This window comes from Nocardia sp. NPDC051463, from assembly GCF_040681975.1.
Lineage (GTDB): Bacteria > Actinomycetota > Actinomycetes > Mycobacteriales > Mycobacteriaceae > Nocardia.
This window is the reverse complement of record NZ_JBFBAB010000005.1, coordinates 57,672-173,014: the sequence shown is the minus strand read 5'-3', so window position 1 is coordinate 173,014 and position 115,343 is coordinate 57,672. Positions and strand designations below refer to the sequence as shown.

Annotated in this window: 102 protein-coding genes, 2 pseudogenes and 1 riboswitch (2 of these 105 cut by a window edge); of the genes and pseudogenes, 57 read left to right on the top strand and 47 right to left on the bottom strand. The window is 66.4% G+C overall.

The window, feature by feature from the left end; all coding sequences use genetic code 11:
- The 3 genes from AB0M74_RS10670 to AB0M74_RS10660 form a co-directional block, all read left to right on the top strand.
- Nucleotides 1-592 carry the 3' portion of a L,D-transpeptidase gene (locus AB0M74_RS10670; protein WP_364904511.1) on the top strand. It extends 161 nt beyond the left edge of the window, so 592 of the gene's 753 nt are visible here — the last part of the coding sequence; the start codon falls outside the window, past its left edge; its stop codon occupies nucleotides 590-592.
- Between the two features lie 316 nt (nucleotides 593-908).
- On the top strand, nucleotides 909-1,562 hold the full coding sequence (locus AB0M74_RS10665) for a hypothetical protein (RefSeq protein ID WP_364904509.1): 654 nt from the start codon (nucleotides 909-911) through the stop codon (nucleotides 1,560-1,562).
- A gap of 408 nt (nucleotides 1,563-1,970) precedes the next feature.
- On the top strand, nucleotides 1,971-2,117 hold the full coding sequence (locus AB0M74_RS10660; RefSeq protein ID WP_364904821.1) for a LuxR C-terminal-related transcriptional regulator: 147 nt from the start codon (nucleotides 1,971-1,973) through the stop codon (nucleotides 2,115-2,117).
- Nucleotides 2,118-2,611: 494 nt separating this feature from the next.
- On the opposite strand, the gene AB0M74_RS10655 is transcribed toward AB0M74_RS10660, so the two are convergent.
- Nucleotides 2,612-2,845: a 3-oxoacyl-[acyl-carrier-protein] synthase III C-terminal domain-containing protein gene (locus tag AB0M74_RS10655; RefSeq protein WP_364904507.1), complete on the bottom strand. Its 234-nt coding sequence runs from the start codon at nucleotides 2,843-2,845 to the stop codon at nucleotides 2,612-2,614.
- Between the two features lie 102 nt (nucleotides 2,846-2,947).
- A complete protein-coding gene (locus AB0M74_RS10650; protein ID WP_364904504.1) occupies nucleotides 2,948-3,802 on the bottom strand; it encodes a bifunctional 5,10-methylenetetrahydrofolate dehydrogenase/5,10-methenyltetrahydrofolate cyclohydrolase in 855 nt (284 codons plus the stop codon).
- 218 nt (nucleotides 3,803-4,020) lie between these two features.
- On the opposite strand from AB0M74_RS10650, the gene AB0M74_RS10645 reads away from it, so the two are divergent.
- Nucleotides 4,021-4,893 (top strand): YdcF family protein, encoded by an 873-nt coding sequence (locus AB0M74_RS10645; protein ID WP_364904501.1) that lies wholly within the window; start codon nucleotides 4,021-4,023, stop codon nucleotides 4,891-4,893.
- A 57-nt stretch (nucleotides 4,894-4,950) separates the two neighbouring features.
- Nucleotides 4,951-5,745: a putative protein N(5)-glutamine methyltransferase gene (locus tag AB0M74_RS10640; RefSeq protein WP_364904819.1), complete on the top strand. Its 795-nt coding sequence runs from the start codon at nucleotides 4,951-4,953 to the stop codon at nucleotides 5,743-5,745.
- Nucleotides 5,746-5,852: 107 nt separating this feature from the next.
- Here the strand turns inward: AB0M74_RS10640 and AB0M74_RS10635 are convergent, their stop codons facing one another.
- Together AB0M74_RS10635 and AB0M74_RS10630 are read right to left on the bottom strand one after the other, a co-directional pair.
- The gene (locus AB0M74_RS10635; protein ID WP_364904498.1) at nucleotides 5,853-6,683 is read right to left on the bottom strand and encodes an SDR family NAD(P)-dependent oxidoreductase; all 831 of its coding nucleotides are present in this window, start codon (nucleotides 6,681-6,683) and stop codon (nucleotides 5,853-5,855) included.
- A gap of 47 nt (nucleotides 6,684-6,730) precedes the next feature.
- Nucleotides 6,731-8,302, bottom strand: a complete 1,572-nt coding sequence (locus AB0M74_RS10630) for a succinic semialdehyde dehydrogenase (RefSeq protein ID WP_364904495.1) — start codon at nucleotides 8,300-8,302, stop codon at nucleotides 6,731-6,733.
- A 152-nt stretch (nucleotides 8,303-8,454) separates the two neighbouring features.
- On the opposite strand from AB0M74_RS10630, the gene AB0M74_RS10625 reads away from it, so the two are divergent.
- Entirely contained in the window at nucleotides 8,455-9,138 is a 684-nt protein-coding gene (locus tag AB0M74_RS10625) for a TetR/AcrR family transcriptional regulator (RefSeq protein ID WP_364904492.1), read from the top strand.
- Between the two features lie 159 nt (nucleotides 9,139-9,297).
- Here AB0M74_RS10625 and AB0M74_RS10620 read toward each other — a convergent pair whose 3' ends face one another.
- The 3 genes from AB0M74_RS10620 to AB0M74_RS10610 all read right to left on the bottom strand — a co-directional run bounded on the left by AB0M74_RS10620 (nucleotide 9,298) and on the right by AB0M74_RS10610 (nucleotide 12,286).
- The gene (locus AB0M74_RS10620) at nucleotides 9,298-10,224 is read right to left on the bottom strand and encodes a short-chain dehydrogenase/reductase (RefSeq protein WP_364904489.1); all 927 of its coding nucleotides are present in this window, start codon (nucleotides 10,222-10,224) and stop codon (nucleotides 9,298-9,300) included.
- Nucleotides 10,225-10,343: 119 nt separating this feature from the next.
- The gene (locus AB0M74_RS10615) at nucleotides 10,344-11,417 is read right to left on the bottom strand and encodes a PDR/VanB family oxidoreductase (RefSeq protein ID WP_364904487.1); all 1,074 of its coding nucleotides are present in this window, start codon (nucleotides 11,415-11,417) and stop codon (nucleotides 10,344-10,346) included.
- On the bottom strand, nucleotides 11,414-12,286 hold the full coding sequence (locus AB0M74_RS10610) for a metal-dependent hydrolase (RefSeq protein ID WP_364904485.1): 873 nt from the start codon (nucleotides 12,284-12,286) through the stop codon (nucleotides 11,414-11,416). The genes AB0M74_RS10615 and AB0M74_RS10610 overlap by 4 nt, the downstream gene beginning before the upstream one ends.
- Nucleotides 12,287-12,399: 113 nt before the next feature.
- Here AB0M74_RS10610 and AB0M74_RS10605 point away from each other — a divergent pair, with 113 nt between their 5' ends.
- A complete protein-coding gene (locus AB0M74_RS10605) occupies nucleotides 12,400-13,074 on the top strand; it encodes a TetR/AcrR family transcriptional regulator (protein WP_364904482.1) in 675 nt (224 codons plus the stop codon).
- A gap of 5 nt (nucleotides 13,075-13,079) precedes the next feature.
- Here the strand turns inward: AB0M74_RS10605 and AB0M74_RS10600 are convergent, their stop codons facing one another.
- Nucleotides 13,080-14,573, bottom strand: a complete 1,494-nt coding sequence (locus tag AB0M74_RS10600; protein WP_364904480.1) for an NAD(P)/FAD-dependent oxidoreductase — start codon at nucleotides 14,571-14,573, stop codon at nucleotides 13,080-13,082.
- A 675-nt stretch (nucleotides 14,574-15,248) separates the two neighbouring features.
- On the opposite strand from AB0M74_RS10600, the gene AB0M74_RS10595 reads away from it, so the two are divergent.
- The 12 genes from AB0M74_RS10595 to AB0M74_RS10540 all read left to right on the top strand — a co-directional run bounded on the left by AB0M74_RS10595 (nucleotide 15,249) and on the right by AB0M74_RS10540 (nucleotide 27,801).
- The gene (locus AB0M74_RS10595) at nucleotides 15,249-16,298 is read left to right on the top strand and encodes a 3-oxoacyl-[acyl-carrier-protein] synthase III C-terminal domain-containing protein (protein ID WP_364904477.1); all 1,050 of its coding nucleotides are present in this window, start codon (nucleotides 15,249-15,251) and stop codon (nucleotides 16,296-16,298) included.
- 8 nt (nucleotides 16,299-16,306) lie between these two features.
- Entirely contained in the window at nucleotides 16,307-17,221 is a 915-nt protein-coding gene (locus tag AB0M74_RS10590) for a hypothetical protein (protein ID WP_364904475.1), read from the top strand.
- A 2-nt stretch (nucleotides 17,222-17,223) separates the two neighbouring features.
- Nucleotides 17,224-18,888: a fatty acid CoA ligase family protein gene (locus AB0M74_RS10585; RefSeq protein WP_364904817.1), complete on the top strand. Its 1,665-nt coding sequence runs from the start codon at nucleotides 17,224-17,226 to the stop codon at nucleotides 18,886-18,888.
- Nucleotides 18,885-19,157, top strand: coding sequence for a hypothetical protein (locus AB0M74_RS10580; protein WP_364904473.1), 273 nt, complete (start codon nucleotides 18,885-18,887; stop codon nucleotides 19,155-19,157). Before AB0M74_RS10585 ends, AB0M74_RS10580 begins: the two co-directional genes overlap by 4 nt.
- A complete protein-coding gene (locus tag AB0M74_RS10575) occupies nucleotides 19,154-20,197 on the top strand; it encodes an NAD-dependent epimerase/dehydratase family protein (protein WP_364904471.1) in 1,044 nt (347 codons plus the stop codon). Before AB0M74_RS10580 ends, AB0M74_RS10575 begins: the two co-directional genes overlap by 4 nt.
- A 32-nt stretch (nucleotides 20,198-20,229) precedes the next feature.
- Entirely contained in the window at nucleotides 20,230-21,426 is a 1,197-nt protein-coding gene (locus AB0M74_RS10570) for a peptide synthetase (RefSeq protein ID WP_364904468.1), read from the top strand.
- Nucleotides 21,423-23,549 carry an MMPL family transporter gene (locus AB0M74_RS10565; protein ID WP_364904466.1) on the top strand — a complete coding sequence of 709 codons (2,127 nt, stop codon included), beginning with the start codon at nucleotides 21,423-21,425 and terminating at the stop codon, nucleotides 23,547-23,549. Before AB0M74_RS10570 ends, AB0M74_RS10565 begins: the two co-directional genes overlap by 4 nt.
- A gap of 341 nt (nucleotides 23,550-23,890) precedes the next feature.
- Nucleotides 23,891-24,280: a hypothetical protein gene (locus tag AB0M74_RS10560; protein WP_364904463.1), complete on the top strand. Its 390-nt coding sequence runs from the start codon at nucleotides 23,891-23,893 to the stop codon at nucleotides 24,278-24,280.
- Entirely contained in the window at nucleotides 24,277-24,858 is a 582-nt protein-coding gene (locus AB0M74_RS10555; RefSeq protein ID WP_364904460.1) for a DUF3558 domain-containing protein, read from the top strand. The genes AB0M74_RS10560 and AB0M74_RS10555 overlap by 4 nt, the downstream gene beginning before the upstream one ends.
- A gap of 65 nt (nucleotides 24,859-24,923) precedes the next feature.
- On the top strand, nucleotides 24,924-25,433 hold the full coding sequence (locus AB0M74_RS10550; RefSeq protein WP_364904457.1) for a GNAT family N-acetyltransferase: 510 nt from the start codon (nucleotides 24,924-24,926) through the stop codon (nucleotides 25,431-25,433).
- 374 nt (nucleotides 25,434-25,807) lie between these two features.
- Nucleotides 25,808-27,076 (top strand): alpha/beta fold hydrolase, encoded by a 1,269-nt coding sequence (locus AB0M74_RS10545; RefSeq protein WP_364904455.1) that lies wholly within the window; start codon nucleotides 25,808-25,810, stop codon nucleotides 27,074-27,076.
- Nucleotides 27,077-27,294: 218 nt separating this feature from the next.
- Nucleotides 27,295-27,801: a GNAT family N-acetyltransferase gene (locus AB0M74_RS10540; RefSeq protein ID WP_364904452.1), complete on the top strand. Its 507-nt coding sequence runs from the start codon at nucleotides 27,295-27,297 to the stop codon at nucleotides 27,799-27,801.
- Nucleotides 27,802-27,815: 14 nt separating this feature from the next.
- Here the strand turns inward: AB0M74_RS10540 and AB0M74_RS10535 are convergent, their stop codons facing one another.
- Nucleotides 27,816-28,571: a helix-turn-helix transcriptional regulator gene (locus AB0M74_RS10535; protein WP_364904449.1), complete on the bottom strand. Its 756-nt coding sequence runs from the start codon at nucleotides 28,569-28,571 to the stop codon at nucleotides 27,816-27,818.
- 80 nt (nucleotides 28,572-28,651) lie between these two features.
- Between AB0M74_RS10535 and AB0M74_RS10530 the strand changes: the two genes are divergently transcribed.
- Nucleotides 28,652-29,845, top strand: coding sequence for an MFS transporter (locus AB0M74_RS10530; RefSeq protein WP_364904446.1), 1,194 nt, complete (start codon nucleotides 28,652-28,654; stop codon nucleotides 29,843-29,845).
- On the opposite strand, the gene AB0M74_RS10525 is transcribed toward AB0M74_RS10530, so the two are convergent.
- From AB0M74_RS10525 to recC, 7 genes are all read right to left on the bottom strand, one after another.
- The gene (locus AB0M74_RS10525) at nucleotides 29,831-30,118 is read right to left on the bottom strand and encodes an Ada metal-binding domain-containing protein (RefSeq protein WP_364904443.1); all 288 of its coding nucleotides are present in this window, start codon (nucleotides 30,116-30,118) and stop codon (nucleotides 29,831-29,833) included. The genes AB0M74_RS10530 and AB0M74_RS10525 overlap by 15 nt on opposite strands.
- A 12-nt stretch (nucleotides 30,119-30,130) precedes the next feature.
- Nucleotides 30,131-30,859, bottom strand: coding sequence for a 2OG-Fe(II) oxygenase (locus AB0M74_RS10520; RefSeq protein ID WP_364904440.1), 729 nt, complete (start codon nucleotides 30,857-30,859; stop codon nucleotides 30,131-30,133).
- Nucleotides 30,860-30,965: 106 nt separating this feature from the next.
- Entirely contained in the window at nucleotides 30,966-31,577 is a 612-nt protein-coding gene (locus AB0M74_RS10515; RefSeq protein ID WP_364904815.1) for a methylated-DNA--[protein]-cysteine S-methyltransferase, read from the bottom strand.
- Nucleotides 31,577-32,056 (bottom strand): sigma-70 family RNA polymerase sigma factor, encoded by a 480-nt coding sequence (locus AB0M74_RS10510; protein WP_364904438.1) that lies wholly within the window; start codon nucleotides 32,054-32,056, stop codon nucleotides 31,577-31,579. The genes AB0M74_RS10515 and AB0M74_RS10510 overlap by 1 nt, the downstream gene beginning before the upstream one ends.
- 73 nt (nucleotides 32,057-32,129) lie before the next feature.
- A complete protein-coding gene (gene recD / locus AB0M74_RS10505; RefSeq protein ID WP_364904435.1) occupies nucleotides 32,130-34,043 on the bottom strand; it encodes an exodeoxyribonuclease V subunit alpha in 1,914 nt (637 codons plus the stop codon).
- A 298-nt stretch (nucleotides 34,044-34,341) separates the two neighbouring features.
- Nucleotides 34,342-37,752, bottom strand: a complete 3,411-nt coding sequence (locus AB0M74_RS10500; RefSeq protein WP_364904813.1) for a UvrD-helicase domain-containing protein — start codon at nucleotides 37,750-37,752, stop codon at nucleotides 34,342-34,344.
- Nucleotides 37,753-37,972: 220 nt separating this feature from the next.
- The gene (gene recC, locus AB0M74_RS10495) at nucleotides 37,973-41,317 is read right to left on the bottom strand and encodes an exodeoxyribonuclease V subunit gamma (RefSeq protein ID WP_364904431.1); all 3,345 of its coding nucleotides are present in this window, start codon (nucleotides 41,315-41,317) and stop codon (nucleotides 37,973-37,975) included.
- A gap of 550 nt (nucleotides 41,318-41,867) precedes the next feature.
- On the opposite strand from recC, the gene AB0M74_RS10490 reads away from it, so the two are divergent.
- Complete coding sequence (locus tag AB0M74_RS10490; protein WP_364904428.1) at nucleotides 41,868-42,752, top strand: tat pathway signal sequence; 885 nt, start codon at nucleotides 41,868-41,870, stop codon at nucleotides 42,750-42,752.
- Nucleotides 42,753-42,799: 47 nt separating this feature from the next.
- Here the strand turns inward: AB0M74_RS10490 and AB0M74_RS10485 are convergent, their stop codons facing one another.
- Complete coding sequence (locus AB0M74_RS10485) at nucleotides 42,800-44,284, bottom strand: cytochrome P450 (protein ID WP_364904425.1); 1,485 nt, start codon at nucleotides 44,282-44,284, stop codon at nucleotides 42,800-42,802.
- A 226-nt stretch (nucleotides 44,285-44,510) separates the two neighbouring features.
- Between AB0M74_RS10485 and AB0M74_RS10480 the strand changes: the two genes are divergently transcribed.
- Nucleotides 44,511-45,971 carry an NAD(P)/FAD-dependent oxidoreductase gene (locus AB0M74_RS10480; RefSeq protein WP_364904423.1) on the top strand — a complete coding sequence of 487 codons (1,461 nt, stop codon included), beginning with the start codon at nucleotides 44,511-44,513 and terminating at the stop codon, nucleotides 45,969-45,971.
- Between the two features lie 311 nt (nucleotides 45,972-46,282).
- Nucleotides 46,283-47,002, top strand: a complete 720-nt coding sequence (locus AB0M74_RS10475; protein WP_364904420.1) for a hypothetical protein — start codon at nucleotides 46,283-46,285, stop codon at nucleotides 47,000-47,002.
- Between the two features lie 260 nt (nucleotides 47,003-47,262).
- On the opposite strand, the gene AB0M74_RS10470 is transcribed toward AB0M74_RS10475, so the two are convergent.
- The 5 genes from AB0M74_RS10470 to AB0M74_RS10450 all read right to left on the bottom strand — a co-directional run bounded on the left by AB0M74_RS10470 (nucleotide 47,263) and on the right by AB0M74_RS10450 (nucleotide 51,877).
- On the bottom strand, nucleotides 47,263-47,913 hold the full coding sequence (locus tag AB0M74_RS10470; protein WP_364904417.1) for an urease accessory protein UreD: 651 nt from the start codon (nucleotides 47,911-47,913) through the stop codon (nucleotides 47,263-47,265).
- Nucleotides 47,903-48,625: an urease accessory protein UreG gene (ureG, locus tag AB0M74_RS10465; RefSeq protein WP_364904414.1), complete on the bottom strand. Its 723-nt coding sequence runs from the start codon at nucleotides 48,623-48,625 to the stop codon at nucleotides 47,903-47,905. The genes AB0M74_RS10470 and ureG overlap by 11 nt, the downstream gene beginning before the upstream one ends.
- A gap of 34 nt (nucleotides 48,626-48,659) precedes the next feature.
- Nucleotides 48,660-49,316: an urease accessory UreF family protein gene (locus AB0M74_RS10460; protein WP_364904410.1), complete on the bottom strand. Its 657-nt coding sequence runs from the start codon at nucleotides 49,314-49,316 to the stop codon at nucleotides 48,660-48,662.
- A 61-nt stretch (nucleotides 49,317-49,377) separates the two neighbouring features.
- Nucleotides 49,378-50,247, bottom strand: a complete 870-nt coding sequence (locus AB0M74_RS10455; protein ID WP_364904407.1) for an SDR family NAD(P)-dependent oxidoreductase — start codon at nucleotides 50,245-50,247, stop codon at nucleotides 49,378-49,380.
- Nucleotides 50,248-50,398: 151 nt separating this feature from the next.
- Nucleotides 50,399-51,877: an MFS transporter gene (locus AB0M74_RS10450; protein ID WP_364904404.1), complete on the bottom strand. Its 1,479-nt coding sequence runs from the start codon at nucleotides 51,875-51,877 to the stop codon at nucleotides 50,399-50,401.
- 102 nt (nucleotides 51,878-51,979) lie between these two features.
- Between AB0M74_RS10450 and AB0M74_RS10445 the strand changes: the two genes are divergently transcribed.
- Nucleotides 51,980-52,645 carry a TetR/AcrR family transcriptional regulator gene (locus tag AB0M74_RS10445; RefSeq protein WP_364904402.1) on the top strand — a complete coding sequence of 222 codons (666 nt, stop codon included), beginning with the start codon at nucleotides 51,980-51,982 and terminating at the stop codon, nucleotides 52,643-52,645.
- A 386-nt stretch (nucleotides 52,646-53,031) separates the two neighbouring features.
- A complete protein-coding gene (locus AB0M74_RS10440; protein WP_364904399.1) occupies nucleotides 53,032-54,024 on the top strand; it encodes a zinc-binding dehydrogenase in 993 nt (330 codons plus the stop codon).
- Nucleotides 54,025-54,110: 86 nt separating this feature from the next.
- Here AB0M74_RS10440 and AB0M74_RS10435 read toward each other — a convergent pair whose 3' ends face one another.
- A complete protein-coding gene (locus tag AB0M74_RS10435; RefSeq protein ID WP_364904396.1) occupies nucleotides 54,111-54,788 on the bottom strand; it encodes an O-methyltransferase in 678 nt (225 codons plus the stop codon).
- A gap of 187 nt (nucleotides 54,789-54,975) precedes the next feature.
- Between AB0M74_RS10435 and AB0M74_RS10430 the strand changes: the two genes are divergently transcribed.
- Nucleotides 54,976-55,821 carry an SGNH/GDSL hydrolase family protein gene (locus AB0M74_RS10430; protein WP_364904392.1) on the top strand — a complete coding sequence of 282 codons (846 nt, stop codon included), beginning with the start codon at nucleotides 54,976-54,978 and terminating at the stop codon, nucleotides 55,819-55,821.
- Between the two features lie 176 nt (nucleotides 55,822-55,997).
- On the opposite strand, the gene AB0M74_RS10425 is transcribed toward AB0M74_RS10430, so the two are convergent.
- The 6 genes from AB0M74_RS10425 to AB0M74_RS10400 form a co-directional block, all read right to left on the bottom strand.
- The gene (locus tag AB0M74_RS10425) at nucleotides 55,998-56,564 is read right to left on the bottom strand and encodes a YbaB/EbfC family nucleoid-associated protein (protein WP_364904389.1); all 567 of its coding nucleotides are present in this window, start codon (nucleotides 56,562-56,564) and stop codon (nucleotides 55,998-56,000) included.
- A gap of 138 nt (nucleotides 56,565-56,702) precedes the next feature.
- Nucleotides 56,703-58,424 (bottom strand): urease subunit alpha, encoded by a 1,722-nt coding sequence (locus tag AB0M74_RS10420; RefSeq protein WP_364904387.1) that lies wholly within the window; start codon nucleotides 58,422-58,424, stop codon nucleotides 56,703-56,705.
- A gap of 56 nt (nucleotides 58,425-58,480) precedes the next feature.
- The gene (locus tag AB0M74_RS10415) at nucleotides 58,481-58,792 is read right to left on the bottom strand and encodes an urease subunit beta (RefSeq protein WP_364904384.1); all 312 of its coding nucleotides are present in this window, start codon (nucleotides 58,790-58,792) and stop codon (nucleotides 58,481-58,483) included.
- A gap of 7 nt (nucleotides 58,793-58,799) precedes the next feature.
- Complete coding sequence (locus tag AB0M74_RS10410) at nucleotides 58,800-59,102, bottom strand: urease subunit gamma (protein ID WP_364904380.1); 303 nt, start codon at nucleotides 59,100-59,102, stop codon at nucleotides 58,800-58,802.
- A gap of 80 nt (nucleotides 59,103-59,182) precedes the next feature.
- Nucleotides 59,183-59,581: a PaaI family thioesterase gene (locus tag AB0M74_RS10405; RefSeq protein WP_364904811.1), complete on the bottom strand. Its 399-nt coding sequence runs from the start codon at nucleotides 59,579-59,581 to the stop codon at nucleotides 59,183-59,185.
- Between the two features lie 161 nt (nucleotides 59,582-59,742).
- Nucleotides 59,743-59,976: a hypothetical protein gene (locus AB0M74_RS10400; RefSeq protein WP_364904377.1), complete on the bottom strand. Its 234-nt coding sequence runs from the start codon at nucleotides 59,974-59,976 to the stop codon at nucleotides 59,743-59,745.
- A gap of 458 nt (nucleotides 59,977-60,434) precedes the next feature.
- Here AB0M74_RS10400 and AB0M74_RS10395 point away from each other — a divergent pair, with 458 nt between their 5' ends.
- Nucleotides 60,435-61,850, top strand: a complete 1,416-nt coding sequence (locus AB0M74_RS10395) for an SMI1/KNR4 family protein (protein WP_364904376.1) — start codon at nucleotides 60,435-60,437, stop codon at nucleotides 61,848-61,850.
- Between the two features lie 982 nt (nucleotides 61,851-62,832).
- Nucleotides 62,833-64,095 (top strand): metallophosphoesterase, encoded by a 1,263-nt coding sequence (locus AB0M74_RS10390; RefSeq protein ID WP_364904373.1) that lies wholly within the window; start codon nucleotides 62,833-62,835, stop codon nucleotides 64,093-64,095.
- A gap of 247 nt (nucleotides 64,096-64,342) precedes the next feature.
- Here AB0M74_RS10390 and AB0M74_RS10385 read toward each other — a convergent pair whose 3' ends face one another.
- Entirely contained in the window at nucleotides 64,343-65,455 is a 1,113-nt protein-coding gene (locus AB0M74_RS10385) for a helix-turn-helix transcriptional regulator (RefSeq protein WP_364904371.1), read from the bottom strand.
- 119 nt (nucleotides 65,456-65,574) lie between these two features.
- Between AB0M74_RS10385 and AB0M74_RS10380 the strand changes: the two genes are divergently transcribed.
- Nucleotides 65,575-65,781, top strand: a complete 207-nt coding sequence (locus tag AB0M74_RS10380; RefSeq protein WP_364904368.1) for a hypothetical protein — start codon at nucleotides 65,575-65,577, stop codon at nucleotides 65,779-65,781.
- 189 nt (nucleotides 65,782-65,970) lie between these two features.
- Here the strand turns inward: AB0M74_RS10380 and helR are convergent, their stop codons facing one another.
- The 3 genes and pseudogenes from helR to AB0M74_RS10365 all read right to left on the bottom strand — a co-directional run bounded on the left by helR (nucleotide 65,971) and on the right by AB0M74_RS10365 (nucleotide 70,550).
- Nucleotides 65,971-68,202 (bottom strand): RNA polymerase recycling motor ATPase HelR, encoded by a 2,232-nt coding sequence (gene helR, locus AB0M74_RS10375; RefSeq protein ID WP_364904366.1) that lies wholly within the window; start codon nucleotides 68,200-68,202, stop codon nucleotides 65,971-65,973.
- 38 nt (nucleotides 68,203-68,240) lie between these two features.
- Nucleotides 68,241-69,100, bottom strand: a pseudogene (locus AB0M74_RS10370) (hypothetical protein).
- A 928-nt stretch (nucleotides 69,101-70,028) separates the two neighbouring features.
- Entirely contained in the window at nucleotides 70,029-70,550 is a 522-nt protein-coding gene (locus tag AB0M74_RS10365) for a hypothetical protein (RefSeq protein ID WP_364904363.1), read from the bottom strand.
- Between the two features lie 227 nt (nucleotides 70,551-70,777).
- Here AB0M74_RS10365 and AB0M74_RS10360 point away from each other — a divergent pair, with 227 nt between their 5' ends.
- Nucleotides 70,778-71,185: a TIGR03668 family PPOX class F420-dependent oxidoreductase gene (locus tag AB0M74_RS10360; RefSeq protein WP_364904809.1), complete on the top strand. Its 408-nt coding sequence runs from the start codon at nucleotides 70,778-70,780 to the stop codon at nucleotides 71,183-71,185.
- A gap of 33 nt (nucleotides 71,186-71,218) precedes the next feature.
- On the opposite strand, the gene AB0M74_RS10355 is transcribed toward AB0M74_RS10360, so the two are convergent.
- On the bottom strand, nucleotides 71,219-71,932 hold the full coding sequence (locus AB0M74_RS10355; protein WP_364904360.1) for a hypothetical protein: 714 nt from the start codon (nucleotides 71,930-71,932) through the stop codon (nucleotides 71,219-71,221).
- A gap of 223 nt (nucleotides 71,933-72,155) precedes the next feature.
- Here AB0M74_RS10355 and AB0M74_RS10350 point away from each other — a divergent pair, with 223 nt between their 5' ends.
- The 13 genes from AB0M74_RS10350 to AB0M74_RS10290 all read left to right on the top strand — a co-directional run bounded on the left by AB0M74_RS10350 (nucleotide 72,156) and on the right by AB0M74_RS10290 (nucleotide 87,498).
- Nucleotides 72,156-73,160, top strand: a complete 1,005-nt coding sequence (locus AB0M74_RS10350; protein ID WP_364904807.1) for an iron ABC transporter permease — start codon at nucleotides 72,156-72,158, stop codon at nucleotides 73,158-73,160.
- A gap of 47 nt (nucleotides 73,161-73,207) precedes the next feature.
- A complete protein-coding gene (locus tag AB0M74_RS10345) occupies nucleotides 73,208-74,299 on the top strand; it encodes an iron chelate uptake ABC transporter family permease subunit (RefSeq protein WP_364904805.1) in 1,092 nt (363 codons plus the stop codon).
- On the top strand, nucleotides 74,296-75,186 hold the full coding sequence (locus tag AB0M74_RS10340; protein ID WP_364904357.1) for an ABC transporter ATP-binding protein: 891 nt from the start codon (nucleotides 74,296-74,298) through the stop codon (nucleotides 75,184-75,186). Before AB0M74_RS10345 ends, AB0M74_RS10340 begins: the two co-directional genes overlap by 4 nt.
- A 36-nt stretch (nucleotides 75,187-75,222) precedes the next feature.
- Nucleotides 75,223-75,615 carry a BlaI/MecI/CopY family transcriptional regulator gene (locus AB0M74_RS10335; RefSeq protein WP_364904354.1) on the top strand — a complete coding sequence of 131 codons (393 nt, stop codon included), beginning with the start codon at nucleotides 75,223-75,225 and terminating at the stop codon, nucleotides 75,613-75,615.
- Nucleotides 75,616-75,677: 62 nt separating this feature from the next.
- Entirely contained in the window at nucleotides 75,678-76,616 is a 939-nt protein-coding gene (locus tag AB0M74_RS10330) for a M48 family metalloprotease (RefSeq protein ID WP_364904352.1), read from the top strand.
- A 125-nt stretch (nucleotides 76,617-76,741) separates the two neighbouring features.
- Nucleotides 76,742-78,367 carry a DEAD/DEAH box helicase gene (locus tag AB0M74_RS10325; RefSeq protein WP_364904349.1) on the top strand — a complete coding sequence of 542 codons (1,626 nt, stop codon included), beginning with the start codon at nucleotides 76,742-76,744 and terminating at the stop codon, nucleotides 78,365-78,367.
- 4 nt (nucleotides 78,368-78,371) lie between these two features.
- Nucleotides 78,372-79,217 carry a DMT family transporter gene (locus AB0M74_RS10320; RefSeq protein ID WP_364904346.1) on the top strand — a complete coding sequence of 282 codons (846 nt, stop codon included), beginning with the start codon at nucleotides 78,372-78,374 and terminating at the stop codon, nucleotides 79,215-79,217.
- 257 nt (nucleotides 79,218-79,474) lie between these two features.
- Complete coding sequence (locus AB0M74_RS10315) at nucleotides 79,475-80,911, top strand: GuaB1 family IMP dehydrogenase-related protein (RefSeq protein WP_364904343.1); 1,437 nt, start codon at nucleotides 79,475-79,477, stop codon at nucleotides 80,909-80,911.
- Between the two features lie 571 nt (nucleotides 80,912-81,482).
- The gene (locus AB0M74_RS10310) at nucleotides 81,483-82,880 is read left to right on the top strand and encodes a hemolysin family protein (protein ID WP_364904341.1); all 1,398 of its coding nucleotides are present in this window, start codon (nucleotides 81,483-81,485) and stop codon (nucleotides 82,878-82,880) included.
- On the top strand, nucleotides 82,873-83,937 hold the full coding sequence (locus AB0M74_RS10305; protein WP_364904338.1) for a hemolysin family protein: 1,065 nt from the start codon (nucleotides 82,873-82,875) through the stop codon (nucleotides 83,935-83,937). Before AB0M74_RS10310 ends, AB0M74_RS10305 begins: the two co-directional genes overlap by 8 nt.
- A 16-nt stretch (nucleotides 83,938-83,953) precedes the next feature.
- A complete protein-coding gene (locus tag AB0M74_RS10300) occupies nucleotides 83,954-84,931 on the top strand; it encodes a 3-methyladenine DNA glycosylase (protein ID WP_364904336.1) in 978 nt (325 codons plus the stop codon).
- Nucleotides 84,932-85,163: 232 nt separating this feature from the next.
- Nucleotides 85,164-86,738, top strand: a complete 1,575-nt coding sequence (locus tag AB0M74_RS10295; RefSeq protein ID WP_364904333.1) for a hypothetical protein — start codon at nucleotides 85,164-85,166, stop codon at nucleotides 86,736-86,738.
- A 97-nt stretch (nucleotides 86,739-86,835) separates the two neighbouring features.
- The gene (locus tag AB0M74_RS10290; RefSeq protein WP_364904803.1) at nucleotides 86,836-87,498 is read left to right on the top strand and encodes a DUF305 domain-containing protein; all 663 of its coding nucleotides are present in this window, start codon (nucleotides 86,836-86,838) and stop codon (nucleotides 87,496-87,498) included.
- 104 nt (nucleotides 87,499-87,602) lie between these two features.
- On the opposite strand, the gene AB0M74_RS10285 is transcribed toward AB0M74_RS10290, so the two are convergent.
- Both AB0M74_RS10285 and AB0M74_RS10280 read right to left on the bottom strand, forming a co-directional pair.
- The gene (locus AB0M74_RS10285; protein WP_364904330.1) at nucleotides 87,603-88,178 is read right to left on the bottom strand and encodes a hypothetical protein; all 576 of its coding nucleotides are present in this window, start codon (nucleotides 88,176-88,178) and stop codon (nucleotides 87,603-87,605) included.
- A gap of 435 nt (nucleotides 88,179-88,613) precedes the next feature.
- Nucleotides 88,614-90,797, bottom strand: coding sequence for a malate synthase G (locus AB0M74_RS10280; protein ID WP_364904327.1), 2,184 nt, complete (start codon nucleotides 90,795-90,797; stop codon nucleotides 88,614-88,616).
- Nucleotides 90,798-91,058: 261 nt separating this feature from the next.
- Here AB0M74_RS10280 and AB0M74_RS10275 point away from each other — a divergent pair, with 261 nt between their 5' ends.
- From AB0M74_RS10275 to AB0M74_RS10260, 4 genes are all read left to right on the top strand, one after another.
- Nucleotides 91,059-91,826, top strand: a complete 768-nt coding sequence (locus tag AB0M74_RS10275) for an SDR family oxidoreductase (RefSeq protein WP_364904325.1) — start codon at nucleotides 91,059-91,061, stop codon at nucleotides 91,824-91,826.
- A gap of 73 nt (nucleotides 91,827-91,899) precedes the next feature.
- A complete protein-coding gene (locus AB0M74_RS10270; RefSeq protein ID WP_364904323.1) occupies nucleotides 91,900-92,949 on the top strand; it encodes an alcohol dehydrogenase catalytic domain-containing protein in 1,050 nt (349 codons plus the stop codon).
- The gene (locus AB0M74_RS10265; protein WP_364904320.1) at nucleotides 92,946-93,575 is read left to right on the top strand and encodes a TetR/AcrR family transcriptional regulator; all 630 of its coding nucleotides are present in this window, start codon (nucleotides 92,946-92,948) and stop codon (nucleotides 93,573-93,575) included. Before AB0M74_RS10270 ends, AB0M74_RS10265 begins: the two co-directional genes overlap by 4 nt.
- 14 nt (nucleotides 93,576-93,589) lie before the next feature.
- A complete protein-coding gene (locus AB0M74_RS10260) occupies nucleotides 93,590-94,879 on the top strand; it encodes an acyl-CoA dehydrogenase family protein (RefSeq protein ID WP_364904317.1) in 1,290 nt (429 codons plus the stop codon).
- Between the two features lie 35 nt (nucleotides 94,880-94,914).
- Here the strand turns inward: AB0M74_RS10260 and AB0M74_RS10255 are convergent, their stop codons facing one another.
- Nucleotides 94,915-95,619 (bottom strand): winged helix-turn-helix transcriptional regulator, encoded by a 705-nt coding sequence (locus AB0M74_RS10255; protein WP_364904800.1) that lies wholly within the window; start codon nucleotides 95,617-95,619, stop codon nucleotides 94,915-94,917.
- An 88-nt stretch (nucleotides 95,620-95,707) separates the two neighbouring features.
- Here AB0M74_RS10255 and AB0M74_RS10250 point away from each other — a divergent pair, with 88 nt between their 5' ends.
- The 3 genes from AB0M74_RS10250 (at nucleotide 95,708) to AB0M74_RS10240 (ending at nucleotide 98,718) form a co-directional block, all read left to right on the top strand.
- Nucleotides 95,708-96,847: an acyl-CoA dehydrogenase family protein gene (locus AB0M74_RS10250; RefSeq protein WP_364904314.1), complete on the top strand. Its 1,140-nt coding sequence runs from the start codon at nucleotides 95,708-95,710 to the stop codon at nucleotides 96,845-96,847.
- A gap of 173 nt (nucleotides 96,848-97,020) precedes the next feature.
- A complete protein-coding gene (locus tag AB0M74_RS10245; protein ID WP_364904311.1) occupies nucleotides 97,021-97,554 on the top strand; it encodes a DM13 domain-containing protein in 534 nt (177 codons plus the stop codon).
- 261 nt (nucleotides 97,555-97,815) lie between these two features.
- A complete protein-coding gene (locus tag AB0M74_RS10240; protein WP_364904308.1) occupies nucleotides 97,816-98,718 on the top strand; it encodes a cutinase family protein in 903 nt (300 codons plus the stop codon).
- Between the two features lie 49 nt (nucleotides 98,719-98,767).
- Here the strand turns inward: AB0M74_RS10240 and AB0M74_RS10235 are convergent, their stop codons facing one another.
- Complete coding sequence (locus AB0M74_RS10235) at nucleotides 98,768-98,986, bottom strand: hypothetical protein (RefSeq protein ID WP_364904305.1); 219 nt, start codon at nucleotides 98,984-98,986, stop codon at nucleotides 98,768-98,770.
- 636 nt (nucleotides 98,987-99,622) lie between these two features.
- On the opposite strand from AB0M74_RS10235, the gene AB0M74_RS10230 reads away from it, so the two are divergent.
- The 3 genes from AB0M74_RS10230 to AB0M74_RS10220 all read left to right on the top strand — a co-directional run bounded on the left by AB0M74_RS10230 (nucleotide 99,623) and on the right by AB0M74_RS10220 (nucleotide 102,294).
- Nucleotides 99,623-100,177, top strand: a complete 555-nt coding sequence (locus tag AB0M74_RS10230) for an HNH endonuclease (protein WP_364904302.1) — start codon at nucleotides 99,623-99,625, stop codon at nucleotides 100,175-100,177.
- A gap of 18 nt (nucleotides 100,178-100,195) precedes the next feature.
- Complete coding sequence (locus tag AB0M74_RS10225; RefSeq protein ID WP_364904299.1) at nucleotides 100,196-100,471, top strand: WhiB family transcriptional regulator; 276 nt, start codon at nucleotides 100,196-100,198, stop codon at nucleotides 100,469-100,471.
- A gap of 146 nt (nucleotides 100,472-100,617) precedes the next feature.
- Nucleotides 100,618-102,294, top strand: a complete 1,677-nt coding sequence (locus tag AB0M74_RS10220) for a VWA domain-containing protein (RefSeq protein ID WP_364904296.1) — start codon at nucleotides 100,618-100,620, stop codon at nucleotides 102,292-102,294.
- Nucleotides 102,295-102,342: 48 nt separating this feature from the next.
- Here the strand turns inward: AB0M74_RS10220 and AB0M74_RS10215 are convergent, their stop codons facing one another.
- From AB0M74_RS10215 to AB0M74_RS10180, 8 genes and pseudogenes are all read right to left on the bottom strand, one after another.
- Nucleotides 102,343-102,624, bottom strand: coding sequence for a beta-ketoacyl synthase N-terminal-like domain-containing protein (locus AB0M74_RS10215; RefSeq protein ID WP_364904294.1), 282 nt, complete (start codon nucleotides 102,622-102,624; stop codon nucleotides 102,343-102,345).
- Nucleotides 102,625-102,672: 48 nt separating this feature from the next.
- Nucleotides 102,673-105,483, bottom strand: coding sequence for an aminomethyl-transferring glycine dehydrogenase (gene gcvP / locus AB0M74_RS10210; RefSeq protein WP_364904292.1), 2,811 nt, complete (start codon nucleotides 105,481-105,483; stop codon nucleotides 102,673-102,675).
- Between the two features lie 159 nt (nucleotides 105,484-105,642).
- Nucleotides 105,643-105,743: riboswitch (glycine riboswitch) on the bottom strand.
- Nucleotides 105,744-105,887: 144 nt separating this feature from the next.
- Nucleotides 105,888-106,427: pseudogene (locus AB0M74_RS10205) on the bottom strand (MerR family transcriptional regulator); the annotation flags it as partial.
- A 227-nt stretch (nucleotides 106,428-106,654) separates the two neighbouring features.
- Nucleotides 106,655-107,128 carry a bifunctional nuclease family protein gene (locus AB0M74_RS10200; protein ID WP_328400111.1) on the bottom strand — a complete coding sequence of 158 codons (474 nt, stop codon included), beginning with the start codon at nucleotides 107,126-107,128 and terminating at the stop codon, nucleotides 106,655-106,657.
- Nucleotides 107,129-107,380: 252 nt separating this feature from the next.
- The gene (locus tag AB0M74_RS10195; RefSeq protein ID WP_364904290.1) at nucleotides 107,381-108,193 is read right to left on the bottom strand and encodes a MerR family transcriptional regulator; all 813 of its coding nucleotides are present in this window, start codon (nucleotides 108,191-108,193) and stop codon (nucleotides 107,381-107,383) included.
- A 72-nt stretch (nucleotides 108,194-108,265) separates the two neighbouring features.
- Nucleotides 108,266-108,751 (bottom strand): FHA domain-containing protein, encoded by a 486-nt coding sequence (locus AB0M74_RS10190; protein ID WP_328400107.1) that lies wholly within the window; start codon nucleotides 108,749-108,751, stop codon nucleotides 108,266-108,268.
- Between the two features lie 169 nt (nucleotides 108,752-108,920).
- Complete coding sequence (gcvH, locus tag AB0M74_RS10185; RefSeq protein ID WP_364904286.1) at nucleotides 108,921-109,319, bottom strand: glycine cleavage system protein GcvH; 399 nt, start codon at nucleotides 109,317-109,319, stop codon at nucleotides 108,921-108,923.
- Between the two features lie 43 nt (nucleotides 109,320-109,362).
- Nucleotides 109,363-109,959 carry a CDP-alcohol phosphatidyltransferase family protein gene (locus AB0M74_RS10180; protein WP_364904797.1) on the bottom strand — a complete coding sequence of 199 codons (597 nt, stop codon included), beginning with the start codon at nucleotides 109,957-109,959 and terminating at the stop codon, nucleotides 109,363-109,365.
- A 219-nt stretch (nucleotides 109,960-110,178) separates the two neighbouring features.
- On the opposite strand from AB0M74_RS10180, the gene AB0M74_RS10175 reads away from it, so the two are divergent.
- The 4 genes from AB0M74_RS10175 to AB0M74_RS10160 all read left to right on the top strand — a co-directional run bounded on the left by AB0M74_RS10175 (nucleotide 110,179) and on the right by AB0M74_RS10160 (nucleotide 115,087).
- Nucleotides 110,179-111,873, top strand: coding sequence for a GMC family oxidoreductase (locus AB0M74_RS10175; protein ID WP_364904283.1), 1,695 nt, complete (start codon nucleotides 110,179-110,181; stop codon nucleotides 111,871-111,873).
- 110 nt (nucleotides 111,874-111,983) lie between these two features.
- Complete coding sequence (locus AB0M74_RS10170; RefSeq protein WP_364904280.1) at nucleotides 111,984-113,375, top strand: DUF2252 domain-containing protein; 1,392 nt, start codon at nucleotides 111,984-111,986, stop codon at nucleotides 113,373-113,375.
- 103 nt (nucleotides 113,376-113,478) lie between these two features.
- Nucleotides 113,479-114,375 carry a nuclease-related domain-containing protein gene (locus tag AB0M74_RS10165; protein ID WP_364904278.1) on the top strand — a complete coding sequence of 299 codons (897 nt, stop codon included), beginning with the start codon at nucleotides 113,479-113,481 and terminating at the stop codon, nucleotides 114,373-114,375.
- A 31-nt stretch (nucleotides 114,376-114,406) separates the two neighbouring features.
- On the top strand, nucleotides 114,407-115,087 hold the full coding sequence (locus AB0M74_RS10160; protein ID WP_364904275.1) for a phosphatase PAP2 family protein: 681 nt from the start codon (nucleotides 114,407-114,409) through the stop codon (nucleotides 115,085-115,087).
- Here AB0M74_RS10160 and AB0M74_RS10155 read toward each other — a convergent pair.
- Nucleotides 114,975-115,343 carry the 3' end of an acyl-CoA dehydrogenase gene (locus AB0M74_RS10155; RefSeq protein ID WP_364904272.1) on the bottom strand. It continues 1,590 nt past the right edge of the window, so 369 of the gene's 1,959 nt are visible here — the last part of the coding sequence; the start codon falls outside the window, past its right edge; its stop codon occupies nucleotides 114,975-114,977. The two genes, AB0M74_RS10160 and AB0M74_RS10155, sit on opposite strands and share 113 nt — an antisense overlap.

The window sequence follows — 115,343 nt, the reverse complement described above, 5'->3', positions numbered from 1 at the left end:
GATCACGATCCAGTTCACGGCGGCTGTCGTGGATCGCGCTCGCGCCGAACGAGCCATCGATATCACTTCCACCCGATCGCTCCCGGGCACGTTCGCATGGGCGAACGACCGCGAAGTGACGTGGACACCCACGGGATTCCTTCCCGCCCGCTCCCCGATCTCCGTTCGAATAGGTAGTGCGCGAACGCAATTCAGTACCAACGCCGGTGTGATCGCCGACGCAGACATGTCCAACCACACCTTCACGGTTACCATCGGCGGCCAGGCGCCGCGCACGATGCCCGCTTCGATGGGCAAGCCGGGCTACGAGACCCCGACAGGCACCTTCCCGATTCTCGAGATTTTCCGCTCGGTAGTCTTCGACTCACGCACGATCGGCATCCCGTTGAGTTCCCCCGAGGGTTACGTCATCAACGGTGAATATGCCGAACGCCTCACGTGGGGCGGCGTTTTCGTGCACTCTGCGCCTTGGTCGGTGGATTCCCAGGGCTATGCGAACGTCAGCCACGGCTGTATCAACCTCGCACCCGACGACGCCGCCTGGTACTACGAAATCGCCAGCATCGGCGACCCGGTCAGCGTGCACTGGTAGACCGACCGCACTCTCCCACCTCCTGACCGCGATTCCGCAGAACCGTACCGCTGGTCGCGAGCAGGATCCGGCTGTCCATGTGCGCGTTCGACATTCGAGCACCGGGCAATTGTTTCGTGCCGACGGACGGTAATCGATGACGTGGCCGGACCCGTTCGCTTGCATTGCGGTCGATGCGCAGTATCCTCCGGAGCTATCAGAGTGGGGAACGAACTTGACGGTATGAGCTGATGAAGGTGGGGCAATGGATCGACCGGACATGCGAGGACGGCCTGGAGAAACCTCTCGAGGCAACTGGTCCGAGTGGGCGCATCGAATGCCCGCCGAACCCGAGACGCCCGCCGCGACCTACGCCCCCGACTATGCCGACGACGATGACGATGTCTTTGCGCGCCTGATCGACCGGTCGCGGGTGCGGCGGCGCTGGTATCAGCTCCCGCAGGGCAGTCGGCGCTGGATGCCCGCGCTGCTCGCCTCACTCGGCGCCGCGGCACTGCTCGCCGCCGCGTTTGTCCAATTCCGTGGTGCCCAGACTCCCGCACCGACCGCGGCGTCCAGCTCGACCGATATCCCGGTCTCTGGCACCATTCCCGCGACCCGATGCCCCGCCGAAAAAGTCGGCAACCGCATCCAAGGCAACGGCGCGGGCGGTGTCGACTCCGGCCCGGCGGCGATCTTCGCGTTCCAATACGCCTACTACGTGACACGCTCCAGCGAGCAGGCCCAGGCTGTCGTAGCGCCCAACGCGGCGGTGTCGTCGGCCGAAGATATCCAGCACGGCATCGACACGATCCCCGCGGGCACCACGCACTGCGTCACCATCACCCCCGGTGCGTTCGCCGGCCAGTACCTCGTCCGAGTGAGTGAACAGCGCCCCAACGCACTGCCGGTGGCCTACAACGCCCAACTGGTGACGACCGCCCGTGCGGGCGGTCGAACGCTCATCACCAGTATCGCCGCCGCCGAGTAGGCGGGCTGCCGCCGGTCCGCGAGCCGCGTATTTCGGCACCGGATGTCGGTCGTAAATCTCCGCCCACCTCGTCCTTCGGCGAATCGGTGATAGACCGAAGTCGGTTGTGCCGCATCGGGTCGGACGCGAATCCTGCCTTGGTGACCGATAGCATCGCAGCCATGCGCCAAGGTCAGGTGCCGCCACGGCCGCTCAGTATGTGGCAGCATAGTCGGCGGACTACTGACGGTTGTGCTGATCGGCACGTCATCGCCGCGATCAAAGGCGTCGGGACATCCCGTGCTGTCACCCAGTGTCACAACGTAATTGATCGCTGTGGCCACCGCTTACCCACCCGCCGACAAGCGCAGCGTCTAACGCGCGGCCGCTCGTCGCGCCCTCGACGCGCTCACCGCTCGCGAGCTCGACATCGCCCGCGCGATCGCACAGGGGTTATCCAACGCCGAGATCGCCGAGGAGCTCTACCTCAGCATTGCCACCGTGAAATCGCACACCGGCAGACTGTTTGAATCCACGCTGTCGCGGAGCGTGTCGAGAGTCCCCTGGGCCTGTTGACTCAGGTGACCTTCTCGGTCCATCACCGACCCCTCCTGGTCGACCAACGACTTCGCCTCGGCCACAGTGTAACCGCGCGCGGTCTGATACTGCTGCCAGCAGATGATCACCACGAACGCCACGGTTGCCGCGAAGAACGTTTTGATCAGGTCGAAAACCAGTGTCCCCCACGGCTTCGTCGCCCGTCTGCCGCCACGACTCCGGCCGTAACCTGTCTCCCAGCACGAACAGCAACACCGCAAAAGCGGCAACCCCAATCGCGACGATGAATTCCCGTGCCATATCAGCGATCCCACCTTTCGCGCGACCGGCATACCGTGTCTCGGGCACAGATCGACACCCGCCGAGGGGTAACTCAGCACGAGGTGCTTGTGGAGGAAGCTTCGATCAACAGGTATTCGCCGCGGCGGGCCGCTGGATGACGAATGCGAGAACGACGCCACTTCCCTTGAAGGAGAGTCGTTCTCGTGCCGAGCGCGCAGCGGGCCGGCGCGCTACAGCCGAATGAAGTGAGCGCCGGAATGCAGGTTGGCACCGACGGCTGCGATCACTATCGGGTCGCCGGCGCCCAGCCCGATCACCGCGATACGCACGTTCTCGGCGAGGAGGATGAGGATGCCGGCACCAGAGGTATTGCCGTAGCGGTCGACGTTGATCGCCCTACGGTTCGCGGCAATGCCCAGGGCGCCGATCAGCTGCTCGATGAGCCGGCGATTGGATGTCGCCAAGTATCAGCCGCTCACATCCAGCCGGAACTCACAAACCCCCACAAATGGGAAGGTTCCACCTAGAAGGAACCGAGAATCGGACCGCCATCGCCTGCGACCGATTCAGGCGCGGCGGGCGTTTTCGGCCGCGGTGACGACGTGGCGCATGAGGAGTGCCGTAGTGACGGGTCCGACGCCGCCGGGGACGGGGCTGAGGGCAGCCGCCTTACCGCGCACGGAATCCGCTTCGACGTCGCCGACGATCTTGCCGTCCGGGGCCTCGTTGGTGCCGACGTCGACGACTACCGCGGCTTCACCGATGTGTTTGCCGGTGACGAGGTCGATGCGTCCCGCAGCGGCGACGACGATATCGGCGGCAGAGGTCACCGCGGGGAGATCGGTGGTGCGCGAGTGCGCAACGGTCACAGTGGCGTTTTCGGCGAGCAGCAACTGCGCCAAGGGCTTGCCGACGATGTTCGAGCGGCCGACGACCGCGACATGCCGGCCGGCGAGGGGGATTTCGTGATGCTTCAGCAGTTCGACGACGGCCTCGGAGGTGGCGGGGACGAAACCGTCGAGATTGCTGGCGAGCAGGCCCAGTGACAGCGGGCTGACACCGTCGACGTCCTTGGTCGCGGCGATCGAGGAGCTGACGTCGTCGAGGCTGACACCGGCGGGCAGCGGTGTCTGCAGCATGATCGCGTCGGTGGCGGCGTCCGCACTACGGGCGTCGAGCTCCGCGCGGATTACCTCGGCGCTCGCGTCGGCACCGAGTTCGACGGTGTCGCACGTGATTCCGAGTCGCTCGGCGGCCTTGCGCAGCGAGTTCACATACCAGGCACTGGCCGGGTCGTCGTTCGCGATAACCAAGGCCAGGCGCGGGGCGGGTCCACCCGCGGCCAGCATGGCGGCGCGCGCCTTGGTGTCGGAGTTGATGGCGGCGGCGAGTTCCTTGCCGGACAGCGAAACGGTATCCACGTTGTCACACCTTAATGGTCACGACGTGCGCACCGTCGCGGCGGCCACCCGCAGTCACGTCTAGTTCGCCCCGAGGCAGAGAAGAAACCACCGATTCGTCCTGGCAATTACACGCATATGACCTCTACCAGTCGTATTGTGATCAATGCTTGCTTCCGGCTAACTGTCAGCTGACATACCGAATACCCCGTTTCATGCGCGGAAAGGTGTCGACTGTAGTGAAGATCTCGAGGCATTGGAAAACCCTGATCGCGACCTGGTTCGCGGCCGTCACCATCACCGGTCTCGCCGGCGCGCCCGCCCAGGCCGCCCCGGACACCGACGCCCTCTACAACTCGGCCCAGCGCAACTTCACCGACGGCAACGACGCCGCGGGCCGTGCCGAGCTGCGCGAACTACTCGGCGCGGACCCCACCGACGCCGAAGCACTGTCGCTACAGGCCATCTGGTCCCACTACGCAGGAGATCTACTCGCCCTCGCCGACGCCATGGCCCGCCTCAACGCGGTGGATCCGGAGCTGGCGCAGGGCACCACCAACGTGCTCGGTGCGATCACAGCCGCCGTGGGCACCCTGCCCAATCCACTGCCTGCCATCGTCGGCCCGCAAACCGGAATCGTCGCGCTCGGCTATGGCCTGCTGCCGGACGGTGCCTTACGTCCCGAGCTGGTGAACCGGCTGACCGCGACCTGGTTGCAGGCCGTTGCCTCGCCGTTCTCACCGGTCATCGTCACCGGCGGCAACCCACAGAACGGCATCACCGAAGCCGACGCGATGCGCAACTGGTTGGTCGACAGGGGCTTGCCCGCGGACCGCGTCCATGTCGAACGGCGGGCGGGCTCCACGGTGCAGAACGCCTTGTTCAGCACCACGATGCTGCGTGATCTCGGCGCGAGCAGCGCGGTGGTGGTGACCTCCCCCAATCATATTCGCCGAGCCGTCGCCGACTTCATCGTCGCGGGAACGCGCGTGGTCGGCGCCACCACCTCGCTGGAACAACTGGTTTCTCAGCTACCACCGCCCGCCAGGCAGGGGCAGCGCGGGATCTACCTCGATGCCACCCGCACATTCCAGCTGGCGACCGCGCGCTAACGGCGAAACACTGTCGGTCGGCACCGGCCGTGCACGACACGGCAGGATGTCCTGGTGATGTCAACCGAAAGTACCGACCTGGTGGCGCGGCTGCGTGCGGCCGGCTGTGTGTTCGCCGAAGAGGAGGCCGCGCTGCTGACCGCGGCGGCCACCGAGACAGGTGCGGAGCTGGAGCGCCTGGTCGCTCAACGGGTGTCGGGTATGCCGTTGGAGTACTTGCTCGGTTGGGCCGACTTCCATGGCCTGCGCGTCGCGGTGGCCCCCGGGGTGTTCGTGCCTCGGCAACGCACCGGCTTCCTTGTCGACGAGGCCGCCGAGCTCGCTCGCGCACACGAGCACCCGGTGGTCGTCGACTTGTGCTGCGGTTCTGGCGCATTGGGGCTGGCGTTGGCGAAAACACTGGCCGACGCAGGTCTGTCGATCGAACTTGCCGCCGCCGATATCGAGCCCGCCGCGGTCGAATGCGCCCGGCGCAACCTCGCACCGATCGGTGCGGCAGTGTATGAGGGCGACCTCTTCGAGCCGCTGCCCCGCGAACTGCGGGGCCGCATCAACATCCTGCTCGCGAACACACCCTACGTCCCGTCCGAAAAGATCGCCCAGATGCCTCCCGAGGCACGCGACCACGAGCCACGCTCAGCACTCGACGGTGGCCCCGACGGCCTCGACATCTTCCGACGCGTCGTCGACGCCGCCGAATCATGGCTGGCCCCCGGCGGCCACCTCCTCGTCGAATCCAGTGCAGCCCAAGCGCCGACTGCCACCGCTGTCCTGATCGACCACGGATTCGCCGCACGCACAGCAGAATCCGAAGAATTTTACGCCACCGTCGTCATCGGCACCAGGCCATAGGAGGTCCGTTCGACGAGCCGGACACAGCGCTCGGGCAGTTCGACGTTTGCCGCAATCAGGCCCGGTTCACCGCAGCAGCGTATGCGGTCTCGGCTCGGACAGCCGTGTTACTTATTGCGGCCGGTGAATTCATCCATGGAGTGGTAGACGCCAACGGTGTTGAGGAACAGGTCGCGCAATTTTATCGGCAGCAGACCCGAGATCGCCTTGTTGAGCCGTGAGGTCCACGGAAGGATGACCAACGGGTTGCCCGCCTTCATCTCCCGCCACGAGGTGTCGACCACCTCGTCTTGCTCGAGAATCGGCGTGAACAGGAAACCTTTTGCGCCGTCGAACATTCCGGTGTCGATGTAAGTCGGACAGACCGTCGTCACCTTCACGTGTCCATGGCCTGCCTGCTCGAGCTCGATGCGCACCGAGTCCGACCAGCCGAGTGCGGCCCACTTGGACGCGGCGTAGACGCTCATCCGCGGGTTCGACACCAGTCCCGCCGACGAGGCGATGTTCAACACCCGCGCCTGGCCCTTGCCCGCGACCATCGCGGGCAGGAACTCGAGCGTGATGTACATGGGGGCAAGAGAATTGATCGCCATCGTCTTGTCGATGTCGGCGCGATTCGTGGTTTCCCAGAAGTAGCTGTTGCCGCGGACAATGCCCGCATTGTTGACCAGGATGTCGATATCGCCGACCTCGTTGCGCACCACGGCCGCGGCTTCGATGATGGCAGCCTCGGAGGCCACATCAACGACGTACTGGTGGACATTGCCACCGAGCGCGGTAAGTTCGCCGGCAGTGTCCTTCAACCCGACCTCGTTGACATCCCACAGCACCACCGCCGCGGCGCCCTCCCGGACGGCTCGCTCGGCGAACAGCTTGCCGAGGCCCATCGCCGCACCCGTGACGAGAACCTTCTTACCTGCGACGGTGTCCAATTTCATCCTTGCCTCTGTATCGTCTCTCGTGAAAGTCGCTGTCGGCGCAGTGGTTACTTCTGGCGCAGTGTTTTCATGACCCCGAAGTAGAGCGTCATCGTCTTCGCCCACAACTCTTCGGACATGCCGGGCAGCGGCGCGATGGGCAGCACTCGCTGCACGGCGATGGTTTGGGTATCGATGTACTTCAGCAAGCCCTCCGGGCCGTGCCTACGGCCGGTACCGGAGATACCGAGCCCGCCCGAAGGTGCATCGGCACTGCCCCATGCCGCGATGAAACCTTCGTTGACGTTCACCGACCCGGCATTGATGCGCGCGGCCACCTGTCGGCCGTGGGCGGCGTCCCTGGTCCAGACGCTGGCGTTGAGACCGTAGGCGGTGTCGTTGGCCTGCTCGACGGCCTCGTCGTCACTGCCGACGCGATAGATCGAGACCACAGGGCCGAAGGTCTCCTCGCGGTACACGGTCATGCCGGGACGGACATCGGCGAGCACGGTCGGCTCGTAGAAGTAGGGGCCGAGTTCCGGCCGCGCGCGGCCACCTGCCAGCACCGTCGCGCCCTTGGCCACCGCATCGTCGACGTGAGCGCTGACGGTATCCAATTGACGCTGGAAGGTCAGGGAGCCCATGTCGCTGCTGAAGTCCAGTTCCGCGCCGAGCTTCAGCGCGCGGACGTACTCGACGAACTCCGTCACGAACTGGTCGTAGACCTTGTCGTGCACGTAGATTCGCTCCATTGATTCACACAGCTGCCCCGCCGAGGCGAAGCAGGCGCGAATCGCGATCTTGGCGGCCCGGGAGACGTCGGCGTGGGCGAGCACCAGCAGCGGGTTCTTGCCGCCGAGCTCGAGGGAGTATCCGATCAGCCGTTCACCCGCCTGCTTGGCTATGGTGCGTCCCGTCGCACTGGAACCGGTGTAATCGACGTAGTCAGCACGTGCGATCACCTCGCCGCCGATCACCGAGCCACGGCCGAGCACAGCTTGCCAGAGCCCGCGCGGCAGACCGGCCCGCTCGGCGGCGTCGATGGCCCACAGCGCAGTGAGCGCGGTCTGGTTGTCCGGGCGCGCGACCACAGCATTGCCCGCGACGAGGGCGGGGAGCGCATCGGAGGCGGCCAACGCCAAGGGATAGTTCCAGGGCGAGATCACCGCGACGACGCCTTTGGGACGGTGCCGCACATCGACCTGCGTCAGGACCGGAAGCACACCGCGCGGCCTGCGGTCGGCCAGCAGCTTCGCGGCGACCGACGCGTAATACCGTGCGTTCACCGCGACGTCGCCGACCTCGTCGAAGGCATGCGCACGGGACTTACCCGCCTCCGTCTGCACGATGTCGAGAATGGTGTTCTGCTCGGCGAGCACGATGTCGTGGAAGCGGCGCAGCACCGCGATTCGCTCGCGCACCGGGCGTTGTGCCCACCCGCGCTGCGCCTCGCGGGCCGTTGTGAACGCGGTTTCGATATCGGCGGTGCAGGACTGCGGCAGATCGGCGATCTTGCGGCCGGTGGCAGGTGCGAACACCTCGACCGATGGCGCACCGCCCGCCACAGCACGGGCGAGCAATGGCTGTACCAGCGACTCCGGCAGCGCATCAGCGGGAGCCAGCTGTGGGGCGGTCGTCATTGTCGGCCCTCTCATGGGACGGTCGGAGGCGGCGAATCACCTGCACGCATTAACTGAACACTAGTGTTAGATTAATAGGTATGCGGTGTCCCGTGTCAAGCTCTCCGATGTGGACGACAGGCATGTCAGGCTCGCCCTTGTGAGGCATCACCATGTCCACTGACGCCGCGACCACCCGGCGAGGCCGACCGCCGCAGACCCAGGAGCAGGCCGAAGAGGTCCGCGCACGGATCGTGCTAGCGACCGCGGAAGTGTTTACCCGCAACGGCTCGCGCGGTCTGAGCGTCGCCCAGATCATCGAGCAGGCAGGTTTGGCCCGCCCCACCTTCTATCGCTACTTCGGCAACGCGACAGAACCGCTGCACGTGCTGCTGGACGCCTCCAACGACGGCCTCGTCGGTGGCATCCGCACCGCGTTGACCGACACAGACAAACCCGTCGAGCTCGGCATCCGGCTCATCGACGCCTATCTCGACTGGGCCAACGGCCACGGTGCGATGCTGCGCCCGCTCTTCGCGGAACTGCACGACCCGGCCTCACCGGTATCGGCCTATCGAGAGCGCGCCCTCGACGACATTCGGGTTCTCGTCGCCGAGAAATTCACCGAACTCGGACGCCCCGTCCCGACCCCGCTCGACCTCGACGCCGCTCTGCACGTCTGCGAATATGTCGTCTACCGCATCTCCTCCGGGGCCGCTCCCGGCACCGAACCCGATTTCGAAACCGTTGCCGCCGCACGCCTTACGATGATCCGCGTCCTGCTCACCACGCTCGGCACCCGCGTCGATCTCGAATATGCGATGGACCTGCCCGGCATATTCCCGCCGGTGCCATGACCGTCATGACACCGATCGGTGTCCCGCGCAACCGGCTGCACACACACCGGCGGACCGACACGCAGCTCTTCGTCAACAGGCGGGCGACAGCTACCGCAGAGCGGCGCCCTCGCTGTGCGGCACCGCCCCATGGCGGGTGCCGCACCCGCCGCGTCATCGCTAGCGCGGCACCGGGCTCGGCCGCCTCCGCTCGACCTGCCGCTGTTCCACCCGATTGAGCAGGGCACGAACCCGCTCGTCGTCGGCGAGAAATTGATCGAGCACGACATTGACCGCACCACGGAGCAGCGCATACGGCTCCCATTGGGCGGGAGCCAGCGTCCGCGGGGCCCGGCGAGCAATGCCCTGTGCGATGGATTCGGCCGCGTCGCTGACGGAAATCCGACGATTGAGCGGCCACGGCAGCAATGCCGCGACCTCCTCGCCGAGCTCATCGTCGTCGAGCATGCCACGGGTCATTGCGGTATCGACGATGCCGAAATAGGCGACGCCCGCGGTGGCGCCCACCGCGGCCAATTCCACCCGCAGCGCACGGCCGAGCTGTTCGACCGCGGCCTTGCTCACCATGTACGGCGATCCCGCCATACCGGGTGCGAATGCCGCGGTCGAGGACACCACCACGACATGACCACCGACCGCGACGACATCATCGAGCGCCGGATGCACCGTATTGAAGACCCCGGTGAGGTTGATGCCGATGACCCGGTCGAAATCGGCGGGTTTCATCGTCCTGATGGTCGCCGGTTCCGGGGCCACCCCGGCATTTGCGACCACGACGTCGATACGACCGAACCGCTCGCGGACCCGGGAGACGGCCTCCCGCATGCCGATTCGATCGGAGACGTCGGCGCGCACCACCAACGCCCGCTCCCCCATCGATCGGGCGACCCGCGCTGCGGCGTTCTGATCAATATCGATCAGCGCGACGAATGCACCGGTGCGATAGAGCTTTTCGGCAAGGGCACGCCCGATACCGGCGCCGGCACCGGTGATCATCACTACCCGATCACACACATTCAGCTCGGCGGACGGGTTGGTCGAGAACGCCAGCAGTTGACGCGCAAGACCCAGCACGAAACTACTCATCAAACCCCCACCTCGTACGACTCAACGCCGAATTCCTTTCCCGGCGGGCCTCATTGCCCGCCGAGCTCCCGGATGCAGCCGGTCGCGGACACCGTCGCGGCCGACAGGTCGAACCCGGTTTACATCTCCAGTGCGAGTTCGCTGCCGCGCGCACGCGATACGCAGGGCAGCATGGTGTTGGTGCGTTCGCCTTCGAGCAGGAGCCGGTCGCGGTGGTCGACCTCGCCTGCGTGCACGCCGGTCCGGCAGGTTCCGCAGAAACCCTGTTGGCAGGAGTACGCTACACCGGGCAGCACCCGCCGGATCGCCGCGAGCGTGGATTCGTCGGCGGCAACGTCGACGTGAATCCCGCTGCGCCGCAACCACAGATGAAACGGATCGCCGTCTCGGACCGGAATCGCGGAGAACCGCTCGGTGTGCAGTGACGCAGACGGATCGTGCAGCGACAACACCTCACGCGCCGCCTCGGCCAACGCAGGCGGACCACAGACATAGACCGAGGCGCCGGTGGGCGTCTGCTCGAAAATCATCCGCGGGTTCGGCGCTCCGAACTCGTCGTCCGGCCTCACCACCACGTCACCGCCGGTGAGCTGCGCCAACTCGCTCAGGAACGGCATCCGCGCACGGGAGCGCCCCAGGTACATCAGCCGCCACGGAGTGCCCGCGCGCTCGGCGGCGGTCACCATCGGCAGGATTGCCGTGATCCCGATGCCACCGGCGACGAACAGGTACTCCGACGCCGCGACGAGCGGGAACGCATTGCGCGGACCGCGCACCGACAGCCGGTCACCGGCGCGCAGGTGCTCATGGATCTCCCGGGAGCCGCCCTCGCCATTGGCCATGTAGCGCACCGCAATCCGATACGAACCTCGATCGGCCGGGTCACCGGTGAGCGAGTACTGCCGCTGTCGCCCCGAAGGCAGGAACACATCGATGTGGGCGCCCGGTGTCCACATGGGCAGCGCCCCGCCGTCCGGGTCGCGCAGTGTCACACTGACCACTCCGTCGGCTTCGTGCTCGATCCGATCGATCATCACATCGAAGTCGAACCCAGCGTGCCGCACCGGCTGGGGCCGGGAAAGCAGGTGCGCGGCTTCACCTTCCGCGAAGACACGCCGATACGCGTCAACCGCGGAGGCCAGCATCCGCAGGCCGGTGCCCGGCCGGGACTGCGCACCCAGCTGCGCGGTCATGCGCCCGCCGCCCGTGCCGCGGGCGACTGTGCGAGGTAGCGCAGCGCGTTGTCCATCGGGCCGAGCTGTGAGGGGTGGAAACCGGGCCCGAGGTAGCGCGGGATCTCGGTGAAGAAGGTGGTGAAGTTCGGTACGACACCGCGTAGTGACGCGCTGGCCAGCTGTAGCGGCCAGCATCTGCCCTTGTTCCGCGAAGGGTCGCGCCGAAACAGATAGCCGCTCGAAATGACGAACAGCGCAAGCAATCCCGTGCTCGCGATGATCGCCTGCCGCGCTTTGCGCGCATATCCGCCATCGACGTACATGTACGCGTCGTAGACCACGCTGCGATGCTCGACCTCCTCGGCGCCGTGCCAGCGGATGAGATCCAGCATCGCCGGATGCATTCCCTTGGCCTCGAGTTTGTCGTTGGTCAGCAGCCATTCCCCGATGACGGCGGTGTAATGCTCCATCCCCGCGAACAACGCCAGTCGCTCACACAGCCATTCGCGCTTGGCGCGGCCGGCCAGTCCGTGATCGCCGAGCACTCGATCGACCAGCCAGCCCACCCGTTCCACCATCGGCGCGACATCCAGGCCGAGCCGTTCGAGCTGGTTGCGCGCCTTCTCGTGCGAGCTCGCGTGCATCGTCTCCTGGCCGATGAAGCCGCGGACCTCCTCGCGTAATCGCTCGTCATCAATCAGGGGTAAAGCTTCGGCGAGCGCCTGCGCCATCGCGCGTTCGCCCTCGGGCAATACCAGGTGCATCACGTTGATGATGTGCGTCGCCATGACCTCACCGGGGATGTAGTGCATCGGCACCGTGTCGAAATCGAAGTCGACGTCCCGCGCGTTGATGGCGTGCGCCTGATCGGCGTAGACAGAGCTCATCTGGGTGGTCCTCACGTCTCGGTCCTGCAAAACCGCACTATTAATGTATTTCTGCCATCAAGTGATGTCAACATCACATGATGTCAACTTCTCCCTCGTGGGAGGATCGACTCATGGACGAATCCGACGGATCGATACCGGGCATGCGCCGCTGGCGCGGCCGCCCGCCCGCCGACCGGATCGCCGCACGCCGCGAGCAGCTCATCGAGGCCGCCATCGAGCTGATGGCGACCGTCGGCGCATCGGAGACCTCCATGCGCGGCGTCTGCAGGCAGGCCGGCTTGACCGAGCGCTACTTCTACGAGAGCTTCCCCAACCTCGATACCCTCTTCACCACCGCGCTCGAGACGGTGGTCGTCGGTGCCCGCGACCGACTACTCGCCGCATTGGCCACCGCACCGCCCGAACCCGAAAAGCTATTCCGCCATGCCATTTCTGCGTTTACCGACTACCTGGTCGAAGATCGGCGCCGCGGTCGAATCATGTTCGTCGAATCGCAGGCCAGGCGAGTGCTCGGCGAGCGAGGCAACGAGCTGATCGAGCAGTTCACCACCCCGATCGCCTGGACGATCGGACCGGGCACCGACGGACAGCCCGCGCCGGATTCCTTGGACAATGCCCTGAACTCGAACGCGATCTTCGGAGCGATGGCCTACATGTACCGCCCCTGGCTGGACGGGACCATCGACATGCCGCAGAAACGGTTCGACGACCATGCGACCAGCGTGATTCGCAATATCGCTGCCGCCAGATCCTCGGCCGCGGTGTCCGATCCCTCCGCGAACTGACCCGCCTACCCCTCGCTCGACACGACATCTCGCCGCTGCGCCCGGGCAAAGCTCATGGCGCTGTCGGTGATCGTGCCGTGCCGAAGGGCAACCAGGTCACGCAGATAGTTCATTCGTAGCCGCCACGGCGCCCTGGTCCCCTGGATCGGGAACTGGCTTGCCGCGCGCTGCACGTAGCCCGGGTTGAAGTTCACGAACAGCGGCGCGGCGCCGACCGACGGATCGCGCACCGGCGTACACCTCGTGTAACCACGGGTATCCATGTGACGGAGTAGGCGTACGACGTATTCGCAGACCAGGTCCGCCTTGAGCGTCCATGAGGCGTTGGTGTAGCCGATGATGTAGGCGAAGTTCGGCACATCCGACAGCATCATCGCTTTGTAGGCCATGTGGTCCGACAGCGTGACCGGGCGGCCGTCCACCACCAGATCCATCCCGCCGAAGGCGAGCAAATTGAGCCCGGTCGCGGTGATGACGATGTCGGCATCCAAGGTCGCGCCCGAGGCGAGGGTCAGGCCGTTCTCGGTGAAGGTGTCGACCCGATCGGTGACGACGTCGAGCTCACCCTTGCGGATCGCACGGAAGAAATCGCCGTTGGGCGCCAGGCAGAGTCGTTGGTCCCACGGGTTGTAGCTCGGGGTGAAGTGGGTGTCGATGTCGTAGCCGGGCGGCAGCCAACGTTGCTGCCACCCCCGGATCTGTTTGCGCATGGCCTTCGGATATCGTTGACACAGTTGATAAATCGTCGTCGACAGCGCGATGTTCTTGCCGCGCGCGACCGCATAGGCGACACGGGCGGGCAGGTATTTGCGGACCAGGACGGCCAAGTCATCGCGTGCGGGTGCGGAGAGAATGTAACTCGGCGAGCGTTGCAGCATGGTCACATGCGCGCCCTGCGCGGTGAGCGCGGGAGCGAGGGTGACAGCGGTGGCGCCGCTGCCGATCAGCACGATCCGCTTGCCTGCGACGTCGAGGGTGTCGGGCCAGTGCTGCGGGTGGATGACGGGGCCCGCGAAGCGTCCGACGCCCGCGAAATCGGGCGTGTAGGGCTCGTCGTAGCGGTAGTAGCCGGAGCAGCACATCAGGAACCCGGCGGTGAACGTGACGATTTCCCGAGTGTCGGAGTGTTCGGCCTGCACCGTCCAGCGGTTGTCGGCCGAGGACCATTCGGCACGGACCGCCCGGTGGCCGAACCTGATGTGCCGATCGATCCCGGCGTCCGCGGCCGTGTCACGCACATAGTGGAGGATGTCGTGACCGTCGGCGATCGCCATCTCGCCCAGCCATGGCCGGAACCGGTAGCCGAGGGTATACATATCCGAATCGGAGCGAATTCCCGGATAACGGAACAGATCCCAGGTACCGCCGATCGCGTCACGGCTCTCCAGGATGGTGTAGGTCCGTCGCGGAAATGCCCGCTGCAGATGGTGGGCCGCACCGATGCCGGACAACCCGGCACCGACAATGAGCACATCGACGTGCTCACCCGCGATCGTCATGGATCTCGTCCTCCGTCATCGGCGGTTCCGGCGCGACGCCCCGGCGCGCGCCGACAGTATTTCCAGCCTATCGGCCGGAACGGTATTTTTGGATCAGTCGGCCCTGGACGGAACTCTCGTCGTCCCAGACTCACTCCAGAAAGCAGTGGCGCCGACGCACACAGGGTGCCACTGCGCTTCGGTGCGCGTGCGAGGGGGTCGCCGTTACGTCCTGCGGACGGCCCGCGTCGGCGAGTGCCGGGTTGGCTTCGGCCACAACGTAGTTGATGATTGAACAGCTGGACAATCGACCGAAACCGATCGGTGCGGATGTCGAAGACCAGCAGTGAAGTCACTCACAGTCACCTTGCCGCCGCTCCCGCCGGACACCGCGAACACCCGATGAAACGGACATTAGCCACCCGTTCGCCATGAAGTCCGAGGCGGGGCGGAATTCACCCGATGCGCCACCACACGCAGGGCTCGAATAGCGCGACGATCACCACGATCCACCATAGCCAGTTGAACGATAGTTGCCGATACTTCAGGGTACAGACACTCCCAAAGGTCAACTGTCCCAGAAGGATTCGCGGACTGTGCGTTTACCCATCGATAGTTACCGTCGGGTAATGTTCCGCAGCACCGCAGATCAGAGAAGATCCGGAACGTATCTGTCAACGATTTCCAGGAGCGCAAGTGTCGCATTCTCGGTTCGAATCCATCGGCGCGTATCTCCCTTCGAATATCGTCACAACCAAGGAGCTGATCTCGCGACTGAAGGTGCCACCGTCGTTCGATCTCGAAAGAATCACGGGAGTCGAGGAACGTCGCGTGCACGATACTCGACCGGAGAGCTATGAGGACTCCTTCACCATCGCCCTCCATGCAGCGGAGGACTGTCTTTCCAGGTCACAGTACTCTGCGGCGAATCTCGACATCATCATCTCGACGTCGATCACCCGGAGCAAGAACGCCACCCGGATGTACATGGAGCCGTCGTTCGCATCGGCAATAGGCAAGCGTATCGGTGCAAACAAAGCAATTACTTTCGACGTTTCGAATGCTTGCGCCGGGATGCTGACCGGAACCTACATACTCGATCGAATGATCCGTTCCGGCGCCGTCCGCAACGGCATGGTGGTGAGCGGCGAGGCGATTACTCCCATCGCGGATACTGCGGTCGCCGAGATTTCCGAGAAATACGATCTGCAGTTCGCTTCGCTCTCGGTCGGCGACTCCGGCGCCGCCATCGTGTTGGACCAGGCGGTCGACGACGCCGACAAAATCCACTACATCGAGCTGATGACGGCCGCGGAATACTCGCATCTGTGCCTCGGCATGCCGAGCGACAAGAGCCAGGGTGTCGCCCTGTACACCGATAACCGCAAGATGCACAACGAGGATCGGTTCCTGCTCGGCACCGACAGCCAGCGCAACTACCTCGAATCCCAGGGCCGCACCTTCGCCGAGGAGAACTTCGACTACGTCATCCACCATCAATTCGGCGCTGCCGCGATTCCGTGGATGAACGCGATCTGCGAGCGCGAGTTCGGACACCCGATGCCACCAGATCTTCGGGTCATCGAGAAGTACGGAAACACCTCCACCACTTCGCATTTCGTCGTACTGCACGACCAGCTGAGCGAGCAGAACATCCCGGCGGGCACGAAGCTGCTGATGATCCCCGCCGCCTCCGGCATCGTGACCGGCTTCCTGTCCACCACCATCTCCTCCCTGAAGGTCTGAGGTCCGCCATGGGCGTGCGCATCAAATCGACCGGAATCAGCCGGGCCACCGACACCCACAGCATTGTGGAAAACAGCGGCCGCGCCGCGAAGCAGAGCCTCGAGCGGGTGGGAGTTCGACCAGACCAGGTCGGCGTGCTCATCAACGCCGGCATTTTCCGTGACTCCAACACCGTGGAACCGGCCGTCTCCGCGTTGATCCAGAAGGCCGCGGGCATCGGCCTGGAATACGGCAAAGACGATCCGCGGACCTTCTCCTTCGACCTGATGAACGGCGCCGTCGGCGTGCTCAACGCCGTCCAAGTGGCCTGCTCCATCCTGGAGACCGGCAGCGCCGAACACGTGCTGATCGTCTCGGGCGACACGCATCCGTCTCAGACCAGGTCGATCGCCGACGACGAATTCCCCTACGCCACCGCGGGCGCGGCGCTGCTGCTCGAGCACACCGACGAGCCCGGCGGGTTCGGCCCTGTGCACACCGCCATGGGTGCGGGCGCCCCGGTGGTGGAGGCCTATGTGGACACCGCGACCATGGGGTCGGTAGGCCGCGGCCTGATGACGGTCGTGCGGGAGGAAGGTTTCCAGGATCGACTGCTGGATACGGCACTGGAGGCGGCGTGGTCCGCGCTGACCGAGGACGGGCTCACCGATCTTTCGGGCATCGCGCTCATCGCGTCGACGCCGAGCGCGGCCTTCCCGCTGCGCATCGCCGAGCACCTCGGTATCGCGGCGAATTCTGTGCGTTTACCAGATCTCACCGATGGTGACCCGCATACCGCGACACTCCCGCTGGCCTACGACAAGGCCGTCGCCGAGGAGACACTGGGCGGATATACACACCTATTGTTCGTCGCGGCGGGCGCAGGCCCATCGGCGGCAGCGGCGCTGTACCGGTTGCCCGCGCTCGTGGGGGCGCCCGCGTGACAATGGCGACCTATTGGGAAGCCATCGACCGGTTCCGTGCGTTTGCGCGCACGGAACCGGATCGTGAAGCGGTGATCTACCCAGACGGGCAGAATCCCGCCGGCATGCCCGCCTACCGGCACCTCACCTACCGTGAGCTCGACGACTGGTCCGACGCAATCGCCGAACGGCTGACCGCGGCGGGCGTCACGAACGGCACCCGCACCATCGTGCTGGTGCTACCGAGTCCCGAGCTCTACGCGATCCTGTTCGGGCTGCTGAAGATCGGCGCGGTCCCGGTGGTGATCGACCCCGGCATGGGCGTGCGAAAGATGTTGCGGTGCTTGCGCGCGGTCGACGCCGAGGCGTTCATCGGCATCCCACAGGCACAAGCGCTGCGCGTGTTGTTCCGACGCAGCTTCCACCAGGTGCGTACCACCCTGACCGTCGGCAAGCGCTGGTTCTGGGGCGGACCGACATTGCGGGACTGGGAGCGCCGGCCCACCAGGGCCCCGCAGCCGCGCACGCCCGCTGCTGACAACGCAGTCCTCGTCATCGGATTCACCACCGGCAGCACGGGTCCGGCCAAAGCGGTCGAACTCACGCACGGCAACCTCGCCTCGATGATCGAGCAGGTGGACGCGGCCCGCGGCCACATCGCACCAGGCACCTCACTGATCACCCTGCCGCTCGTCGGCATTCTCGATCTGCTGCTCGGATCGCGGTGTGTCCTACCGCCACTGATCCCGAGCAAGGTCGGTTCGACCGATCCAGCCCAGGTGGTCGACGCGATAACGAAGTTCGGGGTACGTACTATGTTCGCCTCCCCGGCCCTGCTCATCCCGCTGCTGCGATATCTCGAGGAACACGCGGTCGAGCTGCCAACCTTGGCCAGCATCTATTCCGGCGGCGCTCCGGTGCCCGACTGGTGCATTGCCGGGCTGCGGATGGTGTTGCGCGAGGACGTCCTGATCTACGCAGGCTACGGATCCACCGAGGCGCTGCCCATGTCCACCATCGAATCCAGGGAACTGTTCGACGGACTCGTCGATCGCGCCCATCGCGGTGCGGGCACCTGCATCGGCAGGCCCGCCGATCGGGTGAACGCCCGGTTGGTCGCCATCACGGATGCGCCGATTCCGACCTGGGCTCGGGTCGAGGAGCTGGCTGATGAGCTCGAAACGTCCCGAGGCATAGGTGAACTCGTTGTCTCGGGCCCGAATGTCAGCACGCGCTATTACTGGCCGGAATCGGCCAACACCGCGGGCAAGATCGTCGACGGCCCCGTGATCTGGCACCGCACCGGGGATTTGGCCTGGATCGATGACCATGGGCGAATCTGGTTCTGCGGACGCAAGAGCCAACGCGTGGTCACCGCGAACGGGCCGATGTTCACCGTTCAGGTCGAGCAGATCTTCAACACCGTTGCGGGCGTGGCCCGGACAGCCCTGGTCGGCGTCGGCGAGCTCGGCGCGCACCGACCGGTGCTGTGTGTCGAGACGAAGCCGGGCACCGATGCGGCATCGGTTGCCTCGCAGTTGCGGGCGTTGGCTGCGGAGTCCGAGCTCACCCGGGATATCGCCGATTTCTTGGTGCACCCAGGGTTCCCGGTCGACATTCGACACAACGCGAAGATCGGGCGCGAACAGCTGGCGGCCTGGGCGACCGAGAAGGTGGGAACCCGATGAGAACCGTGATATTGCGGTCGATTCCGGTGCTGGGCTGGCTGTACCTCGCCGCGGGTGTCGTGGCGGCGGCCTCCGACAGCGCACCACGCAACCGGCTGCTGCGGGCCGCGTGGTGGGTCGATCTGTTTCTGAGTGTCGTGGTGCACGCGGCGCAGATTCCGGCCGCGCTGCGGGCCGCGGAGGGTTCGGGCCGGCCCGCAGTGGAGACCGCCGTGCTGACCCAGATCTTCGGAATGACCTGGTGGGCGACTCAGGAGGTGACGCAGTGAAAGTACTGGTGACCGGCGCGTCCGGATTTCTCGGTGGTGCGCTGGTGCGCAGGCTGGTCGAGGACGGTGCGCACGATGTGGCGATTCTGGCGCGACGCACCAGCAATCTGGCCGATCTCGGCGCGGCTCGCGCCGAGGTGGAGGTGATCGTCGGCGACCTCGGCGACAAGGCCGCACTGATCCGGGCGACCAGCGGCGTCGACGTCGTGTTCCACAGTGCCGCACGGGTCGACGAGCGCGGCACCCGGGACCAATTCTGGGATGAGAACGTTCGGGCCACCGAGCGGCTGCTCCATTCGGCGCGCCACCAGGGAGCCTCGCGGTTCGTGTTCATCTCCAGCCCGAGCGCGATGATGGACTACCACGGCGGTGACCTGATCGATGTCGACGAGTCGTTGCCCTATCCCCGGCGCTATCTGAACCTGTACTCGGAGACGAAAGCCGCCGCCGAACGCGCGGTATTGGCAGCCGACACAACGGGTTTCCGCACGTGCGCGCTGCGCCCGCGGGCGATCTGGGGAGCAGGAGACCGGTCGGGGCCGATCGTGCGGCTGCTGAGCCGAACCGCGGCAGGCACACTGCCCGATCTCTCGTATGGCCGCGCAGTGTTCGCCTCGTTGTGTCACGTCGACAATATCGTCGATGCCTGCATCAAGGCCGCCGCGGCGGAATCGGCGGGTGGCAAGGCGTACTTCATCGCCGACGCCGAGCAGACCAATGTGTGGGAGTTCCTCGGCTCCGTCGCGATGGATCTCGGCTATCAACCGCCCACGCGGCAACTGAACCCGCGCGTGCTCGCGGCCATAGTGAACGTGATCGAGACCGTGTGGCGCGTTCCAGCTGTAGCGACCCGGTGGTCGCCGCCGTTGTCGCGCTATGCCGTCGCGTTGATGACTCGATCGGCGACCTACGACACCAGCGCCGCTGCGCGTGATTTCGGCTACCGGCCGATCGTGGACCGCGATACCGGACTCGCCGGGTTTCTCGCCTGGCTCGAAACTCGAGGTGGGGTCGTCGAGCTCACCAGGACATTGCGATAGCTTCGCGAACTTTGTCGTCGATGGAGGCAATCATGAGCAACGACAGCATCTTCCGCCGGCCGATCTCTCCCACCGAGCGGATGTACTTCCCGATGCGGCAATTGGCACCGCCGTTCCTCATGCAGGCGATGATCCACGGTGAAGGGACCATCGACCCGGAGGTCCTGGGACAGGCAGTGGCCGTGGCTTCCGAAGCATGCCCCGGCGCGCGGTTGCGGCGTATCGGCGACGAGTGGGTCGACAGTGGCATCGCTGCGGCGGTGCGGGTCGTGGACGGCCATAGCATTCGGTACCCCGACCTCGAATCCGATCACATCCTCACCAGCCCGATCGGGCCGACTCCCGAGGCGACAACCGAAGTGGTGTTGCTGACGGCCGAACCGGTCACGCTGTTATTCCGCGCCTTCCACGGGGTCATGGACGGCGTGGGCATGGTGCTCTGGATGACCAACGTGCTCAAGGTACTGCGAGGCGAGACAACGGACGCCATGCCGGACCCCGTCGCCGACTACGAGCTGGTAGCCCGGATGGGGACGCCGCAGGGCAAGGCGACACTGCCGCTGCCGAAGTATCGGAGCGCGGTCGGCGGTGGCCGTCAGGAGCCGGGGCGACCGCGACATCTGCTGCGGCACCGGACGATCGACGCGACCGGTTCGGGTGGCGTCGCGCGCGTCGCGGCCATCCTGGCGGAACAGACCGACGGTCCGTCGCGAATCATGATGCCGGTCGATCTGCGCAGGCACGACCCGAAACTACGCTCCACCGCGAACCTGGCGCTGCCGCTGTTCCTGGATCTCGAACCGGGCCAGGACTGGACCGTGGCCAAGGCGCAGATCAAGGCCGGTCTTGCCGAACAGCGCGAACTGAATCAGATGGAAAACAGCGGTCTGGTGCGAATGCCGGACCTCATCGGCCGGGCGATCCTGCGCACCACGAACTGGCTCGGTTCCCGGTACGGCCGAAATCTGGCCTCCGCCATCGTCTCTCATGTCGGCGCGTTCGACCTCGACGCCCTCGCGCCGCCGGGCTTCCGCCCGACAACCATTCGAGTGGTTCCGCAGCACAGCGTCGCGATGCCGTTGCTGTTCGGTCTCGTGGAGTCCGGCGGCAAGACCGAACTATCGGTGTCGTGCCGCAACGGCGTCGGCGTCGAGGCCCGGCTCGAGGCACTCCTCGACCACATTGTCGCCCGGCTCGAGCAAGAGCTACCGGTCAGGGAAAAGCTGTGATCACCTCGGCTCGCTTCATCATCGCGCGTCCACGCGTGGTGCTCGCGGTCGTCGTGGGGACGATGCTGCTGTTCGGTGTGCTCGGCACGGGTGCGGCCGACAAGGTCAGCGCGGGCGGATTCACCGACCCGAACAGCGAATCAGCGTTGGTCGATCAGGTGGTCGGCGAACATTTCGGACCGCAGAACCCCGACGTCGTTGCGCTCTACTCCGCACCGGACGGCCAGACCCTCGACGACATCGGCCCGCGCGTCCAAGAGGCGCTCGGCCGGATCGATCCGACGCTGCTGCAGCGCCCGATCCAGTCCTATTGGAACAGCGTGCCGCCGCGCAAAGGGTTCCTGCGCTCGGCCGACGGCAGGCAGGCACTGGCCGTGGTGTTCACCGCGGGCGACGAAACCCGGCGCGTCCAGGCCTACCCCGATATCGAAGCAGGACTGCAGGTTCCCGGGATCCGCACCCAACTGTCGGGCTACAGCGCGCTGGCGACCGAAATCAACAGTCAGTCGCAGCACGATCTGGTGGTGGCGGAATCCATTTCGCTGCCGATCACGCTGCTGATCCTTGTTCTGCTGTTCGGCGGTGTGGTGGCCGCGTCGCTTCCGGTGGCCGTCGGGCTGCTCGCGGTACTCGGCTCGATGGGCGCGATTCGTGTGCTCAGCGAGGTCACCGAAGTCAGTACGTTCGCGGTCAATATCGCGTCGCTGCTCGGGCTCGGCATGGCGATCGACTACGGGCTGTTCATGGTGACCCGGTTCCGTGAGGAAGTCGCCGAGGGACACACCGTCGCCTCGGCGATCGAAAGGACCTGTGCCACAGCCGGTCGCACAGTCGCCTTCTCCGCCCTGCTGCTGATCTGCGCCTTCGCAGGGACCTTCCTCTATCCCCAGGCGGTACTGCGGTCGCTCGGATTCGGCGCGATCGCGGCCGTTACTCTCGCTGCGGGTTTGTCGCTCACTGTGCTGCCCGCGATGCTGGCGCTGTTGGGCGCTCGGATCGGGCAGACCACACCCGAGCAGCGGACCGAACGGTTCTGGGGTCGCGTCGTGGAGGGCGTGCTGCGGCGGCCCGGTCTTGTCGCAGTCGCCGTCGGCGCGGTGCTGCTAGTGCTCGCGGTGCCGTTGACGGGAGTCCGGCTCGGCGATATCGATCAGCGTGCCCTACCTCCTGCCAATGAAATGCGCAGTGTGGTAGACGAACTCACCGCAAAGTTTCCGGCGGCCAGCAGCGGCGTCACCGCGGTGCTGCGTGGTCAGGACGGGACCCCGCCGAATGCGGCGGCAGTCGATGCGGCCACTCATCACATCGGCGCGGTGGACGGTGTCGGTCAGGTGTTCCAGGTCGGGCGCGCCGATGACTTCGTCGTCCTGCACGCTTTTCTGTCCGCCGCCGATCGCAGCGAAGCCGCTACCGCGATCGTCGAGGCCATCCGGAACCTGAATCCCCCGGCGGCGACCACACTTCGCGTCGGTGGCGATACCGCGGCGACCGTCGACAGCGTCGATTCGATCGTGGCGAGGATGCCATGGATGATCCTGATCATGGTGGCCGCCACTGTGCTACTGCTGTCGGCCGCATTCCGCTCGATCGTGCTGCCGCTCAAGGCGGTGGTTATGGCATTTCTCAGCCTCGCCGCAACATTCGGCGTACTCACCTGGATCTTCTACGACGGAAACCTCTCCGGCGTGCTCGGCATCAGTCCCGGCCCACTCGCGGCAGGCATGCTGGTGCTGATCATCGCCGTGGTCTTCGGCTTGTCCACCGACTACGAGGTTTTCCTGCTGTCCCGCATGGTGGAGGCACACCATGCGGGCGCCGACACCACCACTGCCGTTCGGCACGGCACGGTCAAGACCGCCAGGGTGATCACCGCGGCTGCCACCTTGCTCATCCTCGTCACCGGCGCGTTCACCCTCTCGCCGCTGACACCGATGCGCTTCCTCGGTCTCGGCATGATCATCGCGCTGACCGTGGACGCAACCCTGGTCCGGATGCTGCTGGTCCCGGCGCTGGTCGAACTGATGGGCCGCGCGAATTGGTGGATGCCCGGAGCGGGCGGACCACCTCGACCCAGCACTATGGTCACCGAACATGTCGAGCAGCCCGCGGCCACCGTGTCCTGATGGCCACTCGCTGACATCGGGTCATACCGCGGAGCATCTTCGGCGAGATGCGTACGTGTCGGGCGCGCACCACGAATCGAGTCGATCCCCAGCGCTGTCGGTATCTCGATGACCAGCTCATCGACCATGCTGAACAAGACGGACGGCGCAGTCGCCCATGGCAATTGCGTATCAGGGAGCGGTAGGTGGTTGCGCCGTGCGCGAATTCGGCGGTCGACCTCAACCGTCACTTGTCTGTTTTGCGCCACTCAAGCCGATGATTTCTGTGCTTCGATGGAACTGGCTCGCGATCAGGTGCGTCTAATTGATCAGACGGAGCTAATGGAAAGGGGGCGACCTTCATGGCTGCTGACAGTCCGTTCGGTGCCTACATCGAGGACGCGAAGACGGGCGCGCTGAAGGTGCGGATGGCGCCGCAGGCGTTCCTCGACATCGACAGGGCCTGCCGAGACCTGATCATCGACCTGGCCTCGGCCCAGAGCGACGCGCGCGCACTCGGCGAGCGCGAGTACTGGGGCCTCGGCGAGGACAACACCCGACTGTGGTCGGCGATCGAGTTGGTACAGCTTTTTCGGGAGAAAGCGTTCGGCGGGCCCAACAACGCCTACGTCACCCTCGGGGACTACATAACGGCCGCCACGGAGATCCAGTCCCTGTTCACCACCATTCGCGCAGCTTTCGAGCGCACCGACGCCGAGTTCGCCGGACAGATGCGTGAGATCACCCCATGAGGCGCAGCGCCGGTAGTCGGTCGACCGGTGTCGCGGCGGTCGCTCTGGTGGTGACCGTCCTCGGCGGATGCGGTGGTGAGCCACGGCCTTCGGCAACGTCTTCGACCGCCAGACCGTCATCGGCCGCGCTCGGCTCGTCGACGAGCGGATCCGGGCAGAGCGTCCCCTTCGATCCGTGTACGGCACTGACACCGTCGTTCCTTGCATCCCATCAATGGAACGCACGCCCCCCTGCCACCAGACAGGAGAGCACCGGCGACGTTCGCTGGAAAGGTTGCTTGTTCGTTGCGCAGAGTGCCTACACATTCCGCGTGCAGACCACCAATAGCACCCTCGCTCAGGTTCGTGAAAAGTTCCCCACCGCAATAGATTTGACTATCGACGGCCGCAGATCGCTGCGTTACGAAGCCCACCCCGATGTGCCGGGCGGCTGCACGATCAACGTCGACATGAAGAACGGATCGCTCTACGTCCTGGTGGACGACCCGCGCGGACTGCACCCGCGCAAATTCTCCCCCTGCGCCGGCGCCACCGAGATCGCGGAAGCGGTCGTCCCACTCCTGCCGCCGGGAAGCTGATCACGGCAGCGCGCATCCCTTTTCCCGTGGCTTGCCCTGTCGCGGGGTCAGTATCGTCGTCGATCATGGCATCACTGTTTCTCCGCACCGCGGAAACCGACGACGAACCGTTTCTCTGGAACATGCTGTACGAGGCCTCGCACGCCGCGGAACAGGGCACACCCACCCCCGATGACCTGCGTGCGGTTCCCGAACTTGCCCGCTACGTCGAGAAGTGGGGCGCCGAGGGCGATCTCGGCATCGTCGGCGGCGCTTCGACCGAGCAGCTGCAAGGCGCCGCATGGGTTCGTCTGTTCGACAGGGAGAACGCCGGATACGGCTACGTCGCCGACGACATCCCTGAGCTCGCCATCGCCACCAGCCCCGCCGCGCGCGGAAACGGACTCGGCACCGCGCTGCTGGCCCGCCTCCTCGACGCTGCCCGCACTCGCTACGACGGCATGAGCCTCAGTGTCCGCGCCGACAACCAGGCCCGCCGCCTCTACACTCGTCTCGGCTTCGTCGAGGTGGCGGGCTCCGAAATCATCAACCGAGCGGGCACCACCAGCCTGGTGATGCTCCTGCGCTTCCGCTGACCCACGCTGCGTGGTCGGAGTTCCCGGACCGGTAGCAGTGACGGATTCCCGATCCACGAGGGACGCGTTCGGCGGGCAGGACCACCCGCGGGTAAGTCGTATGGGCCGGCTGAACGTGAGCTCACCGGCGCGGTCGACATTCCGCTGCATGCGAGTACGCGGTGATGTACGGCCCGCTTTTCGGTCCGGCTCGCGACACTCGGTCTGTCGGCCATGGTGTACCGGGACCGCAGGTTCGTTTTCGAGAAAAACACGCTGCGGGGTGTGTGTCGAAAAGTAGTGTCGGACTGGATATCACGTCGATGCCGATCGGTGTGGCGGCGGGCTTTCGCCGGGCAGTATCGTGCAGCCGTCGCCGCCGGGAAGGAACCGCAATGGACGGCGACCTGGAGTTCGACGGCCCTCCCGCACCTGAAGGGGACGCCTTCTACGATCCGCCCGCTGACTTGTCCGACGGCGCCGTCGGTGACGCGATCTATGTGCGGCCGCTGGACAACCCGGAGGCGGAGCTGACACACGGGCGGAACTGGCTGGTGCTCTACCGATCCGAGAGCGTGCACGGGGAAGTGATCGCCACATCCGGGATCGTCGCGCTGCCGCATGAGCGACCACTCGACGACGCCGGATATCCCCTGGTGACCTGGGCGCACGGGACTGTCGGTGTGTGCCACATGTGTGCGCCGTCGCGCGACTACGTGGGTTCCGATGCGCACCTGATGAACAAATATCCCCAACGGCTGCTCAATCACTTCCTCGACCGGGGCTGGGCAGTGGCCATGACCGATTACGAGGGCCTCGGCGTCACCGGACGGCAGCATCCGTATCTGCTCGGCGAATCCGAGGCCTACGGTGTCCTCGACATCGTCGAGACGACTCGTCGATTGTTCCCCAGGGTGATCTCCGAGAAGTTCGCGATAGTCGGGCATTCACAGGGCGGCCAAGCGGCGCTGTTCTCCGCTCATCACGCGACGGGCCGGGTCGAGGGCCTGGTCGGAGTGGCCGCGGTAGCGCCTGCCAATCACCCGAAGGCCATCGTCCGCGCGGGCGCTCTGGTACCGACCAATGGCGACGGCGGGTTCGCCTTTACCCCGCTGTTCTTATCCGGCGCGATCGGTGGCGACAACACTATCGACGTCGATCAGGTGCTGTCGAACAAGGCGCGCGACGTCTGGCCGCATGTCCTCACCAAATGCCGTGCGGGTTTGAGCGACGAGAAGTCCTGGGGTGGCCTGCTCGGAACAGAGCAGTTCCGCAGAACCCCGCCCGGTTCGTTGATCCCCACCTACCCCGGCAACCCGAACCCGGAGCAGGCGAAGTTCGACAACCAGTTGGCGTTGATGAACCCGAGCGTCGAAATCCGAGTACCCATTCGGATTTCGCAGTCGGCCGACGACACCCGGGTCAAGGCGGAGACCACCGAGGTGCAACTGCCCGGTTTTACGATCACCGTCCCCGGCGTCGATGTGCTGGTCGAGGAACTCGAAGCCGAGAACCCGACCAACAAGCCGCTCTACGTTCGGTACAAGCCCGACGAAGTCGAGATTCCAGACCCCGACCCCGGCGATCTCGGCGCCCACTTCGCGACCCTCGACCACGACCGCGACGAACTCGCCGACTGGGTTGCCGACCGATTCCGCGACTGAGCATTTTCCGGCTCGACCGGGGGCCGCCGTAAACGGGTCCCCGCCAGGCCTGCGGTCGCGGGGGGATCATGGCATCGACTCGCCGCGCGGCCGAGCACGCGGTCGACTCGAGCCGGACTTGTGACCAGACGTCCGCGCACTCCCAGGTGACGGTCGTGTCAGCTGCGTCGTGGTAAACCTGTTGACTGGCTGCGGCACACCAGGGGAGCCTCGACACCGTGAACGAACTTCCGTCGTCTGTCACGCTCGAGGAGCTCAGTGAGGAGAACCTGCGCTCGCTGCTCGACGCGGCGGTCGCCGATGCCGACCCGTTCGAGGTGATGGCGGCCGTCGACGGACCTCCGGGATGGACACTGCAGCGCAGGCACGCGTTCGTCGAATTCCATCGCGGACGCGCGCTGCATCCCACCCGCCCGAGCGAACGGACCTTTGTGATCACAGTCGACGGCGAGACGGTCGGAGCTGCCCGGCTCGAACCCCATGGGAACGACCTGGAGGCGGGAATCTGGATCGGCCGGTCGCATCGCGGCCGCGGGATAGGCAGCGTTGTCACCGCGCGGCTACACAAGCTGGCCGCCGAGACCGGCGCGTCCCGAATCACGGCGACGACGACGCAGGGCAATGTCGCGGCCCGTCGACTCATCGACACCGGACCGGGGGCCCGGGTACAGGTCGATGGCGACGCAGTCACCGGCGTCTGCGCCCTCACTCGCGCATCAGCGTAATCCGCGCGGCGACCTCACCATCGTTTCGAGTCTCGATCGGCGTAATAGGTCCCCGGTGTATGCCCGAGCATCCGGCGGTAGACATCGATGAACGCACTGGTCGACGCCCATCCACAGCGATGTGCGACCGCTGTCACGGCGAGGCCGTCGGCAAGCAGTTGCACCGCCCGATGCAAGCGGAGTTGGGTTCGCCATTGGGGGTAGGTCATGGCGAACTCGGTACGGAACAAGCGGGTGAGGGTTCGTTCGCCCGCACCGACCCGGACACCCAAGTCGGCCAGTGACCACACCACCGAGAGGTCGTCCTCGACCAGCGCGCAAGCTTTCCGGAGCCGCGCATCGGAGGCGGCGGGCAACCGGAGTTGTTGTTCGGGGCTGCGGCGCAGTTGGTCGAGCAGAACTTGCCGCAGCCGTGCCGCTTCGGCCTCGGGCAGCTGGTCGGAGGTCGAACAGGCGATGATGAGCTCGCGGACCAGCGGAAGTGCCGTGAGTACGGAAGGCGTTGCCCAGCATACCGATTCGTTGGCGGAAAAGCCGACACAGTGAAATCGGGTCGGCCCATAGAAGTAGTGCTCGTGCCAACACCCGGCGGGTATCCAGATCGCCCGATCGGCGGGGGCGATCCAGCAGCCTGCCTCGGTGCGTACCTCCGCCACTCCGGCACTCGGATACACGATTTGGTGCTCGGTGTGCCGGTGCCGCTCGATGCGTGATCCGCCGGGGAGGTCGTGGGCCACCGTGGTTCGATCGTCATGGCGGATAATCGACATAACTCGGCATTTTATCGGAAGCCAGCCAGCTCGCCCATCCCTACGCTGACCATCGACGACGAGGGAAATGGTGGTCAGCGATGGTGAATACGCCGGTCGAAACCGTATCTACCGCGCCGGTGGAATCGGTGTGGCAACGAATGCGGTACTGGGTGATCGCGCATGCTGTCGACGACTTCTATCAGGGACTGGTCCCTGCGAGCATTCCGTTCTTCGTTCTCGAACGCGACTACAGCTACCTCCAGGCAGCCGGACTTGCCCTCGCGGCGACATTGGGAAGCGCACTGCCGCAACCGATCCTCGGTCTGCTCGCCGATCGGCGGCCAGTGCTGTGGCTCGCGCCCGCCGGAGTCGTCACCGCGGGCCTCGGTGCGGGACTGGCAGGCCTCGCACCCGAGTATCCGTTGGTGTGGGCATTACTCCTGCTTTCGGGGTTCGGCGTCGCCGCATTTCATCCCGCGGCCGGGCGCGACGCGCGCCGTGACGCGGGGCACAGCGCGATGGCGATGAGCCTCTTCGCGGCCGGCGGCAGCGTCGGATTCTTCCTGGCACCGGCCTTGGCGACGCCGGCGCTGGTCTCGCTCGGTGTCGGTGCCACTGCGCTGTTCATTCCGCCCGCGGTGTTGATGGGGTTCATGCTGTGGCGCTATCAGCAGCGCCGAACCCGAAACACCGTTATCCAGCCCAGCATCGACGGTCACGACCGGTGGGTGCCGTTCTTTCTGCTCACCGGGGTCGAGTTGGTCCGGTCGGTCATCTATGCCGGGATGAACACCTTCATCGCGCTGTACTGGATCAACCACCTCGGTTCCTCGCACGCCCTCGGCGGCGCCGCCCTGGCCGCGTTCCTCGGCGGCGGTGTCGCGGGCACGCTACTCGGTGGACGCATCGCCGACCGTGTCGGAATGCTGTGCACCATCCGGATCGGCAGCGTCGCTGCCCTGCCCGCACTGTGCGCGCTCCGCCTGATTCCGAATGCCGAACTCGGACTTCTGTTCGCGGTGCTCGCGGGCGTCACCGTCAATGTTCCTTTCGCCGTGCTGGTCAAGCTCGGACAGGACTACCTGCCGACCCGCCCGGGAACCGCCGCCGGGGTCACCCTCGGGCTCGCCGTCAGCGCGGGCGGACTGTTCGTCCCCGTCCTCGGCGTCGTCGCAGATAGGCACGGCCCCCCAGCCGCGCTGACTATCCTGTGCGCCTTTCCCGTCGCCGGGATCGTCCTCGGATTTCTGCTTCCCCAACCTGTCGCGCCCACAGCATCACTTCGGAACTGACCTCCTGCCCCCGCTCTGGCCGGCTTTCCACACCGCGAATCGCTCCTTCATACAGCTGGCGCACGGCCGGTAGCCTGCGGCGATGGCGGTGGCTTCGTCGGCGAAGAAGACGCGATGGGGGTGGTAATGGCCACGAGTGAGGGCGCGAAGAGCGCAGGGACAGTCCAGACGGCCGTAGATCTTGCTGCGGCGATGCCCGCCGAACCGGCCAGGTACCGACGTCCGGAACGGGCGGCCGTCGGCATCGATGAGTGTGTAGATCCGCTCGGACATGGCGAGAATTGACTATTCGGCGTCGTGCAGGACTAGTCCGAGGGTGTGGCGGATGCCGGTGCGGATGCGACTGACGCCGTGGCGCACAGGGGCTCTCGACCATCCTCTGGCGCTCGGGGTTGGGCGGTCGCGGGTGGTGAAGATCAAGCCGTGACCCTGTTCCAACACCGTGACAGTGCCCTTCGACTGGGCGCGCGGTCGTTGCTCGACGAGGAGGAACTCGCCTCCGGTGTAGTCCACGCGCGGGCGGTCCAGGCCTATCACCACCTGAAGCGGAAACACCAGATCGCCATAGAGGTCGCGGTGCAGAGCATTCCAGTCATCGCTGGTGTAGCGCAACAGGATCGGTGTCGGTCGGTTCTGCCCCGCGGCGTGGCAGGCTTCCAGCCAGTCGGCGAAGTCGTCCGGCCACGGTGCGTGGTCGCCGAGACGTGCCGCCCAGGTTCGGGCGATGGGCACTAGTCTGCGGTAGAAGGCGGTGCGCAAGGCGATGATCGGCTCCGGAACCGGATGCGCGAAGTACCGGTATGTACCCTCGCCGAATCGATGTCGCGCCATATCTATGGTGGAACGGAACCGGGCGCGCTCGTCCCACATGGATACGAACTCGGCGCATTCGGTGGGGGTGAGCAACGGTCCTGTCTGCGCGCTGCCGTGCGCATCGATCTCGGCAGTGAGCTCGGCCCACTGTTGTGCGTCGACCCGATCAGACAGTGCGGCAATGATTTCCGAGGCAGTCATCGAATTCTCCTTCGTTCTGCACGACGTCCCTACGCCGTCCATCGGGCGGCCGCTGGTCGACCGAACTCGGCATTGGCACAGATGTCCGAGGCCGAGGCTCGACGGCTTATGCCGCTTCGAGGGTGAGCAGGGTGTTCTTGGCTGCGCCGCCGCCGACGTACTGGCCGATGGTGCCGTCGCTGCGCACGACGCGGTGGCACGGGATGACCACCGGGAGGGGATTGTGCGCGCAGGCGGAGCCGACGGCTCGGACGGCGCGCGGGTTGCCGACCGCGGCGGCAACAGCGGCATAGCTTTCACGACGGCCGTAACCGATGTCGCGCAGGTGCTCGATGACCTGACGACGGAAGCCGCCGGTGAGCTGCAGGTCGAGCGGGAGATCGAATTGTGTTCGGGCGCCGGTGAAGTACTCGTCGATCTCCCTTGCCGCGGCGTCGAGACGCGCGGGTGCGACGAGGACTCGTGGACTGACTCGCTCGGCGAGAGTGGCGAGGACGGTGTCGTGGTCCTCGTTCGGATAGGCGACGCGGACCAGGCCTGTGGGAGTAGCCGCGAGCAGCAGGGTGCCGACGGGTGTGTCGAGCGTGCGGTAGGCGACGTCGAGTAGGTCTGCGGACTGCGCCTCGGCCGCCAGACGACGATGCAAGGCGGCAAGGAGGTCGGCGCTGCCGGGGGTCAGCCCGTCGAAGAGGGGATCCCCGCGGTCGATGGTAGCCATCATGATCGATCCTTCGGGTAGAGCTTGCGTAAGGATTTCAGCCCGTCCGCGGCGGCGCGGCGGGCTGCGTCGGTGGAATTGCCCAGCAGCTGTGCGATTTCGGCGTGCGGCAGGCCTGCCAGGTAGTGGTAGGCGACCGCTTGGCGCTGCTTGGTCGGCAGCGCCGCGAGTGCGTCCCACAGATCGGGGTCGTAACCGGCCGGATCGGCGTTGGGGGCCGGACGCTCGGGCAGTGTGTCGGCGGGGACGGGCGCGCGGGTCAGCGCTCGCCCGACATCGATGGCGCGCCGATGCGCGACGGTGACCAGCCACGCCTCGATGTTCGTCTCAGGGTCGAGGTCAGGATAGGCACGCAATGCCGACAGGAAGGTCTCCGACCATGCGTCGGCGGCGTCGGTTGGACCGAGCACCGCCCGGCACACGCGCAACACCATCGGGCCGTATTCGGCCACCACTTCCTCGAACGGAGGCAAACTCACACCGGGTAGACGACAGCCGGTGGGAGAACGTGAGATTCCGAGGTCGGGAGCTCACCGATACCCCCGCGGCCGATCATGTGCGCACCATCGAGCTCCGGGACAGACCGCTGGCGCGCAGCACGCGGCGGGCGATGCCGGCGCGAATGGAGTCGTCGGTGCCGATGATCCTGACGTGTTGGCGGGCTCTGGTCACGGCCGTGTACAACAGTTCCCTGGTCAGCAGCGTGGATTCGGGTTCGGGCAGCACAACCGAGACCGTGTCGTACTGGCTGCCCTGGCTGCGGTGGATGGTCATGGCGAACACGGTCACCACCGCTGGAAATTGTGTGGGGTGCACGAGGTAAGGCTCGTTGCCGCGTTGCAGTGCCGCGCGCAGCGAACCGTCCGGCATGCGGACGATCACACCCGTGTCGCCGTTATAGATGCGAGCCTCATGATCGTTGGCGGTGACCAGCAGGGGTTGCCCGGGATACCAGGGAGCCTGATAGGTGTCGGGGCCCGCGCCGCCCGCGGCTGCCCATTCGGCGGCCATGCGGTCCCAGCGTTCGACACCGAACGGGCCTTGTCGGTGCGCGCACAGGAGTCGGTGGGATTCGAGGGCCTGCAGTGCGTCCGCGGCGTCACCGTCGAGTGCGGCCGCGGTGACTTCCCGTGCGGCCCGCACGATATCGCCGCGGACCGCCGTCGTGTTGTCCGGAGCGCTCAGCGAGAGTTCCCGGCCGCCCGCACGCAACAACTCGAGCGCGGTGTCGGCATCGCCCGCGCGGATCGCGACAGCGAGCTCGGCGATCTTGCCGCCGAAGCGGCGACCGCGGGTCAGACGGACGATGCCGCCCTGCAGCCTGGTTCGCTCCACGCTGGTCAACGCTTCCGGACTGTCCTCGACCGCAGCGGATTCCAGCGAATCCGCATCGAGCACCGCGTCCAGTACCGGATTCGGTTCGCCGACAACGGGTCCCGCTACCAGATCAGCGAGGACAGCTCCCGCGTCAACCGAGGCGAGCTGATCCGGGTCGCCCACCAGCACCAGCCGGGTGTCCGGGCGCAGTGCGGCAAGCAGTCTGCTCATCATCGTCAGTGACACCATCGAGGTCTCGTCGACGACGATCACGTCGTAGGGCAGCCGGTTGAATTCGTGGTACCGGAACCTGGTGGTACGGCCGCGCTGCCAGCCGAGCAGCCGGTGCAGGGTGGCGGCGGTGAGTTCCGGCAGGCCGAGCGTGTCGGCCTGCTCGCGCACCGCTTCCTGCAGGCGCGCAGCCGCTTTGCCGGTGGGTGCTGCCATCGCGATCCGCAGCGCAGGCAGTTTCGGATTCGCCCGCTGATGTGCATCGAGCAACGCCAGGATCCTGGCGATGGTGTGGGTCTTGCCGGTGCCGGGCCCACCCGCGACCACGGTGGTCCAGTGCGTGGCGGCCAGCGCGGCGGCCAACCGCTGCCGATCGGGGGCCGCACCGACCGACGGGTCGAAGAGTCGGTCCAACTCACGTCGCACGATGATCGGATCGACGACCGGATGATCACTCGAACGCTCGGTGAGCACTCGCCGAATGGTCTGCTCCTGCTGGTAATACCGGTCCAGGTACAAAAGCGGACCGGCCTCGGTGCGACGCTGTACGTCGACAAGTCGCAAGGGCCGCAACGGACCCGCCGGTCCACCACACACCAGCGGACTGACCCGCAACGCCGCGACAACAACATCTGTCTCCGGCCACGGCAACGTCGCGGGATCGACACCCACTCCGGCGTCCCAGGTTTCGTCGGCATCCACGCCGATCTCCCGCATCCGATGCAACTCCAGACATACCGACCCGGACCGCACCGCCCGCACCGCGAGCGCCGCCGCGAACAACACCTCCTCCGACGACTCCCGCCCCATCCGCCCCAACCGCAGCGCCACATGCACGTCGGCCGCCGAGAGCACCCCTGCCTCATTGAAGGTCCGCAACAACCCGGTCCCCCGCTGCGCCAGCTGAATCGATGTCATCGCCCCGCCTTCCCGATCGAGACCACCGGGCTGTCGCGCTCGAGGCGCAGTACGGTCGCCGCATCCGTACACGAGACATCCATCTGCGCCCATACGGCGGCGGTACACATCATCACCCTGCCTACTCTGACGACGTTGCCGCGCGCCTGCTGAATCCCCCGCTGCGAATTCGCCCGCGGGACAGCCGCTTGTGCAGGAAACGAGGTGGGTGGCGCCGAACGGTCATGCTCCTTGCAACCTGTCTCCGACGAGTTGGCAGGCGCCGAGTCCCCTCGTGTGCGATGGACGGCAGTCGCCCTCATCGGTCGGACTCGCCAGCAAGGAGAGCGGAGAGAGCAACGATCAGCTCGGTCGGCGGGTTCCAGTCGAAGACACCACAACCCGACGGGGTTTCGGGGCCGATCATGCCGCGGACGAAGAGGTAGCGGGCGCCGCCGAGATGGCGGACCGGGTCGTAGGTGGGCAGACGCCAGCGCAGGTAGCGGTGCAGCGCTGCCGAGTAGAGCAGTGCCTGTAGGGGGTAGTGGGAGCGCAGCATCTCCGCGGCCATCCGGTCGTGGGTGTAGTGGTCGACGGTGAGGTCGCCGGTGCCGAGGCGGTTGGTTTTGTAGTCGACGATGACGAATCGCGGTTCAGCGCCGGGTGATTCGGTGACACGCAGCACCGCGTCGATGCTGCCGGTGAGGTAGCCACGCAGGGGGACATCGTCCAGGGCTGCCAATTGGTCGGCGTAGGAGACGAAGTCGTCATCCGACGGAAGGTGCTCGCGCAGCAGGTCGGCGATACGCCCCAGCGTTGCCGCGTGCGCGCCGGGGGTGTCGCCGCCGGACAAGGGGAGCTCGAATTCGAGCTCGTTCAGCTTGTCGCGTCCGGAGATGTCGGCGAGACAACCGAATCCGAGCGGCGTACGCAGCACCGCCAGCAATGCGGCACCCAGGATCTCCGGATCCGCCTCTGCCATCAATTCCTCGGTCGCCGCGCGGCAGCGGCTGTGCACTTCGGTGGCCAGATCAGCCGCGTCGGTATCGATCAGCTCGAGTACGCCGTGCACGAGGGTGCCGAACTCCGCGCCGTAGGGCAGGGCGTTCATCAGCGACGCAACCCCCGCTACCGGCGGCTCGATCTCCGCCGGCCTCGGCGCGCTCGGTTCGTCGGTCGGACCTCGATCGTCCTCGGGTTCGGACTCGACGACAGCCGCATCATGGGCGCCTGCGGTCAATGCCGAGTAGGAGGTGCGCCGCCATTGCTGATCCATCACGCGGGAGAACTGTGCGGCGGCGAGCGCTCCGGTCGCTGATTCGCTACGCACCCGCCGGATCTCGACGGCGTCGGATGCTTCGACACCCGTTACCGAGATCGCCGTGGCGGATCCCGCACTCCATGCCGAAAGCAGTTGGACCGCAGCAGCATCCGTGGGGACGGCGGCGCGGCCGGGGACAATGTCACCGCCGTCGGGGCGACCGAGGATCATCCGGTGCAGCGGCGAAGCCGCCGTGGTGATCGCTGGAGCCCACCAGGTGATGATCTGGCACATCGCCCGGGTGAGGGCGACATACAGCAAGCGCAGTTCCTCACCCGCTTCCTCGGTCTCACTGCGCAGCTTGCGTTCGGCGTACCCGGCGGCGTCCTGGCCGCCGACATCCAGCACGCGCGCACCGTGGTCGTCGTGATACAGCAGGGTCGCCGGATAAGGGTTTTTCGCGTTGTCCCACGCGAACGGCAGGTAGACGATGGGGAATTCGAGACCCTTGCTCGCATGCACCGTGGCAATCTGCACCGCCGCCGCATCCCGATCGAGCCTGCGGCTCCGGTCGGCTACCGACCCGGACGCGGGATCGCGCACCCGATCGGCAAGCCAGCGGGTCAGCGCGGTCAACCCGAGACCTTCGGTCAACGCCACCTGATCGAGCAACTGCGCGATGTGCCGCAGATCGGTCAGCTGCCGCTCGCCGCTCTCGATCGTCAGCAAACGCGGTACCAGGTCCGCTTCGGCGGCAAGCTTCTCGAACACCGCCGCGAACCCGGCCCGCGCGAACAGCCGCGCAGACTCACGCAGCTGCGAACTGATCCGCCCCACCAGGTCGGCTCCGCCGCTGTCGATTTCGACGGCGGTAGTCCCGAGCAGAGGTGTGCACGCGGCCAACCGCACCCGATCGGACCGATGCGGTTGTTCGAGCGCACGCAGCAGCCAGAGCCAATCGGTGGCGCTGCTCGTCGCGAACACACTGGTGCCGCCCGCCAGAACGGAAGCAACTCCCACCCGATCCAGTGCCGCCCGCACCACATCGATCTGAGACCTGGTGCGCACCAGCACTGCGATGTCGCCGGGCCCGATCGGCCTGCGCACCACGCCTGGAACGACCGCACCGCCCAAGGCGCCACCAGCGTCGGCACCCGCTTCGACCGTGGCACTGGCACCCGGCAAGGCGGCCACGGCTGGTGGTTCGGACTTCACCTCGACGAGGACACCCGATTCCAGCAGACCGACGATATCGGCCGCCAAGTCTTCGGCGACCTTGGCGCGCATGCGGCCGACGGCGGGGAAGCCGGACTTGTTCAACGGTCCCGCACCGGTGCGGGGCAGGCAGCGCAGACGCAGCGGTGTGATGAGGTCCGCGGCGCCCGACAACCGGGACCAGGGCCGGGTGGCGGCCACCGGGTGAACGGCGATTTCCTGGTGGCCCAACGCCGCTCCACCGTGCAGGTGATCGAGGGCCGCCAGTAGACCTGCGTCGCTGCGCCAGTTGGTGGTGAGTTCTTTGCGGGTGTCGGCGTGTTGGACGGCGTCGAGATAGCTGAGCACCTCGGCACCGCGGAATGCGTAGATGGCCTGTTTGGGATCGCCGACCAGAACCAGGGTCGAGTGGCCGTGGAAGGCGAGGCGCAGGATGTCCCACTGCAGCGGGTCGGTGTCCTGGAACTCGTCGACGAGGGCAACTCGATAGCGATCGCGAATGCGGCGGCAGGCACGTGGACCGTGCGCCGGGTCGGCGAGCACGTCGTGCAGCAGCACCAGTAGATCGTCGAAATCGCGCAGACCGGCCAGGCGCTTTCGGCGTTCGGTCTCGGCGCGGACAGCGGTCGCGAAGGCGACCCGCTCCCCCGCCGCACCGTCACCCGTCGGGACGAGCACCGCGTGCCGGTCACGGACGGCGGCCAGCGCCAGCGTGTGCGCCTCCTTCAAGGAGAACGGCGGTTCGGCACGAGCGTACCGGTTCAGGAACAGATCGTCGGCGACGGTCCCCACCAGATCGTCGACGGTTTCCACCAGACGCACACCGGGATCGTGCTCACCGGCCAACCCGAGCTCGTCCAGCATGCGCTGGCAAAAGCTGTGCGTCGTGGCGATTGTCCCGGCATCGAAATCCGAGAGCGCCGCGAGCAATCGATGTCGGCGGGTCCGCACCTCACTCGAATCTGCCTGGGCCACAAGACGAATCAATTCATCGGAGTGCCTTCGCGCCAGCTCTGGATCGGCCAGCGCGGCGGCAACAGCCACGAACCGATCCCGCGTGCGCTCCCGAAGCTCCTGCGTCGCAGCCCTACTGAATGTCACCAGCAACAGTTGCGAGACATCGATCCCGGCCTCCGCCACGTACCGCACCGCGAGTCCGACGATCGCGTGCGTCTTACCGGTCCCCGCACTCGCCTCCAAGACGGTGGTACCGGTGGGCAACGGCCCATTCGGATCGAACCGATCGGCCGCCACTACCTCCGGGATGGCGAACGCCGTGTCCTCAACGGTCACGCCCACCACCCACTTCCACTGTTCGACAACGTCCCCGACGGCCGCAGCTGCGAACCCCGGCTACCACCCGGCCACCCAGAATTCGCCACCATCGTCACCCGCCCGGCCCCGCTCCCCCGATATGCCACGCCGACAACCCCGGAAACCATGCCGCCGCACCATGCGCAGCGCGGGCAGGCCGTCACGGCTGACCCTGATTTTCAGCGGCAAGCAGCGGTGCCCACATGCGGCGGGCCAGGGCACCGAACCGGGTGGTTTCACCGGGTTCACCTGCGGGCGCGGGGGCTTCGATGAGGTGTTCGAGGCGGGGGGCGTTGCCCCAGACGTAGCGGAGGTGGCGGTCGCTGTGGTCGCCGAAGGGGCCCGGCCCGTTGGGACCGCCGTTGAATTCACGTTCGGCGGCAGCGCAGGCTTCCTCGACAGAGGCGCCACGGAAGCGGCGGTCGGCGTAGGCCGCGGTGGCTCCCGGAACGATCGGGAGGGGCTCGGTGAGACCTGCGTCGCGCAGTTTCACCAGTTCCCGCAGCACCGTCAGTGCGGCGGGCGCATCGGGGGCAGTGAGCACGGAACGCCATGCGGGGCGACCGAATTGACCGCGCCCGGTGGTCACCGCGCGCCACGAGCGATCCTCGGTGACCGCCAGTGCGAGCAGCGACACCCATGCGGCGATGCGATGTTTCGGTGCGAGCCGGGAGAACGTGGTGCGGACCAGGGTTTCGCCGCGCACCTCGGGCACCGTCCCGGTGAGCCTGCGGCCGTTGCCGAGATCGATCGCGATGTCGACAGCACGTGCCGATCCCTGATATTCCGGCAGCGATGCGCGGACCAGTTTGTCGACGGTGTTCTCGACCTCGTCGAGAACAGCGGCGCCGAAACCGAATGGTGGCAGCGTCCCGCGCCGCCATTCCGCAGCACGAAGACCGGCCGGATCAGCGCCGGTCAGCCGGGCGGCGAGCAGGCGTTCGCCCAGTTCCCATTTCGCGAGTCCGTCGAGTTCGATGGGCAGCCGATCGGCGATGTCCTCGTCGTGCTCGGGCACGCGCAGGCCGAGACGCTGCCACAGGAACGCGCGAATCGGGTGTTCGACGAACGAAATCAGGTCCGCGAGTGCGACATCGGTGAGCTCGACAGCAGGCAGCGGCCCGGCGAGGAACGGCGCGCGCGGCTGCGCGGCACCGTCTGCGGCCCGCGCCCCCGCCAAGGCGACCGTGTCGAAGCTGAAAGGCTTCTCCGCCAGAAAGTTACGTCGATCGAAGGCCTGCAGTGGATGCCGGGTCACCACCGACGACATACCGTCGGCACCGACATGCGCCCGAATCGCGTCGAGCAGTTCGGCAACCGGAATCGCGGGGGGCCGGTGCGCACCGGTCACCGGGTCGGCGCCGGTGTGCAACACCAGCAACCGCTCGCGCGCCGCCATGATCGCGTCCAGCAGCAGCTGCCGGTCTTCGCTGCGCGGATCCCGTTCGCCGAGTAACGGATTGCGAGCGAGCACGTCGTCGCCATCGGCGCCGCTGGTCCGCGGGAACACCTCGTCGTCCAGGCCGAGTAGCACCACAACGCGGTGCGGCACCGACCGCATCGGCACCAACGTGCAGACCGTCAACTCACCGGTGCGGAAGTTGGCGCGCGTCGGTCGGGCCGCGAACCGTCCGGCCAACAGCACACCGACATCGGCCAGTCGCAGCGGCACACCACCTGCATGCTCGGTGGCGGCGGCCAGTTCGCGGCGTGCCTCGGTGCGCACCCACGCCTGGCTTTCGGGCACATCGGTGAGCAGGTCGAGGCAGCGAACGAGCACCGTCGCCCATTCGTGGGCAGGCCGAGGCCCACGCAGGTCGCGCAGACAGACGGCGAGCCGGTCGATGAATTCCGCGAACCGGCCCGCGAGATCGACGTCGTTGCTGTCCACGTCGTCCAGCGGCAGCGCCAGATCCAGCCAGTCCTCCGATGATTCGTCCGCGGTGACGCCGAGCAGGATCCGGTCCACCGCACTGTTGAGGGTGTTCTGTGCGAAGTCGGCAAGCCCGAACGCCTGCCGCTGCCGCTGCCCGATCCCCCACCGCGCTCCCGATTCGGCCGCCCACTCGCGCAACCGCTCGATATCATCGTCGTCGAATCCGCCACGGCGCCTGACGGTTTCGGACGCGGCCAAGTCCAGCACCTGAGTCACCGTCACCCGCCCGTCGGCCAGTTCGAGCAGCACCCCGATCACCGCGAGCAGCGGATTGGTGACCCCACGCCCTCGATCGGCGAGCCGCACCCGCAAACGATGCGCTGGATGCGCCGAATCCGTAACCGCCTCAACCGAACCCGACGTTCGCTGCCCGAAAGCGGCCCGAACCAATGGCGCATACGCCTCGACCTCGGGGCACATGATCAGCACATCGCGCGGCTCCAAGGTGGGATCCGACGCGAACACCCCGAGCAGGCATTCCCGCAGCACCTCCACCTGACGTGCGGGGCCGTGGCATGCATGCACCTGGACGCTGCCGTCGCCTGCGACACCGAGACCCGAGGTCGGCGGCCAGGCATCATCACGAATCCCGGCCTGCATCGCACCCAACAATGTCAGTGGTGCGGTGTCCTCCGGGTGGTGGACATCGGTGGCGACGACGCCTGCCACCCGCCGCTGGAGTTCACGCACATCGCGTGCGAGCCCCGACAGCAGCGGATGCCGAGTGACCGTCGCGGCGACATCGTCGACGCGGGCCACCGCGACCGGCCGCCCGGCCAGTTGCGACCACATGGCGGGACTGGGGTGGGCCAGCCACAGATGGATGTCGCGCTCGGCCGCCAGTGCCGAGAGCACCGCGAGCTGATCGGTCGGCAGCCTGGTCACGCCGAACAGCGACAGCCGAGCCGGAAGATCGACCAGCTCGGGCTGCGCACGCAACCGGTCGCACGCGCCCGCAAGCCGCTCGGCCGGGCTCGGCGCACCGACCTCGGCCCGCAACCGACGCCACAGCGCCGGCTGCCACACCAGATCGTCGGGCACCAGATCTCCGGCGCCGTCGGTGTCGGCACCGGCCGCCCACTCGGTGATGAGCGCCGGGCGCTGCGCGGCGTAACTGTCGAACAGCGCGGCCAAGTGCGCGGCAGTGGCGTAGCGGCGACCCACGCGATGGTCGGCCCCGGCAGGATCGTTGGCACCCAAGTGCCGGGCAAGCACCGCCGACCACGGTTCGGACAGCGACGCGTCGATCACCTGCAGCAACGTCCACACCACACGCTCGGACGCCCACGGATCGTCCTCGGGTCGCACCCCGCTCGCCGCGGCAAGCGCCGCGGCGACCAGCGCGGCAGGCGACGGGAATTCTATATTCGCCGCGACACCGTCGGTGCGTGCCGAACCGCCGACGCCGAGCACCGTCGACAACCGCTGTATCAGCCAGCGCTCCACCCCCTTGGCAGGCACCGCGACCACCTCCGCGGCGAACGGATCGGGCAACGGCGCGGCCAGCATCGCAGCCAGCGAATCCGCCAAGGCGTCGGAGCGCTCGGCACGGTGGATGTGCAGCGGCATCTACGCCCTCTCGTCGGGTCCGGATTCTGTGTCGAAACGCCTCGGGCTTCGTGCACGTTTATACGCCCAGCGATCGGTACGCAATTTCGGCACCCCAGTGGCCCGAGAGTGAAATAAGCCACACGCGAACGATTTACTTCGTCGTGTCACTTCGGATCGAGTGGCTCGATGTGCAACAGTGCTCACCCGGGGAGGAACGGGAGACTGCACGAAAGGCTGGTTCGCGTTTCATGGTTGCGATGGTGATTCCCCTGGTTCCGAGAGGCGGGTTCACAGTTCGCCACGTCGGAGACCGATGGGAGCTGGTCAACTCGCGCTCATATGGCCGCACCTGCGTCTTACACTCCTGGCCTCGCGATAGTCACTCCGAGGCCTTCGCGCACTGCTATCGGCTCAACGGACGAACCGTCGAGGAATTGCGCGCGGCCTTTCGCTGATCGGCCCACCGCGAAAGACACTGCGAGGCAAGCCCGCAACGTTCGCATTAGCACAGTCGCCGGCCCAGCTCAAGACGTGCGCCCAGCACGCTGATGTGCCATCGTGGTCCCTCGTGCGTTACCCCTTGGCCGTCACCCGGGCCGTTCCCCGTGTGGCCGCATCAACCTGTGTCCTTGCTGCCGCGGCGATCTTGATACCGAGCGCACCTGCGCTATTACCGATCGCGAACGCCGCGCCCCCCGCGCATATGCAAGGCTGCCTGCCCGGCTTCGACTGCGATATGAGCAACCGGATCGCGGCGGTGGACGCCTACTTGAGCGGCCGGCCCGGCGTCACCGGCTACGTGGTGCGCGATCGGGTCAGCGGTGGCGTGTACGCGAACGAGAATGCCGAGAACTCGGTCTGGACCGCCTCGACCATCAAGCTGGCGATTGCCGAGGACCTGCTCAATCGCGCGCGGGTCGGCGCGATCGACCTCACGCCAGGCGATCGCGGATTGATGGAGTCGATGCTGGCGACCTCCAACGACGCCGCCGCCGACTTCCTCTGGAACAAGTACGCGGGCTTCGATCGGATGGCCTACAACAATGCCTTCCGCGCCAACGGCATGGCCACTCTCGTCCCGCTGCCGACGAGCACCGCGCTGTTCCCGGACTGGTCCTTCCAGAAGTGCACGGCCGCCGACCTGGACCGGTTGATGGACAATATCTTCACGCACATGCATCCCGACGACCGCAGCTATCTCTTCGACCGGATGCGCTCGGTGGACATGAACCAGCATTGGGGTGTGTGGGGCGCGGGTCCGAAGATGCAACCGGGACTGAAGAACGGCTGGTCTGCCGAGCAGGGTGGCTGGGTAGTGAATTCGGTCGGCTTCGCAGGCCCCGGTGAGCGCTACACCTTGGCCATCATGAGTTCGCTCGGCGATGCGGGCGGCTACACCGAGGGCGCCGAGACCGACACCCAGGTTGCGGAACTCCTTTTCGCCGGGCGCTGACCACCCGCGACCGCGCCGCAGCCGAGGACGCTGCTGCGCGGTTCCCGTCACAGGCGGCGCAGATCGACCGGGGCGCCGTCTCGCGGAAACGGAATGGTGGAGAAACCCCAGGGCATTCGATAGCCCTCGGGGATCGACCACTCGTATGCGCGCACGAGTGCGGCGATGAGCGTTTTCACCTCGAAGGTGCCGAAGTGCATGCCGATGCACTTGTGTGCGCCCGCACCGAACGGCAGCCAAGCGAGACGGTGCGACTTGTCTTCCCTACGATGTTCGGCGAAACGCTCGGGGTCGAATCGCTCGGGCCTCGTCCACAGCTCAGGCAGCAGATGGTTGACGCTGTAGGCGAGATCGCAGGGCGTGCCCGCGGGAATGTAGCGGCCCGCGATCTCGGTGTCGCGTACCGCCCGCCGCACCAGACCGGGCACCGGCGGCACCAACCGTAAGCTCTCTTTGATCACGAGGTCGAGGTCGTGCATCCGGTCCAGATCCGCGATCGTCGGTGCAGCACCGCCGGTTTCGTGATCGATGGCCGACACTTCGGCACGCACGCGCTGCTGCCATTGCCGATGTCTACCCAGGTAATAGGCGACCGCCGTGGCCGTCGTCGTGGTGGTGTCGTGGGCGGCCATGATCAGGAAAATCATGTGGTTCACCACATCGGCGTCGCTGAATTCTGCCCCGTCCTCGGTGCGCGCATGGCACAGACCCGAGAAGAAGTCCAGTGATTCGGCGCGCCGCTTCTGGGGCAGCATCGCCGTGAAGTAGTCCTCCAGCACCTTGCGGCCATGCAGGCCCGCACGCCAATGACCGCCGGGGACCGGATGACGGATGATCGAGAGCGCGGCGTGCGTGCAGTCGAGGAAGGCATTCAGCAGCATCCGGCGTTGGGCACCGACATCCACGGCCATGAAGGTCTCCCCCGCTATCTCGAGGGTCAACTCCTTGATCGTCGGGTACAGCTTGACTGTCCTGTGGGTCTCGCCGCGCGACACCCAGCGCCCGACGGCTTCGCGAGCCACCGGCGTCAGCGCGGCCAGATGGGCCTCCAGCCGGTCCCTGGTGAACGCCTGCTGCATGATCCGGCGATGGAACATGTGCTCCTCGAATTCGAGCAGCAGCAGACCACGCCCGAAGAACGGGCCGATGAAGTAGTTCCACCCCTGACCGAAATCGCGGCGGCGCCTGCCGAGCACCTCATCGATCGCATCGGGTCCACAGACCAGCACCCGATCGATGCCGAGGGAGCTGTTGAGCGACACTGGGCCGTAGCGGCGATAGCGGTCCATCATCTCCGCCGGACCCCAGCGCAGATAGTGCAGTCCGCGCCCGAAATAAGGCAGACCCGCGTCGCCGTCGACCGCTGTGGTCGCGCTGCCACGGGGCGGTGAGGCGAGGACCCTGCGGCGCTCCGGAACGCGCCGCAATGCGCGATCGATGAGATGCCCGTCCGGGATATCGATCAACGAAGCGTTCTCGGATTCAGGCTGTGCGCTGGGCTTTCGGCCGACGACACGGTCGCGGGCAACCATGGCTAACCTCCCTGAACGACAGCATCTATCGTATTCTCTTTCTCACATTCATTCGGTCGGTTCGCGCCAGCAACGCTCTACCCGGCGGATCGGCGGCAGGGTGCTATCGCTTCACAACACAGCAGGAACCGGGATCTCGCCGTGACGGTCGAGTCAGCGCCGACTACCGTAAGGCGGGTCAACAACGTTCGTGGGGCCAAGCCCAGGTCTGTCGAGGAGCAGGACGATGAGCACTGAGTCTGTCGAGAACCGTCGTCATCGGGTGGTGGTTATCGGCTCCGGCTTCGGCGGCTTGTTCGGAACCAAGCACCTCAAGCACGCCGATGTGGACGTGACCCTGATCTCCAAGACCTCCACCCACCTGTTCCAGCCGCTGCTCTACCAGGTGGCCACCGGCATCCTCTCGGTCGGCGAAATCGCGCCTGCCACGCGCTTGGTCTTGCGCAAGCAGAAGAACGCGCAGGTGCTACTCGGCGACGTCATCGATATCGACCTGCAGGCCAAGACGGTGACCTCGCAACTGCTCAACCAGAACACGATCACCGAGTTCGACAGCCTGATCGTGGCCACTGGCGCGCAACAGTCCTACTTCGGCAACGACAAGTTCGCCACTTACGCGCCGGGCATGAAGACCATCGATGACGCGCTCGAGCTGCGTGCGCGCATCCTGGGCGCGTTCGAAGGGGCCGAACTGGCCACCACGCAGGAAATGCGGGACCGGTTGCTCACCTTCGTTGTCGTCGGCGCCGGACCCACCGGTGTCGAATTGGCGGGCCAGATCGCCGAACTCTCCGATCGCACTCTCGAAGGCACGTTCCACAACATCGATCCCCGTGACGCCCGAGTCGTCCTGCTCGAAGGCGCAGGCGCGGTGCTCGGCCCGATGGGCCCCAAGCTCGGCGGCAAGGCACAGCGGCGCCTCGAGAAGATGGGCGTCGAAATCCAGCTCAACGCCATGGTGACCGACATCGACGCACACGGCGTCACGGTGAAGGACTCCGATGGCACCGTGCGCCGCATCGAGTCCTCCTGCAAGGTGTGGTCGGCCGGCGTCCAGGGCAGCCCACTCGGCAAGATGCTCGCCGAGCAGTCCGAGGGGACCCAGGTCGATCGCGCTGGACGTGTCATCGTCGAACCCGACCTCACCATCAAGGGCTACCCGAACGTTTTCGTCGTCGGCGACCTGATGTCGGTACCGAACGTGCCCGGCATGGCGCAGGGCGCGATCCAGGGTTCGACCTATGCGGCCAAGCAGATCAAAGCCGGCCTGAAAGGCCAAGCGCCGCAGGATCGCAAGCCGTTCAGTTACTTCAACAAGGGCAGCATGGCGACGGTGTCGCGGTTCAGTGCTGTCTGCCAGATCGGCAAACTGGAGTTCGGCGGGTTCATCGCCTGGCTGGCTTGGCTCGCACTGCACCTCTACTATCTGGTCGGCTACCGCAGCCGGATCATCACCGTCATTCAGTGGTTCGTGACCTTCCTGGGACGCAGCCGCGGTCAGATGGCGGCAACCGAGCAGTGGGTGTTCGCCCGCCTCGCTCTCGAGACGGTCAACGCCGACGAGGAAGACGCCGACGAGCTCGCGGCCGCGCTCGGCGCGCCGCCCGCGGAGAACGGCAAGACCGTGGAGAAGGCCAAGGCCCTCGACAAGGCGGAGAAGGCCGCAGCCGACCGCAGGGCAGGCTGAGGGAGCGGGCTCCGGCCGCAGCCCGATCAACGTCACTGTTCAGCTCACCCGTGCCACTTTCGAGCGAACTCCTGGCCCGCGAATCGGACGGGAGTTTCCAGGCGAAAACCGCCCGGAACCGCACGACTCCACACATCAGCTAATTCTTGGCAATGCATAAACCTTTGCCTTTCCTGAGAATCGACCAATCCTCGCGCCCCGTCGGGTCCGAATGTGGGACGTCGAACACGACAACTCTCCGGAAAGAAAGGTGATGTATGGCCACGGGCAAGCACAGAGCTCCCAACCCGCAGCGACAAAAAGTAGGTTCGATGGTCGCGGCGGGTGCGGTACCGCTAGTCCTGGCGCTGGTGGGAACCGGCACCGCCAATGCCGCACCCGCCCAGTCGAACGCGGTTGCGCACCCCGAGCAGAACCTGCAGTGGCCTGCGGCCGACTCGCCCAACGCGATGCCGTACGAGGGGCTGGACATCCCTGACGACACGCTCAGCTCACTGCAGTGGTCGCGACCCGCGCCGGACAAGCGCTATCTCGCACCAGTCGGGGTGCTGCATCCGCCCCTCCCGGTGGCCCCGGTGCCGCCGATCGCGCCACCTCCCGGTCAGTTCCGCTTCGGTGACGTCACGACACCGGCGCCGGACTGGATCGACCAGGAACAGGCAATCCACATCAACGACACTTCCGCGATGATCGAGGCCCACCTCGCGACGTTCCTCGATTCGACCGGGATGGAACGCAGCAGGTCCGACCGGATCGCCGGACAGACCATCGGTACCGCCGCGATGGGAGCGGTAGCGGGGGCAGCCGCGTCGACCCCGATTGCGCTGACCTCGGCCATGTTCGGCGGCCTGGTCGGCGTGGTGGCCGGTCTGCCGCTGTTGCCGATCGGCCTCCTGGCAGGGCCGATGCTGGGCGCCGGTATCGGTGCCGCGGTCATCACGGTCCCCGCGGCGGCCGTCGGTGCGGCAACAGGTGCCGCGGTTGGTGCGTTCAACGCCTTCAACGCACCCTCGCGGGCCGTCGGCCACTAACCGAGCTCCAACCGGGAAGGGTGGGAACTCGACCGCGCTGTCGAGCTCCCACCCTTCCCTTGTGTCCCATCTCGCTCTCGCTAACCGCCTCGACCGCACTTCTTCGTGCGTGGCCATCGGCGACACCCACTCGGCCCGTGGAGAACACCGCCGGAGCAGGCACCCGGACGAGATCAGCACGTCCGACCACACCGCGCGATAGCAATTCCTCAGCAATCAACGGGCGCTGGCCCGCTGCACGGCATTCGTCGGCCGGTGGATCAGCCGGCGAGCAGTGAACCAACTCGGGTGAACAGCGTCCCGCCGGCTGCCAAGGGCAGGCGGGACCCGGTCAAACCGATTGTTTCGACCGGACGATCGTCGGGATAAACGAGCTCACTGTCCAACGCGCGCGGCGCGGCAAGTCCATCGTCGGCCGCACCACCCGCGCCGAGTGCCAGGCGGTGCCGAAGTAGCGGAAGGTCACCGATATCGGCGATCACATCACCGCGCCAGCCACCGCCGTCCTCACCTACCCTGCCGATCTGCACCCGTTCGCGCAGCCGCAACCGGGCATCGGTCGCCAATCGGACCGTAGTGACAACGTGATGGTGGGCACCGCCCGCCACGATCGTCGGCTCCGGATCGAAGTCCAACTCGCCTCCTGCCGCGACGTCGAAACACCACCGCGCGCTCGATCGCGATGTCGCCGCGCTGGGCAGCGCGATGGTCGCCGCCACCGAGCGCACCGACAATCGTGCGCCGGGGCCGACTGTGATCGCGATGTCGAGCTCGTCGCCGCCCAGTGGGGTGGCGGCGGTACCGATCATGTGCACCGTGTCGGGACCGGTGCGCCGCGCCGTCAGCCCGCCGCTCGCATGGATCTCCGGCAGAGATCCGATCGCCGCGACGATTCGTAATTCAGTGCGCAACGGCCGATTCGGCCGCACCGGGCCGGTGATCCTGTTCGGCGATCGCGTCCAATTGCTCGCGCACCCAGGCCAGCACCGGTGTTGCCGCTGGATCGTCGGTGAGCGACACCATTGCCGTCCGGCGTCCCTCCCGCACCTTCGCCGCGTCCCGCGCCATGACGCCCAGGTCGGCGCCGACCAGCGGGGCGAGATCGGTCTTGTTGATCACCAGCAAGTCCGAGAAGGTAACACCTGGACCGCCCTTGCGTGGCACCTTGTCACCGCCCGCGACATCGACAACGAAGATCTGCACGTCGATCAGGCCGGAGGAGAACGTCGCGGTGAGGTTGTCGCCGCCCGATTCCACCAGGATCAGATCCAGCGGTGGGTTCGCCGCGATCAGATCGTCGATGGCGTCGAGATTCGCGGTGATGTCGTCGCGAATGGCGGTATGCGGGCAACCACCGGTCTGCACCGCGGTGATCCGCTCATCCGGCAATACCGCGTGCCTGCGCAGGAAGTCCGCGTCCTCGGTGGTGTAGATGTCGTTGGTCAACACCGCGAGCGACAACTCCTCCCGCAGCTGCCTGCACAGCGCGGCAACCAGCGCGGTCTTGCCGGAACCGACCGGTCCGCCGATACCGATGCGCAGCGCCTCCCCCGCTGTGCGCGCACGCTTCGGCCGACCAGGGGTGTGAGCGTGCGGTTCGCCGTCGATCAGATGTGGGGGCATGAGTGACGATCTCCTTGTCTCGAGTCCGGCGCGGTCAGCTGGCGAACAGCGGCATTTCCCGTTGCGCGTGGCGTTGGGCAAGCACGTCCTGCAACGGATCCGACAGCGCGGCGAGCCCGGTCGCGGCCTCGGCGGCGGTTCGATCGCAGAGATCGGTGAGCCGGACCGTGCATGCGGCAATGGCAGCCGGATCCAAGGCGAGTAGTCGCTGAGCAGCGGTCGCCGCGCCGGTCAGTGCCGTATAAACGACAACACCCGCGGTTTCCAGCGGCGTGACCTGGCAGGCCGCACCGACCATACCGAACACCGTGGACAGATGCGGACGCGACCCGAGCGCGACCCAATCATGGTGCGGCCAAATATGTTTGGCCAGACGCAGCAGACCGCGGCCTTGTGCGCGCGACGCTGCGCGGGCACCGGGCGCGGGTGTCCTCGCGTCGGCCTCGGCCTCCGCACGCGCCGGCTCGAGCGCACCCGAGCACACCGCCGCCGCCAACGACGCGGCAACCAGCCCGGAGGTGCGAATCCGACGCCGGAGATAAAGCTCTACCGTCGCCACATCACGCACGAGCCCGGAAGCAACCGCCTCCTCGACGCCACCGGAGTGCACATGCCCACCGATCGGCAGCCGGGAGTCGGCGAGTGTGAAGAGCATCGCCAGGCTGGTAGCTCGCTCGGCGGATCGTGACATCCGTCGATCCTATGCCGCGGCGTGTCGCGGCTGACTCCCGGCGGGGTTCCCCACACGACGATCAGCGGCGAAAGCTGCGTTCCATAAAACGCTGAGCTCGACCACGGGTCAGATCCGACCATGCTTGCACACCGGGTGACCACCATGGAGCGATCTCGCGCGGCTTGGCGGCAATCGCATGACAGACGAGATCGGAGGCTTCGTCGACGGTGAGGCCGGGGACGCGGCTGAAGTCGGTGGGCGCGCTCATCCTGGTGTGGACGAGGGGCATGTAGATCGAGGTGGTGGTGACCTTGTCGGCGGCGACTTCGGCGGCCACACTGCGTAGCCAGACGTCGAAGGCGGATTTCGAGGCGCCATACGCCGCCCACCTCGGTGCGGGCGGCATCAGCACACCCCAAGTGGAGATGTTGACGATGTGGCCCCGCCTGCGTTCCCGCATGCTCGGCAGCAGCGTCAGCAACAGTTTCACCGGGCCGAGGTAGTTCACGTCGATGGTGCGGGTGAAATCGTGGAAGCGATCATAGGATTCGTCGATCGCGCGGCGAATCGACTTGCCCGCGTTGTTCACCAGCACGTCGATGTGCCCGTGCGCGTCGAGCAGTTCACGGCCGAGTCGCTCGACGGCATCCATGTCGGTCATATCCGTGGGGTACACGTGTGCGGTGCCACCAGCCGCGGTGATCTCGGCGGCCACCTGCTCGAGGTCCGGGCGCGAGCGCGCCACCAGCAGCACGATCGCACCGGCCGCTCCCAACTTGCGGGCGCTGGCCTTTCCGATGCCGTGCGACGCGCCGGTCACCAAGACGACCCGGCCGGAGACCTCCGCACGCAACGATTTCTCGCGCGGCCGCGAGGTCGGGTAGAGGAGCCGCCTCGCGATCCGCTCGGCGAGCGGCCGTCCATTGCCGGTGGCCGGTGTCTCGTTCACACCCTCGACTGTATTGGCCGAAGGGCCACTACACAGCCGGTATCGGCGGCGCCGACATGATCGGCCACCGTTCCCGAGCCGCTGCGGCAGGCCCTATCGTCCCACTCCCACGCCAGGGCAGTGGATAGAGCCGCACCATCCTCCGGCTGGATCAGCGATGCTGCCGCGGAGCAAGGTAGGCCACGACTGCCATGACAACCAACAGCACTGCGCCCACCGACGTCGCCACGTGCATCCCGGCGACGAACGACTCGCGAGCGGAGTCCAGGAGAGCGGTGTTGCCGTCGGATCGCTGCAGGGTCTCGCCCAGCGTGGCGGAGTAGTCCCCGCCCGACCGGAAGACCAGGGCCGCAACCGAACCGAGGAGCGCGAGCCCGAGGGCATTGCCCAGCTCGAAGCTGGTCTCGGAGATACCGACAGCCGAGCCGGCCCGCTCCGGCGGCACCGAGGAGACCGCGACCTCGGACACCATGGTGAAGGCGAGGCCGTAGCCGATACCCGCGATCGTGGATCCGACGAGATACCACGCGAGGCCGCCGTCGACGCCGACACCGAGCAGCAACAGATTGCCAGCCGCCGAGGCCAGCAGGGCGAACACGAAGGAACTCCGGACACCGAAGCGCCGGGCCACGCGAGCCCCACCCATCGAGAACACGAACACCGCCACCGCCATCGGGATGCCGAACATGGCTGCGGCCAGGGGATCTCGACCGGTGACCGACTGTAGATAGACGCTGGTGAGGTAGCTCATCGCGGCCAGCGACATCATGCCGGTCAGGCTGGAGCCGATCGCCACGGAGAACTGGGCCCGACGGAACAAGCGCAGATCGAGCAGTGGCTCGGCCAGGTGCCGCTGCCGCCGCACGAAGATGATCAGCATTGCCACACCGACCAACCCGATGGCGAGTGCTTCCACATCCAGGCCTTCGGCCGCAAGGTGCTTGATCGCGTACACCATCGGCAAAATGCCGCCGATCGAGAGCACGACGCTCGGGATGTCCAGCGGACCGAGGACGCCGGAGCGGTGCTCCGGCAACAGGAACGGGCCGAAGGCGAGCAGGACCAGCAGCACCGGGATATTGATGAGAAAGACCGAGCCCCACCAGAAATGGTGCAGCAGCAGCCCGCCGAGGATGGGACCGACGGCCGAGCCGCCTGCGAAGAAAGCGGTCCACACGCCGATGGCGGCGGCGCGTTGACGAGCATTCGGGAAGAGGCTGGAGATCAGCGCGAGGCTCGACGGCAGCAGCGTCGCGCCACCCGCGCCCATCAATGCGCGCGCGGCGATCAGCACACCCGCGCTCGGCGCGAAGGCCGCGATGACCGATGCCACGCCGAAGACCGAGGCGCCGACGAGCAGGATATTGCGCCGCCCGATCCGGTCGCCGACATTGCCCATGGTGATCAGCAGGCCCGCGATCAGGAAGCCGTAGATATCGAGGATCCACAATTGCTGAGTGGCCGACGGGTCGAGGTCGAGGGTGAGTGTGGGCATGGCGAGGAACAGCACCGAGATGTCCATCGACACCAGCAGCACCGGCAGCACAAGCACCGCAAGACCCAGCCAGGCCCGGCGCGAGCCGGCCGGTAACGGCGCCGTTGTCGGCCGCACTGCCTGCACCTCTGTCATTCCAACACCTCAGTCGATTCGATTCCCGCGTCGCGTACGCCGTACGCATGAGCCCGGGTACAGTGTACGCAACCGAGCCGGGAACTGGAAGCGAGTCATAGGATGACTGAGCCGAAGCTCACCAAATCCGCCATCGTCGACACCGCCATCACCTTGGCCGACACCGGCGGCTTGGATGCGCTATCGATGCGCCACATTGCCGAGCGCATGGGCGTCGGTGCCATGTCCCTCTACCGGCACGTCGCGAACAAGGACGAGCTGCTCGCCGCGATGACCGACGAGGTCGCACGCCGCAATCCGTACCCGTCACCAGAGGGCAGGAACTGGACCTGGCGCGACCGGGTCCGCATCGCCGCGGAGATCGATTGGGCGCTCTACCAGCAACATCCGTGGGTGCTGCTCACCTTCGCGATGCCCCGCTACAGCTTCGGCCCGCAGAGCCTGACATGCCTGGCGTGGCTCGTCGAGGGGCTGCGTGAGCTGAACGTCTCGGCCCGCGAGGCAACAACCATGGCCTTCACGGTGTGGAACTACATCTCCGGCGCGACCTTGCCGCAGATCAGCGGCGCTCTGTTCGCCCGCGACGGAATCAACCCCGAAGGAGACAATGGCCTGCGCGCCCTGCTGCAAGGAAAGTCACAGCAGCCGGTTCCGCCTGCACTCGCCGAACTGGAAGGCATCGGCGTCAACGACCTCACCTCCGAGGACCTGCTCTACCTGGGACTGTCCGCACTCTGCGACGGCTTCGAGGCGCGCGCCAAGCGGTAACACTCCGTGGCCGACGGCGCCTGCCCCATTCGGCAGACCTTCGCCCGCACTTCTTGCGCATACAGTTGCACCTGAGCTACGCACGGGTGCGCAACCAAGCGAGCGCAAGCATCTTCGCCCCGCTGGCGCATCACCGCACTGCCCGCTGCCCGCGCGGCGAACACGGCCCCCTCCCCGTCCTTGCCGCGTCCGGCTCGACCGGACATTCAGGCGGATCACCTCCTGTGCATGAAGTGCATTGATGCGCATATCTACGTATAGTCATGAATTCGACGCAGATCTGCATGCCGTACCACCGAACGGCTCGACATCGCACAGTGCAATTGACCTGAACCGTGGTTGATGTTGAAAAGTGGGCCACGACCACCCCACGAACAGGAGCCCCCGTGCACGCCATCCAACTTCACACCTTCGGCCCCGCCGAAAACCTGCGCTACGAGAAGGTCCCCGATCCGAAACCCGGACCGGGCCAAGTGCGCATTGCGGTGGCGGCAGCCGGTGTCCACATCATCGACACCACGATCCGCAGCGGCGCGCATGGCCCGGTCCCTCTCCCCGAGTTGCCCACTGTCCCTGGGCGCGAGGTCGCCGGCATTGTCGACCAGATCGGTGCCGACGTCGACACCGCATGGCTCGGCAAACAGGTCGTCGCGCATCTCGGCAATGCGCCCGGCGGCTACGCCGAGCTCGCCGTGACCGAAGCCGCTCGGCTGCAAGAAATTCCGGACAATATCGATCCGGCGGCGGCGGTCGCCGTCATCGGCACCGGCCGCACCACCATGGGCATCCTGCAGTTCGCCGAGCTCGGCCCGGACAGCGTCGCCGTAGTGACAGCCGCCGCGGGCGGCATCGGGACACTGCTGGTCCAGTACGCCCGGAATACCGGGGCGACAGTGGTCGGACTCGCCGGCGGGCCCGCAAAAGTCGAACTGGTGCAACACAATGGCGCACACATCGCCGTCGACTACACACAATCCGATTGGGTCGAGCAGGTCCGTGCTCAACTCGGCGACCGCAGCGCCACCATCCTTTTCGACTCGGTCGGCGGCGAAATCACCCGTGCCGCAGTAAATCTACTCGGCAAGGGCGGACAGCATCTCGTCTACGGCTGGTCCGGCAGAAAGCCCGGTGACCAACCGTTCGCGTTGAGCGAGGAGGAACTGGCCGAGCGTGGCATCACTTCACAGCTGGTCATCGGACCGCCGATGCTACAGCGAGCCGGCGGCAATGTCCGCGTTCTCGAAGACCGCGCCCTGGCCGAAGCCGCCGCGGGCCGTCTACGTCCGGCCGTCCAGCGCTTCGCACTGGCCGACGCCGCGACCGCCCACCACGCTCTCCAAACCCGCGCCACCGTCGGCAAAGTAGTCCTGATCCCCTGACCCCTACCTCGCCTCGCGTGCGAACGGGACCTGGAGACAACGCGTGAAGCCATCCTCCAGGTCCCGCTCGCGACGCCGTGACAGGCTCAGGCGGGAGTTCCGGCGTTGACGACGGCGTAGACGAAGCCGTCCCAGCCTTTTGAGCCCACGGTCTGCAGGACAGTTGCGTCCAACTGCGGGTTGTTCGACAGGAGGTCGATCAGATCGCGGCTGGCTTGAACCGCCGGTTCGGTGGAGCCCCCGTCGGCCACCGCACCGTTGCGGACCACATTATCGACGATGATCACCGAATTGGGACGGGTCAACCGCAGCGCCCACTGGACGTAATTCGAGTTGTTCACCTTGTCGGCGTCGATGAATACCAGGTCGAAAGGCTCGGGATCCTCGGCAGCCAGCACCGGCAAGCTCTCGAGCGCGGCGCCGACCCGGATGTCGACCTGATCGCCCACCCCGGCGCGGTCCACGTTGCCGCGCGCCACCTCGGCATGGCGGGGTTCGAATTCGAGGGTGACCACCAGCCCCTTCTCCCCCACCGCACGGGCCAGCCAAATCGTGCTGTACCCGCCGAGCGTGCCGATTTCGAGCACCCGCCGCGCGCCGATCGACCGCGCGACCAGGTTCAGAAACTTCCCTTGTGCGGCGGATACATCGATGGCGGGCAGCCCCTCCGCCGCGTTCGTCGCCAATGCCGCCGTGGTATCCCGGTCTCCCACCAGCCTGTCCACGAGATAGGTGTCAACATCGGCCCAGTCGAATGTCGTCATAGTCGCAGTCTGCCATCGCAACAGAGTTGTCGCGGCTGATGAACCCGGCCTGCCAATGTCGCGGCGTGTGGCCTTGCGAGAGCCGCCGCACCGCGAGTAGCCTGCGTCACAATCGAGACTGCCGCGTCTCACTTTCAACCTGGCTCGCCGCGGCGTTGCCGGAATTCGACCGACCGGGAGTGCAGCCATGACGACCCGCCGGATCCGTTGGCACGCTGCCGCAATCACCGCTGGCGTGTTCGCGCTCGCCTCGACATTCCTCACACCCGCCGCGGCAACGCCCACCGACGGCGGTGCCGAGTACGTGGCGCTGGGCGATTCCGGCGCGGCGACGACCGGCGTGCAGAACTTCGATACCAGCGCTCCACCACAATGCGCCCGCTCCACCACCAACACTCCGAAGCTGGTCGCCGCAGACCTCGGCCTGCGGGTGGACGACCGGACCTGCAGCTCAGCCAAGATCGGCGATCTCACCAGCTCCCAAGGCCCCGGCATCACACCGCAATTCGCGGCTCTCGGCCCCGCCACCAGACTGGTGACCCTCCACATCGGGGCGAACGACGCCCGGATGACCAAGCACGTCGTCACCTGCCATCTGGCCGGGCTAGTCGGCGGCGCCTGCGTCGACCCCACATGGGACGCCGATATCGACGCCATCGCGGCACCATACTCCGCTGCCCTGCAGCAGATTTCAAAGCTCGCCCCGAGCGCCGCCATCTTCGTGGACGGCTGGCCCCTCTATGTCCGCGACGGCGGCTGCCCCCAACTTCCCGGCCTGCGCCCCGGCGACGCCTCCTACGTCCAAGCCGCATTCGACCGGCTCAACACCGTCGTTTCCCACGAGGCAACCGCCCGATCGGCGACCTATATCGACACCAGATCCCAATCCGTCGGCCACGATATGTGCGCCCCCGTCGGAGTCCGCTGGTTCGATCCCGTGCTCGCCACCGAAACCCTTGTCCCCTACCACCCGACGCTGCAAGGCATGCGCGGCGTCGCCGACATCATTGTCCAGGCGATCCGCTCGGCATGATGACGTCGGCCACCAGAACCCGCCGGGTTCTCTCGAGTCGGCACCACAGCCACGAAGTCGGGTCGGCCCGAATCACGACCGTGCCGGTGTCCACAATCAGCCGATAACGGACGAAGTTCTCGCTCTGCGGGCCGGATCCTCGGAATGTGCGGATCGGTGAGTTCAGCCGGACCAGCTCACTCCAACCAGGACTTGCGCTGGTAGTACAGATCCTCTTCACTCGGCTCGTCGGGAACGACGATGTCGTCGCGGTTGGGCTTGCGCGTACCAGCGGGTGGCTTGCCCGGCACCGACGCGGACGGTGGGGCGGCATCGAAGGAGAGCGACGGCGCAGGCGGCACCGGTGGCGGGGTGTAGGAAGGCGGCGCGTCGGTCGGGTCGGTGTCCGGGAACTTCTCGGCGTACTGGCTGATGATGGCTTGCCCGGCGCCGTCTACACCGACAGCATTATGAATCAGGTCGGTGACCTGGGTGCGCAGTTTCGCCTGGGCGCGGCGGGTGCAGGCCATGAGCTCGGTGGAGAGGACGGCCGGGTCCATGCCGCGCGAGCCGGGGGCGAGATAGATGCCGGTGGTGACACCGTTGGCATCGACGGTCACGCTGACGCGTTTGTCCGCGGAGGTATCCGTCACGCTGACAGCGGCCATCCTGCCCTGGAGGTCCTGGTACTGCTGCGCTTTGCGCTCCAGATTCTCCGCCCACCTGGCCAGTTCGTCGGCCGCGCCACTGAGATCGTTACTCACCGATGTCGTCCCTTCACTATGCGCCCGACCGCGCCGCCGGATGGGAACGAACCCGGAATGCCCCGCCCCCACTCTGATTCGCCCGACCCTACCGACGGGCGCGAGTGGAGTGCAACCGACCGGTTACCGGGGATCGGCTCAGAACAGGAAATAGCGCTGTGCCATCGGCAGTTCGGTGGCGGGCTGTTCGGTCCAGACCTCGCCCTCGATGCGGACGGTGAAGGTATCGGGGTCCACTTCGATCCGCGGCATCGCATCGTTGTGCGGCATATCGGCCTTGGTTCGCTTGCGAACGTTCTTGACGGGCAGCAGCTTTCGTCGCACATCGAGACGATCGGCGAGCCTGTTCTCGATCGCGTGTTCGGAGACGAAGTGCACGGAGGTGGACGCGGCGACGGCGGACGCGGCGCCGAACATCGGACGGGGCAGCACCGGTTGCGGCGTCGGGATGGAGGCGTTGGCGTCGCCCATAGCGGCCCAGGCGATCATGCCGCCTTTGAGCACCGCGTGCGGTCGGACGCCGAAGAAGGCAGGGTCCCAGAGGACCAGGTCGGCGAGCTTGCCGACTTCCACCGAGCCGATCTCGTCCTCGAGGCCGTGGGCGATCGCGGGGCAGATGGTGTACTTCGCGATGTAGCGCTGGACGCGGACGTTGTCGGCAGTGCCGTCGCCGGGCAGCGCGCCACGGCGACGTTTCATCACATGCGCGGTCTGCCAGGTGCGCATGACGACCTCGCCGATGCGGCCCATGGCTTGCGAATCACTGCCGATCATGGAAATCGCGCCGAGGTCGTGCAGGAGATCCTCGGCGGCGATGGTGGATGGACGAATGCGGCTCTCCGCGAACGCGAGATCCTCCGGGATGGAGGCGCTGAGGTGATGGCACACCATCAGCATGTCCAGATGCTCGTCGAGAGTATTGACGGTGTGCGGACGAGTCGGATTCGTGGAGCTGGGCAGCACGTTGAGATGGGAAGCGACGGTGATGATGTCGGGCGCGTGGCCGCCGCCCGCACCCTCGGTGTGATAGGCGTGGATACCGCGGCCCGCGATGGCGGCGAGCGTGTCTTCGACGAAGCCCACCTCGTTCAACGTGTCCGAATGCAACGCCACCTGGACCCCCGCCGCTTCAGCGACGGTGAGGCAGGCATCGATGGCAGCCGGGGTGGAGCCCCAATCCTCGTGCAGCTTGAAACCCGAAGCGCCGCCACGCAATTGCTCCCACATCGATTCGGCGCTGACGGTGTTGCCCTTGCCGAGCAGCACAATGTTCATCGGCCAGCCGTCGGTGGCCTCCAGCATGCGCGCCAGATGCCAGGACCCCGGTGTCACGGTGGTCGCCTTGCTGCCCTCGGCGGGGCCGGTACCGCCGCCGATCAGGGTGGTGATGCCGCCGCCGAGTGCCTCGTCCATCAGCTGCGGGCAGATGAAGTGCACGTGGCAGTCGATGGCGCCGGCGGTGATGATCCGGCCGTTGCCTGCGATGACCTCGGTGGACGGCCCGACCACCAGGTCGGGATGCACTCCCGACATGGTTTCCGGGTTGCCCGCCTTGCCGATGGCACAGATCCGACCGTCGCGAATACCGATGTCGGCCTTGATAATTCCCCAGTGGTCGATGATGACCGCACCGGTGATCACGGTGTCCGGCGCGCCATCGGCGCGGGTGGCACGGGCCTGTCCCATGGATTCGCGCAGCACCTTGCCACCACCGAACACCGCCTCGTCGCCCGCCCGTCCAGGGCCACCGCTGCGGTCCTCGGTGATCTCGATCAGCAGATCGGTGTCGGCGAGGCGAATCCGGTCACCCGCGGTGGGTCCGAACAGCTCGGCATAGCGGGCCCGGCTCAGTTCACCCATGGCGTCCTACCTTCTGGAATACGGTGTCGCACAGGGCGAGCCCGCACCATGTCGCGCTAGTCATCGAGACGGCCGGGCGGGGACGCACTGATGCCGTAGACCTCACGGGTGCCGCCGAGCGGCACCAGCGAGACACGCTGCCCGAGGCCGGGTTCGAAGCGGACGGCGGTCCCGGCAGGTATGTCGAGACGACGCCCGTGCGCGGCGGCCCTGTCGAACCGCAATGCGGCATTGGCCTGCGGGAAATGCACGTGGCTGCCGACCTGGACCGGCCGGTCGCCGACGTTGACGACGTCGAGCTCGATGCGGTCCGCGCCTGCGTTCAGCTCGATAGTGCCGTCAGCGCAGAGGTATTCGCCGGGAATCATGGCGCGCTCACCCGATCGGGTGGTGGACGGTGACGAGCTTGGTTCCATCCGGAAAGGTGGCCTCGACCTGCACATCGGGGATCATCTCCGGAACACCCTCCATGACATCGGCACGCGCGAGGACCGTTCGCCCCGACGACATCAGCTCCGCGACCGATCGCCCGTCCCGCGCGCCCTCCAGCACATGGTCGGTGATCAACGCGACCGCCTCAGGATGGTTCAGTTTGAGCCCGCGGGCCTGCCTACGCCGGGCCAGCTCGGCCGCGTAGCTCAACAGCAGCCGTTCCTGCTCGTGCGGCGAAAGACGCATCCGGGCTCCTCAGCTGGGCGGATCGATGGGTGACGGCCATTCTGGCACGGCCGATCCGGCCATGCCCGACAAGCAACTCGTCAGTCCCGCGCGGGCAGGTTCTGTAGACGGACCTGCCCGCGTGCCACTGTGCGACCGGCGTCGTCGGTGAGCACCACCTGCCAGAGCTGCTGCAGCCGACCGCGGTGCAGCGGCGTCGACTCGCCGTAGACCTTGCCCTCGCGGACTGCGCGCAGGAAGTCGGTGCTGTTGTTGACACCGACGACAGTCCCCTTATTACCCTGCGCGGCGAACCAGACACCGGCGCCGACGCTCGCAAGCGTTTCGACGATCGTGCAGTACACGCCACCGTTGATAATCCCAGCCAGCTGGAGCAGCTGCGGACCCGCGGTGAGTTCACCGCGCACGACGTCCGGGGTCACCTCGGTGAACTCGAGGCCGATCAGATCGGTGAAGGTGCCTTTGCTGAGCTCGGTCATGAGTTCGGGCGTGACATCGGCCAGCGATTCGAGCGCGGTCACATGTTGCTGCGTCATACGTTCACCTTTACACCACATAAATGTTCTCTGGACTATGGCGTCGCTGTTTGAGTATGAAACGCGGCTCATTGCCGGTGAACGACCGTCCCGGCGTGGTCGAGTCAGTCGCGAGAATTTGCTGGATCCTCGGCGATTTGCCTTGCGTACTCGTCGACGACCTGCGATTCGACGTGTCCGCAGCCTTCTTCGGCCAGTGCCTCGGCGAGCGCATGGCGGACTACTGGAAACGGTCCTCCGGCGCGCGTCGATCGCGTCCGGCCGACCGCCTTGTCGATCTTCGCCAAGTGTTCCGCCACCAGCGGCATCGCTTTGTCGTACTCGCTTGCCCAGACCATGCGAGTAGCTGACCAGAACCGGTCAGCGGTGTAAAGATCGGCGACGGGACAACCACTCTCGAACACCGGCGGCTCTGACGATGTCGCCGACACAACCGCCCTCGGTAGGCACAGCTGTCGGAACTCGCCAATGGGCGCGGCAACACGAAGAAGGAGGGTGGGATGCCACTGCTCTGGATGGACTCGAGGGTGAATCCGTACGGTCGCGGGGGCTTTGCGATTGATCGCCGAGCAGATCGAGATCAGCCGAGCACGACCAGCCCAAACCTGCATCCCGAGCACGAAACCGGCTCGCTACCAACGGATTACGCCTATCCGTTGTTTCCCGGCGATTACTACCGGAACCCCCTCTACACCGCACGGCGTTCCTGTGTCGGAGTTCGGCAAGGCTGTCGGTGACGGCCGGTACGGTCTTTCGGAGCGCCACCCATAACCGCCGCACCGTCTGGAGGACGCCTGTGCCCGCAATCCACGACTTCGCTACCTGGGAGCCACTACTTTCGCTCCTTGGGGCCGAGCACGCCGACCAGCTCGTCGCCGATACCAGCCGCGTGGCGGGAAGTATCAGTTCGACGGGGTGGAGCCTGAGTTATGGGCTCCCACCACGGGGGCAGTCGATCGCGCCCCATGACCAACAGGCCATTACTCGGGCCGCGGCGCCAGTACAGCGCGCGCTCGCGGAGGCAGACATCCGCGAGGTGCTGTTCGCAGCGGACGTCTCGCCGAGCGGGCAAACGGTACTGCACGTGTTCGGCACCAGCCCCGCCGTAGAGTCCGCGTGGGGCTCTCGGAGCCCGAGCCCGGGCACGCTCGTCCTGGTCGACGGCGTCGTCGCCGAACCCTGGCGGCGCCTGCCCGAACCGGTGCCCGGGGCAGTGGTGGCGCCGTCCTCGGACCCGGCCCTGCTGGAACGGACGCTGCGCGAGAGGCTCCCCGACGCCGTCGGCGCAACCGAGGAGGAGATCGCCGCCGCCGAGGAACGGCTCGGCGTCACACTGACCGACGAGCTCAAAGCGCTCTACCGTGTGACCAGGGTGGGTCCGGCCGGACCGGACGCATCTGGGGACTGGGAGGCCTACTTCGCGGAGGTGCAGACCGCCGAGTCCGCGGTCGGCTGCGAACTCTTCTCCCTGGACGGGCTGTTCGTAGCCGACGCGTCCCGGCGACCGTGCCCGTGGCAGTACGCGGCGACCGAGGCGGTCGTCACCCCGTCCGACGCCGCCGTTCAGGGCCTGGTCGGCTCGCCTGGTTGGATCGCCTTCGGCAGCAACGGCGGTGACACTTTTGCCGTCGACCTGACGCCCGGACCGCGGGGCCACCTTGGCCAGGTCATTCTCATCGATCACGAGCAGAGCATCGGCGCCGAACTGTACGGCGAATCCCTGACGGAGCTGGTCCTCAACCTCTTCGAGAGCAGCGACCGCGCCGGCCGCCAAGAGCAGCGGTTGCCGGTCACGGCTTGGGTCGGCGACGGGCACGACCTGGTCGACGTCGCGTCCGCTGCACACCCCGACCTGGAGGTCGTGCAGATCTTCCGTTGGAGCGGCACACCCCTCAGCCTTGCCCCCATCGCCGGGCTGCCGCGGGTACGCACCCTCACCGCGCACCCCGGCACGCTCGCCGACCCTCTGGAGATCACCGGCTTGACCGGGCTGGAATACCTTGCGCTCGGGCCGGACGAGTGGCGTGTCCTCCTCGACGCCGGGGCGGTCCCGCGGGGACTGTCCGCCGCCTGCGTTGCGGTGCGGGGTGACGAGCATCCGCTGGGGGTCCTGGACGTGGCCAACGACCTCCTCGCTCTCTGGGACCGCCCGCTGATCGCCCACACCACCGTCACGGGGCACATCGGCGACTCAGGACTGTCTGATAGTTGATCGTGTGGCGGATCGGTCGGACACGAGTTGACCGTGCCGACTGCCACGATCGATCTCGTCCGCGGTGAGTTCCGGGGCTTGCGGGCCTGCCTGAGCCACAGCACGAAATCCCGGCCCTCGCACGGCGTGGCTTGGTCCCATTCCACCTCGACGACTCGTAGCCGGCGCCACCAGCGCAACAGGAAGAATGCGTAGCCGCGCACCGACTTCGGGCTGTTCGACTGTGCGACGAAGTCGATCGGATACCGGCGGATCGGTTCAACAGAGGTGCCGTCATCAGCGACCACCATCCAGGGAACCAGCCCCTCGCTCGAAGCGACCCGGCCCCACCGACCCAGCGGGATCTGTGCCACATCGCGGTCCACCTCATCGAACAATCTCCACCACCTTCGTCGAACGGACGGGTGGTGTGTACAGACCGCCGACCTACGTCAGCCAGAACCACGCCGGTGTGTCACGGTCTCGGTCCGGTCAAAAAAGTGCGGCGACCATGCCGGGGCGTACGGCGCGCACCATCCCGCGGGGTACCCGACCGTGCGGTCATGCGTTACAGCAGTTGCAAAGTTAGGTAAGCCTGACCTATACTAACTTCGGCGTTCGGATCGGATGAGCCCCGAGGGCTGCGGCGGCCCCGATCCTTTGCCGGCGGCGGGTTTCAGATGTCAACCACCTGAAACCCGCCGCCCTCTCTTCGCACCGAGAGCTGCACACCTGTGCGCGACAGCCCTCGAATGGAATCTCGGCAACGCATCGACAAAATTCTCGACAAGCCGGCCGCAACACGATCCCGAATTCTCGCGTCAATGGGCTGCCGTGGTCGGGAACCCACGCGACCGCATGTACGTCACCACGCTGAGTATGTTGCGGAACAACATGATCCGCCGGGACGAGTGAGGATGGCATGTTGCGCCGCCGCGGTGGAGCGCCGCGGGTTACCACTCGGTTCGGCTCGTCGAAGCTGGCCTCGACATAGAGTGAGGCCGTGGGCGTGGTGTTCGTTGTCGTGGTGCTCGTTGTCGGGGGACTCGTCGCTGTGGGGGTGTTCGGCGGGCTGCACTGGTATCTGTGGCGGCGACTCGTGCGCGATGCGACGGTGCGCGGGTCGATCGCCCGTAGAGCCGGTACCGGGGTGATCGTCGCGGGGCCAGCGCTGTTGATCGGTGCGTTCGCGGCCGAGTCGGCCGGGATTCCGTTCCTGATCATCCAGATCATCGCTTGGCCCGGCTATATGTGGGGCGCGCTGTTCGTCTATCTCGTGCTGTGGCTGCTGGTGGGCGAGCTGGTCCGGCCGCTCTTGCGACGGTGGATCACGCGCGCGAACAGCTCCGCGACAATGGTCCCCACACCCGAGGACCTACTGGTTCCCACAACCGGGGTATCCCACGCCGCGACGCGAGACCACCAGGAACATCCCGCGTCGGTTTCACGCCGGCTGTTCGTTTCTCGTGCAGCGAGTGGTGCGGCGGCGCTGGCGGCGGTGACGACCGTCGGCTACGGCAGCTACAGCGTGCTGACCGGTCCACGGGTGAAACAGTTGACGGTGCCGTTGGCCAATTTGCCGCGCGCCGCGCACGGGTTCCGGATCGCCGTGGTCAGCGATATTCATCTCGGTCCGATTCTGGGCCGTGGGTTCGCCGAGCGGGTGGTCGACACGATCAACAGCACCCAGCCGGATCTCATTGCTGTGGTGGGCGATCTGGTCGACGGTAGCGTCGAACACCTACGCTCGGCTGTCGAACCGTTGTCGCGGCTACGCGCGAGACACGGCGCCTACTTCGTGACCGGCAACCACGAATACTTCTCCGGCGCCGAGCGGTGGACCGAGCACGTGCAGGAACTCGGAATGCGCCTACTGGCGAACAGCCGCACCGAACTGCCGCATTTCGATCTCGCAGGCGTCAACGATATTCAGGGTGAACGTATCGGTCAGGGACCGGATTTCGTCGCGGCGCTCGGGGACCGTGATCTCGCGCGTACCGCGGTGCTGCTGGCGCATCAGCCGGTACAGATCCACGACGCGGTCGCGTTCGGCGTCGACCTGCAGCTGTCCGGCCACACCCACGGCGGCCAGATGTGGCCCGGCAATTTCCTTGCGAGCCTGGCAAATCCCACCGTCGCAGGCCTGGAACGCTACGGCGACACCCAGCTCTACGTCACCCGTGGCGCGGGCACGTGGGGACCTCCGGTCCGGGTGGGCGCCCCCTCCGATATCACCGTGATCGAGCTCGCTTCCAAGCAGGCGTGACGATCCAGGAACCCAGAAACATCCAGCCGTGTGATCCACGAAGAGTGGCCGAACACGCAGTGTGCGCGCAGTGCTCGCGTCGTTGCAGCCCAAGGCCCGACGGGGCGACACCGATTGCGTGGACGTCACGATCGGGCAATCTTCCCCAGGATTTGCCGGCGCGCAGCACCAGATGTCGATCGGCGACTCCGAAATCGAAGAGACACACCGGGCCCCGCTGAGTCGGAAGGACCAGTGCGCGCGGCGTTTACTTGATCTCCGAGAACCTCGCGCCGCTCGCGACGTACAGCGGCGCTTTCGGATCCGCAGTCCCGACCCGAAATGGTTTGCCGTTGTTGTCGATCATCTTCGTGCCGGAATGGGCGCCGTCGGTCCAGCCGATATGCAATCGGTAGGACACGGTGTCGTTGCTGTGCACTTCGGCGATGATCAACAGCAACTCTGGATCAGTGGCGCTGACCTGGTAGGGGAACCGCAACGGTGTCGTGCTGACATCCTGACCCCACACCTTTTTCGGGTCGGCGTTGGATCCGGTGATCTTGGGCGGATCGGCATCCAGATCGATCTCGGCCAGCCGGCCGATCGTCGACGACCCGCATTGGCCGCCCACCTTGATTCCTGCTAGCGGGCCCGGTCGGCGTTCGACGATCTCCGCGTCGACGCTGGTAATCGTCACCGGTATCGCACTCGTTCCGCGCATACTCAACTCCACGCGCCCAGCCCGGTGGCCGCCCATCGGGTCGGCCTCGACGCCATCGTGTTCCCACGCCCATCGCCCATAGTCCGCCGAGATCTTCGGCGGCGCACCGAGCTCACCGATCGCCTTGTCGAACACCAATGTTGTACACGCCCCGCGGACCACCGTCGCAGCCTCGACAGTCAGCGGGGCTTCAGCGGCGGGAGCATCATCGCCGGACCTCGGCCACGTGAAAGCCCCTATCCCCACCACGACAACAATCACAGCACCGACGGCAAGACCGATCCTGACCCGAGGCGGCTTGTGCCAGGCCTTGGGGCGCACCGCCGTCGGTGCGTCCACCACCGGTTGTTCGCTCACTCGGTAGAACGCGGCGAGCCATTTCGGCATCTGGGCGTCCGGTACACCGCACAACGTCACCGCCGAGCGGACACGCGGGTCGGTGAGGTAGCGACCGTTGACCATGTCGTGGACTGCCGTGCGCGTCAACCCGACCCGCGGCTCCCGTCCTGCCTCAGCTGTCTTCGCGGCAGCCTCGAGCCCGCGCAGCGATAGACCCGCGTGTCCCATCGCCTGGCGCAGCAGCGCGCCCAACTGTTCCTGTGTTTGCGCCTGGTCGAGTTGTTCGTCGGTCACCGGCGCCGGGCGTCGTTGTGGAGCCATCCAGGGTCCCCTCGGCGAAGTAGATGTACGGGGCGTCCGGACATAGTCCGGACGTCCGAAAGACACTGATAGTAACCGCATTTCACCAGGCAGGAAGGACTTTTTTCGTCCCAACACTTTTGGACGACAGACCAGCACTGGTCTCCTCGGTCGCAACGGTGCACCCCGCACCGGGTAACCACCAAGGGAGAACCATCATGTGGGCCGAGATCGGCAAAACCGTCCGCAAGGCAATGCACAACTGGGGCAACGTCGCACGTATGTGCGTCTGCGTCACGATCCTCACTTTCGCCACAATGGCCATCATCTGGACCGGCACCATGTAGTCCAGATCCTCGCCGAACCAACAGCAGCGGCGGCCGGGAGCGCCAGCTCACGGCCGTGCTGCTTTCGTTCGGTAAGGAGGGTGCATCCCGCTGCAGCGGGATGCACAAGTTCGACTCACTCGCGGGCCACAGGCCACGGTTGAGACGCGCCGACCCTCGTCGTCGACGCTCCTCGACCGGGCGGCCGGATCAGCCCTGTGCCGGTAGCTTCCCCGCGGCACTACGCCGACCGTTGATTCCGGCCTGGGCGGATGTCCCGGTTTCGGCAAGTCCGGTCAGTGCCTGCGGCAATGGCTCCTGGTGCAGCACGCCGAGGCGTTGGGTGGCGCGGGTGAGGGCGACGTAGAGCTCGGCCGCGCCGCGTGGACCGTCCGCGAGGATCCGTTCTGGTTCCACGACCAGAACGGCGTCGAACTCCAATCCCTTCGTCTCCGACGCCACTACCGCGCCCGGCACACCCGGTGGCCCGATCACGACACTGGTGCCTTCGCGGCAGGCTTCGTCCCTGACGAATTCCTCTATGGCAGCGGGCAATTCGTCGTCGGTGACGCGCCTGGACCACGGCCGGACGCCGCACGCGCGGACCGACTCCGGTGGCGTGACCCCAGGTGCGAACTCCGCCAGTAGCGTGGCGGCGACGGCCATGATCTCCGCAGGGGTGCGGTAGTTCACCGACAGCGACCGGTAGGCCCAGCGACCGGGCACGTACGGCTGCAGCATCGTGTCCCATGAGGTCGCTCCGGCCACCGACCGGCGTTGGGCGAGATCTCCCACCACTGTGAAGGATCGGCCCGGGCAGCGGCGCATCAGCACCCGCCAGTCCATTTCGGACAGTTCTTGGGCCTCGTCGATCACGACGTGCCGGTAGGTCCAGTCCCGGTCCGCGGCAGCGCGTTCGGCGAGTTCCCGAGTGTCGCGCTCGAGGAAGCGATCTGCCAGGTCCTCGGCATAGAGCAAGTCCTGGGCGAGCAGGTGGTCCTCGTCGTCCATCAAGTCCTCGCGGCTGATCATGATGTCCAGCACGCCGGCGGCGTACTCGGCCTCGGCTTTCCGTTCCCGCTCGACGCTCTGGTCAGCGGGCTTGTCGCAGCCGAGCAGGTCGACCAGTTCGTCGAGCAGCGGCACGTCCGACACCGTCCAGGCGTCACCGCCGGCGCGCAGCAGCGCCGGGTCGGCGCCTGCCGCTCGCAGCCGTTCGGGAGACGTGTACAGCTGTGCCAGCAGTGTGTCCGGCGACAGTATCGGCCAGCACTCGTCGAGCGCGGTGGTGAAAGCGTCGTGATCGGCGAGCTCCTCGAGCAGGTCCTCTCGCAGCTGCTCCCAGGCTTCGCGGTCCGACCGCGTCAGCCAACCCCTGCCGATCCGGGCTATTGCCCGTTCGGTGAGCGCCCACGTGATGATCTCGCGGAACACCGCGCGGGATTCGTTGTGCGGCAGCCTGCTTGCGCGCGCCTCCGTCCTGGCCCACTCCGCGGTCTCGGCGTCGATCCGCACCGTCACGTCCGTCAGTTCGATCGTCACCGGTTCCTCCGGCAGTCGCTGGCGATCGGCGACCGCCGCCGCGAGCACGTCCAGGATCTTCAGCGAGCCCTTGAGCCGCGCGGCGTGCGGGGTGTCCTCGGCGGTGACGCGCAGCCCGGGCACAAGGTCGCCGGTGGTCGTGAACACCACATTGGTCTCGCCCAGCGACGGCAGTACACGGGCGATGTGGTTGAGGAACGCCGGATTGGGCCCGACCACGAGCACACCCTGGCGTTCCATCCGCTCCCGCTGGGTGTAGAGCAGGTAGGCGACGCGGTGCAGCGCCACCACGGTCTTCCCGGTGCCCGGTCCACCCTCGATCACCAGCACCCCTGGGTGATCGAGCCGGATGATCTCGTCCTGCTCGGCCTGGATCGTCGCCACGATGTCACCCATCCCGTCACCGCGCGGCGCGTTGACCGCCGCAAGTAGGGCTGCGTCCCCTCCCTCGCCACCGCGGGGGCGGCCGAGCACATCATCGGTGAAGCCGACCACTTGACGCCCGCGGGTGTGGAACTGGCGGCGGCGACGCATGTTCTCCGGCGTCGCGGCCGTAGCGACATAGAACGCGCGCGCCGCCGGCGCCCGCCAATCGAGTAACACCGGTTCGTACTCGTTGCCCTCGTCGAAAAGGCCGATCCGGCCGATGTACGAATGTTCGCCCGAAAGGGTGTCCAACCGACCGAAGCACAGCCCGTTGTCGGCGACGTCCAGCCGCTTCACTTCCTTCGCCAGCGCGCGCACCTCGACTTCTCGTTCCATCGGTGTCCCGCCGTTTCCCCGCAACGCCGCGTTGTACTTACCCTGCACTCGCGTGCGCTCGACGTCGAGCCGTGTGTAGAGCTCGGCCACGTAGCTCCGCTCGGACCGCAATTCCGCTTCGTACCCTCGAGTTGACATATGCCCCTTACTTTTCCGGCTCGACGATCCCACGTGGTTCATGCAGACACCCGCCTTCTTTCTCGGCTGACAGCGTCGAGTAGCAGAGTCGCGGCCACCCTCGCCCCGTCGGTGCGGATCGTGCCCGCCGTCGCGGTCGCTCGTGCGCGGGTCTCGCAGGTGAGTGCCGTCGCGAGCGCGGCGGACAGGGACTCGATGGTCGGGTCGGCCTGGCGTGGGCAGCGCCGATGCCCGGGTCGGCAATCCAGCCTGCCCAGTACGCCCAGCCACGGGCCACGAGTACGCGGCGGTCCTGCGCGCGGATCGCCTCGATGGTTACCTGGGCGATGTCCTTCGAGGCGTGCATGGGCATACTGCCGAAGCCCGCGTACACCGGCGGTGGGCCCGCATCCAGGAACGCCACCGGTTCGTCCGGGAGCGGGCGAGCGTCGGGCAGGATCCACGCGCCGGTCTGTACGACTTCGAGGTCGGGCGTCTCCCGCCACGGGTCCAGGGTCGGATCCGATGCCAGCCACGGCTGGTCACCGATGACGTAGTCACGAACGTTGCCCAGTTTCTCGGCCGCCGACCGCGCGCAGGCCACGGCAGGCAGCATGCCGGTCGCCACCAGCGCGTCGCATCCCTCCGCCGCCGTGGTGACCGCCTCGAACTGGGCCGCGATCACTTCGGCCGCGCGCTGGGGCATGGATGCCTGCGGGGGCGCCGTAGTCGTCAGCGCGCGCACCGACCGGCCGACCGGCACCATCGGCATACCGACACCGGCCAGCGGCTGCGCGAAGTCCTCGTCCGGCGGCGCGCACACCCGCACCTCCGCGCCGAGTGACCGCAACCGCACCGCGAGTCCCACCAGCGGTTCGACGCCCCCACGCGACCCATACGTCGACAACAACTCACGCAATTTCACGACTCCGATTTCCACGGGTTCTGGCCTAGGCCGGCAATTCTGCGGCACAACCCGGGTCTTGCCGCAAGCCCCCCGGTGCGTTATAAGTTGAGAGTGGAAGGAGTGGGCACCCTCCTTTGCCTCATCGTCTGCACGCGCCGAGCTGGGAGAAAGCGGCTGCGACTATTTCATCTCCTATGAGAAGTCTGTTCTGGCAACCTTGTCCGTCTCGACAGCGCCCAGCGCACAAACTTGTTCTCCGCCGGAGACGTTGATGCGCAGCATGATGGCCAACCTCGCGCGACGACCGAAACAGGGCACGTCACCCGACACCGTAGTCAGCGCCCTCACCGGCATGGCTTCGCCCTGCATGGTGGTTCCCGACCTCCAGAGTGACCATCGCGTCGAATTCGCGTGGAGCGCCAGATAATGGACGGCGCCCGCGCCACGGTCGACCTCCGATACCGCGAGCGCGCAACGATTCCCGCGGAGGCACAGCAGAAGAGTTTCGACCGGTACACCGGTTTCGAGTACGAACGTCGCGACGGCACATTCATCGATATCGTTGTCGGAGAGCAATTCTCGGGAGTGCACGACCGCCGCAGCGCGCGCCTCGTATCGATTATCAGGGGGCCGAGAAACCCCGCCGTGGCTCAAACGGCCGCATCCGCCGCACTACAGCACCTGCCTCACCGACTGATACACGAAAGCCGATCTGGAACCTGCTGGATCGCCTGCTGACCCCTCCGCTGCAGAACACCACCGCAGACGTCTCCTGTTCCTCGGTTTACACCGCGTTCGGATCAACCACCATCGGGGCATCGGCGTCGGCTGGTCTCGGCCATGGCCCGGCACCCACAGCGCGAAGTTCACATCGAAGACGCCGTGGGGCCATCCACTCACCTGAGCGCAGTTGCGGTGCCAAGGCACCCAAGTGACCTCGTCATACCTTGGGGCGCACCACACGACGCTCATCGTGATCGTCGAGCAGCTGCAATCCCTCCATCATCGCCGCACCGATGCGAAATTCCTCGGTCCACCACTTGGCCGACCGTATCGGCAGACCGCGCGGCCGATACTTCCGCATGATTTCGACGTGGTAGGGCAGGCCCATGAATTTCGCCAATCCCCTGTCGTCCGCCCAAATCGACAGCGACCCGACCTGACGGCGTGCGGGTCGAAAATAGGTCAGCACGCCGACCGCACCGTCGATCATCGCCAGCTGATCACCCAACCGCTCAGAGGCACGCCAGATGGCCGGAATGTCAGTCGCTCGAGTGGTCGTGTACTGGGTCATGCTGATCATGAACGGGCCACCGGCTCGGGCCGCTGTTCCGGATTTCCATTTGCTGTTGAGCACAAGGTCGGCCAGTGACGAACCGGGCGCGCGGTGCCGACGCCAGGTTTGCCACGGCAGCCTGCGGTCGTCGACGAGATCCCTCCACAGAGGTGGTGTTTTTCCCATTGATAGTCAGGGGCGATAGAGCGGAGCCGCACCATCCACGGCGCGAACCACCTGCCCCGTCCTCCTTAACTCAGCTAGAGGCCAGATTGATCTGCAAGTGCATACGATAGGCAGCTGCTTATCGTTAGTCAATGGGGCGACACGGACAGGTGTGGCAGCACGAACAAGTCCCGTTCGCCGCATACTTGCTGTGGACACCGCGCCAATTCGAGGAGGCCGGCATGCGATTGAGTCCCGACGAAGCACGCAGACGGTTCGCGACCAGCCCGGTCGCAAGGCTGGCGACCGCGTCGACGTCCGGCCTGCCACACATCGTCCCGATCGTGTTCATCCTGGTCGACGACGTCGTCTACACGAGTGTCGACGCGAAGCCCAAAACATCCACGAAGTTGCGACGGTTGGCGAACATCGCGGCCAATCCGGCGGTCAGCGTGCTCGTCGACCACTATGACGACGACTGGGCACAGCTATGGTGGGCACGCGCCGACGGCAACGCCCGTATCGTCGGCGCCGAGGAGGCGCGAATGGCAAAGCGCCAGTTGGCCACACGCTATCCCGACTACACGAAACAGCCGCCCCCTGGACCGGTAATCGCCGTCGACGTCCACCGCTGGTCGGGATGGAGTTCGAGCTGACGCCCGATGCGCCGCACGGGTCACCATTTCGGGCTACCGGATCAGGCAACCCACCGTTCGCCGCACCGGCAGGCCTCGCTCCTCCAACGCCATGAGCAACCCCTGGCCACGCTGCGCGCCCATCAGAGCATCCGTGCGCGCCAGGTCCGGCACGTAAGTCGCTGCGCCGATGATGGATTCGCCGACCAACGACCAAAAGCGGCGGGCGCTCAAGGCCGAACAGCGCGCGAGGCTGTACTGGATCATCGTCAGCGACGGCTCGCACCGGTGCGCCAGCCAGAGGTACATCGCACGCGCACACGGCAGCGTCACCACACCCGCCTCCCCGACCAACCGGTCACCATCGAGCACGCGAATGGTGGTGTCCACCAGACCCGCCCAATCGATACCGCCATCGTTGTCGGTGTGGATCCAGAGGTTCTCCAGCCCCGGATCCCAGGCCCGACCCTCGGAGACCACCAGTGCGACCACCCGGCCGATCACCGCGTGGATCAGGGCGGTCGCCACCACTTCGGCGGCAGTGTCCGCGCTGATCATCTCCGCCGCGTGGCGACGGTACATCAGCTCGATCCGCCCCTCCCGCAATCCATCCGAAAGTCGCCACCACCGACGTTTGCCCTGCTCGGACATTGCAGCCACCGCGTAGACGCGCGGGTATTCCGGCTGCAGTGCGCGAAGCCGATTACACGCGCGCCCGAATTCCACGTGGGAGCGGCGGGCCGCGTAGGTCATCACTGGCTCGGGCATCGAACCTCCTCGGGGTCGGCTCCGTCATGGGTCCATAGCGGAAGATAGGTTAGGCTTACCAGACCTTGCAACCCGCGCAGGACAATAACGTCAGGAGTAGTTCGTCGCCGTGACGGCATCAGGCACCGCCGCGTCGAAAGCGGCACGATCGAAAACTGCGCAACAGGCGCGGCCACGCAGCCCCGAGCCGCAGGCGAATACCGCACGCCGACGATGGCTCGGACTGCTCCTGTTGACGGCTCTGCTGCTGGCCGCTGCGGTGGCCGGTATCGCGATCGGGACCCGCACGCTCTCGCCCGGCACTGTCTATGCCGCGATGCACGACGCACTCACCTGCCCTGACGGCCCCTTCCACTGCCAGGCCGGATCGACGGCCGAAGAGATCGTGCGCGGACTTCGGCTACCCCGCACCGCACTCGCCCTCGCCTGCGGACTGGCACTCGGCATCGCCGGTGCGCTGGTCCAGGGCTACACCCGCAACCCGCTCGCCGACGCAGGGCTGCTCGGCCTCAATGCGGGCGCCGCGTTTCTCGCGGCCCTGAGCGTCTACCTCTTCGCCTTCACCGCGCCCGAGCAGTACATCTGGTTCGCCTTCGCCGGGGCGCTGATCGCGGGGCTCGTGGTGTTCACGGTGTCGTCCATCGGCGGCGGGAAGGCGAGCCCGTTGAGCCTGGTACTGGCGGGTGCGGCGGTGACCGCATTCCTGCAGGCGATGACGAATGCCGTTGTGCTGCTGGATGCCACGGCGCTGGACACATATCGGTTCTGGGTGGTCGGCAGCGTGAGCGGGCGCGACGCCGAGGTGTTCTGGCAGGTGTTGCCGTTCTTGGCGGGCGGTCTGGTGCTGGCGGTGTCGATGGCGCCGGGGTTGAACCTGCTCAGCCTGGGTGACGATGTCGCCCGTGGGCTCGGTGTCGATGTCGGGCGCAGCCGAGCGCTCGGACTGACCGCGATCGTCCTGCTGTGCGGAGCCGCGACCGCCGCCGTCGGCCCCATCGCCTTCCTCGGATTGATGGTGCCCCACCTGGCCCGAGTGTTCACCGGGCCCGACTATCGCTGGTTGATCCCGTACTCGGGATTGTTCGGCGCATCGCTGCTGCTGATTGCCGATATCGTGGGACGCGTCGTGGCAAGGCCCGGCGAGCTCGAGGTCGGTGTCACCCTCGCCGCGATCGGCGCGCCGTTCTTCATTCTGCTCGTGCGGCGCCGAAAGCTGGTGAACCTGTGACGCTTTCCTCGAACACACCGGCAACAACGAGCCCACCGTCCGAAGACATCGGAGAATCCGCCGGACTCGGCCGGATCCGCCCTGCCCTGCGCATCGGCCCGCTGTCGCTGATGTTCCGGCCGATGATGCTGTTGATCGTGTCGATACTCGCCGCAGTACTTCTCGCCATGTTCTGTCTCGACATGACGATCGGCGACGCGCACATTCCTGTCGACCGAGCCCTCGACGTGCTGACCGGCGGCGGCACACGCTCTCAGCGCTTCATCGTGCTGGAGTCGCGCCTCCCCCGCGCGCTCACCGCGGTGGTGGTGGGCGCCGCGCTCGGTCTCGCAGGCGCCCTCACCCAGTCGATACTGCACAACCCGCTCGCCGCGCCGGATGTTCTCGGCATCACCGCGGGAGCAAGCGTCGGCGCGGTGGCGGTCATCGTCGGAACCGGCGGCGCCACAACGGGTTTCGCCACAACGGTCGGCACTCCACTTGCCGCACTGGCGGGCGGGCTGCTCACCGCGGTGGCGATCTATCTGCTCGCGTGGGGACGCAGCCCGACCGGTGACCACGGCGTCACCGGTCTGCGGCTGGTACTCGTCGGCATCGGTGTGAATGCATTCCTCCTTTCCGGCATCAGTTTTCTTCTCACCCGCGCCAGCCTGCAGGACGCGGCACGCGCCCAGCTCTGGCTCAACGGGTCGCTCAACAGCACCGACAAGTCCCGGTTGATCCCGGCGACGCTCGCATTGACCGTTGTCGTCGTGGTTGCGCTCGGCTCGGCCCGCACACTCGCCGCGCTGCGCCTCGGCACCGAGACCACCCGGGTGCTGGGTGTGCGGATCCAAACACAACAGGCAGTGCTGATCGGTGCGGCTGTCGTGGCCGCCGCGGTTGCCACCTCGGTCGTCGGCCCAGTCGGTTTCGTGGGCCTGGCCGGACCCCAGATCGCACGCAGATTGCTGCGAACACCTGGCGAACCGCTCATCGGCTCTGCGTTCGTCGGTGCCATCGCGGTGGTCGGCGCGGACGTGGCGTCACGAACACTGTTTCCGGTGGATTTGCCGGTCGGTGTGGTGACCGCAGCCTTCGGCGGTCCGTTCCTGCTCTACCTGCTCGTGCGTATGAATCGGAAGGCGACCCTGTCATGACCACCGCATCCGCCGAAAGCGCCGACGCGCACCGGCTGTGCGCCGAGGACATCACCCTCGGCTACGGCGATCGCGTCATCGTCGACCGACTCTGCATCGACGTCGCCCCCGGCGTGATCACCACCGTGATCGGCCCGAACGGTTGCGGCAAGTCGACGCTGCTGCGCTCGCTCGGCCGCCTGCTGCGGCCACGGCAGGGCCGAGTCCTGTTGGACGGCAAGGCGATCTCGTCGATGAAGACCAAGGATGTCGCCCGCGTGGTCGGCATGCTTCCACAGTCCCCTGTCGCGCCGGAAGGGCTGACGGTCGCCGATCTGGTTGCTCGCGGCCGCCACCCGCACCAATCCTGGATCCGGCAGTGGTCGGTCACCGACGAGGCCGAGGTGATGACCGCGCTGGAACAGACCGGCATCGCCGATCTCGCCGACCGTCCGCTCGACGAACTCTCCGGCGGGCAGCGCCAGCGGGCCTGGATCTCGATGGCGCTCGCCCAGGGCACCGACATCCTGCTGCTGGACGAGCCGACCACCTACCTCGATCTCGCCCACTCGCTCGAGGTGCTCGATCTCGTCGACCGGTTGCACGACGATCTCGGCCGGACCGTGGTGATGGTGCTGCACGACCTCAATCTGGCTATCCGCTACAGCGACGAATTGATTGTCATGCGGGCGGGCCGGATCGTCGCCCAGGGCAAGCCGGGTGACATCATCAATGCCGAGCTATTGCGCGAGGTGTTCGATCTCGACGCCTCGGTGCTGGAAGATCCGGTATCCGGGCGGCCGATGATCGTGCCCATCGGCACCAGGCATGTGCGCACGGACTACGGGCCGAAGCCGTCGAGTATGACAAATGCCACACAGCTATCGGACAGTTACGACGACGTGTAGTACGCAATTGTGTCGTTGAGTCCGTAAACTTGTGGGATGGCAGGACTTGGTGAACTCGAGAAAGCGGTCATGGACCAGTTGTGGTCGAGTGACGAACCACAAACGGTCCGGCAGGTGCACGAGGCATTGGCTGCGCGACGTGAGCTTGCCTACACCACCGTGATGACGGTGTTGCAGCGGTTGGCGAAGAAGAACCTAGTCGTCCAGCGGCGCGACGATCGCGCGCACCGCTATGCGCCGGTGCACACTCGCGACGAGCTGGTCGCCAGTTTGATGTTCGATGCATTGCAGCAGGCCGACGAAGCGGGCAGCCGAGCGGCGGCACTCGTCCATTTCGTCGAGCAGGTCGGCAGGGATGAGGCTGATGCTTTGCGCGAAGCACTCGCTAAGCTCGAAGCATCCGAGGGCACTGCGCCGCCGGCGCAGTAATCTTGGACCTGGCCTCACAATGCCGTGAGCGCCCTGGCCCCACAACGCAGTGAGCTGAGTCGATGAACGCAACCGCGCCGGTATTCGCCGGACTCGCTTTGCTTCTCGCGGGGCCTGCCCCAGCACTGTTGAGCCGGGCGACCTGGACATACCGGACGCCTCGGGCCGCGCTCGTACTGTGGCAGGCCATCGCGCTGGCCGCCGTGCTCAGCGCATTCGGCTCCGGCCTGGCCATCGCCGCCGAACTGCTCGTCCCCGGACCCGATGGCCGACCGACCACCTCGCCGGCCAGGGAAATCGACGCACTCGGCCTGCCATTGTGGCTGGCCTATGTCTTCGTGTTCGCGCTGACCCTGATGATCGGCGCCCGGCTGATCTACGCGGTGATTCGAGTCGGCGTACATACCCGCAGACGGCGCGCTCGTCACCGCATGCTCGTGGACCTGCTCGACCAGAGCGGACCGCATCGCCGCGCAGCCGACATCCGGGTGCTCGCCTCGAACGAGCCGATCGCCTACTGCCTCCCAGGCTTGCGCCAACGGGTCGTGCTCAGCGAGGGCACGCTGACCAATCTCGCCGATGCCGAGGTCACCGCCATCGTCAGTCACGAACGCTCGCACCTGCGCGCCCGCCACGACCTGGTGCTCGAGGCATTCACCGCGGTCCATGAAGCCTTCCCGAGAGTGGTGCGCAGCGGGGCCGCGCTCGGCTCGGTGAAGCTGCTGATCGAATTACTCGCCGACGACTCCGCCGTGAAGGTGACCGGCCCGACACCGCTCGCGCGGGCGCTGGTCGCCTGTTCGAAATCCACCGCTCCACAGGGCGCGCTGGCCGCGGGCGGGCCGACCACGCTGATCCGCATCCAGCGTCTCGGCGGACGTATCGGCGATATCCGGGTAGCCTCAGCCGCCTATCTCGGGTCGGCGGCCATCCTTGTCGTTCCGACCATGGCCGTCGCGGTACCCTGGCTGGTCGAACTGGATCGGCTGCTCCGCAACTGAATCACCCGGTCCCCGCTGACCACCCGGCCCCAGCTCGTTTCCCGAAGGCCGGGCCAACTTTCTCGGCAGGCACCACCCGTGCCCGGTTTCCCCGCCGCGCCGAGACACGAAAGGCACACACACCTTTGACCTCCTCGACCCCTGCCACCGCGGCGCCCGACGTGACCTTCGCCGATCTGGGTCTGCCGGTCCCGCTGGTGCAGGCACTGCGCAACGACGGCATCGAGGCTCCGTTCCCCATCCAGGCCGCGACGGTGCCCGACGCGATGGCGGGCAGGGATGTGCTCGGGCGCGGGCCGACGGGTTCCGGTAAGACGCTCGCCTTCGGGTTGCCCATGCTCGCCCAACTCGCCGGTGCGTCGGCCAAGCCGGGCAAACCGCGCGGCCTCGTGCTGGTGCCGACCAGGGAGCTGGCTACACAGATCGAGCGCGCACTGGACAATCCGGCGCTTTCGCTCGGTTTGCGCGTCGCCGCGGTGGTCGGAGGTGCGCCGATCAAGCGTCAGGCCGACCGGCTCGCGCGCGGCGTCGACCTGTTGATCGCCACACCGGGCCGACTGGAAGACCTGGTCAATCAGCGCTCGGCCGATCTCTCGGAAGTCCGCATCACCGCGTTGGACGAGGCCGACCACATGGCCGACATGGGCTTCCTGCCCCAGGTCACCAAGTTGCTGGACCGGACGCCGAAAGAAGGTCAGCGACTGCTGTTCTCGGCCACGCTGGACGGCGAGGTCGACAAGCTCGTCAAGCGCTACCTGAATTCCCCGGTCACGCACTCGACCGCGCCGCCGTCGGCCTCGGTCGCGACCATGTCGCACCATCTGCTGCATCTGCGCAAGATCGACAAGCGCACCGTCATCGCCGAGATCGCCGCCCGCGACGGTCTGACCATCATGTTCGTACGGACGAAGCACGGCGCCGACCGGCTGGCCAAGCAATTGCGCGCCGCGGGCATCGCCGCGGGCGCACTGCACGGCGGCAAGGCGCAGAACAACCGGACCCGAACCCTCGCCGCGTTCTCCGACGGCTCGACCCCGGTGCTGGTGACCACCGACGTCGCCGCGCGCGGTATCCATGTGGACGGGATTTCTCTTGTCGTGCACGTAGATCCGCCCGCCGAGTCCAAGGCCTACCTGCATCGTGCCGGGCGTACGGCCCGCGCGGGCGAGGACGGTGTCGTCGTCACGCTGGTCACCGAGGACGAACGTGACGACGTCGACAAGATGACCCGCAAGGCGGGTGTGGATATCGACGCGGTGGCGGTAGGTCCGGGAGATCGGCGACTGATCGCGATCACCGGTGCCAGGCAGCCATCGGGCATACCCATCGTTGCCGCGGTGGCCAACGATGCAGAGCCGAAGTCCACGGCAACCGGCGGTCGATCCGGGTCCGCGAGCCGCAAGTCCGGCGGTGCCGCGGCAGGCGGTCGCGGGTCGAGCGGTCGCGGCGCGCGTTCGGGCGGGCACGGCGCAGGCGCAACGAAGAATTCCGGCCGTTCGGCAGGCACCGCGGCAGCGGCAGGCCGCGCAGCGGGTGCGACGAAGACGTCACGTACCGCGGGCGCGGCGTCGTCGAACCGGACTGCCGGTGCGGCGACAACCGGTCACGTGACGAGTTCGACCGGGCGCGCGACCGGTTCGTCGAAGGCCGCGCCAACCCGGACCACCGCGGGTGACACGCCCGGAAATACACGTCGACGCGCCGGTCGACCCCAGGGCGTACCAGGTAACGGCAACCGCACGGCAAACTAGACCAATGCCCCACCATCCGCTGGGCGCCATCGTCTGCGCATTGCTCGCGGCGCTGCTGTTCGCGCTCGCCGCGGTCGCCCAGCAGCATGCGGCTGCGGCGGTGCCCGAGAGTGCGTCGCTGATCCGCGCACTGCTGCGTAATCCACGGTGGTGGGCCGGGATCCTCGGGGACGCGGGCGGGTTCGCGATGCAGGTCGTTGCGCTCGCACTGGGCGCGGTGCTTCTCGTCCAGCCGATCCTGGTGAGCATGCTCGTCTTCGCGCTGCCGCTGTCCGCGCGACTCAATGGACGCAAGGTCACCGGACGCACCTGGGCGACGGCCATCGCACTCGTCATGGCGTTGGCGTGCTTCCTGATCGTTGGTGATCCGACGGAGGGGAATGCCAACGCACCCCTGCTCGAGTGGATCGTGCCGCTGGCGATCCTGCTGGGCATGATCGCCGCCGCGATCGCGGTCGGTGCCGCCACCCCGGTCCCGGCCCTGCGCGCGATGCTGTTCGGCACAGCGGGCGGCGCGCTGTTCGGTCTGGCCGCCGCGCTCACCGAATACGTCACGACCTTGTTCGAGCACGGCCTCGGTCAGGTACTCGGCAGCTGGCAGACCTGGGCGCTCGTCGCCGCCAGTTTGATCGGGTTCTACCTTCAGCAGCGCGCGTTCCAAGCCGGCCCCCTCGTCGCCTCGCTGCCCGCCATCACCATCACCGAGCCCTTGGCCGCTGCCTACGTCGGTATCACCGTCCTCGACGAGCGGCTGCGCACCAACACCATCGGCCTCGTGGTGATCGGCTGCACGGTCATTGTCATGTGTGCGACCACAATCCAGCTCTCACGTGCCCAAGCGGAGGCTTGACGCCCGACGGGCAAGCCGGTCACCGCGACCGAGAACGGACTCGGCACCACGTAGCCGAATACCGCACCGCCGATGTTCCCTCCACCGCCGCGGATCAGCCGTCATCCGGGCACGCCCATCCATGCCACCAGCTGGTATCGGTCGCACTGCTCCCCCGACCCGGTAACCGCCAGCTGCTGTGAGGTGTCCCTCTTGTGCCACGCGTCGAATACTGGGGAATTGCACGCGGCCCCACAGAGCCGGATATCATCGGTTAAGTGCAGTTTCTCCCCGGCCATCAGCCGCCGTATGACCTGACCTACGACGACATCTTCCTCGTCCCGAATCGGACGGATGTCGCGTCGCGGTTCGACGTCGATCTGTCGACTGCCGACGGGTCCGGCACCACCATCCCCATCGTCGTGGCGAATATGACCGCGGTCGCGGGGCGCCGGATGGCCGAGACGGTCGCCCGTCGCGGCGGCATCGTGGTGCTGCCGCAGGACCTGCCCATCAGCGCGGCCGCCGACACCATCGGCTTCGTCAAGAGCCGATCGCTCACCGCCGACACCCCGGTAACCCTCGACCCCGAGCGTTCGGTGTCCGAGGCCGTCGCCTTGATGCACAAGCGTGCCCACGGTGCGGTTGTTGTGGTGGACAGCGGCAAGCCGATCGGCGTCGTCACCGAGGCGTCGTGCACCGACGTCGACCGGTTCGCGCGGCTGCGCGACGTCGCGATGACAGATTTCGTGCAGGCCCCGGCCAGCACCTCACCTCGCGACATCTTCGATCTCCTCGAGACCAAGCATGCCCAGTTGGTCGTGCTCGTCGCCGAGGACGGCTCCCTCGCGGGTGTGATGACTCGCACCGGCTCGGTCCGTGACGGCATCTACCAGCCGAATGTCGACGCCAACAATCAGCTGCGCGTCGCCGCCGCCGTCGGCATCAACGGGGACGTGGCCGCCCGGGCCAAGGCGCTCGCCGACTCCGGCGCCGACCTGCTCGTCATCGACACCGCACACGGCCACCAGACCAAGATGCTCGAAACTCTCAGCGCCATCCGCGACCTCGGCCTCGGCGTGCCGTTGGTCGCGGGCAACGTCGTCTCGGCGGCGGGCACCCGCGACCTCGCCGCGGCAGGCGCGGACATCATCAAGGTCGGTGTCGGGCCCGGCGCTATGTGCACCACCCGCATGATGACCGGCGTGGGCCGCCCGCAGTTCTCGGCGGTCGCCGAATGCGCCACCGCGGCAAAGGAACTCGGTGTGCACATCTGGGCGGACGGTGGCGTCCGGCACCCGCGCGATGTCGCACTCGCACTAGCCGCAGGCGCGTCCAATGTGATGATCGGCTCCTGGTTCGCAGGCACCTATGAGTCGCCCGGCGATCTGCGTGTCGACCGCGACGGCAACGCCTACAAGGAGAGTTTCGGTATGGCCTCCAAGCGAGCCGTCGCAGCGCGCACCGCCTCCGACAGCGGTTTCGACCGGGCCCGCAAGGCACTGTTCGAGGAGGGCATCTCCAGTTCACGGATGCGTCTGGATCCGGAGCGCCCCGGCGTCGAGGACCTCATCGACCACATCTGCTCCGGCGTCCGCAGCGCCTGCACCTACGCGGGCGCTCGCAGCCTCGCCGAATTGCACGACAAGGCGGTCCTCGGCGTCCAGTCCGCCGCAGGTTTCGCCGAGGGCCGTCCCCTCCCCAGCGGCTGGTAGGTCCAGACGCAATCCATCGGTGGTGCTGCGCGCGCACCTACCCCGGCACGCGCGGCCTCACCCGAACTGCACAACAAGATCATCCTCCCAGTGCAGTCGCCCGCCGGTCTCGCCGAAGGCATACCCGCCCCACGGCGACCAAGGGCCGCGCCGACATCTCCAGCAGGCTCGCCTCGTCATGGCACCTACCTGCACCTGACACCACCCACCCACAACGGAGCGAGTCTTACGAGCGACCGTTCGCGGCCAGCTCGCGTCCGAGCGGCCGAAGCGCATGTGCCGCAGGCACGAGTCTCGGCCGCTCGGACGCGAGCCTTGGGGGCCGCGAACACGCCGCGCCGCAGGCGCGGCCAAAAGACACAGCCGGTAGCATGAGGGTTGCCGGTCTCCGGCTTACAGCTCCCATTCGCGAAAGGAACAAGTTGTCACCCGCGTCCGAGGGCGCCGCACAGGAGGGCTCCTCTACCGAGCCGGGTGACAAACCCGGCGCTCTCCTTCCCGCAGCAGTCCACTCCGATTCAATTCGATTCCCCGCGGTCGACCGTGCCGCGTCCCGCGGGCGGTGCTGACGATGTCTGTCGTGCTCACCGTGCTCAGCCTGGTCGGTTTCATCGCACTTACCGCAGGCACCGCGCTGTTTGTCGCCGCCGAATTCTCCCTGACCGCACTCGAACGCAGCACCGTCGAGGCGCATGCGCGTACCGGTGACGCACGCTCACGGATGGTCCGCCAGGCACATCGCACGCTGTCGTTCCAGCTCTCCGGCGCCCAGCTCGGGATTACCATCACCACGCTGATCACCGGATACATTGCCGAACCGGTGTTGGCCAGGCTGCTTTCCCCGCCGTTCACCGCGTTGGGCGTGAGCGCAGGTGCCGCGCACGGAATCTCACTGACGCTGGCGCTGGTGCTGGCCACCTCGCTGTCGATGATCTACGGCGAGCTGGTGCCCAAAAACATTGCGATCGCGATGCCGCTCGGCACCGCACGACTCACCGCGGGTCCGATGATCGCGTTCTCGGTGGTGTTCAAGTGGATGATCCACTTCCTCAACGGCACCGCGAACTGGGTGGTCCGCCGCCTCGGGGTGGAACCCGCGGAGGAGTTGCGCTCCGCGCGTTCGCCGCAGGAGCTCGGCTCGTTGGTGCGCACGTCCGCACTGCGCGGGGCGCTCGATCAGCGCACCGCAGTGGTGATCGACCGCTCGCTGCAGTTCGGCGAGCGCAGCGCCGAGGAGCTGATGACCCCGCGCGTCAAGATCGAGTCGCTGGACAAGTCCGACACCATCGCCGATCTCATCGCGGCCGCCGGGCGCACCGGGTACTCCCGCTTCCCGGTGATCGACGGAGATCTCGACAACACCCTCGGCGTTGTGCACGTGAAGCAGGCGTTCACCCATGCGGCCAACGTCCGGAGCACCATCCCGTTGCAGTTGCTCGCGCGGCCGGTGCCGATCGTGCCCGCCAGTCTCGACGGTGACGAGGTGCTCGAACGAGTGCGCCGCGACGGCATGCAGGTGGCGCTGGTCGTCGACGAATACGGCGGCACCGCAGGCATCGTCACCATGGAGGACATCATCGAGGAAATCCTGGGTGATGTGCGCGACGAGCACGACGAAGAGGAGCGCGACGTCCGCCGGGTCTCCGACGGCTGGGACTGCTCTGGTCTGCTGCGCATCGACGAGGTGTCGCGCGCGACGGGCTACGACGCGCCCGAAGGTGAGTACGAGACACTCGGCGGCCTCGTGCTCACCCGGCTCGGCCGCATTCCGGTAACCGGTGACGAGGTGGTGCTGCCGAATCCGGGTTCGCACAACCGGTCGTCGAACGACGCGGACGACGGCGGCTGGATCGCCAAGATCGAACGGATGGACGGACGGCGCATCGACCGCGTGCGGTTGATCCCGGTCGCCGCCGAGGTGCTGCACTCCCGGGTGCACCACGCAGACCAGGAGCACAGTCGTGGGTGATCTGTTCGGAGTGCTGCTCACGGTGGTGCTGCTCGCGGGCAATGCCTTCTTCGTCGCCGCCGAATTCGCGCTGATCTCCGCCCGCCGGGACCGCCTGGAAGCGCTTGCGGCACAGGGCAAGCGCAACGCGAACACAGTGATCCGCGCGGGTGAGAACCTGTCGATGATGCTCGCCGCGGCACAGCTCGGCATCACCATCTGCTCGATCCTGCTCGGCCGAGTCGGCGAGCCCGCGGTGGCACATCTACTGGAGGGCCCGTTCGAGCTGGTCGGCCTGCCGGACCAGCTGCTGCATCCGGTTGCCTTCGCCGTCGCGCTCACCATCGTGGTGATCCTGCACATCCTCTTCGGCGAGATGATCCCGAAGAACATCGCGCTGGCGGGTCCGGAACGCAGCGCACTGCTGCTGGTTCCGATCCACCTGGCGTGGCTGCGGTTGGCTCGCCCGCTCATCGCGATCTACAACATGGCCGCGAACCTGTCGTTGCGGCTGCTGCGGATCGATCCGAAAGACGAGCTCGATGCCACCGTCTCCAGCGTCGAGCTGGCCGAGATGATCGGTGAATCCCGGTCGGAGGGACTGCTCGACGAGGAGGAACACCGGCGGCTGACCCAGGCCCTCGGCACTTCCGACCGCGTCGTCGCCGATGTCGTGGTGCCGCTGGAAACAACCAGGTCGGTACCGTTGCGCGGCGATGGAACCACGCTCGGAGACATCGAGTCCGCCGTCGCGGAGACCGGTTTCTCTCGTTATCCGGTCCGCGCCATCGATGGTTCGCTGGTCGGTTATCTGCACGTGAAGGATGTGCTCGACAAGGTCGCCGATGAGACGGCCGGACCGAGCACCCCCATCCCGCGCACCGATATTCGTCCGTTGCCGACGGTGAGCATGGGCACCACGTTGTACGAGGCGCTTGCTCGGCTGCGCCGCACCAACAGCCACCTCGGCCGGGTGGTGGACAGTCGCGGCAACACCACCGGCATCGTCGCGCTCGAGGATCTGGTGGAGGAGTTCGTCGGCACGGTCCGCGACAACACGCATCGGGTGATCGAATGAGGCAGGTCCCGTTCGGATGAGTCTGCGCGTACTGCCCGAAGCGCAGTGGCGAGCCCACGCCACTGCGCATCGGGCACGGCTGGATGAACTCGTCGGGCCCTATCTCGAACGGCGGGCGGCGGGGTCGTCGCATCCGGTGATCGACTTCCTGTTCACCTACTACGGTCACAAGCCCGCGCAGTTGCGGCGCTGGCATCCGGGCTACGGGGTGGCCCTCGCAGGCGCGGCCGAATACGAGGGTGCTCGCGGATACCATCGCGTCGTGCCGACCGGTGATCCCGCGGCGGATCCGAGCACCATCGAGCTCGCCGCCTGCGACGGTTCGCGATTCGAATCCGAGTCCGGCAGTAGCACGTTCACCGCTGATCCCGCGTATCTCGCACGGCGCCGGGACACCATCGAATTCGTCGCGAACCTGTTGCGCGCCACCGCATCTCGACCCGCACAACTGTCCTGTTTCGGGTTGCACGAGTGGGCGATGGTCTATCGCACCGACGACGTCCGCCACCAGCAGGTTCCGCTGCGGTTGGGCAGGGCAGGCACCGACGAGGTCGTGGAGTCGATGTCGCTGCGCTGCACCCACTACGACGCCTTCCGCTTCTTCACACCGGAAGCGGTCGGGCGAAACATCGAACCGCTGACTCGCGCGGACCAGGTTTCCCGCGAACAGCCCGGCTGCTTGCACGCCAACATGGACCTCTACAAATGGGGTTTCAAACTGGCCCCACTCATCGCCTCGGACACGTTGCTGGACTTCTTCGAGTTCGCCTGCGCCGCAAGGGTACTGGATATGCGGGCGAGTCCGTATGATCTGTCCGGCTACGGGTACGAGCCGGTGCGGATCGAAACGCCCTCGGGGCGAGCCGAATACGCCCGAACACAGTCGGACCTCGCGAAACGATCGGGTCGACTGAGACAGCGCCTCCTAGAACTCTGCGACACGTTGCTCGCCGTCGACACCCAGGCGCTCGACACTCCTCCGCTCGGCAGCTAGTTCCGCGCAGAGCTACGCCCGGTTCGACACCGCCCCCGCCCACTCCGACCAGCGCAGGATGCGGGGATCTCGGTGGGCATCAGACATTCCGAACAACCGAGCATGAGGGATTATCGCCAAACCACTGCCATAAGTTACTGACTATTACTACCATTCAGTCAGTTCGCGCCTGCTGACTGAGTCAGCACGGCCGGCATGGTCCGAGATCTCAGAAAGCTTGGGGGATGCAACGATGCGCCCATTGGTGAGGATTCGCCGCGCCCGCACGCTGGCGTTGGGCGCCACCGCGGTGGTTGCCGCGATGATGGTGCCCAGCAGCGCGTCGGCCGATCTACAGTCCGATATCGCCACCTTCGTCCAGGAATTCCTCGATGTCGGCCGCACTTCGGTGCCGCGTGCGGACTGCGGACCCGGATCGATGCCGGAAACCGGCCTCCAGGGCGACGTGCCTGCCGCCGACCGCGACAGCCGGCGCAGCACCCAGGGCTACCGGTGCAATATGTCCATGCTCGGCGGCTTCGCGGGGCGCGGCGCCGGCATCACCTCGACCAGCTACGAGAACTGCGCCTACCTGGGCTCGTTCTTCCCGGGCGACCTCATCAGCGAGGGTCGCGGCGTCCGAGTGCTCGAGGTGTCCGATCCGGCGAACCCGCGGCCGACGGCGACCTTGACCGAGCCCGCCATGCTCGCGGGCACCTGGGAGAGCCTGAAGGTCAATGCCGCACGCAAGCTGTTGGTCGGCACCGGCGTTCCCGTCGGTGAGGGCGTCGGCTATCTGTCGGTCTACGACATCTCCGATTGCGCGCATCCGCGCCTGCTCAATCCCGGCGCAGGCACGAATCTGCTGATGCCACTACCGATCACCACCCACGAGGGTGGCTTCTCCCCCGACGGCAACACCTATTGGGCCTCCGGTATCGCCCCCGGCTTCGTCAGCGCCGTCGACCTCACCGATCCGGCAAACCCGCGCGTCATCTGGCAGGGCCTGACCGGTATCGAGGCACACGGCTTCGGCATCAGCCCCGACGGTAATCGGATGTATCTTTCGGCGCTGGGCGGCTTCACCGTGCTCGATATCAGCGCAGTGCAGCGACGTGACCCCAACCCGCAGGTGCAGCACATCGGGCGCACCTTCTGGACCGACGGCTGGGCCACCCAGCACAGCATTCCGGTCACCTACAGCGGCAGGCCGTACCTCTACACCGTCGACGAAGGTGGTTCCGGCGGTGTGAAACTCATCGATATCTCCGATGACACCGCCCCGAAGGTCGCGGGCAAGATCAAGCTGGAGATCAACCTACCGCAGCACATCGACGCCAATATCGGTTCGTCCATAGGCGGTTCGGTCTTCGCCTACGAATCGCACTACTGCGCCGCGGACCGCCCAACCGACCCCACCGCACTGGCCTGCGGCTGGATTTCCTCCGGCATCCGTGTCTTCGATATCCGCAACCCGTACCGCATTCGCGAGATCGCCTATTTCAATCCGCCTGCCCGCACCGGCCAGAACCTCTCGCTCTGGAACTCCCCGCACGCTTTGGCCTCGATCATCGGCGTCCCGCTGATGACCGCGCCACCTGCCGCCCGCGCGGTGCTCGAAGGACAGTTCAACCCCTGGGACGCCCTCACCCCGCGCACGGGCAACCTCGCCTTCGGCGACGTCTCCACCGACTGGTGCTTCTCGCCGCCGGAGTGGCGCGGTGACCAGCTCTACGTCGCCTGCTCCGACAACGGATTCATGGTGCTGCAACTCGACAACGATGTGTACAGCCCGCCCTCCGACCAGCAATCGATCGTCGGGTCATAGACAATTGTCCAGCTCGAACCGAACAGACGACGCCATCCACCCGGGCGTGGCCGGCAAGAACGACGCCGATGCGTACCGAGTCGATTCACACACCACGATCTGGAAAACCGGCCGTCTCGAGCGCACCGCGATCGCCGCGTCGGCTCTCGTGCTGCTGGTGATCGGAGCGGCCCTGCGCCCACTCGTCGTCCCCGAACACCACACCGCCGCACCGATTCTCACCTCGGTCGAGGTCGGGTTCGCCCAGGATATGACCGCGCATCATCAACAGGCCTTGATCATGGTGCAACGACTGGACCGCGGCGCGGACCCCACCGTTGTGCGCCTCGCACAGCAGCTCGCCGATGCGCAACGCATCGAAATCGGCACCATGCTCGGCTGGCTCCGCCTCGCGAACGAGACTCCCTTGTCCCCACACCCCATGGCCTGGATGCACACTGAAGGACTTGCGCCGCACCAACATTCGGTAGCCACCCGCGACAACGAGCAGGCGCCGCCGGATGCCGCCATGCCCGGGATGGCGACCATGTCCGAACTCGACGCCCTCGCCATCGCCCGCGGGCGCGACGCCGCAATCCTCTTCCTACAACTCATGTTCCGCCACCATCAGGGCGGCCTCACCATGTCCCAGGCCGCCGACCGACTCCTCCGCGCCGGACCGGTCGAAGAATCCGCCCGCTCCATGTTCCAATCTCAAAGCCAAGAAGTCGGTGTCATCAGCGTTCTGCTGACCCAACTCGGCGCCCACCCCCTCCCCTGACGCCGCACTGTCCATACCAGCGAGCCGAGATCGGCGGCTCGCTCTGCGCAGGTATCTCGATCATGACCAGGGATTGAGATGTGCCCGCGCTCGACTCGAGGTTCTCAGGACGAGTCGACGAACCGGTACCAGCGGCCATCGTAGGGCCGATATCCGACACCTCGTTCGGCCGGTGAACGCAGATTCGGCGGCGCATTTTCGGGCGCAAAGTAGGCGAAGCCTGCCAAATCTGTCGATGCCCCTTGGACGTAGAACAGACAGCCGCCGTCACGCGGAGTGACAGCGGTAACGGTGTAGACACCGAGCCTGGTGTGCCGGCCGGGGTCGGTGCAATCGATCGACTGGTCTTCGAGGATGCCCCGAGACACCTGCCAGCCCACTTCCTGCGGGACTTCGAACCAGACCAGCGCGGCGAGTGCGGTGATCGACAAGGGCACCGCGAGACTGAGCTGAATGGCGTGATATCGAACCAGACCGACAAGTCCGAACAACAGCGCGATCACGCTGACCACCGAAAGTCCCACCCACAGTAGCACTTTGGTGAAATAATCGCCGAACGCGGCCAACTCCCAGCACAGCGCGGCGCCCACGACCGCGACCACACCGGTGAGGAAGCTTATCCACAGAACGAACCAGCGCGGCGCGTCAGAACGCGCGCAGGCTGTGCCGACACTGCTCATGCCAACAAGATACGGTGCGCAGCGGTCGCCCGAGCCGCAAACACGGGCTCTCTGGCGCCATATATGCCGAGCGGCAGCGTACGACGAGCAAACACCTACCGGATAAAGAAACCCCTGGCCGTGGCGACCGAAAGCGACGGCCACGAGCCAGGGGCGGATGCTAGACGATCAGCTCGGCGTCACAGCGGCGGGAAACCGGCCGAGCCGGTGACAGCCCAATTCCAGAACGACGCGGCGCGGTTGGCCACCAGGGCGATCACATCAAGGACAACGCTTCCCATAAAACTTCCTCACATCGGACTTCTGCAGTGCAGGCCAAGGGTAACGGATAGGCATCGGGCCCGAAATTCGCCCGGCCACCCGACAGCGACCTTCGGCTGACAGCCGAAACCCCTGGTCGACATTGCGCCGACCAGGGGGTTTGCCGTCGAGAACTCAGAGGCAGGCCAGCGCCTTGGCCTCACGGCGGCGGCGGTGCAGGATCGGCTCGGTGTAGCCGTTGGGCTGCCTGGTGCCGTCGAGGACAAGTTCCTTGGCGGCCTGGAAGGCGATGCTGCCCGCGAAGTCCGGCGCCATCGGCCGGTAGCTCGGGTCGCCCGCGTTCTGCTTGTCCACCACCGGAGCCATCCGCTCCAGACTGGCCAGCACCTCGGCCGCGGTGACAACGCCGTGGCGCAGCCAGTTCGCCATCAGCTGGCTCGAAATGCGTAGCGTCGCACGGTCTTCCATGAGGCCGACGTCGCGAATGTCGGGCACCTTGGAGCAGCCGACCCCCTGGTCGATCCAGCGCACCACGTAGCCGAGGATGCCCTGCGAGTTGTTGTCCAGCTCCTGCTGCTTCTCCTCGGCCGACCAGTTCGGGTTCGCCGCCAGCGGGATCTCCAGAATCTGGTCGACCGTGGCGCGGCGGCCACCTGCGGCGATCTCCTGCTGCCGCTCGAAGACATTCACCTGATGGTAGTGGGTGGCGTGCAAGGTGGCCGCGGTCGGCGAGGGCACCCATGCGGTGTTCGCGCCCGCACGCGGGTGGCCGATCTTCTGCTCGAGCATGTCGTGCATCAAATCCGGCATCGCCCACATGCCCTTGCCGATCTGCGCCTTGCCGGGCAGGCCGGTGGCCAAGCCGGTGTCGACGTTCCAATCCTCGTAGGACAGGATCCACTGCTGCTGTTTCATTTCGGCCTTGCGGACCATCGGCCCGGCCTCCATCGAAGTGTGGATCTCATCGCCGGTGCGGTCGAGGAAGCCGGTGTTGATGAACACGACCCGCTCGCGCGCGGCCTCGATGCAGGCCTTCAGGTTCACCGTTGTGCGGCGCTCCTCGTCCATGATGCCGACCTTCAGAGTGTTGCGCGGCAGGCCGAGCACGTTCTCGATCCGGCCGAACAGCTCGTTGGTGAAGGCGACCTCGTCGGGGCCGTGCATCTTCGGCTTCACGATGTAGACCGAGCCGGTGCGGCTGTTCTTCAGCTCGGTGTCCTTGTCGAGGCTGTGGGTGGCGATCAGCGAGGTGATCAGACCGTCCATGATGCCTTCCGGCACCTCATAGCCCTCGGAGTCGATGATCGCGTCGCTGGTCATCAGGTGGCCGACATTGCGCACGAACAGCAGCGAACGGCCGTGCAGCACCAGCTCGCCACCGTCGATGGCGGTGTAGACGCGGTCCGGGTTCATGGTGCGGGTGAAGGTCTTCTCGCCCTTGCTGACCTTCTCCGCCAGATCGCCCTTCATCAGGCCGAGCCAGTTGTGGTAGCAGAGGACCTTGTCCTCGGCGTCCACCGCTGCCACCGAATCCTCGAAGTCCATGATCGTGGTGATCGCCGACTCCAGCACCACGTCCTTCACACCCGCCGGGTCGGTCTTGCCGATCGGCGAGGAGCTGTCGATCTGGATCTCGGCGTGCAATCCGTTGTGCTTCAGCAGCACCGAGGTCGGCGATGCCGGGTCACCCAGGTAGCCGACCAACTCGGCGCCGTCGGCCGCCAGCGTGGTCACCTCGTCGTTGGCCAGCGTGATGGCCAGTGCGCCGTCCTCGATGGCGTAGTGCGTCGAGCTGCGGTGCGAGCCGTTGGCCAGCGGTGCCGCGGTGTCGAGGAAAGCGCGGGCGAACTCGATCACCCTGGCGCCGCGGACCGGGTTGTAGCTCGTGCCCTTCTCCGCGCCGTCGGCCTCGGAGATGGCATCGGTGCCGTAGAGCGCGTCGTAGAGCGAGCCCCAGCGTGCGTTGGCAGCGTTGATCGCGAAGCGCGCGTTCATGACCGGCACCACGAGCTGCGGACCCGCGGTGACGGCGATCTCGGTGTCTACATTCTCGGTGGCGATCGCGAAGTCGGCCGGCTCGGGGCGCAGGTAGCCGATCTCGCCGAGGAAGCTCTTGTAGGCGGCCTTGTCGTAGTTCGCGCCGGAATGCTCGGCGTGCCAGGCGTCGAGTTTGCCCTGGATCTCGTCGCGTTCGGCCAGCAGGACACGGTTGCGCGGAGCGAGGTCATTGATGACCTGCTCGGCGCCGGCCCAGAACGCGGCGGAATCTACGCCGGTACCGGGGAGCGCCTCGTTCTCGATGAACTCGTGGAGAACGCTGGCCACCTGGAGCCCGCCGACCTGAATCCGCTCTGTCATCTACTGCCTCACTTTTGAGAAAGCCGGGTAGGAAAATCGCCGTCAATGTTACCCGTGGGTAGTGACACCTCGGTGCGTTGGGTCGACGCGTCGCACTCCTGGCGCCTTCTGCCACAGCATTCCGCCACGCCGACCACGGATGCTCGTTCGTCTGCGCGTCTGACGAGTGCGACCGAAGGTCGTACAGACCCTTGATTGTATCGGCCGGTACATTTAATGTACTGATTGGAACATTTCCTACAGGTTCGTATGCCTAGACCAATGGAGTGCAGGGTGTCGTTGCCGGGACAGTCGTTGGCGGACAAGGTCGTGCTGGTCACCGGAGGTAGCCGAGGCCTCGGCAGGGAGATGGTGCTCGCGTTCGCCGCAGCGGGCGCCGATGTCGTGATCGCAAGCCGCAAGCTCGAGGGGTGCGTCGCGCTCGCCGACGAGGTGCGCAGCACCTACGGTCGCCGAGCCTTGCCGGTGGCGTGCAATGTCAGCGATTGGGCACAGTGCGATGCACTGGTCGACACCGCCTACGGCGAATTCGACACGGTCGACGTGCTGGTCAACAACGCGGGAATGTCGCTGCTGTATCCGAGCCTGGACCACGTGACCGAAGCGATGTTCGACAAGGTGATCGGCGTGAATCTCAAGGGGCCGTTCCGCCTGTCCACCTTGATCGGCACGCGCATGGCGGCCGCGGGCGGCGGTGCCATCATCAACATCTCCTCGATCGAGGCGGCACGGCCGGAGCCGCTCGCGGTTCCCTACGCGGCGGCGAAGGCCGGGTTGTCCAATCTGACCGGCGGTCTTGCCCAGACATTCGGACCGGCTGTGCGCGTCAACACCATCCAGTGCGGAGCCTTCGCCACCGATATCGCCAAGTCGTGGCCCGACGAGCTACGGGCCGAGATGACCAGGCACAACGCACTGGCCCGGGTGGGCGAGCCGAACGAGATCGTCGGCGCCGCACTCTTCTTCGCTACCGACGCGTCGGCATTCTGCACCGGAGCCACCTTGGCTCTGGATGGTGGATGGCGATGAAAGCACCTGAATACGAAGACACCCCACCGATTTCGCGCTAGACAGCGCTCGACCACGCGGAGGGCAACATCCGATGAAGGCATTGACCTATACAGGCCCGCAACAGATTTCGTTCACCGAGGTGCCCGATCCAACATTGCCGGGACGCGACGGGGCGATCATTCGCGTCACCGCGGCCGGCATCTGCGGTAGCGATCTGCACATCTATGCCGGACACGGCTTCACCGACGGCATCGGGTACACCGTCGGCCATGAAGCGGTCGGCGAGATCATCGAACTCGGTCCCGATGTCGAAGGTTTCGCGATCGGCGACCGGGTCCTCGCTTCCGCCTCCGTCGGCTGCGATCGGTGCCCGCAGTGCAAGCGGGGCACCGTCGCTGCCTGCGAACGCCATCCGCTACCGATCGATGCCTGCTACGGGCTGGGCGGGTCGCTGGCAGGCACGCAAGCCGAACTACTCGCGGTCCCCCATGCCGAAGGGAACTTGGTGCGCCTACCCGACGCGGTCGGCGACGAGGCCGCGGTCGTGCTGACCGACAACGCCCCCACCGCCTGGTACGGAGCGCGCCGGGCCCGCATCGTGCCCGGTGACACCGTGGTGGTTATCGGGCTCGGGCCGGTGGGGCTGATGGCGGTCCAGTCGGCATTCGCGATGGGCGCCGCACGGGTGCTCGGCGTCGATCTGATCGGCGAGCGCCGTAAGCGCGCAGCCGAATTGGGTGCAGAGCCCATCGAGTCCGACGACCCCAAGACGGCCATCCGCGACCTGCTCGGCGGCGGTGCGGACGTTGCGCTGGAGGCGGTCGGCGCCGATGCGACGATCAAGCTCGCCATCAGCGCGGTCGGCCATCGGGGCCGAGTCAGCGTGGTCGGCGTAAGCCAAAATCGAGCGTTCCCTTTCCATATGCAGCTCGCACAGGTCAAAGAGCTCGAGTTCCACATCGGGCTGTGTTCGATCCAATACGAACTGCCCGCACTGCTGCGCCTCACCGCGGCCGGGCGGCTGACTCCCGAAGTGGTTGTCTCGCACCGACTCCCGATGTCCGAGGGACCGAGTGCCTATCGGATGTTCGCCGAACGGGCCGACGGGGTCTGCAAAGTCGTGCTGGATCCACGTCGATGACCGATATCGCCGTGCCACGCCGTCGCGGTCGGCCGCCCGCTACCGAAACAACCGCCGAGGCCACTCGCGAGCGCATCGTTAATGCGGCCGTGGAACTGTTCTCGGAGAAGGGTTTCCACGGCACCGGCGTGGCCGAAATCGGCGACCGGGCCGGGGTACAGCGCGGCGCGCTCTACTACCACATCGGCTCCAAAGAAGAACTGCTGTGGCAGATCCTGCGGGACTACATCCAAGTGATGCTCATCGATGCCCAACAGATCGCCGACAATGACGACGACCCGATCACCAAGCTGCGCAAACTGATCCACAGTCATGTCGACCTGATCGTCCGGCACCGTCGCGAGGTCGCCATCCAACTGCGCGACGTGACAGCATTGACCGGCAAGCGAGGCACCCAACTGCAAGACCTGCGCGATCAGGTGCAGCAGTGCTGGCAGCGCGTCATCGACGCGGGCTGCGCGGCCGGACTGTTGCGCACCGACGACCATGTCGTCACCAACAGCGTGCTCGGCATGTTGAACATGGTGACCTTCTGGTACCGCCCGCACGGGGGTCACACACCAGAAGAGATCGCCGACATCCTCGCGACCACCTTCCTCGACGGCATTGTGCACCCGACCGAATAGACGAAAGGCTCACCATGGCTTGGGATTTCGAAACAGACCCCGAATATCAGAAGAAACTGGATTGGGCAGCGGAATTCGTCCGCACCGAGGTGGAACCGCTGGATCTGCTCTACCCGAATCCCTACGACCGCACCAACACCGAAGCCATGGCGCTGATGCGGCCGCTCAAGGAACAGGTGAAGGCGAAGGGCCTGTGGGCCTGCCACCTCGGTCCCGAACTCGGCGGCCCCGGCTACGGACAGATGAAGCTCGCGCTGCTCAACGAGGTACTCGGTACCTCGATGTGGGCGCCCTCGGTATTCGGTTGTCAGGCACCAGATTCCGGGAACGCGGAAATTCTCGCGCACTACGGCACACCGGAGCAGAAAGCAAAGTACCTCGAGCCGCTGCTGTCGGGTGAGATCGGCTCCTGCTATGTGATGACCGAGCCGACCGGCGGCTCCGATCCGACGACATTCACAACGACGGCCGTACGCGACGGCGACTCCTGGGTGATCAACGGCGAGAAGTGGTTCAACTCGAACGCACAGTTCGCGAGCTTCCACATCGTCATGGTCGTCACTGACACCGAAGTCAGTGCATACCAGGGCATGTCGATGTTCATCGTGCCCGCCGACACGCCCGGCCTCGAGATCGTCAAGAACTTCCACGTCCACGGCTTCAGCGAGCACGAGGGCCACCTGCGCTTTACCGACGTCCGGGTCCCCGCCGACCATCTGCTCGGTGCCGAAGGTCAGGGTTTCATCGTGGCACAGACCCGCCTCGGTGGCGGCCGCGTGCATCACGCCATGCGCACGGTCGCGTTGGTGCGCAAGGCCTTCGACATGATGGCCGAGCGCGCCGTCTCCCGGCCGATGCGCAAAGGACCGCTGGCCGGACTGCAGATGACGCAGGAACGGATCGCCGACAGTTGGATCGAGATGGAGCAGTTCCGGCTGCTCGTGCTACGCACCGCGTGGCGCATCGATAAAGAACAGGACTACTTGAAGGTGCGCAAGGACATCGCCGCCATCAAGGTCGCGATGCCCAGGGTGATGCACGACATCGCACAGCGCGCACTGCATCTGCACGGCGCCATCGGCGTCAGCACCGATCTCCCATTCGTCGACATGATGAACTATGCCGAGGTCATGGCCATTGCCGACGGACCGACCGAGGTCCACAAGATCACGCTGGCCAAGGAGGTCCTGAAGGACTACGCCCCCGGCGATCCGGTCTATCCGAGCGGCTACCGCCCGGCGCTGCGCGAACAGGCACGCGAACTGGTGGCGCGCCGTCTGGAGCACCTCGTCGGGAACCTCTGATGTCACCACCCCCGTCCCGACGATTCGTGGCGCCGCTACGAGGCGCGGGTGGCGGGGTCGAGGGTCGGTAGCGAATCCGAGTACGGCGCAACGGGGCTCAGTTTCAGCACCGAGGGCATGCGGCGGGTCAGTGCGGACGGGCCGACGAATTCGACACGGCCCGTTCGCACAGCGTGCGGCAGGGACATGCGGCCGAGCCAGACCTGATAGAGCGAGGCCAGGTCTGCGCGGATAGTGACGTCGACCGGGTAGCCGGGGTCACCGTCGCAGACCGAGGCGATGCCGGATTCGACGACGATCCAGTAGCGGCGGACCTCGTCGCGGAAGCAGACCGCGAACACGTGCCGTTTGCCGGGGAAGGACGAGGTATCCAACCGGGAGTGAATCCACCAGACCAGCAGACCCGGGTCGAGCTCCTCCTGCCGCGGTTCGCCGAAAGTCCAACGGGCGCCCCATTCGCCGAGGCCGAAGAGGATCGGTTCCAGCTCCTGCCCTGCCGTGGTGAGCAGGTAGTTGCCGCCGGCCTTCTCCACGAGACCGGCGCGCTCGAATTGGCGCAGCCGTTTGGTGAGCAGGCTGCGCGACAGGCCGGGCAGCCCGCGGGCGAGGTCGTTGAATCGGGACGTGCCCAGGAACAGATCGCGCAGGATGAGCAACGACCAGCGCTCACCGAGCACGTCGAGGGCCCGCGATATCGGGCAGTACTGGCCGTACCCCGCAGTCGGTGGGGGGTGGATCATGGTCACCTCGCGATGGGTTCTACTTCTGAACCGGGAGAGTCCACTTTTTGGACTATCCGTTTATCGCGGCCGTTCCTAACTTCGAAACATGATAACTACCGCTGTAGACACCACCCGGACCGTCACCGACTGGATCGCCCTCGCGCGGCAGGTCGGCCAAGACCTGAGCCCAGGCATCGCCGAACGTGAACGGAGCGGCGACCTCGCCGAGGACGCCTACGACCTCCTGCGCACCACCGGACTGACGGCCGCGCTCGTGCCCACCGAATTCGGCGGTGGCGGTGCCACCCACCAGGAGATGGGTGCGATCCTGCGCGAACTCGGCCGCCACGATCCTTCCACGGCGGTCGCCTTCGCCATGCATTCACATCTGGTGGCCGCGCAGGTGTGGCGGCATCACCACGGCATCGACGCCACACCGGTCTTCACCAAGGTCGCTGCGGGCGCCATCCTGGTCAGCACCGGCGCCTCGGACTGGGTGGACTCCAATGGCCGGGCCTCGCGCGTCGACGGCGGCTACCGCGTCAGCGCGCGCAAGGCTCCCGCCAGCGGTTGCGAGATCGGCACGGTGCTCGTCACCAGCATCCGATGGGACGACGCGCCGGAAGGGCCGCAGGTGCTGCATTGCGCGATTCCGCGCTCCGCCGACGGTGTGCGGATCGAAAAAACCTGGGACACACTCGGTTTGCGAGCCAGCGGATCACACACCGTGGTCTTCGACGAGGTCTTCGTGCCCGATGCCGCGGTCTCGCTGGTCCGCCCGGTCGGCGTCTGGCCACCGGTGCTGAACGTGGTGATCGGCGCGGCCATGCCGCTGGTGATGGCCGCCTATCTCGGCATCGTCGACGGCGCCGTCGAATCGACCGCTCTGCTGGTGGCCGACCGCACCGATTCACACTCCTTCCAGCTGGTGGGCGAAATGACCAACGCCCACACCACCGCCGCCGACCTCATCGCTGCCATGTTCACCGACTCCGACAATCTGCGCTTCGACAACACCGACGCCTACGCCGCCCGCACCCTCAGTCGCAAGACGGTGGCCGCCGAGGCTCTCATCTCCGCGGTCCGCCTTGCCATCGAAACCGTCGGTGGCCTGGGATATTCCCGCACCTGCGATATCGAAATGCGCTACCGCGACGTGCACGGGTGTCTGTTCCACCCGCTCCCGCGGGCCAAACAGACCCGGTTCAGCGGACGCGTGCTGCTGGGGCACTCCCCGATCGGCTGAACATCACTTGCGGGTCGCTCGAACAGACAACACGCGTCTGCTCGCAGGTCGCTGGAAACAACACCCCGCATTAACGCCACGCCGAGCGCTCTGGATGACAAAGTGGGGGACGGAATCCGCCACAACGAGGTTGACTAGGTCGTGACCGCGGCCACGACATCCGGAGGAGAACGATGGTGTCCATCCGCACGATAGCCCGTTCTCCGATCACCTGGGTGCTGACCGGGCTGTTGGTGATCGGTGTCGGCGTCGGGCTCGCACTGTTCGAGCCGTGGCGATTGTTCACCGACACGACAGTGAACGAGGCGGCGCCGTCGGTCGCTGCCCCTGCCTCCCCGGGCGCGGTGCAGCAGCCACGCACGCTCGCCTCGGGCACCCTGATCTCCCACGAACACTCGACGTCCGGGACAGTCCGGATCCTGCGGCTGCCCGACGGGAGTCGGGTGCTACGACTGGCGGACCTCGACACCTCCGATGGTCCGGACCTGCACGTGTGGCTCGCCGATGCGCCCGTGCTCGAGGGGCGCGACGGCTGGGGTGTTTTCGACGACGGCGAGCACATCGACCTCGGCAGTCTGAAGGGGAACAAAGGCAGCCAGAACTACCCCATCCCCGCCGACGCCGATCTGACGACATTGACCAGCGTCAGCATCTGGTGTGATCGTTTCAACGTGTCTTTCGGCGCAGCGCGACTCCAGCAGGGTTGACACGCCGGCAAACCTCTTGTCGCACAGGGCGGCCCGCACATGAAGCTGGTCGTCCGCCCAATTCGAATGCCACAGACCCGGAATCGAATTATTCCCACTGACGAGAAGCCCGCACGGAGCGGTCGGCGGAAAATGTCTACTCTGTGTCGGCCGCGATTCCCGTCGAACCGCGCGGACAGACCGTACGGTTGTCAGCGTGGGGACCAAAGGAGTCGCCAGCGGCAACCAGCCGGCTTCGGAACCAGCACCCGGGGTATGAACATGATGATTCGCAGAATGATCGGCGCCATGGTCGGAACCGTCACGATCGGCGCGGCAGGCGCCGTCAGCGGCGCAGGCACAGCGCCAGCCGCACCCCAGTGCCCCGACCTCTACGTTGTCGCGATACCCGGTACCTGGGAGACCTCCGACAGCAAGCCCGGCGAGGGCATGCTCGCGACTGTCACCGACAATCTGCCCTCCGATGTGCAAACCGACTACGTGAGCTATGCCGCCACCGCATTCCCCTGGGAGGCCGACGTCTACGGCCGCTCCAAGAAGCAGGCCACCGACAACGCCCGCGGCCTGGTCACCGCCATGGCTCAGCGGTGCGACGCGACGAAGATCGCGCTCATCGGCTACAGCCAGGGCGCCGACGCCGCCGGCGACCTGGCCGCGGAAATCGGCACCGGCCTCGGCCCGGTCGAACCGGAACGGATCGTCGCGGTCGGCCTCGTCTCGGATCCGCGCCGCTCCCCCAATGACGCGCTCATCGGTCCGCCGGTGCAGGGCGCGGGAGCGGGTGGCCCGCGAATCGGCGGCTTCGGCCTCCTCAGCCATAAGACTCGAACCTTCTGCGCGGATGGCGACCTGTACTGCTCGACCCCGCCCACCGATTTCGCGGCCCGTTTCGCGGGCTTCCTTGCCCAGGTTTCCGATCCGAATCCGGCGCAGCTGTGGCGATACCAGGCCGAAGCCGTCGCGATCTTCAACGATCTGATGAGCGTCGGCATCGTCCCGATGGTGCAGAACCAACTCGCCGATCCAGGCCTGGACGAGCGCAAGCAGAAACTCGAGGAGTTCTACAACTCCTTCGTCCACCAGAACTATCCCGCTTACGTCGTGGACCCGTCGGGCACCACCGCCACCTCGTGGCTGCGCCAGTGGTTGGTCGAGCAGGCATGAGCCGCTGGACACAGCTCGAAACAGGTTAGGCCCACTCTGGGGCTGACCCTCACATCAGAAGATTCAGCGTGAGCATCACGACAACGGTACCGGCGACACCGCTCACGACTTCGACGCAGAGGTACCCGTTGGAGTAGGCGCCTTGCATCCACAAGGCCAAGACCGGCGGATAAACCCGCAGCGCGGCGAACAACCCGGCCAGCAACATCGCCCCGGCCAGACCGTGCACAGGGAGCAATGGATGCAGCCAGGCAAACCCGATCGTCATGATGTACACCTCGATCTGAGTACCCAGCAAACGAGTGGACATCGCGCGAGGCCGCGCCGATCCGATCCGCGCGGGTGTGCTCTCCGCACCGCCGGCGGCATAAATCCGTTTCACCAAGGGACTTCCGTACACGACCACTATCGCAACAAAATGGACAAGCCCCGCGACAAGTCCCCACAGCAGAACTTCGACCGCAATCATTTCCCTCGTTCCCACGACTCGATCGGTGGGCAGTCCACCTCGAGAACGATGCGCGCCTCGCCATCCCATGGCAGACCCCGACAGCGGACGGCCGAAACTCGACGCGGCTCAGTATGTCAATACCTTTGCGCAGAAACGCCTTTGTGTATTCCCGGTGGCTGGAAACGCCGCCACCGCTGATCGCCAGAAGCGCACGATGCCCCGAAAATGACCCGACAACGGCGGGTGTGGTGTGCCACCATGTGATTCGACGACGATCACCCGATTCCGAGGTGATCAAGAGCACCACGAAAGGAGGAGGTGGCTTTGATCGAAATGCGCCGGTGCGCGACCAACAGTGGATCGGATCTCGGCCGCCTCCCGGCCGACGCCTGACCCCCGCCGCCCCGCCCTCCTTCGAATTCGCTCGCTCTCACTCGAAACATGGTGATTCCCATGACGTTCCACCGTGCCACCGACCCGGTGGTGTTGACTGTCGACAACTGGATACACACCCGCGTGCTGGTGCTGAACGCCAGCTACGAGGCGCTCGACGAGATCACCGCCGAGCGGGCGGTCGTGCTGCTCATGGGCGGGGTTGCCGAGCCCGTCGCCGACCGGGAGCCACACTTCCCGATCCGGTCCAAAAACCTCGAGATCGCACTGCCGGAGACTATCCGGTTGCTGCGCTATGTCTACCTCGAGCACAGAGTCCGCGTGCACGACGAGAGCCGCGCGACGCTGGCCGGTGTGCTGCGGCGCGACAGCCACCGGTGCGGCTACTGCGCCGCGTGGGCCCGCACCGTCGACCACATCCGCCCGCGCAGCCGCGGCGGACCCAATACCTGGAGCAACCTGATCGCCTGCTGCGCGCCGTGCAACACGATCAAGGCCGACCGCACCCCCGAGGAGGCGGGCATGCGGCTGCTGTGGGAACCGAAGGCGCCACATCATCTGGAAAAGCGACAGCGGCAGATCTGGAAGCAACTGGCAGGCACTCGAGCCGCGTGAGAAAGGAGAAGGATCGTCATGAACGTCCGACTGGAGACAACTGCACCCGCCGAATCGACACTGACCGACCTGCTCCCGCTCTCCGACAGCCAGGGTTGGCACCGGGCCGCCTGCCGCGGTGACCCGAATCACGAAGCGTGGTTCCCGTATCCGTCGCAGGATTTCGACTATGCCCGCGAGGTCTGCGCGCACTGCCCGATCCGGGCAGCTTGCGGTGAATTCGCCTCTCGCACCAATCAATCCGGTGTCTGGGGCGGTCATGAATTCGACCGTGGGCGGATGATCCGCGAGTAGCCGAATGTCGGTGCCGTAACCAGCCGGTGTAAGCCGGGACCCGCAGTCCCGGCCTACACCGGTATGACGGGCGGTTTGGTGTCGGACGTCTCTATCGATGCCACACCCGCCTCCGCAAATCTCACGTGAACATACACTTGTCTCTCGTGGGCACTCATCGCAGCGGAACCCGATCACGAGGGGTCAGCAAAGGTCCGGTTATCGCAGTGGCGGCCGTCGTGCTGCTAGTCGCGGGCGTGTTCGCCTGGAACAAGCTGAGCAACCGAGCCGCCGATCGGGACAGCGCCGCCGCAGCGGAGTGCGTGGAAGGGCCCGCGACGCTGTACGTCACAGCCGACCCGGACATCGCGCCCTCGGTGCGCACCATCGCCGACGGCTATAACGCGACCAATCCGCGCATCCGTGATCACTGCGCAAAGGTCGAGGTGACCGCCCAGCCGTCTGGGGCGATGGTGGCGGCCTTCACCGCGAACGCGCCGTGGAACAAACAGCTCGGACCCCAGCCCGCGCTGTGGATCGCCGATTCGCTGCGCTCCATCGAATCCATGCGGACACCAGGCCTGATCGAGGGCAATCCGGCGCCGGTCGCGGTCAGCCCGATCGTGCTCGCCGTCCCGGAAGAACTGGGCCTGGCGCTCGACGAAGCCAAGGTCACCTGGTCAGATCTGCCACGCCTGCAACAGGGTTCGCTTGCCGAGATCGGCCTGTCCGACTGGGCCGGACTACGCATGGCACTGCCGCCGGGCGACGCGACGCTGGCCGCCGCCGCCGCGGTCGGCTCGACCGTGTCCGGCACCGATCCACTCTCCGATCAGGCAGCGCAGTCCGGCCAGGTGGTGTCCGCAATCTCCTTGCTCGCCGCCAAAGCACCTGAGGCCCAGGACACTACGATGGCACTCGCCGCGATCGCGGGCGCGCCCCAACCGGCAGGCGGGCCCGTTCATGCGGTGGCCACCACCGCGCAGCAGGCCAAGGCGCAGGACGGACTCACAACGTTCAGCCCCGCCGGTGCGGCGCCGGTGGCCGACCACCCGGCCGCATTGATGTCGGGACCCTGGGTCGACAAGACCCAGAACCTGATCGCAGGCATATTCGCCGACTACCTGCGCACTCCGCAGCAGGCACAGACCTTCGCCGCCGCGGGCTTCGCCGCCGCACCGTCCACCGCGACCGCCGTGCCATCGCGCGCCGCGCTGGACAAGGTGCGCGCCACCCTCGCCAATCCGGTTCTGGGCGTGCAGTCGACGGTGCTGCTCGATGTCTCCGCCTCCATGGGCAACACCGACGGGTCCACCACCCGGCTCACGAATGTCCTCGGCGCACTCACCTCGACGATGAATGTCATGCCGCCGAACTTCGGCCTCGGCGTCTGGACCTTCGGCAAGAATCTCGACGGTGCCGCTCCGTACCAGGTCGAGGCGGTCACCGCACCGCTCACCGCCGACCATCGAACCGCACTGTCCACAACGCTGAGTGCCCTGCGCCCTACCGAATCCCGCACCGACCAGGCGTACCCGTCGCTACTGGCCGCCTATCGCGCCGCGGTCCAGGGATACACCGCCGGCCGCACCAATTCGGTCCTCCTGATCACCGACGGCCCCGACGACGACTCGACGGTCACCGGCGCCAAACTGCTCACCGACATCGGCAATGCCGCGGACAAAACCCGCCCGGTCCGCATCGACGTCATCGTCATCGGCGGCAGCGGCACCGAAACCCTGCAGGCCGCGACCCAGCGCACCGGTGGTACCTACACCCGCCTGACCAGCTCCGACGACATCAGCTTCGGCACCGCCATGGTGCACGCACTGACCACCCCCTGAGTCCGGCTCGACCGTTCCCTCATCGCCGAGCGCACGGACCCCTGATAATCAATCCGGCCCCCGTGCGGCGCGAGCCGCGCCCGCGCGCTCTGCCTCCACCAGCAACCGCTGTCGAGGATCGATCACCGTGGCTTCGTTGGGACTGATCCCGAAGAGGTCCGCGCCGAATTCGACTGCGGAGTAAAGGAATCCACCGCGACGGGCATTGAGCTTGCCCCTTTGCCGGATTCGGGATCGGCCGCAGATGTCATCGGTCCGCAACGCGCAGCCGGTGCCGGACAGCAGCCGAACCCGTTGCGGCACAACAACGAACAGATGCTCACGCAACACCGGCCCGCCCAACCTCCGGAGCGAGAAGGCGGGCCGATGCCGCGGTGGTCAGTCGGCGTACGCCTCCAGTGGCGGGCAGGAGCAGACCAGGTTGCGGTCGCCGTAAGCACCGTCGATCCGGCGAACCGACGGCCAGACCTTGCCACGGTCGGGGGTCAGACCGTGCGGGAACACCGCGACCTCCCGACTGTAGGGGTGATCCCATTCGCCGACGAGGCATGCCGCGCTGTGCGGTGCGCCGCGCAAGGGGTTGTCCTCCACCGGCCACACGCCGGCGGCCACTTTGTCGATCTCATCGCGGATCGAGGTCATCGCGAGGATGAACTCGTCGAGTTCGGCCAGGTTCTCACTTTCAGTCGGTTCCACCATCAGGGTGCCCGCGACCGGAAAGCTCATGGTCGGGGCGTGGAAACCGTAGTCCGCCAGACGCTTTGCCACATCATCGACGGTGACGCCGGTCTGCTTGGTGATCTCGCGCAGATCCAGAATGCACTCGTGGGCGACCATGCCGTGCTCGCCGGTGTAGAGCACCGGGAAATGCTCGTCGAGGCGGCGGGCAATGTAGTTGGCCGAGGCGATCGCGGTCAGCGTGGCCTTGCGCAGACCGTCGGCGCCCATCATCCGGATGTAGGCCCAGGTAATCGGCAGGATCGAGGCCGAGCCGTACTTGGCGGCCGACACCGCATGCGAACCGGTTTCCAGCGGATCGCCGGGCAAGTACGGCGCCAGATGCGAGCGCACCGCCACCGGGCCGACGCCTGGACCGCCCCCGCCGTGCGGGATGCAGAAGGTCTTGTGCAGGTTCAGGTGGCTCACATCGCCGCCGAAGCGACCCGGACGGGCAAGTCCGACAAGCGCATTCAGGTTCGCGCCGTCGACGTACACCTGACCGCCCGCGTCGTGCACCAGTGCGCACAGCTCCGCGACCTCGTGCTCGTACACGCCGTGCGTGGACGGGTAGGTGATCATGATGCAGGCGAGCCGGTCGGCGTGGTCGGCGATCTTGGCACGCAGGTCGTCCAGGTCGACGTCACCATTGTTACGACACTTCACCATCTCGACGCGCAGCCCGGCCATCGCCGCGGACGCCGCGTTGGTACCGTGCGCGCTGGACGGGATCAGGCAGGTATCCCGGTGCGTGTCACCACGATCCAGGTGGTACCGCCGGATGGCGAGCAGCCCCGCGTATTCACCCTGACTGCCCGCGTTCGGCTGCAGGCTCACCGAGTCGTACCCGGTGATCGCCGAGAGCCAGCTCTCCAGATCGTGGATCACCCGCAACAGCCCCGATGCATCCTCCACCGGCGCGTACGGATGCACCCGCGCGAAGCCGGGCCAGGTGATGGCCTCCATCTCGGCGGTCGCGTTCAGCTTCATGGTGCAGGAACCGAGCGGAATCATGCTGCGGTCCAGGGCAATATCCTTATCCGACAGCCGCCGCAGGTAACGCAACATCGCGGTCTCGGTGTGATAGCTGGTGAAGGCCTGGTGCGTGAGGTATTCGGAGGCACGGGTCTCGATCGATCCGCCCGCGAGCGCCGGGGCCGCAGCCTCGGAAGACAATGCAGTACCGAAGGATTCGAGCACGGCGGCGACGTGCCCCGTGGTGGTGGCCTCATCACAGGCGATGCCGACGTGATCGGCGTCCACCAGTCGCAGGTTGATACCACGCGACTTCGCCTTCGCCACAACGGCTTCCGCGCCGCCGGGCACGTGCACCAGCACTGTGTCGAAAAAGCTGTCGTGCACGACGGCGCCGTCGAGGCCGGCGGCGATGGCCCGCGCATGGCCGTGCACCCGCCGTGCGATCTCCCGCAACCCGTCGGGACCGTGATAGCTGGCGTACATCGCGGCCAGGATGGCGAGCAGCACCTGGGCGGTACAGATATTCGAGGTCGCCTTCTCACGGCGAATGTGCTGTTCACGGGTCTGCAGTGCCAGCCGGTAGGCGACCGAACCGTCCGCATCGACGGAGACGCCGACCAGCCGGCCCGGCAACTGCCGCGCATGCTTGGAGTGCACCGACAGATATCCGGCGTGCGGTCCGCCGAAGCCCATCGGCACGCCGAACCGCTGGGTGGTGCCGAAGCAGGCGTCCGCGCCCTGCTCCCCCGGCGGCGTGATCAGCGTCAGCGCAAGCAGATCGGCACCGACGGCGACCAGCGCACCGCGCTCGTGCGCCGCCTCGGTGAGCGGCGCCCAGTCCACGACCCGGCCCGACGCACCGGGAATCTGCACCAGCACACCGAAGAACTCGCCGTCGGGCAGGCCGGAGGAGAGGTCGGCCTCGACGATCTCGATGCCGAGCGGCTCGGCCCTGGTGTGCAGCACGGTCTTGGTCTGCGGGAAAAGGTCGGTGTCGATCAGCAGCCGCTCAGACTTCGACCGGCCCGCCCTGCGCAGCAGCGTCATCGCCTCAGCAGCCGCGGTGGCCTCGTCGAGCATGGAGGAGTTGGCGACCTCCATGCCGGTCAAATCCGACACCATGGTCTGGAAGTTGAGCAGCGCTTCGAGGCGGCCCTGGCTGATCTCGGGCTGGTAGGGCGTGTAGGCGGTATACCAGGCCGGATTCTCCAGCAAACTGCGCACCAGCACCGGTGGAGTCAACGTGTCGTAGTAGCCGAGACCGATCATCGAAGTGGCGACGACGTTCGAGTGGGCGAGCTCGGCCAGCTCCGTCAGCACCTCGTGCTCGGTGGCCGCGGGCGGGAGCACGTCGAGGCCGGAGCCGTCGAGGATGCTCGCGGGCAAGGCGGTGGTGGCGAGCTCCTCCAACGAACCGACGCCGACGACGTCCAGGATCCGGGCGAGTTCGTCCCGGTCGGGTCCGATATGGCGGTCGGCGAATGATCGAGTCACGGCAGCAGCTCCCAAGGTCGGGCGGGTCGACCGTTACGGTCGACGGATACCAGCCCTCCCCCTCTGTCGTGGAGCCTGAGAGATTCGGGGTGCGCCCCCTTTCCCCATGGGCGGGTGACCGTGCGCTGTCTGCAGCGGTCACCACTTTCCAGAGGCGTCGAAGCCCGTACGGTCCCTGTTGCCTGAGAGATTGACGGGGAGGTGCTGCTCCTTCGGCGCCCGGACTCTTCTGAAGGCCGGGACTCTCCCGCACGGCGGCGACGCACCGCTAGTTTATGCCGCGCGCGCAACGAACCGCGCCACCGGACCCCTGATGTGTCGCCCTCGTCACGTTCCACACAAAGCAAAGTGCCCGCCGCATGCGACGGGCACTCCCAGGAATCTCCAGCCGGCCTGCTGAATCTCTAGCCGGTCTTCTGGTTCATCCGCGCCTTGCGCCGGAACGACAGTTCGTCCTCGGGGCGCTCACTCGCGCTGCCGCTGACCGCCCGCTCGGCTGGGAAGTTGGCGATTGCGCCGGTCAACTCGCGCATTGCACCGCTCACCGCGATGCCGAAAACGCCCTGCCCACCCTGCAGTAAATCAACTACCTCCTCGGCCGAGGTGCACTCGTACACCGAGGTACCGTCGGAGAACAGCGTGATGCCCGCCAAGTCCTGCACGCCGCGACTGCGTAAGTGGTCGACGGCGATACGGATGTTCTGCAGCGAGATACCCGCGTCCAACAGTCGCTTCACGATCTTAAGGACCAGAATGTCCTTGAACGAGTACAGCCGCTGACTGCCCGATCCCGCGGCGCTCCGGATGGACGGCACAACCAGACCGGTGCGCGCCCAGTAGTCGAGCTGCCGATAGGTGATCCCGGCTACCTGGCATGCGCTGGGAACGCGGTAACCGACCAGATCGTCAGGTACCGAATCGTCCGGGAACAGGCCTGGCTGTACCACTCCCTGCGATTGCTCTGCCACTGACCACTCCCTTACTTCGCCGACGCCTTGGCCTCATCAATGTCCCGGCTCCGTTGACCACATACACCCAGTCATAACGGACGTGGCCCAACTATCGAGGTTACTCCCTCTGATTGTCCCGGGAGCGGCATCGTCCGACCAAACGCGACGCGCGGTAAGAGTCTCGACCTGTAGTTGAGGTCTAAAAGAAAGTTCGAAATCCCTCAGCTGTCCGTGGCTTTGAAGTCATCGGGTGACACCGATTCGAGGAACTCCTTGAACTTCTCGACCTCGTCCTCGCGCTCATCCGGCATGACCAATCCGGCTTCCTCGAGCACCGGTTCCTCGGCATAGATCGGACAACCCACCCGCAACGCGATCGCTACCGAATCCGACGGCCGCGCCGAAACCCGGAGATCGTTCTCGAAGACCAGATCCGCGTAGAAGGTGCCCTCTTGCAGATCCACGATCCGCACTTCCTTCAGGGTGTGCCCGAGGTCGGTGATCAGGATCTTGATCAGATCGTGGGTCAACGGACGAATCGGGGTCACCCCCTCCTGCTCGAGCACGATCGCAGTCGCCTCGGCCTGTCCGATCCAGATCGGTAGATACCGATCGCCGGACGCCTCACGGAGCAACAGCACGGGCTGGTTCTGTGGCTGCTCGACACGAATGCCGATCACGCGCATTTCACTCATGCCTGTGCCTCGCTAACGCTCAGCTCCGGCATGCGCGAAGCGCCCTGTGACATGATTCGCTCGCTGCGCTCACTCATCGCACTGCCTCCCAATACCTCCGCCGGCCACCCGGCATGACTACCGCAGAGCTCGCCGTACCACCGAGTCTAAGCGAACGCGAAGGGGTCGAGCGATCCGTGTGCACAGCCGAAATCTCGGTGTTGTCGGAGTGGAACCCGCTGCGGCCGTGACGAGCGGCGATGCACCGAAGGCTCAGCCGCCGAGCGAGTTCCGCACCGACGCTTTCACCAGGCAGGTATGCAGGGTCAGCGACAGCGCGGCAAGCTCACGTACGGTCTCCTCTGCGCGGGCACGGGCGCCGGCATCGCGACTCTTGGCGATCGGGGCGGCGATCTGGGCAACCAGTGCCGCTTCCCGGTCCGCGGCGAGCTTGAAGGCGCGCAGGTGCCGCGCCTCCAGACCGAATTCCGCCATCGCCTTGGCGGTCCGTGCGAGCGTCACCGCCTCGGCATCGAAGAAGCCCGCGGTGCCGGGGGTGATCAGATTCGCCCGGATCAAGTCGTTCAAGAACTTCTCGTCGATATCCGCCTGGGTCAGCAGATCGGCACGAGTGAGCCGGATTTCGTGATCGAATCGCAGCTCGTCCGGCGAGACCTCACCGGGCACGACACCCAGCCTGCGTGGCGCGCTGACACTCGCGCCGCGCGCGGCACGACCATTCTCGGAGGGTGTGGCGACCTCGTTGTCACGGACGGCGTGCGCCCGGGCGCGGGCTTCCCGCACACCGAGCGTCGCCGCACCGCTGTCGATCGCTTCGAGTTGCTCCTTGATCACCTTCAACGGCAGGTACTGGTCGCGTTGCGCGGTCAATACGAACCTGAGCCGTTCACAGTCGGCAATCGAGAATCTGCGGTATCCGGACGGAGTGCGCTCCGGCCGGATCAGACCCTCGGCCTCGAGGAAACGAATCTTCGAGATGGTGATGTCCGGGAAGTCCGGCCGCAGCAGGTCCAGCACGGAGCCGATCGACATGCCTCCGCGCGCCCACTGCGCCGCGCCCGTCATAGCATCGAGTCTTTCATGAAGCCGCGTTCTTCTCTGCCAACACGGCCGTCACGAGGACCCGTGCCGTGTGCGTCATAGACTGCCAGCACCCGCAGACGACTCGTTCACCTGGGCGCGCGGGCCGGTGAGGAAGACGAGACGGAACTTTCCGATCTGCACCTCGTCACCGTTCTGCAGCTCCGAGGAGTCCACCGGCTCCCTATTGACATAGGTGCCATTGAGGCTGCCCACGTCGACCACCTGGAAGGAATCGTCGTCCTGCCGGAACTCGGCGTGCCGACGGCTGACAGTGACGTCGTCGAGAAAGATGTCGCTGTCGGGATGGCGACCTGCCGATGTCGTCGGCTGATCCAGCAGGAACCGCGAGCCGGCATTCGGTCCGCGCTTGACGACCAGGAGAGCCGCTCCAACCGGCAGACCCTCGACCCCTTGGACCGGCTGTTCGCCGGTCGGCTCCCCGGAGCGCGACGCGTCGACCTCGTTCAGGAAATCCGCGCGGAAGACCGACGTCGTCTCGGCCGCGGTCTCCCCGTAACCCGGGTCTTTGTTCTCGCTCACCGTTTCTCTCCTCCTCGAACCTGATTATCCGTGCAAGCAGGTGCTGCCTTCACCGCCACGACCTGGGGTCGTTGACGCTAGAACACCGGATCAGCTCACCGGCACATCTGTTGGCATTGACCGTACCCTGCCAGGGCGTACCCGTGCAGGTAGAACCGGGAAGGCTGATTCAGCCCCCGATAACTCCTTGATAACCCGCGGCATCCAGCAGCTCACCAAGTGCAGCATCCAGGGTTGCCGGGTCGGCCAGTTCGAGCTCGAACAGCCACCCTTCGCCGAACGGATCGGTATTCAGCGTCTCCGGTTGCTGCACCAGATCCTCGTTCACCGCAACAACTTTCGCGGCCAACGGAGCGTAGATATCGGACACGCTCTTGGTCGACTCGACCTCGGCGATGCTCTCGCCCGCCGCCGCATCCCGATCCGCCTCCGGCAGCTGCACGAACACGACGTCACCGAGTTGAGACTGGGCGTAATCGGTGATGCCTACCCGAACCCGCGTCGGGCTGATCCGTTGCACCCACTCGTGCTCTTCGGTGTAGCGCAGATCCTCGGGGGTCTGGGTCACAGGCCGTCCTTTCCGTCGGGAACCTTCACGCAAACTCTAATCGCTATGTGGACCGGTGCGGCACAGACGGTATCGCTCGCGCGACGGCGACGGCCTTCCCGGTGTAGAGGACACCGGTCCACACATACACCGCCGTACCCCAGACCAGGAATGCCCCGCCGAAGGCTCGGCCGAAACCTGCCAGCGCCCAATCCATCTGACCCGCCAGCAACCAGGGCAATGCGGACATCAGCGCGAAGGTAGCCGCTTTGCCCAGGTAGATCACCTCCGGCGGGTCGAGTGCGCGGCGTTTGTACACCGAAAGCGTCACCGTGAGCAGCAGATCACGACCGACCAAGATCACAGCGACCCACCAGGGGATGAGACCGCGGATCACGAAAGCGGCCAGTGTCGTCACCAGGTAGAGCCGGTCCACGAACGGGTCGAGCAACGCGCCGAGGCGGGAGGACTGGTCGAGCAGCCTGGCCAGCTTGCCGTCCAGGAAGTCGGTGACGCCACTGGCCACCAGCAGCGCGAACGCCCAGCCGTCGGCCCGCTCGACCAGCAGCAACCACAGGAACAGCGGCACCCCGAGGAGGCGCAGCACGCTCAGCGCATTGGGGACGGTGAGGATGCGGTCGGCGAAGATGCCGCCCGCCACGCCGTCATTGCCGGAGTCGGCGCGCTCGCCCGGCTCCGTGGTCCCCGATTCCGTTGTCACAGCCCGTGCATACCGCACCGACCCCCGTCGGCGCCATCCGGGCACACCGGTTGCGACCACATCGGCACGGCGGCATGCTATGCATTCCGTCGCATCCGACCCGGTGACAGAATGACTGTGCAAACATCTCATCCGTTGATCGGTCAGTGAGAGGAAGTCATGCCCGCATTCGACTACGACGTGGTAGTGATCGGTTCCGGGTTCGGCGGCAGTGTGAGCGCGCTGCGGCTGACCGAGAAGGGGTATCGGGTCGGTGTGCTCGAAGCGGGTAGACGCTGGAATGCCGAGGACATCCCGAAAACGAATTGGGATGTGCGCAACTCGATCTGGGCGCCGCGGCTGGGTCTTACCGGTCCACAGCGGATCAGCGTCCTCGGCAAGTGCGCGGTGTTCTCCGGCGCCGGGGTCGGTGGTGGCTCGCTGATCTACGGCAACACCCTCTACGAGCCGCTGCCGAACTTCTACACCGATAAGCAGTGGTCGCACATCACCGACTGGAAATCCGAGCTCGCGCCGTACTACGACCAGGCACAGCGCATGCTCGGCGTAGCGCCCAATCCACGGATGACCCCGGCCGACGAGGTGATCAAGGAGATCGCCGAGGACCTCGGCGTCGCAGACACCTTCCATCCGACCGATGTGGGGGTGTTCTTCAACGAAAGTGACCCGGGCACCGAAGTGGACGATCCCTATTTCGGCGGCGCGGGCCCACGGCGGCGCGGCTGTGTGCACTGCGCACAATGTTTCACCGGCTGCCCCAACAATGCGAAGAACACCACGCCTACGAACTACCTCTACCTGGCCGAACAGGCCGGCGCGGAAGTCCGCCCACTCACCACGGCTACCGCGGTGCGGCCGCTTCCGGAGGGTGGCTACGCGATCGACACCGTGCGGTCCGATCGCTGGATCCGCAAGGAGCGCACAACCTTCACCGCAGGACAGGTCGTCTTCGCCGGGGCCGCGCTCGGCACCCAGAAGCTGCTGCACAAGATGCGCGACGAGCACGTGCTGCCCAACCTCTCGCCGCGCCTCGGCGAACTGACCCGCAGTAATTCCGAGGCCATCCTCAATGTGGTCAGTCGCTCACGCCGCGATTTCGCCGAGGGCATCGCGATCACCTCCTCGATCCATCCGGAGGCCGACACCCATATCGAGGTGTGCCATTACGGGAAGGGGCAGAACGCTCTGTTCCCGATGTCGGTGCCGATCGTCGACGGCGGCGCATTCCGGTTCCTGCGCTTCCTGCTGGCCATCGTGTTGCATCCCCTGGTGTTCCTGCGCAGTCTCAATGCCAGGCATGCCTCGGAGAAGTCGGTGATCCTGCTGGTGATGCAGTCGCTGGACAACTCGCTGACGTCCTTCCGCAAGCGCGGGCAGCTCAAGACGAAGGCGGGCACCGGCGAACCGAACCCGACGTGGATTCCCTTGGCCCACGATGTCGGCCGCCGCTTCGGCGCGAAGGTGGACGGCGATACCCATGGCCTGATCATGGATGTGCTCAACATCCCGGCCACCGCGCACTACATCGGCGGTTGCGTCATCGGCGAGAGCGCCGACACCGGCGTGGTCGACCCGTATCAGCGGGTGTACGGGCATCCCGGGCTGCATGTCGCGGACGGCTCGGCAGTGACGGCCAATCTCGGCGTCAACCCGTCGCTGACAATCACCGCCCAGGCCGAGCGGGCAATGGCGTTCTGGCCCAACAAGGACGAGGCGGACCCCCGCCCGGCACTCGGCACCGCCTACCAGCGAATCACCCCGATCGCGCCGAACCACCCGGCTGTCCCCGGTGCGGCGCCCGGCGCGCTGCGTCTGCCGATTACTCCGATCACTCCGGTCGTTCCAGCCAACTGAGCAACCGTCCCGTCGCTCGGCTCCCCGGCTCCGGGCGCGCGGCGGGGAGCCGAGCGACGTGGCGAATCCGACAAGACCAAACGGTTCGATACCCGCTAGCGTGGGATGTTGTGTCCAACAGTGGTATCGACCTTCGCACCTACGTGTCCGCCGACGAGGTGCTGGCCCGCGGCCGTGCCCAACGCCAGCGGGTTCCGGTCACCGCTCGGGATCGCGGGGCCACCTGGGCCACGCGTCCGAGCGTGCTCGAATTCATCGAGGCGAGCAATGCGGGTCGGCTGCCGCATCTGACGCCGTTGCGCATCGGCCGCATGCTCGCGACACCGTTCACCTTCTACCGTGGCGCGGCCGGACTGATGGCCGCAGATCTGGCAGGCAGCCCCGACAGCGGCCTTGCCGCGCAGATCTGCGGCGACGCGCATGCCGCGAACTTCGGCCTCTACGGTACGCCGCGCGGCGAAATCATCATGGACATCAACGATTTCGATGAAACCATCGTCGGGCCGTGGGAGTGGGACCTGGAACGACTCGCGGCGAGTCTGGTGCTCGCGGGCCGCGAGGGCGGGGCCGACGAAGACGACTGCTACCAGGCGGCACGCGACGCGGCGACCTCCTACCGGCTCGCCGTCACCCAGCTGGCACGACTGCCGTTCATGGAATCGTGGTCGGCGCTGCCCGACGAATCGGTGATCAGCAAGGCCCGAGCCGACGATCTGCTCGACGACTTCAAGAAGGCCGCGAAGAAGGCGCGCAAGAACAACAGCGCCAAGGTGGTGGCGAAGTGGACCGAGCACTTGGAAGATCACGAGACCGGCATCAGCAAGCACCGATTCGTCAGCGACCCACCGATTCTCACCCACGTGGAGGCCGCGGTCGCCGCGGCGGTCACCGACGGCCTGGAACAATACACCGACACCTTGCCCGAGTCCCGCCGGAATCTGATCGCCCGATTTGCCGTGTCCGACATCGCTTTTCGGATCGTCGGTACAGGTAGTGTTGGATTGCACAGCTATGTCGCGCTGCTGCACGGCAATGACGGAGAGGCGCTGGTGCTCCAGGTGAAACAGGCGAACGCGTCCGCGCTGGCCCCGTTCCTGGACGCGCCACGGCAGCGACACGAGGGGGAGCGAATTGTGCAGGGCGCCAGGCTTGTTCAGTCCGAGAGTGACATTCTGCTCGGTTGGACCACCCTCGTGCTGCCCTCCGGAGCGCTACCGTTCGTCGTGCGCCAATTTCGTAACCTCAAAGGCGATATCGATCCCGCGGGTCTGCCGTCGAGCGATCTCGACGACTACGGCAGGCTCGCAGGCTCCCTACTCGCTCGCGCACATTCGCGGTCGCTCGATCCACGGCTGGTCGCGGGCTACCTGGACGGAGACGATCGTTTCGACGACGCGGTCGCCCGCTTCGCGGTTCGCTACGCCGATCGCACCGAAGCCGACCACCGCGCGTTGGTCGCCGCGGTGCATGCCGGAAAGGTGGTCGCCGAACAGCCACAGTAGATCTCGTGTCCAACACGCCGCGTCTGGCCGCAGGCGCAGCGAACCGGGCCCGAGTGCTCGTATCCTTTCCACCATCGAGTTTCGACGTGAAGGGCGGTCGTGAATGCTCGTGCGAGTGCAGAATCCGGCAGGCACCAACGCCGAGCGGGCGTTGATCGATTGGCTACGCACCTGGAAGGACCCGGCAAGCCCGCATGGTGTCGCGACGATCAACTGCAGTCTGTTCCACAAGGATCGGCTGCACCAGTTCGACGCCGTGGTCTGGACACCGAACAGTTGCGTGGTGATCGAGGCCGAGGCACTGGTCGCCCGCCAGGACGGCGTGCTGGAAATCCCGCTCAACGGCGCATGGACGATCTCGGGTGAGCCGGTCGCCATCGAGGGCAGGGATCGACGCACCCCGTTGGAGAAGTCGCGCGAGCACACTTTCGCCCTGCAGACCTGGCTGGCCGCGCGCGGCCTCGGCCAGCGCGCGGTACACGGCGTCGCGTTGATCGTCCCGTTGCGCGGTGCGGAGCTGAAGGTTCAGCAGGCATGGAGCGACCCGAGCTTCGATGTCATCCTCGGTACCGACCCCGGCAGGCTGCGCCACTATTTCGACACCCTGGCCGAGAGCGAGCAGCAACTGTGGACGGCCAATGACGTCGCGGTGGCCTTCCGCAGCCTGGGTATCCTCCCCTATCTGCCCGCGCCGCAGGAATTGCTGATCGAGGGGTTCATCGGCCCGATCGATATCACGCTGTGGCACGGCGGCCCCCAGCAGGCGCAGGCCGAGGCATACGCCGAGGAACTGGCGATCGCCGAGCGGGAAGCACACTCGCCGGCCCTGGTGATCGAAGCGCCTTGGTACAGCCCATGGAAGCTGTATCCGCGAGAGTCGGGCGATATGGACCTCGGCAGGGCGTTCATGCGGATCACGCTGGCGATCGGCATGATCATCGGCTTCGCGTGGGTTCTGTGGTTCGTCGTCACCGCGATCCTGACCTACGGGCCCGGCTGATCCACCACGACCGGTGGCTATCGTCATCGGCGTGAGGACTGCCCAACAGGTACTCGGTTCACCGGCCGCGCTCCGGCTCGGCCTTGTCCTGTTCTGCGCTGCCGTCATGTGGGGGCTGCCACTGACATTTCCGCGCGACAAGGGACCAACCGAACTCGACCGCGACCTCGCCGAACCGATCCACACGGCGCTGGACAGCCATCCCGACATCTATCGAGCTCTGGTGATCCCGAGCAACGGGTACATCCTGATACCGCTGCTGCTCGTGGCCGCCTGCTGGTTCGGCTATCGCGGTGAACGGTGGCGTGCGGCAACGATGGTCGTGGTTCCCGAACTCGCCGTCGCGGTCAACGCCTGGTTGCTCAAGCCGCTCTGGGAGCGGCCGCTGCACGACTACCTCGCGTACCCGAGCGGCCACACCGTGCACCTCGTCGCGATCGCCGCCACCTTTCTCGTGCTGATCGATGCCTCGCGAGCGCGGGCGGTGGTGCTCGCGCTCGCCGCCGTATCGCTGTGCGCGGCCGCCATCGGCATGATCGGCCTGGGCTACCACCTCCCGACCGACATTGTCGGCGGCATTGCCGCGGCCATCGCGATGGTTACGGTGTTGTGCTGGGCGATGCCGGGACGGCACGCTCGTACACACTCGCGTCCTCGAGCAGCGCGGCGCGCAGCATGTTCTCGGGCACACCCATCCCCTCGACCAGAGTGAGCGCCTCCGGGCGCAGGCGGTCGACCAGCTCGTTCACCCCGCGTCGAACCGCCTTGGCGCGCTCGACCGACATGAACCGATGCATGATGAACCAGGACAAGTTCTCCTCCAGGGCGGAGTAGACGAACAGGTCGCACACCGTCTCGGCGAGCGCACGCGCCTGCGGATCCGCGATGCCCGCAATGCCTTCGATGAATTCCTCCAGCACCAGGCGATCGATATGTGCCGAACCCGCGGCGAGAATGTGATCCTGGGC

What these genes read in the sequence shown, in the direction of transcription:
- AB0M74_RS10665 (WP_364904509.1), top strand. Translation starts at nt 909, where the DNA reads ATGCCCGCCGAACCCGAGACGCCCGCCGCGACCTACGCCCCCGACTAT.
- AB0M74_RS10640 (WP_364904819.1), top strand. Translation starts at nt 4,951, where the DNA reads ATGTCAACCGAAAGTACCGACCTGGTGGCGCGGCTGCGTGCGGCCGGC.
- AB0M74_RS10635 (WP_364904498.1), bottom strand. Translation starts at nt 6,683, where the DNA reads ATGAAATTGGACACCGTCGCAGGTAAGAAGGTTCTCGTCACGGGTGCG.
- AB0M74_RS10630 (WP_364904495.1), bottom strand. Translation starts at nt 8,302, where the DNA reads ATGACGACCGCCCCACAGCTGGCTCCCGCTGATGCGCTGCCGGAGTCG.
- AB0M74_RS10625 (WP_364904492.1), top strand. Translation starts at nt 8,455, where the DNA reads ATGTCCACTGACGCCGCGACCACCCGGCGAGGCCGACCGCCGCAGACC.
- AB0M74_RS10620 (WP_364904489.1), bottom strand. Translation starts at nt 10,224, where the DNA reads ATGAGTAGTTTCGTGCTGGGTCTTGCGCGTCAACTGCTGGCGTTCTCG.
- AB0M74_RS10615 (WP_364904487.1), bottom strand. Translation starts at nt 11,417, where the DNA reads ATGACCGCGCAGCTGGGTGCGCAGTCCCGGCCGGGCACCGGCCTGCGG.
- AB0M74_RS10610 (WP_364904485.1), bottom strand. Translation starts at nt 12,286, where the DNA reads ATGAGCTCTGTCTACGCCGATCAGGCGCACGCCATCAACGCGCGGGAC.
- AB0M74_RS10605 (WP_364904482.1), top strand. Translation starts at nt 12,400, where the DNA reads ATGGACGAATCCGACGGATCGATACCGGGCATGCGCCGCTGGCGCGGC.
- AB0M74_RS10600 (WP_364904480.1), bottom strand. Translation starts at nt 14,573, where the DNA reads ATGACGATCGCGGGTGAGCACGTCGATGTGCTCATTGTCGGTGCCGGG.
- AB0M74_RS10590 (WP_364904475.1), top strand. Translation starts at nt 16,307, where the DNA reads ATGGGCGTGCGCATCAAATCGACCGGAATCAGCCGGGCCACCGACACC.
- AB0M74_RS10585 (WP_364904817.1), top strand. Translation starts at nt 17,224, where the DNA reads ATGGCGACCTATTGGGAAGCCATCGACCGGTTCCGTGCGTTTGCGCGC.
- AB0M74_RS10580 (WP_364904473.1), top strand. Translation starts at nt 18,885, where the DNA reads ATGAGAACCGTGATATTGCGGTCGATTCCGGTGCTGGGCTGGCTGTAC.
- AB0M74_RS10570 (WP_364904468.1), top strand. Translation starts at nt 20,230, where the DNA reads ATGAGCAACGACAGCATCTTCCGCCGGCCGATCTCTCCCACCGAGCGG.
- AB0M74_RS10560 (WP_364904463.1), top strand. Translation starts at nt 23,891, where the DNA reads ATGGCTGCTGACAGTCCGTTCGGTGCCTACATCGAGGACGCGAAGACG.
- AB0M74_RS10555 (WP_364904460.1), top strand. Translation starts at nt 24,277, where the DNA reads ATGAGGCGCAGCGCCGGTAGTCGGTCGACCGGTGTCGCGGCGGTCGCT.
- AB0M74_RS10550 (WP_364904457.1), top strand. Translation starts at nt 24,924, where the DNA reads ATGGCATCACTGTTTCTCCGCACCGCGGAAACCGACGACGAACCGTTT.
- AB0M74_RS10545 (WP_364904455.1), top strand. Translation starts at nt 25,808, where the DNA reads ATGGACGGCGACCTGGAGTTCGACGGCCCTCCCGCACCTGAAGGGGAC.
- AB0M74_RS10535 (WP_364904449.1), bottom strand. Translation starts at nt 28,571, where the DNA reads ATGTCGATTATCCGCCATGACGATCGAACCACGGTGGCCCACGACCTC.
- AB0M74_RS10530 (WP_364904446.1), top strand. Translation starts at nt 28,652, where the DNA reads ATGGTGAATACGCCGGTCGAAACCGTATCTACCGCGCCGGTGGAATCG.
- AB0M74_RS10525 (WP_364904443.1), bottom strand. Translation starts at nt 30,118, where the DNA reads ATGTCCGAGCGGATCTACACACTCATCGATGCCGACGGCCGCCCGTTC.
- AB0M74_RS10520 (WP_364904440.1), bottom strand. Translation starts at nt 30,859, where the DNA reads ATGACTGCCTCGGAAATCATTGCCGCACTGTCTGATCGGGTCGACGCA.
- AB0M74_RS10515 (WP_364904815.1), bottom strand. Translation starts at nt 31,577, where the DNA reads ATGGCTACCATCGACCGCGGGGATCCCCTCTTCGACGGGCTGACCCCC.
- recD (WP_364904435.1), bottom strand. Translation starts at nt 34,043, where the DNA reads ATGACATCGATTCAGCTGGCGCAGCGGGGGACCGGGTTGTTGCGGACC.
- recC (WP_364904431.1), bottom strand. Translation starts at nt 41,317, where the DNA reads ATGCCGCTGCACATCCACCGTGCCGAGCGCTCCGACGCCTTGGCGGAT.
- AB0M74_RS10485 (WP_364904425.1), bottom strand. Translation starts at nt 44,284, where the DNA reads ATGGTTGCCCGCGACCGTGTCGTCGGCCGAAAGCCCAGCGCACAGCCT.
- AB0M74_RS10480 (WP_364904423.1), top strand. Translation starts at nt 44,511, where the DNA reads ATGAGCACTGAGTCTGTCGAGAACCGTCGTCATCGGGTGGTGGTTATC.
- AB0M74_RS10475 (WP_364904420.1), top strand. Translation starts at nt 46,283, where the DNA reads ATGGTCGCGGCGGGTGCGGTACCGCTAGTCCTGGCGCTGGTGGGAACC.
- ureG (WP_364904414.1), bottom strand. Translation starts at nt 48,625, where the DNA reads ATGCCCCCACATCTGATCGACGGCGAACCGCACGCTCACACCCCTGGT.
- AB0M74_RS10460 (WP_364904410.1), bottom strand. Translation starts at nt 49,316, where the DNA reads ATGTCACGATCCGCCGAGCGAGCTACCAGCCTGGCGATGCTCTTCACA.
- AB0M74_RS10450 (WP_364904404.1), bottom strand. Translation starts at nt 51,877, where the DNA reads ATGACAGAGGTGCAGGCAGTGCGGCCGACAACGGCGCCGTTACCGGCC.
- AB0M74_RS10445 (WP_364904402.1), top strand. Translation starts at nt 51,980, where the DNA reads ATGACTGAGCCGAAGCTCACCAAATCCGCCATCGTCGACACCGCCATC.
- AB0M74_RS10435 (WP_364904396.1), bottom strand. Translation starts at nt 54,788, where the DNA reads ATGACGACATTCGACTGGGCCGATGTTGACACCTATCTCGTGGACAGG.
- AB0M74_RS10430 (WP_364904392.1), top strand. Translation starts at nt 54,976, where the DNA reads ATGACGACCCGCCGGATCCGTTGGCACGCTGCCGCAATCACCGCTGGC.
- AB0M74_RS10420 (WP_364904387.1), bottom strand. Translation starts at nt 58,424, where the DNA reads ATGGGTGAACTGAGCCGGGCCCGCTATGCCGAGCTGTTCGGACCCACC.
- AB0M74_RS10415 (WP_364904384.1), bottom strand. Translation starts at nt 58,792, where the DNA reads ATGATTCCCGGCGAATACCTCTGCGCTGACGGCACTATCGAGCTGAAC.
- AB0M74_RS10410 (WP_364904380.1), bottom strand. Translation starts at nt 59,102, where the DNA reads ATGCGTCTTTCGCCGCACGAGCAGGAACGGCTGCTGTTGAGCTACGCG.
- AB0M74_RS10405 (WP_364904811.1), bottom strand. Translation starts at nt 59,581, where the DNA reads ATGACCGAGCTCAGCAAAGGCACCTTCACCGATCTGATCGGCCTCGAG.
- AB0M74_RS10400 (WP_364904377.1), bottom strand. Translation starts at nt 59,976, where the DNA reads ATGGTCTGGGCAAGCGAGTACGACAAAGCGATGCCGCTGGTGGCGGAA.
- AB0M74_RS10385 (WP_364904371.1), bottom strand. Translation starts at nt 65,455, where the DNA reads ATGGCTCCACAACGACGCCCGGCGCCGGTGACCGACGAACAACTCGAC.
- helR (WP_364904366.1), bottom strand. Translation starts at nt 68,202, where the DNA reads ATGTCAACTCGAGGGTACGAAGCGGAATTGCGGTCCGAGCGGAGCTAC.
- AB0M74_RS10365 (WP_364904363.1), bottom strand. Translation starts at nt 70,550, where the DNA reads ATGGGAAAAACACCACCTCTGTGGAGGGATCTCGTCGACGACCGCAGG.
- AB0M74_RS10355 (WP_364904360.1), bottom strand. Translation starts at nt 71,932, where the DNA reads ATGCCCGAGCCAGTGATGACCTACGCGGCCCGCCGCTCCCACGTGGAA.
- AB0M74_RS10340 (WP_364904357.1), top strand. Translation starts at nt 74,296, where the DNA reads ATGACCACCGCATCCGCCGAAAGCGCCGACGCGCACCGGCTGTGCGCC.
- AB0M74_RS10335 (WP_364904354.1), top strand. Translation starts at nt 75,223, where the DNA reads ATGGCAGGACTTGGTGAACTCGAGAAAGCGGTCATGGACCAGTTGTGG.
- AB0M74_RS10330 (WP_364904352.1), top strand. Translation starts at nt 75,678, where the DNA reads ATGAACGCAACCGCGCCGGTATTCGCCGGACTCGCTTTGCTTCTCGCG.
- AB0M74_RS10320 (WP_364904346.1), top strand. Translation starts at nt 78,372, where the DNA reads ATGCCCCACCATCCGCTGGGCGCCATCGTCTGCGCATTGCTCGCGGCG.
- AB0M74_RS10310 (WP_364904341.1), top strand. Translation starts at nt 81,483, where the DNA reads ATGTCTGTCGTGCTCACCGTGCTCAGCCTGGTCGGTTTCATCGCACTT.
- AB0M74_RS10300 (WP_364904336.1), top strand. Translation starts at nt 83,954, where the DNA reads ATGAGTCTGCGCGTACTGCCCGAAGCGCAGTGGCGAGCCCACGCCACT.
- AB0M74_RS10295 (WP_364904333.1), top strand. Translation starts at nt 85,164, where the DNA reads ATGCGCCCATTGGTGAGGATTCGCCGCGCCCGCACGCTGGCGTTGGGC.
- AB0M74_RS10285 (WP_364904330.1), bottom strand. Translation starts at nt 88,178, where the DNA reads ATGAGCAGTGTCGGCACAGCCTGCGCGCGTTCTGACGCGCCGCGCTGG.
- AB0M74_RS10280 (WP_364904327.1), bottom strand. Translation starts at nt 90,797, where the DNA reads ATGACAGAGCGGATTCAGGTCGGCGGGCTCCAGGTGGCCAGCGTTCTC.
- AB0M74_RS10275 (WP_364904325.1), top strand. Translation starts at nt 91,059, where the DNA reads ATGGAGTGCAGGGTGTCGTTGCCGGGACAGTCGTTGGCGGACAAGGTC.
- AB0M74_RS10270 (WP_364904323.1), top strand. Translation starts at nt 91,900, where the DNA reads ATGAAGGCATTGACCTATACAGGCCCGCAACAGATTTCGTTCACCGAG.
- AB0M74_RS10265 (WP_364904320.1), top strand. Translation starts at nt 92,946, where the DNA reads ATGACCGATATCGCCGTGCCACGCCGTCGCGGTCGGCCGCCCGCTACC.
- AB0M74_RS10260 (WP_364904317.1), top strand. Translation starts at nt 93,590, where the DNA reads ATGGCTTGGGATTTCGAAACAGACCCCGAATATCAGAAGAAACTGGAT.
- AB0M74_RS10255 (WP_364904800.1), bottom strand. Translation starts at nt 95,619, where the DNA reads ATGATCCACCCCCCACCGACTGCGGGGTACGGCCAGTACTGCCCGATA.
- AB0M74_RS10250 (WP_364904314.1), top strand. Translation starts at nt 95,708, where the DNA reads ATGATAACTACCGCTGTAGACACCACCCGGACCGTCACCGACTGGATC.
- AB0M74_RS10245 (WP_364904311.1), top strand. Translation starts at nt 97,021, where the DNA reads ATGGTGTCCATCCGCACGATAGCCCGTTCTCCGATCACCTGGGTGCTG.
- AB0M74_RS10240 (WP_364904308.1), top strand. Translation starts at nt 97,816, where the DNA reads ATGATGATTCGCAGAATGATCGGCGCCATGGTCGGAACCGTCACGATC.
- AB0M74_RS10235 (WP_364904305.1), bottom strand. Translation starts at nt 98,986, where the DNA reads ATGACGATCGGGTTTGCCTGGCTGCATCCATTGCTCCCTGTGCACGGT.
- AB0M74_RS10230 (WP_364904302.1), top strand. Translation starts at nt 99,623, where the DNA reads ATGACGTTCCACCGTGCCACCGACCCGGTGGTGTTGACTGTCGACAAC.
- AB0M74_RS10225 (WP_364904299.1), top strand. Translation starts at nt 100,196, where the DNA reads ATGAACGTCCGACTGGAGACAACTGCACCCGCCGAATCGACACTGACC.
- AB0M74_RS10200 (WP_328400111.1), bottom strand. Translation starts at nt 107,128, where the DNA reads ATGAGTGAAATGCGCGTGATCGGCATTCGTGTCGAGCAGCCACAGAAC.
- AB0M74_RS10195 (WP_364904290.1), bottom strand. Translation starts at nt 108,193, where the DNA reads ATGACGGGCGCGGCGCAGTGGGCGCGCGGAGGCATGTCGATCGGCTCC.
- AB0M74_RS10175 (WP_364904283.1), top strand. Translation starts at nt 110,179, where the DNA reads ATGCCCGCATTCGACTACGACGTGGTAGTGATCGGTTCCGGGTTCGGC.
- AB0M74_RS10165 (WP_364904278.1), top strand. Translation starts at nt 113,479, where the DNA reads ATGCTCGTGCGAGTGCAGAATCCGGCAGGCACCAACGCCGAGCGGGCG.